Genomic DNA, 115343 nt, shown 5'->3' on the forward strand with positions numbered 1-115343 from the left:
GGTGGTTGCGCTTGCCGGCGCCGACTTCTATCAACGGGTTAGGTCCGCGCACGCGATCGTCGCGACAAGCGAGCCGCGGCTCTACGCCAACATCATCATCCGCAAGGGTGTAATCTATCCGCCGGAGACCAGGAAACCATGATCCTCTGTTGCGGCGAAGCCCTGATCGACATGCTGCCACGCACCACGACGGAGGGCGAGCCGGCCTTTGCCCCCTATGTCGGCGGCGCGGTGTTCAATACCGCTATTGCGCTCGGCCGGCTGGGAGCACCCGCCGGTTTCTTTTCCGGCCTGTCGTCGGATCTGTTCGGCGGCCAGTTCAGGGACGCGCTCGGGGCAAGCAAGGTCAGTTCCACCTATGCGCACACATCGCCCCGGCCGACCACGCTTGCTTTCGTGCGGCTGGACAACGGCCAGGCGACCTACACGTTCTACGATGAAAACACAGCCGGACGCATGCTGACCATCGACGATCTGCCGAAACTCGGCAGCGAGATCGAAGCCATGCTGTTCGGCGCCATCAGCCTGATCTCGGAGCCGGCCGGATCAGCCTACGAGGAATTCATGCGGCGCGAGCACAGCCACCGCGCCATGATGCTCGACCCCAACATTCGGCCGAATTTCATACCGGACAAGGCCAAGCATCTCAGGCGCATCCGCTCGATGATGGCGATGGCCGACATCGTGAAGCTGTCGGACGAGGACCTCAACTGGTTCGGCGAAGCCGGCTCGCACGAGGACGTCGTCCGCAACTGGCTGGATCGCGGCCCGACGCTGATTGTCGTAACCCATGGCAGCGAAGGCGCCGTCGGCTACACCAGGGATCGCAAGGTCACGGTCGTGCCTGACAAGGTCGAGGTGGTCGATACTGTCGGCGCCGGCGACACGTTCAACGCCGGCATCCTGGCCTCGCTGCACGAGCAAGGCCTGCTGTCGAAGGAGGCGATCGCCAATCTGGCGGAAGACGCCATCCACAAGGCGCTGGCGCTTGGCGCCAAGGCTGCGGCGGTAACCGTGTCGCGGGCCGGTGCCAATCCGCCCTGGCGGTATGAAATCGCCTGACCGGATCAGATCCTTCGGAAGGTATTGCGCCGATCGATCACTTTATGTTTCGCCTCACCGGATAGGATGCGATGCAAAGGGTTGGACCTGCCCGACGAAGCCCGGATTTCCGGCGTCTTACAAAGACACACCGGCAATCGCGGGTAACAGGCTGCGACTCTTGAGCAATTCGCGGTTTTGCCCAAGCGGCTTTCTCGGCCGCGCCAAGTCTGATACCAGCGGCCCGTTATCTGGCTAGTACCGTTTGAGGCCGACATGCAGTTCATCGATCTAGGCGCGCAGCGCGAACGAATCCGCGACAGGCTGAAAGTAGCGATCGACCGCGTCGTCGACGAGGGGCGCTATATTCTCGGCCCCCAAGTCACCGAATTCGAAAACAAGCTTGGCGCCTATATCGGCACCAAGCATGTGGTGGCCTGCGCCAACGGCACTGACGCACTGCTGCTGCCGCTGTTTGCGGCCGGCATCGGCCCAGGTGACGCGGTGTTCGTGCCGAGCTTCACCTTCGCCGCCACGGCGGAAGTGGTGGCGCTGGCCAAGGCTGTGCCGGTTTTCGTCGATGTCGATCCCCAGACCTACAACATCGACATCGCCAGTCTCGAGGCGGCCATCGCCATGATCAAGGCGGAAGGCCGGCTGAAGCCAAGGGCGATCATTCCCGTCGACCTGTTCGGGCTCGCTGCTGACTACGAGGCGATCATGGCGATCGCCAACCGCGAAGGGCTGATGGTGATCGAAGATGCCGCGCAGGCGATCGGCGGCTCGATCGACGGCAAAATGTGCGGTTCGTTCGGCGCGGTCGGCTCGACCAGCTTCTACCCGGCAAAACCGCTCGGCTGCTATGGCGACGGCGGCGCGATGTTCACCAATGACGATGCGCTGGCGGAGCAACTTCGCTCGTTCGCCTTCCACGGCAAGGGCGAAACCCAATATGACAATGTCCGCGTCGGAATCAATTCGCGGCTCGATACGCTGCAGGCGGCGATCCTGATCGAGAAGCTGGCCATTCTCGAAGACGAGATGGTTGCCAGGCAAGCGGTCGCCAATCGGTATGCCAAAGGCCTCGGCGACATCGTCAAGACGGCGCGCAACCTGGAAGGTGGCCGTTCGGCCTGGGCGCAATATGCCATTGAGACGCCGAAGCGCGACGAGCTGAAGGCGCATCTCGGGGACAAGGGCATCCCGTCGGTCATCTATTACGTGAAGCCCTTGCACACCCAGATCGCCTATCGCGACTATCCGCGCACGCCGACGGGTCTAACCGTTTCGGAGGAGCTGCCGAGACGCATCCTCTGCCTGCCCATGCACCCCTATCTGGGCGAGGCCGACCAGGACCGGATCATCGAGACGATCCGCAACTATATCGGCTCGAATTCGGCGCAAATCGCGGCCGCGTAGACGGTCGTTAGACGGGTCTGGGCTCCGCAGGCTTGCCGCTGGCGATGAAATGCGGATTGGCGAAGTCCTCGTCATCGCTCTGGTTGCGCTTGCCGTAGGCCAGCGGCTGACCATCGAGTGTGCGCGTTATACCGCCTGCCGCGCGCAGCACCGCATCGCCGGCCGCGGTGTCCCATTCCATGGTGCGGCCGAAGCGCGGATAGACGTCGGCCTCGGCACCGGCCACAAGACAGAATTTCAGCGACGAGCCGACCGACACGATCTCGGCAGCACCCACGGTGCGAATATAGGCTTCGGTCTCCGGCGTATTGTGGGACCGGCTGGCGACGACGGTCAGTGGCGCCACACCCGTTCTGGCCGAAATCGGCCGACGGCCGATGATCTGGTAGTCGCCATTGACTTCGATTGCTTCCGCCCTGCCCGGCCGGCCGGAAAAGAAGCGTCCCGTGCATGGCGCAAAGACCACACCGATATCCGGCACGCCGTGGCGAACGAGCGCGATGTTGACGGTGAAGTCGGTCCTGCGGTTGACGAATTCCTTGGTGCCGTCGAGCGGATCCACCAGAAAGAAGGCGTCGTCGAGGTCGGGCGGCACGATGCCGGTCGATGCCTCTTCCTCAGCCACACAAGGGATATCGGGGAAAGCCGCGCGCAGCCCAGCGAGAATGATCTTTTCGCTCTCACGATCGGCCTCGGTCACCGGCGAGCTGTCTGATTTCTGGTCGACCGCGCAGCCGGCATCGAAGACGCGCATCACCTCTCGCCCCGCCGCCAAGGCGATGCGCTCGAAAACGCCGAGCATCGCTTCGTCGTCAGATGCCGCCGCCGCTATCATATTGGTTTTCGGCAATGTCACGCTCGTTCAGCCAGAGTTCCAGGGCCTCTACCATCTCCTCGGCAGACTTGCCGAGTGTCTTGAGATGGATTTCGGGGTTTTCCGGGGCTTCATACGGTGAATCGACGCCGGTGAAATTCTTGATTTCGCCATTCAGCGCCCGCGCATAGAGGCCCTTCGGATCGCGTCTGGCGCATTCCTCAAAGGGTGTGTCGACAAACACCTCGACGAACTCACCGTTGGCCATCAATTCCCTGGCCATGCGCCGCTCGGCGCTGAATGGCGAAATGAAGGAAACAATGACGATCAGCCCGGCATCGGCCATCAGACGCGCCACTTCCGCAACGCGGCGAATGTTTTCGACGCGGTCGGCGTCGGTAAAGCCAAGATCGCGATTGAGGCCGTGGCGGACATTATCGCCATCCAGGATGTAGGTATGGCGGCCGGTGGCGAACAGCTTCTTCTCGAAAAGATTGGCGATGGTCGACTTGCCCGAGCCCGAGAGCCCGGTGAACCAGAACACGGCGGGCCGCTGGTTCTTCAGATCGGCACGGCCGTGCTTGCCGACATCGAGCGATTGCCAGTGGATGTTTTCGGCCCGGCGCAGCGAATGCAGGATCATGCCGGCCCCGACCGTGGCGTTGGTGATGCGGTCGATCAGGATAAAGGCGCCGGTCGTGCGGTTCTCGGCGAAAGTATCGAAGGCGATCGGCGCCCGCGTCGAGATGTTGCAAATTCCGACTTCGTTCATTTCGAGCGACTTGGCCGCCTCATGGGCAAAGTCGTTGACGTTGACGCGGTACTTCAGGTCGGTGAGGGTGGCACTGGTCTGATCGGTCTCGGTCCGCAGGATGTAGGAGCGGCCCGGCAGCAGCGCATGCTCATCGAACCAGACGATGTTGGCGGCGAACTGGTCGGCGACCTGCGGTCGCGCCGCCGGCGACACCAGCATATTGCCGCGCGAGACCTCGACCTCGTCGTCGAGAACAAGAGTGATAGCCTGGCCGGCGACCGCTTGGCTCAGGTCGCCGCCATGCGAGACGATGCGCCTTACATGAGCGGACTTGCCGGATTTGGCGACAACGACCTCGTCGCCTGTTGAGACGGAACCGGACGCAATCGTGCCGGCAAAACCGCGAAAATCGAGATTGGGGCGGTTCACATACTGCACTGGAAAACGGAACGGCAGTTCGACAACGGCTTTATCGACCGACACGGTTTCCAGATGTTCGATCAGCGTCGGGCCGGAATACCATTCTGTCTTGTCCGAGCGGCTGGAGACGTTGTCGCCATAACGGGCAGACATCGGGATGGGCACGATCGTCTCGAAGCCGAGCTGATGCGAAAATTGCCGGTAGTCTTCGATGATGCGTTCGAACACGGCCTTGTCGAACCCGACGAGATCGATCTTGTTGACGGCGAGCACGATGTGCCGGATGCCGAGCAGCGAAGCGATGATCGAGTGGCGCCTTGTCTGACGCAGCACACCCTGGCGAGCGTCGATCAGCACGATGGCCAGATCAGCGGTCGACGCGCCCGTTGCCATGTTGCGCGTGTATTGTTCGTGGCCGGGCGTGTCGGCAACGATGAATTTGCGTTTTGGCGTGGCGAAAAAGCGATAGGCGACATCGATGGTGATGCCCTGCTCGCGTTCGGCCTCGAGGCCATCTACCAGCAGCGCGAAATCGACGTCGTCGCCCGTCGTCCCGTGCTTGCGCGAATCACGCTCAAGCGCGGCAAGCTGGTCCTCGAAAATCTGCTTGGTGTCCGAAAGCAGGCGCCCGATCAGCGTCGACTTGCCGTCGTCCACCGAACCGCAGGTCAGGAAGCGCAGCAGCGACTTTCGTTCCTGCACCGCAAGATAGTCACGAATGCCGTCGGTGGAGGCGAGACTCTTGGCCATGATGTGGCGCATGCTCAGAAGTACCCCTCGCGCTTCTTCTTTTCCATCGAACCGGCTTCATCACGGTCGATCAGGCGGCCCTGTCGTTCGGAGGTGCGCGCCGTCAGCATTTCGCCGACAATGGCTTCCAGCGTATCGGCGTCGGATTCGATCGCGCCGGTCAGCGGATAGCAGCCGAGCGTGCGGAACCGCACCAGCCGGTTCTCAACCGTCTCGCCGGGACGCAGTTCCATACGGTCGTCATCCCTCAGAATGAGCATGCCGTCGCGTTCGACGACCGGCCGCTCCTTGGCGAAATATAGCGGCACGATCGGGATGTCTTCCTGGAGAATATACTGCCAGATATCGAGTTCGGTCCAGTTCGACAACGGAAACACCCGGATCGATTCACCGGTCGCGATGCGGGTGTTGAATATCTTCCACATCTCCGGCCGCTGGTTCTTTGGGTCCCAGACGTGCTGGGCGTTGCGGAAGGAGAAAATCCGCTCCTTGGCGCGCGATTTCTCCTCGTCGCGACGCGCCCCGCCGAAGGCTGCATCGAAGCCGTATTTGTCGAGCGCCTGCCGCAGCGCCACGGTCTTCATCACATGGGTGTGCGTATTCGAGCCATGGTCGAAGGGATTGATGTTGTCGCGCACACCATCCTCGTTAACGTGGACAAGGAGATCGAAACCGAGCTTTTGCGCCATCTGATCGCGAAAGGCGATCATCTCGCGGAATTTCCAGGTCGTGTCGACGTGGAGAAAGGGAAAGGGCGGCTTGGCCGGATAAAACGCCTTCATCGCAAGATGCATCAGCACCGAGGAATCCTTGCCGACGGAATAGAGCATGACCGGCTTGGCGAAGGCCGCCGCTACCTCACGAAAGATATGGATGGATTCAGCCTCGAGCCGCTGAAGGTGCGTAAGCGCGATATTCATGGACTGTAAGCGTTCTCTCGTGCCAATCCAGACCTTGCATCGATGCATCAGGCGCAATTTTCAGCGGCCCGGTTCAAGCTTCACTTCTGGACGATCTCATTCTCGTGCAGGCGTTCTAGCAGATCGCCATGGTTTATAACAATGCGGGACAGGCTTGCCCTGGAGTGGTTCGGGAATGAATTTTCCACGCTGGGGCGAGAACCCGGAAATTCCTGCTCAACGGGCTGATGGGCTTGGTGGCCCAAGAAAAATATTCCAGAGGGACCGAGATCAGCCTGTGCGGCGCTGGGACAATCGCAATCCTCTTCTGGACGCAGTCCTGATGATCTTCCTGGTTTCCGAGACATATGGTGGGTCAGGACGCTACCCTGATGGAAAGAGCAGAGCCGTCGCCAAGAGGCGCTACGCCGAAGTTCCGATGGGAACAAACAACTTGTCACCGTTATGGTCGATCTCGATCAATTCGTTCTTCTGGGCCAAACGGTCCGCAAATCCTTTGTGGAAGATAATAGCGTTCATATAGGCAAACGTCATTGCAAGCGCTTCGGTCCGCAATGGATAATCGACGAGTGAATGGATGAGAAGAAACGACACGGAGAGAAACGCCGCCTTTTGAAGGGGATCGCGGCGAACTTTAGTAAGCGCCCCAAAAAGTAATATTAAGTAAAAGACCATCAGTAGAATTGCAGTAAGCCCTCCCTCGAAGGCTATTTCAAGGTATTCGTTGTGGGCGTGGTTTACATACTTGCTATAAATCATTCCTTCCTTTTCGTATATCTGATAGGCCTTCTGAAAATTCCCAAACCCAACACCTGTTGCCCAATTCTCTTTGATCCCCTCAATAGTGGTGCGAGCAAACTCTCCTCGCCCGAAAGCCGGATCAATCGCGTCGGCCTCGATCTTAGTCCATGCGCCTATCGTATACGCCGAAAGTCCTATGAAAACGGCAAGGATGCTGAGCCGACTCACCCTGGAACGCGCTGAAAGAAAGACTATGGATAGTACGGTGATCGCTAATCCGATCAGGACGCCGGCCCGCGAACCGGCGGCCAAAAGGAGCAGCAAAAGTATGGCCAGCCCGAGCGATCCGGACAAAAGATGTCCTCGGAACAGACCATAATAAGCGACAAAGGGGATAGAAACAAAAAGTAATGCCGCAAAATGATTCTCGTTGGCAAAAAGCCCGGCATTGATCGTGAAAGGCAACAATCCCTCTACGGCGATGTCGTCAGAGAGCGAATATTGAATCGCTCCCGCTAACCCATTGCAGATAACGCCCATAAAAAAGAAAGGCAGAAGCCCTTGAACCTGCTCGGTGCGCAAGCGCAATACGCTCAAGAAAAACGCGGCTGACGCCACCAGATATAACAGACATTCGATCGTCCGTCCGACTCCGACGCTGACGAAGCGAAATCCGCTCTGTCCCGCCAGCCATGAATCTCCGAGCAACGGCTCCGGCCGCAACCCGTTGAGTATGGCCGCAGGCAGCGGAACGATTTGCAAAATCACCAGCGCCACAGCGAAGATAAGCAGCCACAGAATTGTATACGGGATTCTTTGGCCAGAGGTCTGTGAAAAGACCGCCGCCGCCGAGATGATTGCCGCGACCTCAATCAGCGTGTCCGTGTAAAGGCCGCTTGCAGTGCCACCGCCGATCAGCAGCGATATAAACAGAACCGATCCAAGGAGATATTTATCCCATTCCGATGGCCGGTCGCTCAAGATGAAAGTCTCTCGATGCTCAATTTGTGCATTACCAACGTACCGACGTAGCGAAATCGCCAGCTCTCAGCAATGGCGGCTGTCTCCAGCCGTAACAATTGCATGGGGCACCCAGCCGGTCCAACCGAAAAATCCTGACTCAGTGCCTGACGATTGTATGTACCCTCGGGAATATTGAACCGCGCTATTTCGCTGGCTGCCCCCACACACCTGATCGACCAGAACAACTCCTTAGGAAGCTTCAGGTTTCTTGCGGACGCAGCCAGAGAAATCTTGTAGGAGCCTGGAGGCAGTTGAATATACTGCTGAAGAGAAGCGTTCTTGACGGGCGTGTTCAGGAAGCGAATCGTCGCACCACCCTCACCTGCGACCGCATCCTGAGATGTTACAAAGGTAACTTCCAAACCTGACTGCTCGCCGACCTGCCAATCAAAAGGTTTGCCGCTGGACACAGGTTCAAATGTGCTGTTGAAAATATATCCGCCCAACTTCCGTTCCTGATCAGACAGGCTGAAAAGAAACAATCGATACGCTTGTTCGTATTCTTTCTGACGAATATAGCCGTGGATCACATAGGACAATTCGCTCGAGTTTGGTGGCGCACTTGACCCAGTCAAATCGAGCAGCAGCCGATTTGCGAAATCGAGCCCGTCGGGGGTTTTGCCCAGCGCGACGAACAGACTTGCTCTCCAAGGTGCCTCCGCCTTGATGGCTGCCAGAACGGCCTGGTAACCGTCGGGGCTTGACAGGATTGTCGGCAGGCCCTCGGCGATAGCCGGAAATCGATCTGGCCATCGCCGCAGCAATATATCGATCTCGCCGACAGCCTTCGACAGATCGCCGGTCTCGATCGAGTGGCCAATGGACCTCTGGAGCGCGTGGATTTCGGTCTTGGATAACTTTCGAGCTTGATCGAAGAAGTCATAGGCTTCTTCTTTTTTGCCCTGTCGGTATTTGATCTCGCCAATAAGGCTGTAGAGACGCGCATCTGCCACGTCAAAGCGAAGCGCGCCTTCGGCCTTGGCGAGCAATGCATCGAAATCGGGAGTCTTGCTTGTATCGTTCAGGTCGCCGGTTATTCCGCCTATCAAGGCATTGACGTTCAACGGATCCAGCGCGAGGGAAACGGCCGGGGTTTCAGTTTCAAGAAACCGACTTAGCCCGATCGACGAAGCCGCCAACACTAGAGCGGATGCGACGAACCAAACGCCTGAACGCCGGAGATTTCGCGAAAGCGGGCTGGTCTGCTCCATCATCGACTTTGCCCTCAAGTTTCGGGGTACTCGTGCCGTAATCGTAATACTGGTAATTCATATACTTATAGGCGTAATTGTAATCGAACTTGTTCACCGCAAACTTCGACATCGCGGCTCCCACCACGTTCGCGCCGGCAGCTCGCAGACGCTTCAACGCCGTCTTCGCCGACTTGCGTGTGACCTGATTGGTTGAAATGACCATCAATGTGCCCTCCGCAAGCCGGCTGAGGATGGGTGCATCTGAAAGGCCGACGACCGGCGGGGCATCGATGATGACAAGATCAAAGCGCTTGCCGAGATTGGTAACGATTAGTGCCATCTTCGGCGAAGAGAGCAGGTCAGCAGGGTTGGGCGGGATCGTTCCGGAGGTCAGGACGGTCACGTTAGGATATTTCGTCGCCCTGAAAATGCTCGCCAGATCCTCCTTGCGGACGGTGTTCGTCAGGAGATTGCTAAGTCCGATCGTGTTGTCGAGACCAAACAGCCGGTGAAGATTTGGCTTTCGCAGATCGCCGTCGACAATCAGAACCCTTGCACCGAGCGCTGCAAAGTCCTGCCCGAGCTTGAACGAGGTGGTCGACTTGCCTTCCGACGGCTCCGAACTCGTGACCAGCAGCGATCGCGGCGCACCTTCGGCGCCGGAGAACTGCAACGAGGTTCGAAGCGAACGGTAGGCTTCCGACAATCCTGATTTCTGGTCGGTAATACTGGCTATGAGTTCCCGATCATCGACTAGCGGCAAGATGCCGAGCATCGCCAATCCCAACTCCTTCTCGATCTGCTCAGGGTTGGTGAAGGTGTTGTTCAACAGCTCGATCACGTAAATAATTGACGCGCTCAGAGCCATGAAGAGGCCAAGCGCCATCGCAAGATTGATGCTCAGGCGCGGAGAATAAGGGCTACCAGGCTGCGTCGCGAAATCAACGATTGCGGCGTTTTGAGACTTGAGCTCGGAGCTGACGCCAACTTCGTTCAGCTTGGCGATAAGATTATCATACTGCGATCTATTCGAATCAACCTCGCGCTTCAGGATCGTGTATTTGATGTTTTTATCGTTGAAGATAACTTGTTGCTTTTCCATCTCGGCGAGTTTGGACCTAAGGTCGGCCTCCTTGTTCTGAGCCTCCTGGTATTTCTGCCGCAACGAATCGGTTATAGTCAAAACGCCATTGTTATAAAGCCGTTGCAGCTCCTTGATCTGCGCCTGAAGCTGCTGCATCTCTGGGAAGCCAGGCTTCAATATGCCTAATTTCTGCTGGTACTGGCTGGTCAAATCCGCCAGTTTATCGGTGATCTTCTGCAGGCCTTCGCTTTCCAGGACGGGACCAAGGCTCGCCCCGCGACCTTTGTCTATCTGGTCCACCATTCGTCCGGCATCGAGACGTTCCTGGATTGCTGTCGCGAGCGCCGTGTTCAAGGCCTCGATGTTGGACCCAATCAGCGACTTGTCGTCGCCGGTTATCGTGATGCCCGCATCCTTAGCATAAGCGACGAGTTCCTCTTCGGATTTCTGAAGCTTTTGCTTTACCTGCAAAACCTGTTCCTGGATGAATTGCCGCGCCAGGTCCGAGGTTTCGCTGGTCTGATCGAGGCGTTGATCGATAAAACTTTGCGCGACCTGGTTGGCTATATCACTTGCATACTTCGGTTTCTGGTCGGCAAATGTGATCGACAAGAGGCTCGTGTTGGTGACCAAACTTACAGTGAGGTCATTTAGAACGCGACTGATCGCAATCTTCTCACGCTCCTCCGGGGTTTTCTCTTCAATGGAGGGCGATTTGGAAATTCCGAATGCACGATAGAAGATGTTGCTAGGCGAAAAGCTCGGCGTCGGAAACAGGAAATCCGGCTTTTCACTGAGACCCAGTTGGAAAACCACGCGCTGGGCCAATGCGCGGCTTCTCAGCTTTTCCCGGGCCGTTTGAAAGGCCCGTAGGTCGCTGTTTTCAGAAACCACTTCGATGTCCTGGAAGACCTTGGCCGAAGGAACCAGCACTTCCAATTGCGCTGTAGCCCGATATTTTGGCGTCTGCATCATGGTAACGATGACGCCGGCGACAAGCCCGGCAGCCGCCATCATGACGATCAGCCACCGATACTGGACAACGTAAAAAAACAGCTTGAGGGGATTGAAGCCCTCGTCGTGCTCCGCGTAATCGCGGCCGTACGGGCTATAGTTTTGCGCACCGTCATAATACAGGTCGGGAGACAAGGCCTGGCCATGCCCTGGGCCTGCAATTTGATGCTGTCTGTTGCGATCGAGCATGGTGCGAAGTAATCCTAGCTTGCCTGTATCCTGAATTCTGACCGGTGATGGTTAAATTCCCGGGATCACCGCAATTCGGGCTGCACTCGAGGCGACGCCGAGGGCGTCCTTGAGATTGTTCAGCGCAATTTTCGATTTCGAGGCGAAGACGACAATCTTGTCGCCACCATAGATGCGTGGATTGCGGCTCTTGCCGGCGCGAATCTGCTCCACATTGTAATTTGCGACCAAAGTGTTTTGGCCGACATTGCGATAGACAAAGACTTTTTTCGCATCGCCAACGGCATTGAACCCGCCAGCAAGGGCGATCGCATCGATGAGAGAAGAATTGCTCGACACCGGAAAGATACCGGCCTTGGTGACTTCGCCGTCGACGGTAACGCGCTGTCCGATAGATTCCTTGACGTAGACCGATACATCGGGCGACTGCAGATAGTTGGCGCCGTAGGCCGTTTCGATTTCCTGCTCCAGCTGGCGGACGGTCTTCCCTGCCGCGGTGACGGTCCCGATAAGTGGAAGCGAAATCTGCCCGCCGGCATCGACTTGAACGATTCTGTTCAGATTGTCGACCTGGAACACATTCACCTCGAGCACATCGTTCGGCGACAAAGGCTGCTCATTGCCGTTCTGGGTGTTCTGCGGCGCAGGCAGTTCCTTTACGACCTGCAGGGCACCGCCGCCCGAGAGCGGCGCCGACGATGATGCCAGTTGCAGCGCATCGACCGAAGTCGGCGAAGACGATGTCGTCGACGAGGTGCTGGTGCAGGCAGAGATCGAGAGCGAAGCAAGCAAGACACATATCGTGCCCGTATAGCTTTTTGCGAAATGAAAAACGCCCATCACGCTGTCCCACCCTTCAACAAGCGACCCAATCCCGCAAAGCGACCGACGTTGCCGGAGCCTGGCTTCTTCGAGCGTGCCTTCCCGACCGGCTCGAGAGGCCGGTTCGCCAATATTTCGCCTGGGCGTTTCAACACCATATTGCGGGCCTCATCTTCCCCACATCGCTTCGCGGCCGCGGCGACTGCCTGCGAAAGCCCAGGCGGCCGACGGGTGGCGCCATGGGTGTCCGATGCGATAATATCTACCCTGCCCTCGTCAATCAGCTTTTCCGAATAGTAAAGTGCCGTGCGGCCAAAAGCACCAACAATCGAGTCTGCGGTAAGCTGAACAAGGCAGCCGATTGCATTCAACCTCTCGACAACGTCGTAATTTGCCTTGATCCAGGTCAGCCGCTCAGGATGGGTAAGAATCGGAATGAACCCGGCGTTTATGAGGCGCAGAGCAAGCTCCTCCAGTCTTGGGGGTAAAACGTGATGCGGCGGTTCGAAGAGAAAATAACGAGATCTGTTCAAGGTCGGCACGCTACCTAGCGCCAATTGCTCCGGAAGATCCGGCGCTATATGCACGTCGGCCCCAACGTAAAGAGCAAGCGGGATTGCCGCGCGGCGTAGCGCCTGCTCCAACCCTTGAACTGCTCGGGCAATATTTGCCGATCCGTTTTCGTACATGCCCGGCACGATATGCGGCGTACACGCCATATGCGTCGTTCCATCTGCCACCGCCAGCCGCGCCATTTCCAGCGATTCAGCAAGACTGGGCGAGCCGTCATCAAGACCGGGCAAGATGTGGGAATGCAGGTCGATCATTGGCGTTTGTGGCCGCACTGAAGCAACGTGACGACTTCTCCCCGATAATAGGCAAATGCGCCATCCGCACGATAGCGAATGACGCATCTATCAAGCTCATGCAATGCGGTAGATGCCAGATCCAAGCTATTCGCCGACAGCGCTGTCGTCATTCTGCAAGCTGATAACCAGCACTGCCGCGCCACCTGTCACAGCACCACCCAGCGGCGCGAGACGAACTCGCCCAGCACGAAGCGCATTCAGCTTCAACTCAAGCAATAGAGCGGTATGGTTGACGAATTCCGTCAATATCCCGACTCCAACCGACGCGCCAAGGCTACGGCACAGAGGCGCCGGCAATACAAAATAGCAGAGCAGTCACCCGCCTCTGCTATGTATCTACTGAGCCTAAGGGCTAACGCCGCCGTTGCCGTCGCCATCATCCTGCGTTGCGGCAAGAATACCGGCCGCACCAGCCATGCCCCCAAAAATATAGAGCGGGGTGTTGGACCGGTTGGACTGGTTGCCACCCGGGGGAATCTGACCCGTATGCTCGGAGCTAACGGCGGCAGCCGTCTGTTCGGAGCCGACAACTTTCAGGCAGATATTGTTCTCGATACGGGAAATGTCGAGGCTTGAGTTCGCAGGCACATCCAGGTTGCAGCCACCGACATTGACGGAAGCCGACCCCCTGGCACCGACCACTACGCGGCTGCCGAAATCCAGAGCATTTCCCGCCTTGGCCGGGCCATAGCCGGCGGCTTGCGAAACCATTACGTCGCCATTGGCGTGCCCGATGGAACCAATCGAATTCGCCGCTGCCTGATAGGGTGTCGTACAGGTGCATGGCGTGTCCTGAGCGAAAGACGAAACCGGGCCGAAGCCGATCGAGGCGACAAATCCGGCCAACGCAATTTTTACAGTAAGGTTCATTCGTTTCGATCCTTTTTTCCCGCCGTACCTCGGCCCCGCCCAAGCACTAAGGTATTGAGTAAGCGCGTAACAGCTTTCTGCTTTGATTCCAACCTGTTTCGCATTTGCGAAATGACTTTTTGGTTTCCGCTGTGTTTCATTGGACACACTCACCTGGCAGATTTGAATCTTCCATTTTCGCGCCGCCCCCGCTGGAAATTGTAGGAAAGACAAGTTTAGCGGCATTTGATGGCCGCCATCGCGCCGATGCTTGGTACAGGGATTGTGGCCAACTCTGTTTAACGTGGGGCGTTATCGCACATTCTGTGTTTCGTTTTATGACAGGCAGTTGGCGAGCCGTGAGCTACGAACCTGATAGGCAAGATTTGTAGGTCGAACCGGCCTGCGCGGGCTGTCCGCACAAGATGCCATTCTCGGCAAGTTTCGCCGCTAAATCCATGCCATCGGACGTGAGGCACTGCACAACGATGGCATCACCAAACTTTGAGGCGACATTGCCGTCGCAAGGTGTTCCCGTGCCGACCGGCTTGCAGGTCAGAGCGAGCCCTTGGTAATCCCGGCGCGCTGCCTCCGTTACCATGGCACGCATGGATCCTGGCTTGGTAAACGCCACGCCGCACAACACAATCTTGCGGCCGGCGACGCGAAGATCATCGACTGCCTGGACGGAAAGCTTGCCCTCAAACGGCTCAAGTGCCGCTTGTCGCTTTGGGGGTTGCGGACGAACAGGCGTCCCTTTTTCCACGATAATGACAAAGAAGCCAACCGCAAACGCCAAGGCAACAAATGCAAGCAAGCCTATTTTCTCGAGCGACAATATCCTACTCCGCCATGGCCAAGTACGCATCTCTATCGCCAACGGAAACGCCCGCGCAACCACACCGTTTGTTTGGTCGCATCGATAGCGGCTGATGGGCCCGATGTTTGGCTCGAAAAACAACAGACCGGTTTCAATCGTAAAGACTTTTTATTACAGCCAACCGCTCTATCGAGATTTGCCGATGGTGCCGTCGAGATACTGGGTCAGCGCACAGACCAGATGGTAAAAGATACTTGCCGGCACATCGGTCGCCAGCGAGCGGCCACGTTCGTCGATCCGGTCTATCCACAGGCCAAGCGGTGCCGGGTCGATGTGCCAACGGAACAGGCGACCGACACGCGCTTCGATCTCGGGCTTGAGGTCAGGTCCGCCTGAACCGTCCAGCGCAATCGCCGCCTTGATCGCCTCCGCCTGTGGCCAACTGCGTGAGACACGGTCGAGCGGCAGACCTTGCCGCGAGACGGCACCATAGGCAAGGCCAGTGGCGCGATTGAGGCCGTTGGCGATGGCTGAGGCATAGAGCTTTCTGGCAAAGCCGGTCAGTTCACTCTGGCCGCTGCGCCCGGCAAAGTCGACCAGCAGCGAGGCCCATTCGAAATGGTGGCCGGGTTCCGTCCATGTACCCTTCTCGCCCTCCGCCGGTCTCCACTCGGCGTCGAAATATTCGCCCAGCGTCCAGCTTTCCGGATCGAAGAAATGGCTGCGAAACAGATCGACGATGCGTGCGGCGCGGCGAAGATAGGCGAGCTCGCCGGTCGCTTGATGCCAGGCCAGAAAAGCCTCGAGCAGATGCATATGCGGGTTGGAACGCCGGTCGCCCGCGCCGCTCGACGTTTCGAGAAAGCCGGTCATGCGGTGATCCTCGAGATGCGCGTCGAGAAACGAGAACGTTTCTTCGGCAAGCCGTAACGCATCAGGATTGCCGACCATATGAGCATGCGCCAGCGCCAGGAGCACGCAGGAATGATCATAGGCATCCTCGACGGCGTCGGCGACCGTGCCGTTGACATTGAGCGTGCGCACCCAGCCGCCATTGTCGGTGCGGCCGTTTCTGGCCATGAATTCGAGGCCGTGGCTGATCAACCGGTCGGCAGGCCCGTCCCAGCCGCGGGCCTTGGCGACAGCGAAGGCGTAGACTTGCCTGGCCATGGTGCGCATGCGCTTGGGCTTCATCAGCGGTGTGGCGTCAAAGCCGAGCGCCTCGTGGAAACCGCCATGGCGCTCATCGACCCCGACCGTGGACCACAGCGGCACCGTCTCTTCAAACAGCCAGTGCTGCACACGGCGCCGCCAGGCGCCGCTTTCGATCACGCGGTCGGCGGCGGGCGTGAACCTGGTTTCCAGCCGACCGCTCTTTTCGAGCTGCTCGACGATCTTCTTGACGTTCTGGCTGCGGCTGACCGGGGCGACGAAGGTGGCATCGGCGGTCGAGACGACGGCAACGTCCTTCAAGCCGATGGCCGAGAGCAAGCGACTGTCGCTGCGGATGTAGGAGTTCTCGCAGTCGATGGCGACGACGTCGCCGACGATGACATTGCCGTCATTGTCGGACGGGCCGACATCGAGCAACGACTGCCAGGAACCGAGATCGTTCCAGCGGAAGCCGGCCGGCACCATGGCGATGTGGCTGGCGCGCTCCATGATCGCATAGTCGATCGACGTCGAGGGAATGGCGGCGTAGAGCTCCAGAGGCATATACAGACCGGAAAGATCTGATGTCGCGGCCTGGTAGGCAATTTCGGTTGCCTGCCATATCTCCGGCTCGAAAGCCGTGAAGGCGTCGCGCATGGCGCTGGCGCGAAACAGGAAGATGCCGGTGTTCCAGTAGAAATTACCTGCAGCCAGGTAATTCTGCGCGGTCGCGAGGTCCGGTTTCTCGACAAAACGCGAGACATCGCAGATGCCATCCCTCTCGCCGGCGATCTCGATATAGCCGTAACCGGTCTCGGGGTGGCCAGGCTTGATGCCGAATACCACCAGCCGGCCCGCACGCGCCGCGCCGGTGCCGTTTTCCACGCTCTGCCAGAATTGCCGTGCAGTCGTGATCTCATGATCGGACGGCACCACCAGCACCAGGCTGTCGCCATATTCGGACAAGGTGCGCAGGGTCGCCAAGGCAACGGCGGCGGCAGTGTTGCGGCCGGTCGGCTCGAACAAGGGGCCACCACCGGAAAGGTCGAGGCCAGCGAGGTCGGCGTGGACGCGGTCGGCGTGCCGCTCCGAGGCAATCAGGAAGACCGGCGTTTCGCCCTTCGGCCGCGCCGTTAGCCGGCGCAACGTCTTGGCCAGCATCGAGCCATCACCCGAAAAATCGTGGAACTGCTTGGGATTGTCCTCGCGCGATAGCGGCCACAGTCGTGAGCCGATGCCACCACTCATGACAAAACTGACGATCCGTTCGGTCATTTGGGTGACACCTTTAACTTTTTGACATTTTCATAACTACGCAAGGAGTGCCGCCACATATCGGCGATGCATCTGTTGCCGCCCCTGCGGCGGGACTGTCCAGATGCTTGGGAAAGCTATACTCGGACCAATGTCAAGGAGTTACTCCACGGATTGAGGAGTTCTTTGGCTACCGCGCCAGAGCTATCGGGGTTTCTGTTTGGGAAAGTTCGAATAGGGATTCAGGATGGTCACCGGTTTGAAGCCCCGAGCATAGGCGTTCTCCGCCGTTTCGCCGTTCGAGCCGTCGATCACGTTCCACTACGCCTTGAGACCACCCGCCATCAAGAATGAAGGAATGTTACCCCAGCCAAAATCCTGCGGCGCACACGAGCCTATCGCGACCGAGCGCTGAAGCACTAGTCACGGAACCGGAGCGGGTAGCACGCTGGAGCTTTCTGGGACTTTGAGGCGTGGCCATGGGATTCGTAAGGTCAGGCTTCGAGGTTGTTTTAAAACTCACTCCACTCGCCCTCAAGCGTCATCCACCCGTCTCCAGTGCCCCCGGTCCGTGCGGCCATTAGCTGGCTGCCTACAACGCTAAAACTTACAAAGTCCTCGAAGCCGGATGAAGGGAGGACCGGTCCAACCCATCCCCAGTGAATATTATCACCGGCACGATCCAGCGCAACTATGTACATTCCCACAGTGACTGTGTCGGCCGAGCGCTTTGTTGCAGTGACTCTGACCCACCCATTGCTGTTCGCAGAAATGCCCGTAGCAGTCATTGTAGTTCCGAGCGCAAGCCGCCCCGTCTTCTTAATGCCTGGCTCGTCGCGGCGCACCGCCATTGCCGCGGTGTTAATTGTTCCGGCAAAGCAATTCAGCAGCGCAATGGAGCAGCCGTTTGATTGGCCGTTCCCATCGATCGAGTTGCTCCGCGATGGATTTCCACCGCGAATAATAATATTGCAGTTTGGCGCCATCAATCGCGCAAAAACACCATCTACCTGCCCCAAGCCATCGGTCGATTTACTAATCTTGTCGATATCGAGCTCAGTAAATATACCGCTAGAACTGTCAACAAGGATATCTATTGGCAACCCGTACTCAGCGACGACCGCCGAGCCGCCGCCTTGTGTGCTTGATTCTGCAAGCTGCGTACCGCGGGCGATGGAATAGGAGTTAGCGTTGATCCTCCTGATAGTGGACTTGCCATTCGCCGCTATATCGCCAACGAGGGCAGCTCCTTTTATATTAATCTCGTCACCGGTTGAGAGACCGTGACCTTTATGCACCACGATGATGGTCGCCGATCCTTTGAGAGTAGTGAAGGGATCGATTCCAAGCGAAACAGGAGCCACTGCTGGTTTGATGCGCCCGTTTCTTTCGAAATGATTCGCCCCTAACATCTTAACCCGCATCTTGTTAACATACAGCCCGGCCCCATCATTTCCTTCAATCGTTGCGGATTCTATGGTTAGCTCGGACAGACTAGTTCCAATATTCTCAAGATGGATGGCTGTAATCGCAGTTCCTGAGACACGGATGTTGCTGATTGTAGAGCCATTCATTCCGGCGTTTGCGCGCCAATAAATTCCGCGCCTTCCTCCCTGCAGAATCACGGATTGCAACACGCCAGCATACATAGGCATCGTCGAGTTGATGCTTGCTATTACCGGATTAAGACCTCGGATGTTCCGGAAATAGCTGCCTTGCGTAATGACCGCCGATCCGCCACCGGCATCAAATAACACTCCGTTATCGGCAGTGCCACTACCGTCAATTTGAAAATCTTCCCACTGAACTACTATATTTGTCGACGTGCTGGCATGAAAAACTGCGTCAATCTTTCCAATGGCCTTAAACGTCGAAGCATACATGCCGGCACCGCGGATAAACGTATCTCCGACGATAAACGCCTTAACTGATGTCTTGTAAGTTCCCTTCCTTGCGATGAGACGAAACCCATTCGATTGACAGTAAGCGTTGGCGTCCGGCCAACGAGATCCATTGTCGGTCGAATTATCTCCCACCAAACCTAGCGCTTCGCAAGTAATCTCACCGCGCGGCACTATGAGTTCGCCCCATCTTCCCGCACCAAGGGCAATCTTTCCGAAGTGTGCAGGTTCCGAACTTCTAACTGCATAAAGCCAGCCGCCACCATCATCAACAGCGTTGTAGCCCCGCGTTTCGAAAGCAGCCAGCCCAGTCGGGAGATTGATTGCAGCCATGCCAACCGCTGTATCATAGACAGGGACATTGCCCTGGCTGACGGCATCTGATGCATCCCCGGCGGCTTCATCGCGAGCCGCTACGGCTCGCTGAGCCACACCAGAGAATACGGCCGCAGGCGGCACGGCCATTAAAAACGAACGGCGGGTGGTAGTTGGCGGTTTCACTGCTGCTTTTGTCGCTCAGGTGCTAATTGGTAGCGGATGGAAAACCCGCGTGCGAGTCAAATGCCTATGAGCCGGACCACGAACTCTCTGCCCTGAAACTAGGGCCCTATCGGACCAAGACGACCGCATTCGGTATTCCCAATACAGCACCTATCAAAGTACACGAATCGCAACCGCAATAGGATGGCAACAAAAGAGGCAGAAACCGGGGCGTGAACTTAACAGGTTTGCTTAGATTGTTTGATGTTTGTGTGCTGATGACGCGATCGGCAGGCCGTCTTGACCGACGACACATTAACTTTGGTGCTCAGCCCGCCATGAGAACGGCCGATGGCGCTTTCGGCCCCCTTTCAGCCAGTTGCACGCCACTCTCGGACATTCATTTCGGGTAGAAAAATAGATTTGCGCCATGTCCCTGCCGTGAAGGGCGCTGCACATAGTCATACTGCTCCATCAGTTCAAACGTCTTCCTCCGATCTGAGGTCACCTCACAATACAACTTAGGTCGGATCGTGGAGAGTATCTTCCTCATTCCGCTTAATACCAAGTTTTCCGCGCCTTCAACATCTATCTTCACGACCGCCGGAGGCACGCAATATTCAAGAAGATAATCCAACTCGAACGTTGGAACAAGAACGGTCGATCTGGCTCCACCGGATTGAGTACTTCCAGTCACTTCCCCGAGGTGATTTGACGCTCGGCCGCGAGCGGCGATTAAGAATTTCTGAATACTTAATCTGTTAGATGCTGCTATGGGAACCACCTCGATCCCGTATCTGCGATTCTCGTCTAATTCAAATGTCTTTCGCAACATATTTACTAACCAAAGGTCGGCTTCTACCGCCACTACCTTCCCAGTCCCAGACCGAAACGCGGAAGCCAGGCTGAACACTCCCATATTCGCTCCAATATCCCAGACAGTGTCTCCAGCCTCTACAAGTTCATCGACGGCGTGCAACAGTTGAGGGTCAAAGGCGGCACGACCCGGCTTAAGTACCTTCAATTGCGCATCAGGGCTGACATAGATGGGCAGCGAGCCATACTGCTTAGGCAGACGCCTTTTAAAGATCCGATTTCTGGTCAACAACTCAACTATATGCCGCACGGTACCTCCGCCTTATCGCCCAAAGAAACATCAACGACGGGCATCACCCATTACGAACTCAACGGGTCTCTACAATCGCGTGAAATATTCAATGGTCTTCTTGAGACCTTCGCGCAGCTGAACACTTGGTCGCCAACCAAGCATCTCACGCGCCTTCGCCAGGTCTGGGCGTCGTTGACGTGGGTCGTCTGCCGGCAATTCTTCACTCACTATTACCGATTTCGAACCCGTCAGTTCTATAATTGCCTCGGCGATACCCCTTATCGAGATTTCGCTATCGTTACCTAGATTTAACGGCCCCGGATACTTGACATCGTCATCCATAAAATCGATGAAACCCTTGATCAAATCGTCAACATAGCAAAACGACCTAGTCTGCTCACCGTCCCCGTATATCGTGATCGGCATCTGGTTCAGCGCTTGAACTATGAAGTTCGAAATAACACGCCCGTCGGCCGGATGCATTCGCGGCCCGTATGTATTGAAAATTCGCGCCACTCTAATATCAAGTCCCACTTGTCTGTGGTAGTCAAAAAATAGAGTCTCTGCACAACGCTTGCCCTCGTCATAACAGGATCTTGGGCCTATAGGATTTACATTCCCCCAATATTCTTCCACCTGCGGATGCACAACCGGGTCGCCATAAACTTCGCTGGTGGACGCCTGAAAGATTCTGCAATTAAGCCTCTTTGCAAGTCCAAGCATATTAATCGCGCCATGGACAGATGTCTTCGTAGTTTGAACTGGGTCGTGCTGATAGTGAATAGGAGACGCCGGACAAGCAAGATTGTAAATCTCATCAACTTCAACATAAAGCGGAAACGTGATGTCATGGCGGATGAATTCAAACTTTGGATGAGACGCGAGGTGTTCGATATTTTTCTTGGCTCCCGTAAAGAGATTGTCAACGCATAAGACTTCGTTGCCCATCCCTATGAGCTTGTCGATCAGGTGAGAGCCAAGGAAACCGGCCCCCCCAGTTACAAGAACCCTCTTTGCACTTTGATAAAGTCGTGTCACTACTACTCTCCAAATTAAGACTGGGTGGACAGACGATTATTTCTAATGTCAACGTTTTCTATTTTTTCCTCGTACTCAAGGATTAGATTCCTTATAGTATGAAAATACCACGTTTTATAAAACGCGTATGAGAAGCCTGGCCACCCGTCCAATACGCCCCCTTTTAAAACGTAGCTATAAAAAAAGTAAGCAAACGCATACCAACGAGACGATAAGTATTTGTATTTCACACTTTGTCTCTTTGTTAAAATATTCTGCGTCACCCGTGACCGAAGTAGCATATATCGGTTCGCCTCCCACTTGGCATATGCTTGGTGACGGCCTATGAACCTGTCTATGCCCCGGAAGTCGCGGTGATCGATTAACGTCTCAATCGATCCGACCCGGCCCGTGAGTATTGGATGCTCATGGACTTCCATGTCCAAGCTACTCCATTGATCTTCCTCAATACGCTCATACAAGCCCGCGTCCACTCGAAATAACGCCAACTTCTTTTGTGCTACACCGAATTTAAGCTCCCTCCCCATAAAGTAATTCCTGTATTTTAACCAGAAGCCGACATATTCGTCTGACGCCGTTCTAGCCTTCACCTCATCGCAGAATACATCATCAATCACCTCATCCGCATCCAGAAAAAACACCCAGGGAGTCGCGATTGCATGATTAATAAGCACCCAATTCCGTTTCTTTGGGTAAAAGCCGTCCCACCGAAAGTTAACTATCTCGGCTCCGTTCTTTTCGGCTATCGCAGCCGTATTGTCCTCGCTTCCGGAATCCACAACAATGACACGCTCAAACCTGCCAAGCCTTTCCAAACACCTTGGCAAGTTGTCTTCCTCGTTCTTCACTGGAATAATGACGGTAATGGGAATCTTCTGCACAGGATTGCCCTTAATCAACTCTTGTTTCGTGTTGTTAGGATCTTCAAAGCCAAGTCCAATTGCGTTTCTAAGAGCCGCTAGACACTTGGCCCGTTAAATTCATCTTTCGGCGTCCCACACTGCGCGCAGGGTTGCCAACTACAATGTCATACGAAGGAACACATCGCATGACCACGGCTCTCGCACCTATTATAGCCATAGATCCAATTTCCACCTTTGGGCCCACAAACGCTTCTGCGCAAATCCATACGCCGTTCGACACACGAATAGTCGCCTTGACGAGTGGCATTGACGGGTCACGATAGTCGTGAGTCCCCGCGCAAAGATGCGCTCCTTGGGAAATGGTCGCTTCTGCCCCAATGCTAATTGGCCCAAGCGCATACAATGTGACCCTGGATCCTATGGCAGCGTTATCTCCAATCGAGATATTCCATGGCATCGATATACGCACATCGGGATAAATATGCACATTCCTTCCGACCTTAGCTCCAAACGATCGCAGTAAGAGTACTCTCCATTTCCAAAGTGGTCGCGGGCTTAAGATGAATAGAGGACCCACCAAGCCCCACAGCACGCGTCCGAGTTGCTCGGCCCTGCTCCACTTCCGTGCTCTCCGGTTCTCATTTACGTCGAGCATTCCAGCCATAACTTCGATTTCAACGCAGTTTGAACCGCCGCGTTCACAAGTTTTTATTATTGTCGGCTCAATCCTAAGCCTTGACCAGATTCCTGCACACGATATTCCTACGAGCAAAACAATTCCTCGTATCCACTATCAATTTTGCGTGTTCAGCTAACAGTCTGTAGTCGATTTGGTCGTGATCTGTCGCTATAAGAACCGCGTCATAATTCGAAAGCGTATCTGTCGTTAGTTCAACGGACTTCCGCCCAGACAAATCGGGGTGCTCTCGAGTCTTTGGAATCTCCTGAACGTGAGGATCGTAGTAGTCTACAGATGCGCCTCGCTTCACCAACGCCTCAAGCATTACAAGCGTCGGACTTTCTCTAATGTCGGATACGTTTGGTTTGTAAGCCAGTCCGACAATTAAGATCGAGGCACTGCTAAGAGAAATCTTCTGCCGTGTGTCAAGAGACTGCTCCAGCCTAGCTATTACATACCGCGGCATTGCGACGTTTATTTCACCAGAAAGTTCGATGAAACGAGTCGAGAGACCGTATTCTCTCGCCTTCCACGTCAGATAGAAGGGATCAACAGGGATGCAATGCCCTCCGAGTCCAGGTCCAGGGTAGAACGGCATATACCCGAAGGGTTTTGTGGAGGCGGCGTCAATCACTTCCCAGATGTCAATTCCCATCGCATCGTAGATTACTTTTAGTTCATTTACGAGAGCTATGTTTACCGCCCTAAAGATATTTTCAGTAATTTTAACGGCTTCGGCGACTGATGGATTCGACACTACAACTACTTTTTCAACTACATTACCGTAAAAAGCCTCCATAAGCTCGGATGCCTCCCCGCCGTCGCCGCCTAGTATTTTCGGGATATTGACAGTTGAATATTTCTTGCTGCCGGGGTCCTCACGCTCCGGCGAGAACCCGATCCAAAAATCTATTCCCGCCCTCAGACCGCTTCGTTCCAATATCGGCTTTACAATACCCAATGTTGTATCTGGATAAGTTGTGGATTCGAGGACAACTAACTGGCCAATATGCAAATAACGTGAAATGTTTTCAGCTGTGTCTTTGACATAGCTCAGGTCGGGCTCGCGCTGCTTCGAAAGGGGTGTAGGGACACAAATGATAACTACATCGCATTCGGCTAAGTGTATAAAATCTCCCTCAGCTCGAAATTTCTTTTCTTCCACCCTGGACTTCAGGTCGCATGACTTAACAGCGTCTATGTAGGATTTTCCAGAGTTCAGCATTTCTATTTTTCTAAAGTCTGTATCAAGTCCAATAACATTAAAACCCGCTCGAGCCGCGGCGATCGCTAGCGGAAGTCCAACGTATCCAAGCCCAATAACACCTACGACGGCTTCATGAGAGTTTATTTTCCGAAGCAACTCAGCCCCCTGCCCCTGTTTCATCGCCAAATTCGTAACCACTTCCCTGCCTTCAGTTTGGATTCAAATGCTGGTTGGTGAGACACTGCGGGCGTCTCTGCGGCGCAATAGTTCAAACTAGTCGCTTGCAGAGGCTAAAGAATGACCGTAGGCGGTGGCGAGCCTTGACCTCGTAACCAACTATAGGCTTCAATCATCCGCTCTGCTATTCCCGACCATGCGAAATCGCGGATCATCCAATTTTGGCCGCGGGTACCCATTTGGTGAAGCTCGATCATCCCTGATGTGAGGGCGGCGTGAAGCGCATGCCTCAGTGGCTCCACTCCCAGATCGACCCACCATCCACATCCATACGTCTCAAGTCCACGCCACGGGGTCGCTTTCGTGGTAATTACGGGGGTTGCGCATGCTAGGCTCTCCGCAACAGTCATTGCGAAATTTTCTGATGCGGACGGCAACACAGATACCGCCGCTCTTCTATAGAGTTCGTACTTTTTTTCGCCATAGACCGGATCACCAAAAATGCATCGCTGTAGCCCGTGCTCTACGGCCTCTTGCTTCAACTTCTTGACATAATTTGGCTCACCTGGGCCCCGAATCTCGAGTGTCCAATTAGGAAAGACGTCCTCTAGTTGAGCCCATGCCTTTAGGAGAGTCTCAATACGCTTGATCGGATGTAAGCGGCCGAGATACAGAACAACAGCCGAACGCTCACCGTCGCAACATGGCAATTCGGAGGGCTGCGGATGGGAGACCCCAACCCCGTTGGGTAAAATTACAACCGGTTGCCTTAGACCAAAAGCACGGATGTCCTCATATTCTTGCTCGCTTGTAGCGTGAATAAGATTTGCTGCCTTGAGTGCTGATCGCTGCGCGATGATCCAAAAGACAGACTTTACCGCTCTTGAATATTCTAGAGCAGCTGGACTGAGCATGCCTCGAGGCGATACGACAAATGGAACTTTAAACGCATTGGAGACCCGAGCTGGATAAACATTTGGCATCATCCACAGTCCGTGCGTGTGAAGTACCTCGGCCCCAGCTGCGACCTCGACCAACCCCTTCCTCATCTTGGAAGATAGGCCTAGTTTTTTAAGGTGCCCGAACCTTTCATAATCACGATTAAATTTCCTATTTCTAAATTTTCCGTCCGAGGTATCGATTGGGGCCCCTAATGAAAAAAGCTCCACTTCCCTTCCAATTTTCTCCATTGCCCTAGCAAGCTGTAAAACAGAGTACGAGGGACCAGAGGCCTCCGCTTCGATTGACGCAACGATTTGTACTATTTTCATCCGCTTCTCAAAACAGTACACATTGCAATTAAAATCTCGTCATGTCCGTGAGCTGCCTGACACTGTCAAGAGCGAAACACAATATTACCGGATAAGCCATCAAGCTTTTCCTGATCGAATGTCACGGCACGATAACCAAAGGTCGCCATAAATGACACGAGGTCCGCGGATGTGTACCCGAATGCCTTCTGATTAATCTCACTGGTTTCTAGAACGATTACTCTTGGCTTGAGTTCAGGGTTACAAAGAACGGTTTGGGCGCCTCGCATTACAGCGAATTCCGCTCCCTCGACATCAATCTTGATCAGGTCTGCTCTCCGCCCTGCAGCCAAAAGAAAGTCGTCCAACCGCCTCTGCGGGACCGTGATCATTGATCTTACTGCGCGCCGCTTTGTATCACGAAGTCCGGAATAGCCAGAGTCACCGGAGCGAAAAAACTGGGCATCTCCGTCGGTGTCTGATAGCGCTACCTTAGCGACTTTGCTGCCGTCGTATCCATTTAATTCAATGTTGAATTCTGCCAGACTGGCGATCAATGGATCCGGTTCGAAAGACAATACTTCCCCTCCCTTACCAACTAATTTCCAAAGGTAGCAGGAAATATAGCCAAGGTTGGCTCCAACATCGACGCAAAAACTGCCTTCAGACAGTTCTTTATCGAAGTAATCGAGAAGTTCGTTCTCATAGGCTCTATCCCAGTACAATCTCCAACCGACTGTCTCATGAAGCGGCACTACGATCGCAAGCCCGCGTAACCTTACGGTTGCAAACGTTGGCTCTATTGGCTTTTTGAAGCTTCCGATTCGGGAACGAACATTTGTAAATATTGACACGCATTTTCCCTATCTATAATTCTTGTCCAGCTGCTTTCAACAACTCAAAACGCCCGATCCGCATCCCAGCAGTATTTCTTGGCATTGCTCCGACCTTCAGATGCTCGGTCGGAGAGTTCGACGTTCCTCGCAAAATGCAATCGCTGCCTCGAACCCCTGCACCATGTTTTCGATATCCAGCTTCTCTATATAATACTTGCGGGCATTTCTCGCCATCTCTTCTCGTAGATCACTATTAAGCAAGCGCTCCATCACCCGTGCCAACTCATTGGCGCCACCGCGATAAAACAAGGAATTCTCGTTTTCCACACAATATTCGAACTCAGGCGCGTGCCGATTGCCAGGGCGAGTTACCACTGGAACGCCGGCCCAAAACGATTGAACGACAGAGAGACCGACGTGCCACGGCGACACAGTTGCGATCGCTCGATCAAGGAATTTTTTTAGTCCCTCGGGTGTATTCGTCCTAGGATGAAATTCAATGCGGTCAGAAAAGCCACCCCTATTTGCCCTTGTTTTCATGGACGCCTCTGTCGACCCACTTCCGACCAATACGAGGCGCACGCTAGGGTGCTCTGCCGCTACGACAGCAAAAGCGTCCAGAAGCTCCATCAACCCCTTTTCATCGCGGTAGTCACCGAAGTAAAGATAGCTGTCACGGCACACCGTCGGATCCGCTTCAAAGCACGCAAGCGCGATCGTATTTCTCGCTACAAAGAGTTTGTCATTTGCAAGCCAGCGCGCAAATTGGTCTCTGCCGGACTCTGTGTAGAAGATAGAAGCCGTTACCCGGGCAGCCGCGATTAGCCGCAAGGGTCGTATAAAAAAACTTCCCCATCTTCTTCCGAAGCCATGACTCCAGATTACCACCTGACCACGGGAGCTGAAGATTATCGAAAGAAGCGATGGATTACGAAGATCAAGGCCGGTAATCAGTATATCATTCTCTACATCAAATGGAATGTTCCACGCATGCTGTCCAAATTTCTTTTTGTCGAACTGTAAATGCATCCATTTGAAATCAGTCGGGCTTTTTGGTGGCTCCTGAGAACAAACGATCAAGTCCCTTCGCCGACGCGCAATTGCGTTAAATACCCCTATTCGATATTCGGCGATCCGCCTCTGTATTATATATATAGTCATATCACTCGGTCACTACAGCGTACATCTATATTTGTCGCGCAAAAATCACGTCAACCTGATAGACGCGACCGGATTCCTGATCAGCGAAACCGGGCTCGATCGACCAGATATTAAACCCGTGATCAGAAAACCATCTCAGGGCTTCCGAAAACTCCCAGTAAGACTCGTACAATGGAACCAGAGATAGCTCCAATTCGACCACCTCCGCACGTACCATAGTCTCCATTGCGCCCTGAATAACCAGAAACTCTGCTCCTTGAACATCGCACTTTAGATACACCTTCTCGACGCCAGGCAAATTCTCCTTGCAATAGCTATCGATTGAACGCATCGGGACTGATATCCTGCTTTCCTCTCTCGCATTTGCTGCTCTCTCCGCTAGGGCTGTCATTGCAAATAGCGAACTCGAAGTGGTTCGCGAAGAGACGGAGAATTCTGCCGTAGCATCACGGTCGCCGATCGCAACCGGCACAACCGACCATCGATTTTGGCGGGACGCGCGACGGCGTAGCGCATCGAGGGCCTGAGGCAGAGGTTCAAAAGAGATCAGAGCCCCATCAAAGCCTGCCCTGTAAAGTGCATTTCCAAAGCCACCATAGTGTGCGCCCACATCGAGAACACAACCGACCTTTCGCTGCCGCAGCAACTCAATTCTTCGCGACCACGGGTCAGTATTCGGGCCAATTCGGGTTACGTTAAATCCGGCCTTTCGAAACACTTCCTTCAGTCTACTCATTTGACGAGCCCTTTATGTTAAACAAGGCGTGGGAACGCCAATGAATTTGGCAATTTTTCTGGCGCTACTCTGGACAGAGTATTCTTCGATTGCAAATTTTCTGACTTGTGTAGCCGCGGCAATCCACTGCGACTCTGGCTGGCGTAGAACCCCATCAAGCCTGTCAGCAAAACGATCCGGGCTTGCGACACCACTACAACCTAGAACGGAAACGAGGTCACGCGGCATGCCTGCCGTATCCGTCGATAAAATAGGGCGAGAATAAGACATATATTTCAATAGTTTTGAGGGAAAATTTGTGTCGGACGCTGAGAAGCTTGGGTCGCGAGGATTCAAAAACGCATACGCGTCAGAGCACAAGGCGTCTAGCTCGGCTGCATTCAAAAACCCTGTGACTTGAGCGCCCATTTCTTTTAATGCAATCGCTGACTGCACGTCGCTAACCCGACCCGCAACAACAACGTCGATGTCTGACAGGTCGATTCGCTTAAGTGCTCGAACCAGGAAATCAGATCCACTTACCTTGTCGACTCCGCCGACGAATACGAGCTTCTTCCTTGTTCCGACTTTTGGAGCTGAGACTTCCGCGACGTGGGGAATCGTCCCATGAAACGCCATACAGCGCCGCCCCTCCAGCAGAGATCCTATGCTTGCGGGCAAATAGAGTAATCCACCTGTCGCAACTTTTGCGACTTCCTTGACTAAGTCTAACCCAGCTGAATTAGATGGCGCGTCGGGAACGATAACGACCACGCGCTGGACCAAGTTGCCGATGCGTTTAACTGCAGCCGCGGAAAGCGTTCCCTGCCCATAGACAAAAACGAAAGCCTCACGACTTACTTCGGCACAAACGGCTCTCTCCAGCGCACGGCTAATGGACCTGCGCTTGATAGCCGGAAGGTTGAGGAATCTCACCAGCTTCATCCCAGTCGAGGACGATTTGATCTCCATTCCAGGCTGCAGAAAAGGTCCACGTGGCCACGACGATTCGTTTGAAAACCAAAAACTTCTGTCCACACGACCAAACGTCTCCAACGCGTCAACCAAGCCTCGTATCCAAGCGGACGCCGCTGGTGAAACAAAAGGAAAACGGAGAACCTGCTCATCCGAGAACGTCGGCGCTATTAGAACAACTGGATACATGCCATCCATCCTCTCCAGTACCTTCACCTCCGTCTCTCTCGTCCATAGCGATCTGCGCCTGCCCGGGTGGTACGCCAATTACCAGCACTCGCGATTTCGGAAGTTCCTACGGCCACCAGCCCGGGCAATGACCAGTAGCACAGCGATCCAATTAATCCAGGAAATAGTACCGAATTCTCCTTGAAGAAGAACAGCACAAACAAAACAAAATGCAATGCCACCAGCGGTCCACACCAATACTGACCCGATTTTTTGATTCTCCTTATCATCTCGATTTGCAAAATGATAAATATCGCCGTGAACAATATGAGTCCCAGAACTCCATTCTCCGCCACAATCATCGCAGCGCCTACTTCCGCAGCCATACTAAGGTCACGCACCTCGAACGCCTTCCCAGCTCCAGAAGCATAACCGGTGAAATTTCCAAAAGGCGCCAAATTTACCCATTCGACAACAAACTTCAAGAAGATCGCATTTATTCTTTCGCCTATGTCTAACTGACCTTCACTTAGTAACACCATTCTTTCGCCAAAGATCACGCTGTTAACACGGTCCCAAAAGAGCGCTAGAGAAAAAACCGCTACGGGACTCGCCGCGAAAAGCGCGAAAATCAGACGGCCGCGATGAACCCGAATTTCGATTGCCAGTAGAATGAAAGCGATAAAAATGGCACTAAATAAAGCACCTCTACGGGCGGTCATCCATATTACAGCGAGTATCATCAGAGCGATAGCCAACTGAACTAGCCGCTCTTTTGAACTCCTTGACCTCAACACAAGCGCCGAAGCAAAACCAAATGCACACAGCGATGCAATTGAGTTAACGGGCGCAGTAGTAAAATAGCCAGCAAGTGTTGCTTGTCCGATACGAAACTCCTTCCCTGCTAGAAGCTCGATAGCGTTTGCCCTAAAAACGCTCGGCAGCGCGTCGTTGCCAAAAACAAGCATTACAATGCCTAGAGGGAACTGAAGCGCTATAACCGAAACGAAAACCTTTGCCGCTCTAACAAACTTCATTGAATCGCCTGGCCGGCCGTACGTCAGGAATGCCAATCCAAGCATTGGAGTCCCGGCGCCCAACAAAAGAGCTTGAATTCCGAGCATAGTGTCGATTGCAAACGCAGGAACAGCGTAAATCGCTACGAGCGCGATCCAACTGACGATCCATCCATAGGCCACTGAGGCCTGATTTTTGTTGACTTTGACAAGCCCGAAGAAAACAAGCGCAAGAAATATTGAGACTGGCAGTGCCTCAATTTGCACTGGCTGCGTCGGAGTCAATTTCCTCAAAACGCCAGCAACCGCAGGTCCAACTAGCGCGACCAGCATCAACCTGTCCACGCTCAGGCTGCTGTTCTTGCCGACCCGACCGCTAGGGCGCGGCCCAGCCGCCAGTGCTTGATTTCGGTGAGCCTCGGACTGAAGTTTCATGTCCTCGTGCTCTCCCGCTTTCGCCAAAATATGAACGGGACGGTATAGAACATTCGTCCCAGCGCGACGCCGGCTGCTCCCAGCAGCGATCCCAACGCCACAGCAGCCACCAGGTTAGCAACCGCCCCGCCAATGGTTAGCATATTTGCGAATCGCAACTCCCCTCGACCTATAAGCGAGAAGTAAGGAACGATTATCATTGCAATTGCCACATATGACAAAGTATATGAGCAATAAATAACCATAAGCTCTTGGTAAATAAATCTTGATTGACTTAGCAGAATCACCAAAGGCGGCCCAAATGCAATTGACGCCAGCGAGAGCATTATTATTATACGCTTTATATTTGCAGAGCTTCTCAGCAAGATATTCTGAAAGCCGACCTTGTCATTTGCACGATCTAGCTTGATAAGCTCTGGCAGTATAGGCGAAAAGTATGCTCTAGGCAGTGACTGTATTTGCTGGTTCATCTCACCGCAGAGGCTCGCGACGGCAACTATTTCGGCGGACACAAAATATCCAAGCACGATACGATCTGCTGACGAGTACAAGAGAGAAGATACGTTATTTACCCATTGCAGAACGGAATAATGGACGGCCAGCGAAAGCAATCCGAGCACCTCGTGGAGGCTAAATTTTTCAATTCCCCTTGTTGCCACAAATGCTTTCACACCTCCGCGCAAGATAATACACAGGAGGTTTATAACTAAAAGCTGAGTCAATGGAAAACTTAGCATCCCGGCCGTGGCTACACTTCCAATGCTAAATAACCGCGTAGACACCTCACATAGCGCATTCTCTTTAAAACGACTTTGCGCTCTCAGTGTCGCAGCGCATATCATATCCCACTGTAATGCAATCGCAGTGAGTACAGCAAGCAAGACAAATCTTACAATATCTATATGATTTTCGGTCCAGATCAGTGGCGGGTAACTGCGAAGGGCAACACTAGACAGCGCGAACGCAATGCCACCTGAAAGAACTGAAACCGCTAAGCCGCCGAACACAATCAAGCTAATTGCCGCGGACCGCTTCGTGCGATCGACCTCGGCCGATATCAACTGAGTAGCAGCCATACCGACGCCGGGTGTTGCTGCACCAAGTACGCCCGCAAGCGATAAGTTGAAGGTCCACAGGCCATAGCCACTCAAGCCAACAGAGTAGATCAGCGGCGCAGTTAACAGCAATTGCAAAGTAGGCATACTAATTTGCTCAACCAACGCCCAAAGTCCGGGCTTTGATATACCGGATAGGCGCCCCAGAAGCGCTCCTTTTCGGCTCCTTGCTGTCAAACTTTTCTATTCTCTAGTTCGGAAGTGGGTACTGGCTTCTTCCAGGTAAATTGCATGCTATGAATGCTAGCGTCAGCCAGCCTGCGCTCATATTTTGCCAATTAGAGTTCGGTATTCGGGCGATTTGCGCACTTTGTCCTGTGACCATTCGAGGTTTTTGACAAATATCGCGTTGCCATCCCCATCAAGCGTATCCCGCACAATTTCCCGTGTTCGAGGTTCGTACCTTATCCTGGTAAAGCCGCTCGCCGCGAGTGCGCCTCGGACAGAATCCGCAGCGAAGCCATATCTCTTTTCTTGCCCATTGACCTCCACAATCACTGCTTGCAAGCTCTCCAGCTCAAGCGTTCTACTCGCCCCAGCAAGAACGGCAGGCTCAAATCCCTCAACGTCAATCTTCATCAAAACCGGCATTCTTCCTTCCAGGAGGTCATCGACTCTTTTGACCTCGACCGGGATGAATGCCTCTCCATCAATTGCTACTCGATTTCTCGTATCAGCATTGTTGATGAACCCAATTGATCCATCTTCTGAACCTGCGCCAACATTATGGAGCTCTACACGGCTGTCGAGGAAATTAATGGCAATGTTTCGGCGCAGATGAACAAACGTGGATTCGATCGGTTCTATGCAGACACAAGGGGACCCCACTGCTCCCGCCGCCATCACGGAATAGGCGCCCACGTTCGCTCCAACGTCGACGAAGAGCTCTTCGGGACGCAAAAAATGAAGGACAAAGCCCATTTCCTCCCATTCAAGAAGGCCATTGTAAATGTTTCCGGTGGCACCGGTCATCCCGTTTGCAACTAACAAAATTGTGTCGTTCACGAATGGAACGGCAATCGAACCCAATGCCAGTCGCGAAGCGATTTGCCAACGGATAAATCGAGCCAACGCTGCGACTTTGCCATACCGATTACCAGGATGCTCAAGGATGAGCCTCATTGTCCGAATTATGTTCATGCCATGGGTCCTAGCTTACCCCTTGGAAGGAGCAATGATATGTTCTCGAATTCATCTAACCGTCTGAAGATTTTAAATTTCCTGGCAATCGGTAAATAACGTCGCCTCGGATTCACACGCTGTTTCAACCTGACCTTGCGGCCCCGCTTTCCGGCGGTCGCGGACTATTTGCTCGCTTGATGACGCAAAGACGCCTGCTCGAGCTTCGTACCTTCGAATTGTTGCGCTATCTTGGAAAAAGTTGTCCTAGTTTTCGGACAGGCTTTGCAACGAGGGCATAGTCTATGATGCCGGATCCAAGCCAACGGCGTCGAGACCGAAGAGCCTCTATATTGTGCTCTATATACGAGCGCAGATCCCGCGTACTGGCCCCTCCAACCATCATATCCACAAGCGTATTGTTAGTAGTCGCACAGTTGAATTGGTGGAGGTCTACCGCCCTCAGCATCCAATCGTAATCTGATGCCACTTTGAGACTGAGGTCAAATATGCCGACCGCTTCCGCTACCTTGCGCCTGACGTAGAACGTGGGATGAGCGGGCATCCAACCGGTCCGAAAACCCTTGGCGGGCCTGGGGGCGGCACGCCAACGCCGGATGACCCGCTTCTTGAAATGATCTTCAACAAAATCCAGATTGCCATGCACGATATCGGCCTGTTCAAGTTCTGCCGAAATTCGCGTCAGCACAGTATGGTCATGGAAACAATCGTCGGAATTCAGCACGCCTACTGCGTCTCCAGTATAGAGGCGCAGCCCCTTATTGAGTGCATCATACATTCCACGATCGGGCTCGCTGACCAACTGAATCCGGTCCTGCGGATAGGACCGGACGATTGTCAGCGTTTCGTCCGATGACCCGCCATCGACCACCACCAACTCTTTGTCCTGATGATCCTGGGCAAAGAAGCTATCGACCGTATGCCTGATTGTTGCGGCCGAGTTCCAGCAGACCGTCAAAACCGAGATTCTCATGTCAACTCGGTCCAACGTTCCTTACTGTGCCGCAACCCGAATGCGATCCTCGTCCAAGCGCCGGTGCTCGGATTCCCGTCTTACCGTTTCGAGATCGGACTGGACCATTTCCTGGACCATTGTGGCTAGGGAGGTTGTTGCCTTCCATCCGAGAACGCGCTCCGCTTTCGAGGGGTCGCCGATCAGAAGCTCCACTTCGGTCGGCCTGAAGTACCGCGGATCCACCTCGACCAGAACAGCGCCGGATCTTGCATCGATGCCTTTTTCGTCGATGCCGGAACCGACCCATTGAATCTCGGTCCCAACTTCGCTGAATGCAAGCTCGACGAAACGGCGGACCGAGTTCTTTACTCCGGTTGCTAGGACATAATCGTCGGGCACGTCCTGCTGAAGGATCCTCCACATGCCCTCGACATAGTCGCGGGCATGACCCCAATCTCGCTCGGCAGACAGATTGCCGAGGTAGAGTTTGTCCTGAAGGCCCAGGCTGATCGCGGCAGCTGCGCGCGTGATCTTACGCGTCACAAATGTCTCGCCGCGCATCGGACTCTCGTGATTGAACAGGATGCCGTTGGAAGCGTGAATGCCATAGGCTTCGCGGTAATTTACCGCAATCCAGTAGGCATAGATCTTTGCTGCCGCATAAGGCGATCGCGGATAGAAGGGCGTCGTTTCCTTTTGCGGAATCTCCTGCACCTTCCCGTAGAGTTCGGATGTCGATGCCTGATAGAAACGCGTCTTTTTTGTCAGGCCGAGCAGCCGGATGGCCTCGAGAAGGCGTAGCGTGCCTATCGCGTCTGCATTCGCCGTATATTCGGCGGTCTCGAAGCTCACCTGAACATGCGATTGTGCTGCGAGATTGTAGATCTCGTCTGGCTGCACTTCCTGGACGATGCGGATGAGGTTCGTGGCATCAGTCATGTCGCCATAATGCAGCGACAGCCTTACGTCCTTCTCATGCGGATCCTGGTAGAGATTATCGATGCGACCGGTGTTGAATGACGACGAACGCCGCTTGATGCCGTGGACGTGATAGCCCTTTGCCAGCAGAAGTTCCGCCAGATAGGCGCCATCCTGGCCAGTGATACCGGTTATGAGTGCGATCTTCCTGGTCATGGTGCTTCTCCGGCGATTTCTGGAACGCGATTGTGAGTGTCTGCCAAGCGAATAATATGATCCTCCCGCAATCAGTAAGCCTCTTCGGCTCTACCGAGCACCAAATCCGGTCAGCATGGTTCGGATCGTACGAAACACAATCAGCACGTCGAGCCAAGGCGAAAAATTCTTGATGTAGTAGAAGTCGTAGTGAAGTTTTTCCAGAACGTCGTCCACCGCCGCAACATGGCCCTGATTGACTTGCGCCCATCCGGTAATGCCAGGCCGGACGATGTGCCGATATCGGTAGAATGGCAGCTCAGCCTCATACCATTTCGACAGCACGAGTGCCTCCGGCCGCGGTCCGATCCAGCTCATTTCGCCGCGCAAGATGTTGAGGGCTTGCGGCAACTCATCAATCCTGGATTTTCTCAAGAACTGCCCAAGACGTGTAATGCGCTCATCGCCAGTCTTTGTGATGGCCTCTTCCTTTTCATCACCAACAGCGGCGCTGAGTTTCATCGTCCGAAATTTGTAAACCTCGTAAATATTTCCTCTGTACCCCATCCTTTTTTGTCTAAACAATGCCGGTCCGGCCGAGTCGAGTCTTATCGCCATCGCCACGAATAAAAACAATGGCGAGAAAACGATAAGGATAAACAGCGCTGAACCCCAATCAATAGCCTGCTTCATCTTTAAATAGGCATGATTTGGATTCAGTGACCCTAGCGTATTTTCTGAAAGATGCTCGATCTCTACCCTACCGGTGAGCGACTCGGTGATTTGCTTGACGTGATAGACCGGCGTTCCCGAGAGGGCGCGATCGGCGATATACCGCTCCCATTCCTCTGAAAGATCGGCTCGCAGATCCGCCACCACACCGCTAGCGTCCTCAACTACCGTCTCAGGCGAATCGACCCGATGCCAGTGCACGCCCGGTATGCTCTCTAGCCTGTCGACATCTCCGCCAGGAATTACCGCGAGTCGATATGAATCGAGCCGTCGCGTGGCAAGGCTCAAGCCAAAATACCACAGTGTCGATTGGATGAAGCTGGCGGCGGCCTGGAACCGACTATAGTCGAATCTGAAGAAGAAGATGGTGACGAACACAAGCCCATAGGTCAGGGCGAAGGTGGGCAGGATGTAGCCAGCCGCCGCGACCCCCGGAAAGTTGCCAATGCGCTTATAGAAAAAGTAACCAGACGTGTGGGCGATAAATGCAGCGAGAATAGTAACCTGCATATTTGTGGATAGGAGAGCTCCTGGACCAAATGCCATACGAATCAAAGCTGGCACGACGATAGCAGCAGTAAGGCCACCTAGTAATTGAAAGCGCATCCGGAACAGAAGATGCCTTCGGTTGGATGGATTGCGCGTGGAGGTGCTCAAGTTTGTCAGATCGGTCTCTAATGAGGTTAAACGTCAGAACTGTGAGGGTTCGTATTCATTTCGAACAGGAGGTAAAGTCTCGATCGTACCTATGCTGTCCCTATGCGCCCACGCGGTTGCACGGCGCAGCAGCGGAAGCCCTCGCTCGACGCAACTTTATGTCATCAATGGCTACCGCACTCCCGGGTGAAACCCGAGAGCCGACTCTGCAGCACTTGCACCGCATGACCCAGCGTCAATTGCGGTTATGCGATCGCGACGAGTTCCCTTGAATCTAGGTCAACAGGGATCTCGCCATTCATGATGGCAACCAGAACCCGGGCCCTTCCGGCCGGATCGAGCCGGTCAAGACGACCGATCATCTCCGCGAAAGGACCTGAAAGAATCCGAACCGAGGCGCCCGCGGTAAGGCCTCCGCTGAAATCAAGCAAGCCGTCCTTGCCGGTCAGGCCAATGAACCGCTCCACCAGCCCCGAGGGGACCGGCAAGGGCCGCTCGCCCTGCATGATGAGGGAGCGCACGCCGAACGTTCCATTGACCGAGCGCCACCGCTGCAGCGCGACATCGAGGGCGATGAACATGTAACCTGGAAAATAGGCCGCCGGCCGCGTCTCGATGCGCCGGGCATGACGTGTGGTCTTCTCGCAGCGAGGTACAAACGAGTGGAATCCTTGCATCCGGAGATGCCGTTCGGCGACGTCTTCTTTTCCCGGAAACACGCTGGCGGCATACCAGCGTGCTGCGGTGCCGGTTGCGGGCCACTGCGGCGATGCAGTCGCCTTAACAGTTGTTTTTTCCGGGGTGATCACAAGTATCCTTCTCGGCGGTCTTTGGCACGGTCGGGGCAAGCGTTACGACAGCGCGAAGATACCAGCAAGCAACCATGTCGTGAGAATCGATGCGGTTGATCGAATCCTGCTAATTGTCCACTACTTTAGCTGCGCCTAAAAGTCATCGCGCCGCTTTCTTTTTTAGCTATCCAGCAGCGGTATCGAGCAATTGCTCCGATATGTAGCTGCTTTGTTACGCTGGCTCGCGACGAGTCGCTGGCTGTTCTGGTGCTTAATCGGTCGATTTGACCATTGTGTGACGGTATCGTTAGCAAAGTGTTGCGAAGCAGATGCCGACCAATTTGGCGTTTCTGTCCAGCCGTTCATTGATCGTCGTCGTCACGCCGGCGTGCATTGACGAAAGTCCGACAGGCCGTCGCTGAAACAGGACCACGCAATCACAGGCCTGTGGTTGCGTGGACTCAATCAGTGCCGTGCACAATCAGGAGCGTTTGAGCAGCGACCAGACGGCAGGCACAAGGCTCGCCGCGAGGCCGACCTTGATCAGGTCGCCGACGATGAACGGCACGACGCCGAACTGCCATGACTTTTCCGGGCCAATGAGCAGTGCCAACCAAGCAAAGCCCATCGCCATCATTATGATTTCGGCAACCAGAATTGCGTTGAAGAGCTTGATCGGATGGCGATCCCATCCGCGATCGCCAGCCCAACCGACGATCGCCGCCATGACCACGAAGCCAGCAAGGTAGCCGCCGGTCGAGCCGAGCATGTAAGCGACGCCGATGCCCTTTTCCGGCGTGCCCTGGAAGACAGGGAGGCCCATGGCGCCCTCCGCCATGTAGAGAAGCAGCGTGGCGACGCCGAGGCGCATGCCGAATGCTGCGGCGATCAGAAAAACGGCTAAGGTCTGCATCGAGATGTCGACCGGCCCGAGCAAAACTCTGGTTTTGGCCGACAAGGTCAGCACCAGCGTTCCGACGATCGCCAGCAAAAGCTGGGTCGCCAGGCGGGCCGCGCCCTTTTCAGGCAAAGCGAGAGAAACAAGCGGACGCATTGTCGTTGCAATTGCCATGGTCTTCCTCATATCGGACTGCCGCAGATCGCGGCCTTGCGTTTTCCTATATTGGCTTCCGTGTTATGCGGCAATCGGTTTTGCCGTCTCTAGAACAGAGCTGAACGACATTCGCCATGGTGCTGAAATTCGACACAGACTTCGACCCGTCCTACGGCCAGGGCGTGACCGTTGCGCCCGACGTGCTTCGGATTACCGCGAAAAATCCCAGCCCGTTCACCTTTCACGGCACCAACAGCTACATCGTCGGGCGCAAGACGCTGGCGGTGATCGATCCGGGGCCAGATGACGATGCGCATCTCAAGACACTGCTCGAGGTGATCGGAGACAGGCCGGTCAGCCACATATTCGTCAGCCACACGCATCGCGACCATTCTCCGCTGGCAGCGCGGCTGAAGCAGCACACCGGGGCAATTGTCCTGGCCGAAGGCCCACATCGGCCGGCCAGGCGGCTGCGCATAGGCGAGGTTAATCCGCTCGACGCCAGCGCCGACACCGCCTTTTATCCGGATATCGCGCTTCCCGACGATACGATGGTCAAGGGCGACGGTTGGGCGATCAGGACGGTACTGACGCCGGGTCACGCTGCCAATCACGCGGCTTTTGCGCTGGAAGGAACCGGTGTCCTGTTCTCGGCCGATCACGTCATGGGTTGGGCGACCTCCATTGTTGCGCCGCCGGACGGCGCCATGGCCGACTATATGGCCTCGCTGGATCGGCTGATCGAGCGCGACGACCGCCTGCTGCTGCCCGGCCATGGCGGGCCGGTGACCGCGCCGCGCAGTTTCATGCGCGAGTTGAAGACGCATCGCAGGATGCGCGAACAAGCGATTCTCGAACGGATCAGAAGCGGCGACTGGACGATCAAGGACATGGTCCGGGCGATCTATCGCGATACCGATCCGCGCCTCCATGGCGCTGCCGGACTGTCCGTGCTTGCCCATCTGGAGGATCTGGTGGCGCGCGGTCTGGTGCGCACCGACGGCGACCCGGCGATCGACGGCATTTTCACTCCTATCATGTAAGCACTATTCGGCCGGGGCCGTGCCGACCTGGCCGGCGACTTCCTGATCCAGTTCGGCAAGGAAATCCACGATGCGGGCCGCATTGTCGCCAAGGTCGTAGCGGCCATAACGGGAGGCCGAACGCATGTCGACAATGACCGCATTGCCATCGTCGGTCACACGGATGGCGACATCGGCGGGAAGGCTGAGGACGAAGCTCTTGGCCAGGGCGTTGATCGTCATCTCGCTTTGCCCGATCGCACGGGGAACCGGCGCCGTAAGCTGCCAATCCCGACGATCGAGCACGGTTTCGACTGCTTCCAGGACCCGATCGAAAGGCAGATTGTAGCTGCGTCCGGTGACTAGCGGATAGGTCTCGGTCTGCAGACGCTGCTCGCCCGGGGTCGGTGGCGAAAGCGCGTTCATTTCCCCGGTCCGGGTGCTGGTGTCGAGTACCGGCGGATCGTCGAAATCCGTCGAGATGTCCCTTAGCGGCGGAGAAGTCGCTGCCCAGTAGGCGACAATGCAAAAAGGAGCAAGCACCAGCAGTGCCAGCACCGTGCCGACGGTGAGATCGCGGCCGCCACGGTCGCCGAAATTCCACAGTCTCGAAAAGGCAAATCCGGCGAACAACAGCGCAAAGGCGGCAAGTAGCGCGACAATACCGAGCACCCAAAGGAAGGCCGGCGTTTCAACAAGCTCATATCGGTGGCCGACGAGGACGGTCAGGAGCAGGACCGCCGAAAAAGCGCCTGTCCGCCGCGACCAGCCGGCCGCCTTCGACGTCTGTCGCTCGGGAATTTCCATTGTTTTCTGCACTGCTCCACGCGAACGAGCGTTTAGCGCCGTTTAGCGGCGGCTTGGAAGAGAAAGACATCATCTCAGTTAATCCGTCGGCAGACGATAGTCCCTGAATTGCCGGCGCAAGGTGATCTTCTGGATCTTGCCGGTAGCGGTGTGGGGAATTTCGCCTACGAAGGCGACGTCATCCGGCATCCACCACTTCGCCACCTTGCCATCCATGAAAGCGAGGATATCCATCTTGGTCGGCTCCCGGCCCGGCTTGCGGACGACGACAAGCAACGGCCGTTCGCCCCATTTCGAATGCTGGATGCCGATGGCAGCCGCCTCCGCCACATCCGGATGACCGACTGCGAGATTCTCGAGCTCGATGGTCGAGATCCATTCGCCGCCCGACTTGATGACGTCCTTGGCGCGATCGGTGATCTGCATATAGCCGCTCGGGTCGATATGGGCGACATCGCCGGTATCGAACCAGCCTTCTTCATCGAACTGTTCGGATCCGATGCCGCCATAGTAGGCGCGCGCGACAGCCGGACCGCGGACCTTCAAGCGTCCGAATGTCTTGCCGTCCCATGGCAGCGCGTTGTTGTCGTCGTCGGTCACCTTCATTTCGACGCCGAAGGGCGGATAGCCCTGCTTGCTCTGGACGTCGAGCCGGGCTTCGCCCTCAAGCCCGGCATAGTCCGGCTTCATGGTACACAGCGTGCCGAGCGGAGACATTTCGGTCATGCCCCATGCATGGATGACCTCAACATCGTAATTGTCCTGGAACTTCGTTGTGATCGCACGCGGGCAGGACGAGCCGCCGATGACGACCTTCTTCAGATAGGGAAGTTCCTTGCCGGTCTCCTCCAGATGCTGGAGCAGCATCAGCCACACTGTCGGCACGGCGGCGCTGAACGTCACCTTTTCGGTGTCGAGCAACTCGTAGATCGAGGCGCCGTCCATCTTGCAGCCAGGCATGACCAGCTTGGCGCCGATCATCGGCGCGCTCTGGCCAAGGCCCCAGGCGTTGGCGTGGAACATTGGCACGACCGGCAGTATTGTGTCGCGCGAAGAGAGCCCCATCGCGTCGGGCATCGCGGCGATCATTGCGTGCAGCACGTTCGAGCGATGGCTGTAGAGGACGCCTTTCGGATCGCCTGTCGTGCCCGAGGTGTAGCACATGCCGGCCGCGGTGTTTTCATCGAACGTCTTCCAGGTGAAGGCGCCGTCGGCTTCGCCAAGCCATTCCTCATAGGCAACGACGTTCGGCAGCACCGTTTGCGGTATGTGCGCCTTGTCGGTCAGCACGATCACCTGCTTCAGCGATTTGACCGCGCCGGCGATCTTTTCAAGCAGCGGCATGAATGTCAGATCGACGAAGATCGCCTTATCTTCGGCATTGTTCATGATCCAGACGATCTGCTCGGGAAACAGGCGCGGATTGAGCGTGTGATAGATCGCGCCGACACCCATGATGCCGTACCAGGCTTCGATGTGGCGCGCCGTATTCCAGGCCAAAGTGGCGATGCGGTCGCCAAGTCCAAAGCCATCACGCTCGAGCCGCTCAGCGACCCGCAGGGCGCGGCGATGAATTTCGGCGTAAGTGGTCCGGACGATAGGGCCCTCGATCGAGCGCGACACGATCTTGCGTTCGCCGTGCTGCCTGGCTGCGTTGTCGATGAGCTTGTGGCAAAGCAGCGGCCATTCCTGCATCAGTCCGAGCATTCTTTCCTCCCATTGGTTTTTCGTTCCATTGTGGGACGAACAAGCATATTGTCCAGCCATGACCGGGCAGAAGCAGCGCATTGGTCGAAAAGACAGGGAAAACCGCCACAATCCGGCCATCGTCGTTAACTTTGATTAATTGGGCAGGGGTGCGATTGGCGAATGAAAGAGGTTCGCATGGACGCGCAGCTCGACGACAAAACTCTCGAAGATACGCTCGCCGAAAGCCTGGCCGATCTGGTGCCGGACGCCAAAACCGTTTCCGAAGACGAATTCGTCGAAGTTGTCGGCGGCGCACTTGAGGCGGTCGGCGGCACGCTGCTGTTCAAGATGTGCGTTCAGAACGAAGGCGAAGGCCAGCACGTCGCCGCGGCTTGCGTCGGCGATGGCGGCAACCGCCAGTTCCTGCTTCTTACCTTGCCGACCGGCGGTGGTTCACTCAAGGTCGAAACCGCGTCGAGAAGCACCAATCCGGTTGCCGGTATCGCCGCCGCCTATGCCGGGCTGTTGGATGCGTTTCAGGCTGCCGCCTGATCGGTCAACGGCAAGGCCGTTTGACGAGAGATCTGCCAGCGCCGAGGGCGATGGTTTTTGAGTCCCGTATTCGACGTCGGCCTTGCGCGGCGCGCACGCCCGACACACCTTAAAGTGCGTCGCGTCAAAGGACTTCACGCGACGCGCTTTAAGTCCTTATTTCTATGCATGTCGTTATCCCAAAACCGCTGCGCACTTTTGAGCGACATGCATTAGGTCGTGCAAGGAGAACCCGTCATGGACCAGATCGCCAATCCGTCACCCGGCTTTCAACGCAACCCGGGTAAAGTGATCACTGTCGAGCCCTACATCGGAACTGTGACCGTACGCGCCGGCGACGCGGTCATCGCCTCGTCTAAGAGGGCCAAGGTGTTGACCGAATCCCCCTACCCCCGGGTCCTCTACATTCCATTCGAAGACATCGATTTCGACCAGCTTCGCAAGACGGAATTGTCGACGCATTGCCCATACAAGGGCGATGCGAGCTATTGGAACGTGCTGCCTGCCGCGGAAGCCGGCAAGGATGCGATGTGGGCCTATGAGCAGCCTTTCGACGAGATGATCGAAATCCGCGATCACGGCGCGTTCTATCCCAACAAGGTGACGATCGAAGCCACGCCGGATTGAGCAGGGCGGCTCGAGACTTATTTGCGGTCAGTCGGTGGTACCCTCTAAGCGCCAGACACAGCAAGCCTCGCCCGGATTCGGCCGCGATCCAGCCGCAATAACGGCAGGGTCTTTCCATTCCGGGGTCCCGCTGGCACGTAATCTGCGCCGTTACAACGTTCAGGCCTGCGACTGGATTCACCCTGCCTTGGCCCATTCCATCCTCACCGCGGCCACTCTATCAGACGTGATCTCGTAGCACTTGCCGTCGGGATGGGGATGGCGGTGCAGGGCACGCGGCCTTGCCATGACGGTAGGGAATGGAAAGACGGAACATCTTCGTGCTTGCCGACGCGCCCGAGGTCAATAGCGGCGCACGCGCAACGAGGTCACGAAAGTCGGGGATACTAGATGATCGGGAGACGAGGGCAACGCTGAAGACGGAGGGACGACCTAAGATCGCTGGATCACAGCATGAGGGAGCGTTCGCACCAAACGGCAGTCAGCACGGCCTGCAAGGAATTGATCGGTCGCCGACCGGCATCCGCCGTAGTCGTTGTAGTCGTCAAGGATCATGAGTCCACCTGGGCTCAACACCTCCACGGTCCGTTCAAGACAGAGCTTGACTGGATCGTACCAATCGCAATCGAGATGGGCCAACGCTATTCTGCTTTTCGGATGAAAGTGCACCGTGTCTTCGAACAGGCCCTTGTGAAAGACAATGCGTGCGCCATCGACCGGGACCCCGAAGTCCATGAAGCTGGTGCTCACCTTGTCGAACAGATCGCCTTGATACCCGTAGTAGGTGTCACCGCCAATACCCTTGGATCGTCCCGATCGGATGGTGTCGTAACGGGCCTTGGATTTTTCGTCGTCCTCTTCGGTCGGGCTCGGAATCATGCCAAACACGTCGTAGCCGTGGAAATGACGGTCATCGTCGAGTTCGGACGCGATGTAGATTGCCGAGCCACCGAGTGCGATACCGTATTCGATGAAGTCGCCGGGGACCTTTTCACGCCTCACTTGCCTGATCGCATCGCGGAGGCTGATAAACTTCTCGTCCGAAAGGTACGTCAGCCGAGCGCGCTGCACCGAACTGGCGATGGCCGGCACTCTAAGCCTGTTCGCATTCTTCAGCAGGCGTCGGGTCAATCTTGTCTACATCGTGCGATGCTAGCCAGCAGCCTGGAGATTTGCAAGCGAGCGAACACGGCCTTGACGCGGAATAATCTGCAACGTCCGTTGCTGGCCCGGGTGGGTGCGAAGGCCGACGGCAGGGCAGAAACGATGTCGAGATTGGAGCTGTCACGCACGCGCTCGCGTGAACTTGTTTACAAAATCGTAATCTCGGATCGGGACGGCCAGGACCAATCGACATCGTCGATTGGTCCGAGAACCGTTAGCCGCGGTTGACCTTTGCAGCCCGTACCGCCGCCTGCGCGGCAGCCAGCCTGGCGATCGGCACGCGGTAGGGCGAGCATGACACGTAGTCGAGGCCAACCTCCTCACAGAAATGGATCGATGCCGGGTCACCGCCATGTTCGCCGCAAATGCCGAGCTTGATCTCCGGCCGCGTCGCCCTGCCCTTTTCGGCCGCCATCCGCACCAGTTCGCCGACGCCCTCAATGTCGAGCGACACGAACGGATCCTGCTCGAGGATGCCCTTCTGACGATAAGTCTCCAGGAACGAGGCCGCGTCGTCGCGTGAGATGCCGAAGGTGGTCTGGGTCAGATCGTTAGTGCCGAAAGAGAAGAATTCGGCCGCCTCGGCAATGACATGGGCGCGGAGCGCGGCGCGCGGCAGTTCGATCATCGTGCCGGTAAGATAGGTGATCTTGACGCCGGTCTCTTCCATCACGCTCTTGGCGACGGCGTCGATCCGCGCCTTGACGTAGTCGAGCTCCTTCACCAGACCGACCAGCGGCACCATGATTTCCGGAACCACCAGCGCGCCGGCCTTCCTGCCGGCCTCGACGGCGGCCTCGAAAATGGCGCGCGCCTGCATCTCTGCGATTTCGGGATAGGAAACCGCAAGCCGGCAGCCGCGATGGCCAAGCATTGGATTGAATTCGTGCAGGGCCTCGGTGCGCTGCCTGAGCTTGTCGGGCGACACGTTCATGGCGGCAGCGACTTCGGCCACCTCTTCCTCGGTCTTGGGCAGGAATTCGTGCAGCGGCGGATCAAGCAAGCGGATCGTCACCGGCAGGCCGGCCATGATCTCGAACAATTCGAGGAAATCCGAGCGCTGCATGGGCAAGAGTTTTGCGAGCGCCGTTCGCCGGCCCTTTTCCGTGTCGGCCAGGATCATCTCGCGCATGGCGACGATACGGTCGCCCTCGAAGAACATGTGCTCGGTGCGACAAAGTCCGATGCCTTCGGCGCCGAAGGAACGCGCCATGCGCGCGTCGAGCGGCGTCTCGGCGTTGGTGCGGACCTTCATGCGACGCACGGCATCGGCCCATTCCATGATGGCGGCGAAATCGCCCGAGAGTTCCGGCTGCAGCATCGGGACGGCGCCCTTCAGCACCTGGCCGTTACCGCCATCGATGGTAATGATGTCGCCCTTGTGGAACGTCGACCCCATCGCCATCAGCGTGCCGGCTCTGTAGTCGACGCGCAGCGAGCCCGCGCCCGACACACAAGGCTTGCCCATGCCGCGCGCCACCACAGCGGCGTGGCTGGTCATGCCGCCACGCGTGGTCAGGATGCCTTCCGCCGCATGCATACCGTGGATGTCCTCGGGACTGGTCTCGATGCGCACGAGGATCGCCTTGCGGCCTTGCGTCTTAAGCTCCTCGGCGTCGTTGGAGGAAAAGACGATCTCGCCGGTGGCTGCACCCGGAGATGCGGGCAGACCGATGCCGATCACATCGCGCGCCGCCTTCGGATCGATGGTCGGATGCAGCAACTGGTCGAGCGAGGCCGGATCGATGCGGACGACGGCCTCCTCCTTTGAGATGAGCTTGTCGCGCGCCATGTCGACGGCGATTTTGAGCGCCGCCTTGGCGGTACGCTTGCCGGACCTCGTCTGAAGCATCCACAATTTGCCGCGCTCAATGGTGAACTCGAGATCCTGCATATCGCGGTAGTGCTTTTCCAGACGGTCGGAGATGGTGACGAAAGACTGGAAGGCTTCCGGCATCAGCTTCTGCAGCGACGGCTTGTCCGAGCCGGCGGCAATGCGCGCCGCCTCGGTGATGTTTTGCGGCGTGCGGATGCCAGCGACGACATCTTCGCCCTGCGCATTCACCAGGAACTCGCCATAGAGCATCTTTTCGCCGGTGGACGGATTGCGGGTGAAGGCGACGCCGGTGGCCGAGGTCTCGCCCATATTGCCGAAGACCATGGCCTGGACGTTGACCGCAGTGCCCCAGCTTTCGGGAATGTCGTGCAGGCGCCGATAGGTTATGGCGCGGTTGTTCATCCAGCTCGAAAACACGGCGCCGATCGCCCCCCAGAGCTGCTCGTGCGGATCTTGCGGAAACGGCTTGCCGAGTTCCTCCTCGACCTTGGCCTTGTAGAGTGCGATCACGCCCTGCCATTCGATGGCCGTCAGTTCGGTATCGAGTTCGTGGCCGAGCCCGCCCTTCTGGTCTTCGAGGATCTCTTCGAACACCTCATGGTCGAGGCCCATGACGACATCGGAATACATCTGAATGAAACGCCGGTAGCTGTCATAGGCAAAGCGCGCATCGCCTGAATCGGCGGCCAGCGCCTCGACCGTCTCGTCGTTCAGACCGAGATTGAGCACGGTGTCCATCATGCCGGGCATCGAAGCGCGGCCACCGGAACGCACCGACACCAAAAGCAGTTTCGAGGGATCGCCGAAACGGCGCCCGGTCAGCCGGCCGATGTGGTCAAGCGAAACCGCGACGTCCGCCTCCAGCGAGGCCGGGTACGTGCGGCCGTTGGCGTAGTAGGCGTTGCAGACCTCGGTGGTGATGGTGAACCCCGGCGGCACGGGCAGGCCCAGGCTGCACATTTCGGCCAGATTGGCGCCCTTGCCGCCCAGAAGGTTCCTGTCGCCGGCACGGCCTTCCGCAGCGCCGTCGCCAAAGGTGTAGACCCATTTGGTCATGCTTGCTCTCCGGTTGCAGGAGATTGAAAAGATTGGCGAAGCCGAAGTTTCGCCGTGTCCCATCCGAGCGATATGATGCTGCAGTGCGAAAGGCAAGCGTCGGCAAAGCCCGCCGGCTCCTACAATCGATTAAGAAAAAGCGATGGCAAAAAGACTTGCCGCTCGGCGCCCACTTGAGTAGAACATAACAGGAACCAGGGGGTAACACCGTGAAACTGACCGGAAACTCGATTTTCTGGAAATGCCGGCAATTGGTGGAACGCTGGATAGGCTCAAGGCTTTCTACAGCGCCGCCTTTTCCTGGTCGTTAACCGACTACGGGCCGACCTACTCGGCCTTTTCGGAAGGCCTTGATGGAGGCTTCCAGGCTGATGCCGGCGAGGCGCCCGCCAAGCCGCTTCCAGTGCTTTATTCCGAGGACCTGGAAGAAACCCTGGGCGCCGTCGAGAATTCCGGCGGCACGAACGTCAAGCCGATCTTCTCATTCCCCGGCGGCAGGCGGTTCCATTTCGTCGATCCGGCCGGCAATGAGATGGCCGTCTGGAGTGAATAGACGCCATCGCCCGACAGCTGACGATGACATGCGAACGCCAATCTGCGGGAACCGGTGGATCAGTCCCGCGCACTTGCTATTCTCGGCATTGAGCTTTCCGTCGGCTCGTCCTATAAGGCCGCGCGCACAGCGGGCATGTTCCCGCTGTTGGGGCGTAGCCAAGTGGTAAGGCATCGGTTTTTGGTACCGACAATCCCAGGTTCGAATCCTGGCGCCCCAGCCAGTCGTCTGATAATGAAACCAACAGCTTAGTTCACCTTTAAGACGCCAGTTGTCTAGATAAACAATAGTCCCGTTATTTCGACAGCGTCTGTAGCTGCCAAAAATAAAATCTCATTGCGCCGTTCCCTGCGATGCTTCCAGCGCTCTCTCCGCCAGCGCATCCGCAACGGCCATTCAACTCAGGTCGACTATTTTAAATGCTTGGATCGTCACAACTGACTTGGTGCCACTGATCCATCCGCCGCTCGCGGCTGTTTACCTGGGCCGAGTTCGGGGCATCCTCAGCCAGGAGCGTGGTCGGCCACGGTCCAACTGGTGCATGACCGGGGGTCACCATGACGCCATGCATAATAATTGAACTTAAAACGGCGAAGCAGACGGTTACCCACAGAATTGTCGCACCCTCGAATTCAGCCTGCCCAAGTGCAAATGCGAGGTAGTAGAACAATCCGAGGCCGCGTATTCCAAAAAAAGCAATCACGGCCTTTTCGCGTGATAACGTCTGCAATCCGATCTGTCCGCGCCCTAAGGGCAGATCACTGTCAGCGGCGACCCGGCGGCCTACATGCGGAGGCGCTATCGCGGCTTATCCTTCTCGAAATCGGTAGCTAAAGCTCGAGCAGGATTGATCCGTCCGCCGCATATCAGTTCATTGGCCATACGATCATTAGCATCGGCACAGCAACAATGATGACGAGGAACGATAGCGGCAGTCCCAGGCGTGGATAATCGCTGAAACGGTAGCCCCCAGGCCCCATGACGAGTGTGTTGCACTGGTGGCCTATCGGGGTGAGAAAATCGCAACCGGCGCCAATGGCGACTGCCATCAGAAATGCTTCCGGTCTGTAGCCGAGATCGCCAGCAAATTCGGCGGCGATGGGCGCCATGACCAGAACGGTGGCGGCATTGTTGAGGAATGGTGTAACGGCCATGGCAGCGACAAGGATGAGCATCAATGCGCCGGGCGCCGGAAGAACGGTGCCCAGTCTGGCAAGCTCGCCGGCTATTACTCCTGTGGCCCCTGTACTGCGTAGCGAATCGCTCACTGGAATGAGAAGGGCGAGCATGATGAGGATTGGACCATCCAGCGATTGGTAGACGTCCCGGACCGGAATGACCCTGAAAAGCACCATTCCGACCGCGGCCGCAAAGAAAGCGACGGAGACCGGGAGCAGCCCGAACGCAGTCGCCACCATCGCGAGAGCAAGGATCGATACCGGCACGACACCCTTACGCACGCTACCAAGCAGGATAGCCCTTTCCGCCAGCGGCAGGCAGCCGAGTTCACGCAGTATCTCGGGTATCGTGGCTGCATTGCCCTGCAACACGATGACGTCGCCGAGCCTTAGCTGGATTTCGGCCAGCCTGCGGTCGAGGCGCTCGCCGTGACGGCTGACAGCCAGGAGGTTGACATTGAAGCGGTGGTAGAGGGCAAGGCGCTGGGCTGTCCAGCCGATTAAAGGGGAGCTTTCACCGATGACAGCTTCGATAGCGACCAACTCGCTGGTCGTGTTGTCCCCACTGGCCCTGTTGCCCGTGACGCTGAGCTTGCCCTGCGAGACAAGGCGATCCAGCGCCTCTGGGTCGCCCTCGAGCAGCAGGATGTCGTTCGCTTTGAGGACAACATCGGGCAGTGGTGTCATCCGCATAGTCCGGTTGCGCAGGATCGACGTCACGATAGCATCGCCGCCGGACAGCTTAATGAGGTCTGCGACGGTTTTCCCAAGCACCGTGGAATCGCTGACAATTCGAGCCTCTGTCAGGTAATTCTTGATGGCGATGGCTTCATTCAGCGAACCGCCGAGCTTTTCGCGCACCGGTAACAGCCAATAGAAAAGCAGCAGGAAGATCGTTCCGGCGGCGGCTAGGGCGGCTCCAACAGGTGTAAAGTCGAACATTGTGAAGGCGGTGCCGGTCAGCTCCTCCCGCACACGGGACACAACGATATTGGGAGATGTTCCCACCTGCGTCATGAGCCCGCCGAGCAGTGATCCGAACGCCATAGGCATCAGGAATATCGAGGGTGAAACGCTCGACCGGCGCGCGAACTGGAAGGCGATCGGAATCATGATAGCGAGCGCACCGATATTCTTTACAAAGGCAGACAGGATCGTGACCACGATCACCAGCAGCGCCAATTGCGACCGAACGCCCGATAGGTTGGGAACAAAGCGCTTGATGGCGATTTCCATGATGCCCGAGCGGGCTATGCCTGCGCTCACCAGCAGGGCACTGCCGACAATGACCACGATATCGTCGCTGAACCCGCTGAAGGCCTCGTCAAAAGGCACGATGCCAACCGCGAGTCCAAGCAACAGTGCCGCGGCTGCGACCAGATCATATCGATACCGACCCCAAACGAGCGCCGCCATCATCACGAAGATGACGGCGAACGACAGAATTTGCGGCGTAGTCATGTCTTCGGATGCTCCGCCGCTAATGCGGCTGATCAGAACGGCCGAACCGCCCTTTTGTTGCTTTCGCTGGTCACGGTTTTGCTGACACGGTTCTAAATGCTGAGCTTCCATGCTTGCGAACAAGCCCGTGTCGGCGATGGTCCTGCCTCTTGGGAGCCATCCTAGTAGCGTTGCATCAAGGTGCGCGATCGGTCAGTGCGCTTGCACCTTCCTCCGCGGCGCAATGTGCGCAGCAGTAGATAATGTCACCTTGTTCGACGCCATGTCCGATGATCCGGCAGCCGCAATGCGGGCAGAGCGGCGCAAGTTTGTGGATCGCGCATTCGAAGCTGTCAAACGTATAGGTTTCCTCAGCTAGCTTCACTTCGAAAGCCTTGTCGTAGTCATTCCCGCATTGATCGCATCTGGCCATAGTTCTTTCCTTCTTCTTCATTGGCTCAAGCTCGACCAACCCGCCGCATGGCGACAGGTTCCCGTCAGGATCGTAGAGTCATTAAGCAGGAGACGAGCGCGAGCCGGCGTCACGCGCGCCGATCGATCAAGCGGATCACCTCCTCGATGCCCCGCGGCTCGATGTCGAGTTCCTTCAGGCCAGGCGCGCCGATTGCTGCCACATTGTCGTGCCGCATAAGATCGACCTGGTTGCGCGTTATGGGCGCGGCCGGAAGGAGTTCCGCGACGCCGGCCAAGGCGCCCCACGCCGCAAACGGCACCGGCATCAGCCTGATGTGGGTACCGAGCTGTCGGGCGATCTCCCGCAGCAGTTCCTTATAGGTGTAGATGCGCGGGCCACCGAATTCGAGTGTAAATGAGCCCTTGTGGTTTCGCCCGTCGATAAGCCGGCCCACTGCTTCTGCGACGTCTGCCACATAGACCGGCTGAAGCCGTGTGCCACCATCGCCGAACAGCGGATAGACCGGCAGGAGACGTATCAGCCTCACAATCGTCGTGAGGAAAACGTCGTCAGGTCCTGTCATGACCGCGGGACGAACAATGAAGGCGCCGGGAAATGCGCTCGCCACCGCCTCTTCTCCGCGACCACGTGCCCCAATATATTTCGAATCCGATTGAGAATGGGAGCCGATCCCCGAAATCTGGACGAACCGGTCTACCCCGCCATCGCGCGACGCAGCGGCGAGATCAGCGGCAGCTTTCACATGCACGCGTTCAAACGTCTGCGCACCCTGCTCGACATAAAGACTGACAGCATTCACGATCGCCTGTGATCCGGCAATGGCCGAGCCGATCGAGGACGCATCCAATATATCCGCCTCGACGGCTTCAGGCATCCTTGCAGTCGAAGAAAAGACCGGGCCCACACGAGCCGGGTGGCGGGATGCGGCGCGGACCGTGAAGCCTCTTTCAAGGAGCCGCTTCACGATCCTGCGCCCGAGAAAGCCTGTTCCGCCGAACACAGTGGCGATCCGTTCCGTGTTGAGATCGTCAGGATCCATCGCCATCCCTTCTTCGCGTGCCGGCCAGGCGCCTGCCGCGAGGATTGCCCCTGGCCGGCGTATGAACCAGCCGTCGAACATCAGGACGGTTGGAGAACAACGCAGGAACGCTTTTTGTTCCAGTCAGCGCTGGGTTGATCGGGGAACGGCCGATGTCGCCATAGAAGGCGAGTGTTTGACGCTGAGTTGCTTTATCCGTGCTATCAAGACTGGTCGAGGCACTGCAGCGTCGAAATTGACAAATCATCGCTTGCAAATCGGTCGCCGCTGTCTTTTGCTCGCGCGACAGTTGTCCCATGACTGTTGAATGGTTGGCGAACGGATGAACAAAATCGATCGGCGACGGCCAGAGTCTGAAGCGGACGCCAGCGTAAATGCCGCGCGACTTGGAACGCGGTTGCGCCTCGCCCGGCAGACACGGGGCATGACGCTGAAGACGCTGGCGACAGCTGCGAACTGCTCTGAAAGCCTTTTGTCCAAGATCGAGAACGGCAAGGCTTCGCCATCCCTACCCATGCTTCACCGCGTGGTCGAAGTTCTAGGGACCAATATCGGCTGGATGTTCGAACAGGTCGACGACGACGAGGCGATCGTGTTCCGCGCAGGCGCGCGGCCATTGATCTCGCTCGACGCGCTGAGGCGCGGCGAGGGCATTTCGCTTGAGCGCATCATTCCGTATTCGCCCGGTCACCTGCTGCAGTGCAATATCCATCATATCGAGGCGGACGGCGAGAGCGAAGGTCCCATCCAGCATGTCGGCGAGGAAGTCGGCTATGTGCTCGCTGGCCGGATCAAGCTGATCGTCGATGGCAAGAGCCATGATCTCGCCACTGGCGATGCGTTCGTGTTCAGGTCGGAGCTGCCGCACCATTACCGCAACATCGGCAAGGAGAGAGCCAGCATTTTCTGGGTCAACACGCCGGCGACGTTCTGACGGCGCTCAGAGATCAAATTCGTTGACAAGTATTCAAGTCTCTTGAATGTTGCCTCGTGCCTGTAGCACCAATGGGACCAGCCTAACAGGTTTGGCCCGCAAGCAAGGGGAACCGTAAATGCGTCCGTTCAAACTTCTCTTCCGTTGCGCCGCCGTCATCGCCATTTGCTCGACCGCGATGGGATCGGCGTTCGCCGATACGTTCGCTCTCGTCAACATCAACCAGCAGGCCCTGTTCTTCAACCAGATCAATGAGGGCGCGCAGAAGGCCGCCGACGCCGCGGGCGCCAAGCTGGTCATCTTCAATGCCAACAACGTGCCGAGCGCGCAAAATGACGCGATCGAGAACTACATCACACAGAAAGTCGACGGCATCATTTTAGTCGCCATCGACGTGAACGGCGTCAAGCCTGCAATCACCGCCGCGAAGGCGGCCGGCATCCCCGTAATCGCCATCGACGCCCAGATTCCCGACGGCGACAACGTTGCGTTCATCGGTGTCGACAACGCCAAGGCCGGCGAGGATATCGGCAAATTCTACGCGGACTATGTCAAGTCGGAGATGGGCGGCACTGCCAAGATCGGCATTGTCGGCGCGCTTAATTCGTTCATCCAGAACCAGCGGCTCGACGGTTTCAAGAAGGCGGTCACCGACAGCGGCCTGGCGATCACCTTCCTCGACACGGTCGACGGCCAGAATGTTCAGGAGACCGCAATGAGCGCTTCGGAGAATTTGATGACCGCCAATCCGGACATGACGACGCTATATGCGACCGGCGAGCCGGCGTTGCTCGGCGCTGTTTCCGCCGTAACCAGCCAAGGCCGCACCGGCGACGTCAAGGTGTTCGGCTGGGACCTGACCAAGCAGGTCATTCAGGGCATTGACGATGGTTGGGTGGTGGCCGTCGTCCAGCAGGACCCTGCCGGCGAAGGCAAGGCCGCTGTCGAAGCATTGACCAAGCTCAAGAAGGGCGAAACGGTCGAGCCGATCATCAATATTCCGGTGACGATCGTGACCAAGGAGAATGTCGAGCAATACCGCGCGATGTTCCAGTAAGCTGCGTCGATGACCGGTCCGCGGCGCCGCTTGAGGCTACGCCGCGGACGCTTTGCAAATCCCGTGGGATCCAAGATGAGCAGTAGCGAGACCTATCGGGTGCGGATGAGCGGCATCTCAAAGCGCTACAACGCCATCCAGACGCTCGATGATGTGTCGCTGGTGCTGAAGCCGGGCGAGGTCCTGGGACTGGTCGGCGACAATGGCGCGGGAAAGTCGACATTGAGCAAGGTGCTGTCGGGGGCGGTGGTTCCCGATGCCGGCACGATCGAGATCGATGGCATGCCGGTGACCTTCAACTCGCCGGCGGATTCGCGTGCAGCGCGCGTCGAGATGGTCTATCAGGATCTGTCGCTCTGCGACACGGTCGATGTCGCCGGCAATCTCTTTCTCGGCCGCGAGCCGCGCCGCCGCATCGCCGGCATTTCCTTTCTCGACAAGAAGCGCATGCACGAACAGACGCGCCAGATGCTCGATCGACTCGGCATCGTTATCGCCGACACGCGGCTCAAGGTCGAGAACCTGTCCGGCGGACAGCGACAGTCGATCGCGATCGGCCGCGCCGCCTCGTTCGAGCCGTCCGTGCTGATTATGGATGAGCCGACGGCAGCGCTTGCCGTCGCCGAGGTCGAGGCTGTGCTCGACCTGATCCGCGCCGTGAGCGCCCGCGGCGTCAGCGTTATTCTGATCACCCACCGCCTTCAGGATCTGTTCCTCGTATGCGACCGCATTCAGGTCATGTACGAAGGACGCAACGTCGCCGAGCGGCTGATCGGCGAAACCAATATCGAAGATGTCGTCAACCTGATCGTGGGCCGCAAATTCAGCGCTCGCTCGGCCACCGGCGCCTATCGCGATGGAGCGCCAGTATGAGCGACGTGAGTTCGACCCACTCCGCGCAGTCTCGAAGGGTTCGCGAAGGCACATGGCGAGATGCGGTGCTCGCCAATGGCAGTGTCGTGTCGATCGCGTTGTTCTTTCTTGTGGTTTGCGTCATCTTCTCGGTGACGACGGACGCCTTTCTGACGTCGCCCAATCTGCTGAACATCCTGCGGCAGTCGGCCCCGCTGCTGATCGTCGCCGCAGCGATGACCTTCGTCATCACCACGGGCGGCATCGACCTTTCTGTCGGCTCCGTGCTGGCGCTGGTGGCAACGTTGTCGGCGACACTGCTGCAGCTGGGCCTGCCATGGCCGGCGGTCATCCTGGCCATGCTTGCGCTGGGTGCCTTGCTTGGCGCGGTGCAAGGCTATTTCGTTGCTTATGAGGGCATCCCGGCCTTCATCGTCACGCTTGCCGGGCTTTCGGTGATCCGTGGCGTGGCGCTGCTGATCACCGGCGGCTACTCGATCCCCATCGAGCCGGGAAGCCCTTTCACGGTGCTGGGCCGCGCCTGGTTTCTTGGCGTGCCGGCGCCTGCGCTGATCGCGCTGGCGATCCTTGCGATCGCCTATATCGCCTTCAACGAGACGCCGTTCGGCCGCTACGTGACCGGCATCGGAGCCAACGCCGAAGCGGTCAGGCGCGCCGGCGTCAACACGCGGTTGACGACGCTTTTCGTTTACGTGATTTCCGCCGCCGCGGCAGCACTTGCGGGGATCATCATTGCGGCCCGGCTCGGATCCGGATCGTCGAACGCCGGGCAAGGCTTTGAGCTCGAAGTGATCGCTGCGGTCGTGCTTGGCGGCACCAGCCTGTTCGGCGGCCGCGGAACGATTATCGGCACGGTGCTCGGCGCGCTTACCGTGGCCGTCATCGGCAACGGCCTGATCCTGGCGCATCTGTCGCCCTTCCTGACGCCGATCGTGACCGGAACGATCATCCTGGTCGCCATCTGGCTGAACTTCCGCCTGTTCCGCGGCGCCGTACGGAGCCGTTGAGCCTATGAGTGATCTCTTCGATGACGCAGCTCCCAGGCAGCGGCTGGCGATCGGGGTCGAATCCGGCCAGGTGATGACCGTGCTCGGCCCCGTTCCGGTCGAAGAAATGGGCGTAACGCTGATGCACGAGCACATCCTGCTCGACGGCGCGCGCACCTGGAAATGCCCCTGTCATCCCGACGACATGGCGCTCGCCGAGCAGCCCGTGAACATCGAGATCATCGGCGAACTGCGCATGAACCCTTACGTCAACCGCGACAATGTTTCGCTCGACGACAGCGACCTGGCGCTGTCTGAGCTGCAACGCTATCGCGCGCTCGGCGGCCACACCGTCGTCGACGCGACCAATATCGGCATCGGCCGTGAAGCGGAAAAGCTCGCCCGCATCAGCCGCATGTCCGGCCTGAAGATCGTCATGGGCACCGGCTTCTATCTGGAGCACACCCATCCCGAATGGCTGAAGACCATGGATGTCGACGCGGTGACCGAATTCATCGTCAACGATGTCGGCGGCGGCGAGATGCAGCCGACGATCCTGGCCGGTCTGATCGGCGAGGTCGGCGTCAGCAAGGACTTCACCTCCGAGGAACGAAAGTCACTGCGAGCTTCGGCGCGGGCCTCGCGCATCACGGGCGTGCCGCTGTCGATCCATTTGCCCGGCTGGGAGCGGCTGGCGCACGAGGTGCTCGATGTCGTCGAGGCAGAGGGCGCCGATCTTCGCCACACCGTGCTCTGCCATATGAACCCCAGCCACAACGATCTCGACTATCAGACAAGCCTCGCCCGGCGCGGCGCTTTCCTGGAATACGACATGATCGGCATGGACTATTATTATGCCGATCAGGACGCGCAATCGCCCTCCGATGAGGAGAATGCACGGGCAATTGCGGCACTTATCGACGCCGGCTTCGGCGACCGCCTGCTGCTGTCGCAGGATGTGTTCCTCAAGATCATGCTGACCCGCTTCGGCGGTTTCGGCTACGGCTATATCCTCAAGCATTTCGTACCGCGCCTGAAACGGCATGGCGTCGAGCAACCGGCCATCGACCGCATGCTGGTCGCCAATCCGAGGGCTGTGTTCTCGCGGCGGAACTGACTTACGACGGAGTTCAAATGTCCAAGAAAAAGATTCTGCTAGCCGGTGAATCCTGGGTGTCGACCGCGACCCATATCAAAGGCTTCGATCAGTTTCCGACGGTCACCTACCACACCGGCGCCGACGAATTGCTGACGGCGCTGAAGGCGACCGACTTCGATGTGACCTTCATGCCGGCGCATGAGGCGCAGCGCAGCTTTCCGCAAACAATGGAGGCGCTTTCGGCCTATGATGCGGTGGTGCTCTCCGACATCGGCGCCAACACGCTGCTTCTGCATCCCGACACTTGGGTTCACTCGAAGCCGACGCCGAACCGTTTGCGCCTGCTGCGCGATTATGTGCGCGACGGCGGCGGGCTTTTGATGTTTGGCGGCTATTATAGCTTCCAGGGCATTAATGGCGGCGCGCGCTATCGCAAGACGCCGGTCGAGGAGGTGCTGCCGGTGAACTGCCTCGCCTTCGACGACCGCGTCGAGGTGCCGGAAGGGTTTTCGCCTGTTCTGAAAGGCTCCTCGGACCACCCGATCTTGAAGGGTCTCGGTTCGGCTTGGCCAATCCTGCTCGGCTTCAACGAGGTGACGCTGAAGGACGGGGCGGAAGTTCTGGCAACCGTGTCATCGGATTACGGATCGCTGCCGCTGCTCGTCGCCGGCCACTATGGCAAGGGCCGCACTGTGGCCTGGACATCCGATGTCGGGCCGCATTGGCTGCCACCGGAGTTCATCGCCTGGAAAGGCTACAAAACCCTGTTCGAACAGATGCTGAACTGGGCGACCGGTGAGAGCTGAGCGATGCATGTCCATGTCGTGGGCAATGCCTGCGTAGACACGATGTTTCGCGTCGGCCGCTTCCCCGCCGCCGGCGAGACTTTGAACGCCAGCAGCTACGCCGACGGCCTCGGCGGCAAAGGCGCAAACCAGGCCGTTGCGGCCGCGCGCACGGGTGCTGCGGTGACGTTTTGGACGGCGCTCGGCAAGGACCGCGCAGGCGCATGGATCCGAGCCTCTCTCGACAGGGAGTTGTCCGACCTCGAGGTGAGCGAATTCGACCTGCCGAGCGACCGCTCGACCATCGTCATTGAGGTCGGCGGCGAGAACTTCATCGTCAGCGGTGTCGCCTGCAGCGAAGCGTTCGATCCGATCGCGCAAACGGCACTTGCGCGACGGATCGCGTTCGGCGACATCGTCGTCTGTCAGGGAAACCTGCGAGGCGCCGCGATAAATGCCTGCCTGCGGGCAGCACAGGAAAATGGCGCGCGCACCGTCCTGAATGCCAGTCCTATCAATGCGGCGGCTTTGCCTGACTTGGGTCTGGCGCAGCTGTTGGTCGTGAACCAATCCGAGGCGAAAGCACTGACCGGCGAGGGTGATATGGCAGCTGCGGCCGACGCGCTCGCGGCCAAAGGCGCCGGAACAGTCGTGATCACACTTGGCGCGGAAGGTTGTCTCGTGCTTGGCCCGGACCAGGAAGCACCGCTTCGTTTGCCGGCGCCCGGCGTCGAAGCGCTCGACACCAGCGGCGCCGGCGATGTGTTTTGCGGCTGTCTGGCCGGCGGGCTTTCCAAAGGAATGTCGGTTACCTCAGCGCTGAAGTTCGCGCTCGCGGCCGCGGCAATTGCGGTGACTCGCCCGGGCACATTGATATCCTGTCCTTCCGCGCCTGAAATGGCGGCGCTCATCGATGAAACGGAGCTCCCATGACCCAACTCGGCCAATCGGGCGCCGACGCGCTCGTAGAACTTTTCGGCCGCACCAAGGTGGTGATCGGTGTCGTTCATCTTGCGCCGCTTCCTGGCTCGCCGCGCTTTGACGGCGAGGCGGTCGAGGCGATCTATCAGCGGGGTCTCGATGATGCGAGGTCCTATCTCGACGCCGGATGTGACGGCGTGATCGTCGAGAATCATGGCGACATCCCCTTTGCAAAACCTGACGATATCGGACCGGAGACAGCGGCCTATATGGCGGTCGTTTCCGACCGTATCCGCCGCGAACTCGGCAAGCCGGTCGGCATCAATGTGCTCGCTAACGCCGCGATCCCTGCCCTTGCGATCGCCAGTGCCGCCGGCGCGGGTTTCATCCGCGTCAATCAATGGGCGAATGCCTATGTCGCCAACGAGGGTTTTGTCGAGGGCGAGTCAGGTCGCGCGGCGCGCTACCGCGCCAAGCTTCGCGCCAACGGCATCCGCGTTTTCGCCGATGCTCATGTCAAGCATGGCGCACACGCCATCGTTGCCGACCGGCCAGTGGAGGAACTGGTCAAGGATCTGGTCTTCTTCGACGCCGACGCCATCATTGCGACCGGTCAGCGCACCGGGCACGCTGCGGATCTGAGCTACATCCGCATGATCAAGGAGGCCGCCGGCCTACCGACGCTGGTCGGCAGCGGCGTGACGCCCAACAATGCTAACGATATCCTTGGCATCGTCGATGGCGTCATCATCGCCAGCGCACTGAAGCATGACGGCGTCTGGTGGAACCAGGTCGACCCTGCCAGAGTAAAGACCTTCATGGCCGGGCTGAGGCGATGATCGAGCGGCAATGATGCCATTCTGTTTGTGGCCGGAGCGAAGTCGCGGGGCCGCAAACGCGGATGCCAACAGGCAACGACGACACTCAGGCCGCAGTCACCTTGTCGTTGATCCTGCAACCCATTCGGACCGGTACCAGTCGACGAATTTCTTCAGACCATCTTCGATCGAAACGCTCGGCTTGAAGCCGAAATCGCCCTCCAGTGCCGTCATGTCGGCATAGGTCCGCTCGACGTCGCTGCTCTGCATCGGCTCGCTGTGGCGGATCGCCTTTACACCGAGCAGTCTTTCCAGAGTGTCGATGAAATCGCCCAGCCGCACCGGCCGGTTGTTGCCGACATTGTAAATCCTGCTGGGTGGGGCATCGGCCATGGGCGGCTTGTCGAGCACGGCAACGACCGCCCGCACCACATCGTCGACATACGTGAAATCCCGCCACATCTCGCCATTGTTGAATACCCGGATCGGCTTTCCCTCGAGGATCGCCTTGGTGAATATCCAATAGGCCATGTCGGGCCGGCCCCAAGGGCCGTAGACGGTGAAAAACCGCAAGCCGGTTTGCGGCACCCCGAAGAGATGGGCATAGGTGTGGCTCATCAATTCATCTGACTTCTTGGTAGCAGCGTAGAGCGAGACGGGCCTGTCGACCTGATCGGTCTCGCTGAACGGCACCTTGCGGTTGCCGCCATAGACCGAACTCGACGAGGCATAGACCAGATGCTCGAATGCTGGCTGCGCGCGACAGAATTCGAGCACTTCGAGATGGCCGACGACATTGGAACGGACATAGAGCCTCGGATTGTCGAGTGAATGGCGCACACCCGCCTGAGCGGCGAGATGGACAATCCTGGTTATGCCTTGCCCGGCCAAAGCGGCGGCGAGCGCGCCCTGTTCGGCGATCTCGATCTCATGAAATGAAAAATTCTTGTGGGGCTGAAGGCGGGCGAGCCGCCCCTCTTTGAGCGCCAGGTCGTAATAGTCGTTCATATTGTCGACGCCGACGACTGCTTCCCCCCTGCGCAAGAGGTGGTGGCAAACGTAGCTGCCAATGAATCCCGCGGCTCCAGTGACAAGTATAGGCAACAAGATTCTCCATGCACATGATCGCGAAATCGAGATCGATTTCCGAAACGACCATGTGCAACATCAAAATGCTACATCCGAATGAAGGACCGTCTCAGCTCGTGCTATAGCCGATAGGCGCTACCGACAAGCTGTGCTGTCGACGCGTCAGCTCGCCTCGCGCAGAGCCTCGGCCGCCTGCAGATCGACCGACACGAGCTGGCTAACGCCCTGCTCAGCCATGGTCACCCCGAACAGCCGGTTCATGCGGGCCATGGTGATCGGGTTGTGCGTGATGATGACGAAGCGCGTCTCGGTGGTGGCGGCCATTTCGTCCATCAGATTGCAGAACCGCTCGACATTGTGATCGTCGAGCGGTGCGTCGACTTCGTCGAGCACGCAGATCGGCGCGGGATTGGTCAGGAACACGGCGAAGATCAGAGACATCGCCGTCAACGCCTGTTCGCCGCCGGAAAGCAGCGTCATCGTCTGCGGCTTCTTGCCGGGCGGCCGCGCAAGGATTTCGAGACCGGCCTCGAGCGGATCGTCGGACTCGATCAGTTGCAGTTCCGCCGTCCCGCCGCCGAACAGATGCGAAAACAGCCGCTGGAAATGACCGTTGACCACGTCGAAGGCAGCCAGCAGCCGTTCGCGGCCTTCGCGGTTCAGGCTCTGGATCGCCTGCCGCAGCTTGCGGATGGCCTCGATGATGTCCTCGCGTTCGGAAACGATGGTCTCGAGCCGATCGGATAGTTCCTTCTGCTCTTCCTCGGCGCGCAGATTGACGGCGCCCAGGCGCTCGCGCTCGATCTTCAGCCGGTCGAGCTGACGCTCGATCTCAGTCATCTCCGGCATCGGGCTGTCGGCCTCCAGGCCGGTGTGGCGGATGACCAGATGCGGCGGCGTGTTGAGCGTTTCCTGAATGCGCGCCTCGACCTCCAGCCGTCTTTCGTCGGCAGCGGTCAGCCGCTCTTCGGCGCGGACGCGCGTTTCGCGCGCCTCGGCCAACGACTGGATTGCTGATGTCGCGGCCTTGTCCAGTTCGGACTGCTTGTTCTCCGCCTCCTGCAACCGGTCGCCGGCTGCCTGGCGCAGGCTTTCGGCTTCGGCAAGCTGCGACAGCAAGGCGCGCCGCTTGGCGTCGATCTCGTCGGGTGCGTCGGCCAGTCTTTCGCGCTCGGCCTCGGCCTCGGCCTTGCGTTCGCCGAGTGCCGCGATCTGCGTCGAGGCGTTTTCGGCGCGCTCCAGCCAGTTGCGGCGTTCCTGGCCGATGGCGTCGAGGCGGCGCGTTCGCGCTTCGGCTTCCCGCCTCAAGCCTTCATGGACGGCGCGGGCATCGGCAAGGGTGGCGCGGTCGCCAGCGACGTTGGCGGCCGACTGTTCGAGCTGCAACTGCAGATCACCGAGGTCGGGAGCGCTTTGCAGCAGCATCTCCGCCTCGACGAATGCCGCCGCCGTCTCTTCATGGCTGTCGACGATACGCGCGCGGGCCTCGTCAAGTGCGGCGCGTCGGCTCGACAGCTCGCCGCCGGCCTTCTCGGCCTCGGCCAGCGCGTTGCGGGCGGCGTCCAGCCCATGCTGGGCATCACGCCCGGCTTGACGGGCGTAGCGCTCGGCCTCGCTCGCCCGGGCAAGCGCCTGCTCGGCATGGGCAAGAGCCTCTTCGGCCTGACGCAGGATGCGGGTCGCGTGGACCGCCTCGGCCTCGAGCTCGGCCAGCCGGTTTTTCTGCGCCAGCCGCTGCGCGGCCGCGGTCGGCGCGTCGGCGCTGGCGGTGAACCCATCCCAACGCCAAAGCGCCCCTTCGCGGCTGACCAGCCGTTGCCCGGGAGCAAGCAGCGCCTGCAGCCGCTTTCCGTCGCCGGCCTCGACGATGCCGATCTGCGCCAATCGGCGGGCCAGTTGGGCCGGCGCTCGGACCACGCTGGCAAGGCTCTTGATGCCTTCGGGTAGAGCGGCGTCGCCGGGCTGGATCTCGCTTTGCCCCCAATGCACCGGCGCGCTGCGGTCGAGCGGCACATCGAGATCCTCGCCAAGGGCGGCGCCCAGCGCCGTCTCGTAGCCGCGTTCGACGCTGATCTGCTCCAGGACAGAGGGGAAGAGGTCGCCGCTCGCGGCATTCAGGATCTTGGCCAGTGTACGGGCCTCAGTTTCAATCCGCGCCAGCTCGGCCTTTGCATCCTGAACCGACGGGCGGGCAGCGCTTTCCGCCGCGCGCGCATCGACGACGGCCTGTTCGGCGGCAATCGCTGCGGCTTCGGTCTCCTCCAGCAGCGCCAGCGCCTGTTCGACCAGCAGCCGCTTCTCGGCGGGATCGGGCAGGCCGGCGACCCTCGAAGCGATGTCGGACAATTCCCGGTCGACATCGGCGAACTGGCGGGCGAAACGGTCGCGGCGCTCGGCGGTATCGCGCAGCGTTCGTTCGATCTGGTTGCGGGAGGCGGCGGCCTCCGCCCGTTCGGCCGTGAGGCCAGCGAGTTTGGCTTCACTCGCGGCAAGCGTCGACGCCGCCCGTTCGAACGCCGCCCGGGTGCTGGCCTCGCGCTCGGCGGCGCCGGCGTTCTCAGTGTTGAGCACGGCTTCTTCGGCGGCGAGGCGCTCAAGAATATCCGCATTGTCTCGGACCATCCGCTCCTCGCGGACGATGTCGCCGTCGAGCTGCTGGAGCCGGCGGTCGAGTTCTGCTTGGCGGGCGCGGATGCGGCCCGCTTCCTCTTCGATCTGCGTCTTGGCGATCGACAGGCGCTGGAAGGCGGCAGCGGCGGCGGCTTCCGCATCGCGCAGTTCAGGCAACCGATGCGCGCTGATCCCTTGCTCCCTGGCGGCAGCCATCTGGGCGGCGGCGCGGTCGCCGACCAGTGCCGTGGCAATCGCCAGCGCCGAGCGCGCCTCGCCTTCTTGTGTTTTGGCCAACGTCCAGCGCAGATGCAGCAGCGTCGCCTCGGCCTTGCGGATGTCGGCCGACAGGTTCTTGAAGCGCGAGGCCTGGCGGGCCTGGCGCTTAAGGCTTTCGATCTGGCTTTCCAGCTCGCCGACGACGTCGTCCAGCCGTTCCAGATTCTGTTCGGCCGCTTTCAGACGCAGTTCCGCCTCGTGGCGGCGTGTGTGCAGACCCGAAATTCCGGCCGCCTCTTCCAGCAGCGCGCGGCGCGCCTGCGGCTTTGCCTGGATCAGCTCGCCGATGCGGCCTTGCCCGACCATCGAGGGCGAGCGCGCGCCGGTCGACTGGTCGGCGAAAAGCAGCTGCACGTCCTTGGCGCGGGCTTCCTTCCCATTGATGCGGTAAAGCGAACCCGCCTCGCGCTCGATGCGGCGTGAAACCTGCAGTTCGTCTGCGTCGTTGAAGGCGGAGGGCGCGCTACGGTCGCTGTTGTCGAGGAAAAGCGTGACTTCGGCGGTGTTGCGGGCAGGACGCGTTCCCGAACCGGAAAAGATGACGTCGTCCATGCCGGACGCGCGCATGTTCTTGTACGAGCTTTCGCCCATCACCCAGCGCAGCGCCTCGACAAGGTTCGACTTGCCGCAGCCGTTCGGCCCGACGATGCCGGTCAGGCCACGTTCGATAACGAACTCGCCGGGTTCGACGAAGGACTTGAAACCGAGCAGGCGAAGGCGCGAGAACTTCATTCGCGCCGCCCAATAAGCGGGTTCCGCAAAACTGTTCGGCGGTTTTGCGATAGGGCGCCAGGCGCGCGGCACGACAAAAAGCCACGCACGCCTAAGCGCAGCCGCTTCGGCGCCGCCGAAATGTCAGAGCAAAGGGTCGATAATGGCCGAGATTTCCTCAATCGACAGCGCCCCCTTGTAGGTCTTCCCGTTGATAAAGAAGGTCGGCGTCGAGTCGACCTTGAATTCATCGGCGCCACGCTTTTGGACCGATCTCACATCGTCCAGAAGTTTCTGGTCCGTCAAGCAGGCCTCGAACGACTCCTGTGTAAAACCGGCCATCTTGGAGATTTGCAGCAGGGCGTCCTTGGTATTGGCAACACCTGCCCAGTTCGCCTGCTGCCTGAACAGAACGTCCACCATCGGGAAATAATTGTCCTTGGAGCAGCGTGCCAGCATGAAACCGGCCTCGGCGCTGGGGTCGAACGGAAATTCGCGCAGGATAAGGCGGGCCTTGCCGGTGTCGATATATTTCGTCTTCAGCTCAGGCAGGGTGGTTTCGTGGAAATGCGCGCAGTGCGGGCAGGTCATCGAGGCATATTCGACAATGGTGACCTTCGCGTCGTCCTTGCCCAGTTGCTCGTCGGGCAGTGCGCCGGGTTTCAGCAGAGCCGCCATGTCCACCGTGCCCTGGGCCTCAGGCGCCTTGGCCGGGGCAGGAGTGGCCGGCTTCATCGCATCGGCGGGAGCCGCAGGCTTTGCATCCTGCGCCACGGCTTTCTCGCCCGAGTCGCTGCATGCGGCGAGCAGAGCCACGGCCGGAATGGCGGCCAGCGACGACAAGAGGTTTCTGCGGGACAAAAGACGGGCCATACGAATCACCTGACAATGGTTGGATTTTGCAATGCAAAGGCTAGAAAAGGCGAGAGTTGGCGCGAATTAAGGCATCGCCGTCCCCATTCCAATCGCCAAACCTTGTGTACGCGATCACGAAAGCGCGAGATCAATGCTTGTCGCCCAAAAGTGCGCAGCGGTTTTGGGCGGACGACATGCATAAAATTCAAGTCTTCTTTTGACCGAGAATGGTGGCGCCGAGCCGCTCCAGCGAAGCGCGCAGTCCGTCATCCTCGATCATTCCGACAGTGCCTGACAACTTTACCTTCTCGGCCGCGGTCAGCGGCCGAAAGCTTGGTTTAGGCCGCCCTTTGTCCGCCGTCACCGGCCTTTGTACGATTCTGATCCGGCCGATAGCGTTGAAGCCGAGGAAGGCGTTGACCCTGTTAATGATCTCGCCGGTCTCGTGCTGCAAATGGAGCGCGGCCATGCCTTCGCAGGCGATGACCAGAACCGCCGGCTCGAACGGATCATCTTCATGCATGCGGCGCGGCCACTGGATCTTTTCAGGGCGCGAACGGCTGGCGAGCCGCGGCCCGGCAATCTCCTCCCAGGACTGGACGAGCCCGATCGACATGCCGGCCCGCTTCCGCAACACCGGATCGAGAATCTGGGTTGCGAGATCACTCACCGGAACGGGATTGCCGAAGGGCCTTTTCCCTGCCATGTGCGTTCTCCAGTCACGACCTTCACCACGCATCGGTTAGGCCAGTCCTCGATCAATGGCACTGCACGACCAGACCCGCAAGACCGCATCCGGAGACAGCGGCAGAGCCGCGTCTGGAGAAAGCGGCGAGATCGCGTCCCGCCTGCTCGCCTGGTACGACGCGCATCACCGCGACTTGCCGTGGCGCGTTGCGCCGCGCGAACTGGCAAGCGGCACACGGCCCGATCCATACCGCGTCTGGCTTTCCGAAGTCATGCTGCAGCAGACCACGGTCGAAGCGGTAAAATCCTATTTCCGGGCCTTTGTCCAGAAATGGCCTGATGTTCAGGCGTTGGCTGCGGCACAGGCCGAAGATGTCATGAAAGCCTGGGCCGGGCTCGGCTATTATTCCCGCGCGCGCAATCTCAAGGCCTGCGCCGATCTCGTTGCACGGCAAGGCGGCAGGTTTCCGGACACGCAGACTGCCTTGAGAGAGCTGCCCGGCATCGGCGCCTACACGGCGGCGGCGATCGCGGCGATCGCCTTCGACCAGCCGGCCGCGGTCGTCGACGGCAATGTCGAGCGGGTCGTTTCCCGGCTGTTCTCGATTGCCACGCCGCTGAGCGAAGCCAAGGGAGACATACGCGCCTATGTCGAGCGCATGGTTCCAGCGACCAGACCGGGCGATTTCGCCCAGGCGATGATGGATTTGGGCGCGACGATCTGCACGCCGAGCCGGCCGCGTTGCATGCTGTGCCCGTTGCGAGAGGATTGCAGCGCCACTGTTTCAAGCGATCCCGAGCGCTTTCCTGTCCGCCTGCCGAAGGGCGAGAAACCGTTGCGGCGCGGGGCTGCCTTCGTTGCCGTACGTGACGATGGCGCCATTCTTTTGCGCAAACGTGCGGATAAAGGCCTGCTCGGCGGCATGACCGAAGTACCGACGACCGGCTGGACCGCGCGGATCGACGGCGCCACCACGGACGCGGCAGCGCCCTTCCCCGGCAACTGGCGGCCAGCCGGGCGGATTGGCCATGTCTTCACCCATTTTGCGCTCGAACTCGACGTCTTCAAAGCGATGACCGATGGCGCCGCCCCGGCGGGTCATTTCTGGTCGCTGGCCCACGAAATTTCCGGCGAAGCGCTGCCCACCGTCATGAAAAAGGTAATCGAAGCGGCGATACCGGGCGCGACGAAGAAGCAGCGCGCACATTGAATCGCCTACATCACCCCACATGAATTGCATTGAACGAGGACTAGAATGACCGAAATCCGCCACATCGTTTTCGATATCGGCAAAGTGCTGATCCACTACGATCCGAACTTGCCCTTCAGCCGATTGATCCCCGACGCCGACGAGCGGAAATGGTTCTTCGACAATGTCTGCACGCATGACTGGAACATCGAGCAGGACCGCGGCCGGACCTGGGAAGAGGCCGAGGCGCTGCTGATCGCCGAACACCCGGACCACGCCGAAAACATCCGTAACTTCCGCCGCCTCTGGCACGAGATGGTGCCGCACGCTTATGACGACAGCGTCCAGATCATGGAGAAGCTGATCGAGAGCGGCCACGACGTCACCATGCTGACCAATTTCGCCGCCGACACGCTGGCTGAAGCCCGGCAGCGTTTCGACTTTCTCAACCGTCCGCGCGGTGTGACCATTTCGGGCGAGATCGGCATGATCAAGCCGGATCGCGGCATTTACGACCATCATGTGACCGCGTTCGGCCTCGAGCCCGCGGCCACGCTGTTCATCGACGACAGCCCTAAAAATGTCGACGGTGCCAAGGCGGCCGGCTGGCAGTCGGTGCTGTTCACTGACGCAAAGACGCTCGAGGCGGACCTCAGAGGGCTGGGGGTCAGAGTGTGATTTGAATCACTTCGACAGGCCGATTGATAATCCGCTTTTACATGGCAGACACATACGATCCGTTCGTCAGGCCCCTGCCCGCTCCATGCCGAGGCGGGCGATACGGCGAAGCTCGTCGATCGGGGTCAGGCCGCCGCTGCGCTCATAATGCCAGAAGGTCCAGCCGTTGCAGGCATCCAGCCCCTGAACTTCCGCGCCGATCTTGTGGATCGATCCGGCGCTGTCGCCGACCGCCACCGTGCCGTCGGCGCGCACCCTGGCCGCCCAGCGCTTCTTAGCGTCATAGAGTGTGGCACCCGGCAGCATCAGCCCGGTGTCGATGAGGCTGACGAAAGCAACGCGCGGCTCGGCGCGCTTGCCGGTGAGCACGGTGAGATCAGCGCGATCCAGCGGCCGGACTGCATCGATGCGCTCGTTGGCGGCGTCGATATAGGCCTGCTCACGCTCGATGCCGACGAAATGGCGGCCGAGGCGCTTGGCCACGGCGCCGGTGGTGCCGGAGCCGAAGAAAGGATCGAGCACGATATCGCCAGGCTGCGTCGAAGCCATCATGATGCGGGCGAGCAGCGCCTCGGGCTTCTGCGTCGGATGCAGCTTGTCGCCATTTTCATTCTTCAGGCGCTCGCCGCCGGTGCAGATCGGAAACAGCCAGTCGGAGCGCATCTGGATGTCGTCATTCGACGCCTTCAGCGCTTCGTAGTTGAAGGTGTAGCCCTTGCCCTTCTGGTCACGCGAGGCCCAGATCATCGTCTCATGCGCGTTCTGAAAGCGGCGGCCACGGAAATTCGGCATCGGATTGGTCTTACGCCACACGACATCGTTGAGGATCCAGTACCCCAGATCCTGCATCTTGGCGCCGACCCTGAAAATGTTGTGGTAGGAGCCGATGACCCAGATGGTGCCGTTGGGTTTCAGCACGCGGCGCGCCGCCAGCAGCCAGGCGCGAGTGAAGGCGTCGTAGACCTCAAAACTCGCGAACTGGTCCCAGTCGTCGTCGACGGCATCGACCCTGGACTGGTCGGGACGATGCAGATCGCCGTCGAGCTGCAGATTGTAGGGCGGATCGGCAAAGATCACGTCGATGGATTTTTCGGGCAGCCGGTCGAGCGCGGCGACGCAATCGCCCTTCAGGATCGTATCCAGCCATTCGGATTGCTGCGGAGCATGGGAAAGCTCGTCGAGAAGACGCACGGCAGACATTGTGACACCCAAAGCACGCGTTACTGTTTACTCCCTGTTATGGTTACCGATCAGCGTAAATATTCGATGAAGGCCGAGGGTCCGGAGCCCAGGTAATTTGCGAAGACCGGTCTGTTGGTGTATGCCGCGCCGCCTGAACCTTCTCAGCCCCTCCCTCCCGCTTTCCGGATCGCTATGCCTCAGCCAGACCTTGTCATCTTCGATTGCGACGGAGTGCTCGTCGATTCCGAAATCATTGCCGCGCGCATCGAAGCCGAGCTTTTGACGTCGGCCGGTTACGAGATATCGGCCGAGGAGCTTTCTGAAACCTATGCCGGGCTGACCTTCAAAGACATCATGATGCGTGTCGAAGAGAAGTCTCGCATCCCGTTCCAGGCCTCGCTGATCGATCGTGCCGAAGAGCTGGTCGACCGCCGGCTGCGCGCCGACGTGCGCGCCGTCGACGGGGTGCACGAGGCAGTCGTCGCGGTGACAGCACCGCGCTGCATCTGCTCGAATTCGCGCACCGAGCGGATCGAATTCATGTTGGAGAAGGTGCGTCTGCTGCCGTTTTTCACTGGGCACATTTTTTCCTCGCTGGAAACGCCGAGCGGAAAATCCAAGCCGGCGCCCGACGTGTTTCTCTTTGCCGCGGAAAAACTCAAGGCCGACCCGGCGAACACCTTCGTCATCGAGGATTCCGTGCACGGTGTGACCGGCGCCAGGACAGCCGGCATGCGTGTGATCGGCTTCACCGGAGCGGCGCACAGCTATCCCGGACATGCCGACGCGCTGACCGAGGCCGGCGCCGAAACGGTCATCCGCCGCTGGGCGGAGCTGAAAAGCGTGATCGCCGCCCTGTCGGAATGGTCGGCGGATGCGTGAAGCAGGCGTCCAAATGGACGCGAAGTTCCAAAGCCGCGGCTATTCGGCCGCGGCAATCTTCTTGTCGGTCTTCTTCGGCGGGCCTTCGTCATAGCCGGCGAACGCCTGATAATCCTTCGCGGTCGGCTCGGGAACGACAACGTTCGAATCGGTGAAGACGAACTGGGTGGCACTCGAGGGATTGGTAACCTGGACCTGATGTTGGTGAAGCTGCGAGTAAAGGACCTCGGTGCCGTGCATCACAGCGATACGGATCGGCATGGTGATGGTGCCCGGGCTGAACATCGGTCCCGGAACGACCTTGCCGGCGACGGCGATCTTCATCGTCAGCGAGCCGTTGGCACGGTTGCAGTCGCGGGTCACATCGGTGATCGAAGCCTGATAGATGATCTTCGCGGAATCGTCCTGCTGGTCGCTGCTCACTTCAAGCGCAGCAGCTTCTGCATCCTCGGCGGCGGCTTGTTTCTTGGGCTTTTGACCGCCCTTGGCATAGGTGTTGAAGAAGGCGGTGCCGTCGCGCAGCGTCACTTTCGGACAATAGGCCAGCAATTGGCTGGCGAGAACCTTGGGGTCCGGCGGCGGTGGCGGCGTCGTGTCCTTCTTTCCGAAGCCCAGCATGCTACTGCCGCCTGATTGGCAGCCGGCGGCGGTAAGCATAAAGCCGGTGAGCGCTAGACCCGCGACAAAACGACCGTTAAATGTATGAAACGCCATGAACTGCACTTCCCTCTCGCAAAGCGGGTGACGTATATCAACCGCGCGGCAAAAATGCGACTGAGCAAGTACGGAAATTAACCACTTTGCCGCGGGCGGACCGCTCGGCAGCGATGGAACATGACGATGCAATATGTGAGTACCCGCGGGGAAGCGCCCGTGCTTGGATTTTCCGACGCGGTGCTGGCGGGCTTGGCGCGCGATGGCGGTCTTTATGTGCCTGATATCTGGCCGCAGTTTTCGGCGGCAGAGATCCGCGCCATGCGCGGCCTTGCCTATCCCGACCTCGCCATCCGCGTGCTGTCGCCGTTTGTCGGCGGCGAGATCGCGATGCAGGTGTTCGAACGCCTGGTGCGCGAAGCTTATGCGACGTTCCGTCACGAGGCGGTCTGCCCGCTGGTGCAGACCGGCTCGAACATGTTCGTTCTGGAACTCTTCCATGGCCCGACGCTTGCCTTCAAGGACGTAGCCATGCAGCTTCTCGCCCGGCTGATGGACCATGTTCTTGCCGAACGGGGCCAGCGCGCCACCATTGTCGGCGCCACGTCCGGCGATACCGGCGGGGCCGCCATCGATGCCTTCGCCGGGCGCAATCGCACCGACATCTTCGTCCTTTTCCCGCACGGCCGGGTCTCGCCGGTGCAGCAGCGGCAAATGACGACGTCCATCGCCGCAAATGTCCATGCACTGGCGGTCGAAGGCAATTTCGACGAATGCCAGGGGCTGGTGAAGGATATGTTCAACGATCACGGTTTTCGCGACCGGGTGTCGCTGTCCGGGGTCAATTCGATCAACTGGGCCCGCATCATGGTCCAGATCGTCTACTACTTCTCATCAGCGCTGTCGCTCGGCGCGCCCGACCGGCCGGTTTCGTTCACGGTGCCGACCGGCAATTTCGGCGATATCTTCGCCGGCTACGCCGCCAAGAAGATGGGGCTGCCGATCGAGCGGCTGATCATCGCAACCAACGACAACGACATTCTGGCGCGCACGCTGTCGAGCGGCGAATATCGCACGAAAGGCGTCTTTTCGACCACGTCGCCGTCTATGGACATCCAGGTTTCTTCGAATTTCGAGCGCTTGCTGTTCGAGGCGGCCGGCCGCGACGCCTCGACCGTGCGGCGCTACATGAGCGGCCTCAAGCAGTCCGGCGCCTTCACCATCGAAGCGGGCGAGATCGCCAGGATTCGCTCCGAATTCGACGCCGGCCGCTCGACCATGGACGAAGTTGCCGCCGCGATCCGCTCGACGCTCGCAGCCAGCAACTATCTGCTCGACCCGCACACGGCAGCGGCCATGCACGTTGCGGTTGCAAAGGCCACCAATGCCGTGCCGATGGTGGTGCTGGGCACCGCCCATCCGGCAAAGTTCCCGGCCGCCGTCGAAGCCGCCAGCGGCATGTCGCCTGCCCTGCCCGCATGGCTAGGCGGGTTGATGACATCAGCGGAAAAATACACGGTACTTCCATCCGACCTGAAAATGGTGGAAGATTATGTTAGCCGCCACACGCGGGCGGCAAGTTAGGGAGTATCAGCTATATGGGTGTTGAGGTAAGCCGTCTGTCGAACGGCCTGACAGTCGCCACCGAAACCCTTCCAAGCCTCGAATCCGTCGCTCTTGGTGCCTGGCTCAAATCAGGCGCCCGCAACGAGCGTAGCGAAGAGCACGGAATGGCCCACTTGCTTGAACATATGGCGTTCAAGGGAACCAGAAGGCGAAGCGCCTTCGAGATCGCCTCGGAAATCGAGGATGTCGGCGGCGAGATCAATGCCGCTACCAGTGTCGAGACCACCTCCTATTATGCCAGGGTGCTGAGCGACGACGTGCCCCTGGCCGTCGATATCCTCTCCGACATCTTGCAGGAATCCGAGTTCGACCCGCAGGAGCTGGAGCGCGAACAGCATGTGATCCTGCAGGAGATCGGCGCCGCTCACGATACGCCCGACGACATCGTCTTCGACCGCTTCACCGAGACGGCTTTCCGCCACCAGACGATCGGCCGCTCAATCCTCGGCACGCCGGAAACCGTCAAATCCTTCACCTCGAAGCAATTGCACAAATTCATCGAACGGCAATATGGCGCCGAGCGCATGGTGGTCGTCGCCGCCGGCGACATCAAGCACGACAATTTCGTGCGCGAGGTCGAGAAGCACCTTGGCGGTTTCCGCAGCAAGTCCGACAACACGATGCCGCAATTTGCGCAATATGTCGGCGGCGATTTCCGCGAGGACCGCGACCTGATGGACGCGCAGATCGTGCTGGGGTTCGAGGGCCGCGCCTATCATGTACGCGACTTCTACGCCTCGCAGGTCCTGTCGATGATCCTTGGCGGCGGCATGTCGTCGCGTCTTTTCCAGGAGGTCCGCGAAAAGCGCGGGCTGTGCTATTCGGTCTATGCCTTCCACTGGGGTTTTTCCGATACCGGCATATTCGGCGTCCATGCCGCGACCGGGCAGAGCGACATCGCCGAGCTGGTGCCGGTGGTCATCGACGAGTTGCAGAAGGTCGGCGAGAACATCCTGCAGGAGGAACTCGACCGGGCACGTGCCCAATACCGTGCAGGCCTGATCATGTCCGCCGAAAGCCCGGCCAGCCGCGCCTCGCAGATCGCCCGGCAAATGCTGCTGTTCGGCCGGCCGATCGCCAAGGAAGAGCTGATGGAACGGCTGTCGGCGCTGACGGTCGAGCGCCTGACGGACCTGTCGTCACGGCTGTTTTCGACCAAGCCGACGCTGACTGCCGTCGGACCGGTGGGTACGCTCGCTCCCTATGAGGCGGTCCTCGAATCGCTTTCGGGCACGCAGACCACGGCCCGAAAGCTCGCCGGCTAAAGTCCATCAAAGCGTCATGTTCGCGCTCCCTTTCTTTCGCCGTGACCTGCCGGCACTGAAGGGTGACCGGGTCACGCTGCGCGTGCCGCTGACCAACGACTACCGCGAATGGTCGGTGCTGCGCGGGGAAAGCCGCGCCTTCCTGGAGCCGTGGGAGCCGCGGTGGAACCCCGACGAGCTCGACCGCACGGCCTGGCGGCATCGCCTCAGCCGCTATCGCGAAGACTATGCGCAGGGAACGGCCATAGCCTTCTTCATCTTCGAGAAAGGCAGCGGCAAGCTTGTCGGAGGAATCACCCTCGGCAACATCCGCCACGGCGTCGCGCAAAGCGGCCATATCGGCTACTGGATCGGCGAACGCTACAGCGGCCGTGGTCTGATGACCGACGCGGTCAAGGTCGTGACGCGCTTCGCCTTCGATGCGCTGAGGTTGCACCGGATCGAAGCTGCCTGTATTCCCGACAATGCCCGGTCGATCCGCGTGCTTGAAAAAGCCGGATTCCGGCGTGAAGGACTTCTGCGATCCTATCTCAGGATCAATGGCATCTGGCAGGACCACTACCTCTACGCCCGGATCGAAGACGATCCGCCGGGCGCGGGAACGAAGGACTGATTTTGACGAATTTCCTGCGAATCGGGTCGTTGTTCGCCTTTGTGCTGACGGCAATCGTCGTGCTCTGCACGGCGTCCTCGGCCTTCGCCGTCGAGCCGATCAAGATCGCCCGCGACGACGTGGCGCTCGACCTTTCGGGCGCCGTCGAAATCTACCGCAACCAAGGCGAGAACTTTCAGGTGTCGACCGCTCCAGGCCCGGACGGCATCGTGCGGCGCATCGAGGTCGAGGCCAATGATGCGCGCTCGACCGGCGACTGGGCGGTGTTCGCGCTTGCCAACACCACCGATCAGCAGCTCGACAGGCTGATTGTCGCACCGCATTTCCGGCTGGTGAATTCCGGCATCTTCTGGCCGGATCTCGGCTCGACCCGCATTGCCGCGATCACGCCCAGCGAGGGCTTCGCGCTTGACCGCCAGAGCAGCCCCGACGCCGATGTGTTCCGGGTGACGCTGAACCCCGGAACGGTGATCACCTTTATTGCCGAACTTGCCTCGCCCAAACTGCCGCAGGTATATCTATGGGATCCGGAATCCTACAAGGACTCGGTCAATTCCTACACGCTGTTTCGCGGCATCGTCATCGGCATCGCCGGCCTTCTGGCGCTGTTCCTGACCATCCTTTTCGTGGTCAAGGGGACCTCGATGTTCCCGGCAACCGCAGCACTCGCCTGGGCGGTGCTCGCCTATATCTGCATCGATTTCGGCTTTCTCAACAAGGTCCTGGAAATATCGCCCGGCAACGAGCAGATGTGGCGAGCCGGAACGGAGGTGGCGCTTGCGGCGACCTTCGTGGTGTTCCTGTTCGCCTATCTCAACCTCAACCGATGGCACGGCCATTTCAGTTACGGCGCGCTGGTCTGGATTCTGGGGCTGCTGCTGATCGCTGGCGTTGCGATCGTCGATCCGGCGGTCGCCGCCGGCATCGCCAGGCTGTCCTTCGCCGCCACCGCGCTGACCGGCCTCAGCCTGATCATCTTCCTCGGCATACGCGGCTACGACCGTGCCATCATGCTGGTGCCCAGTTGGGTCATGGTCCTGTTGTGGCTATGCGGGTCGTGGATGGCGATCACCGGCATGCTCGACAACGACATCGCCCAGCCGGCACTGGGCGGCGGGCTGATCCTCATCATCCTGCTGATCGGCTTCACCGTCATGCAGCACGCCTTTGCCGGCGGCGCACTGCATCAGGGCCTGTTCTCCGATCTCGAACGGCAGGCGCTGGCCGTCGCCGGATCGGGCGACACGGTGTGGGACTGGGACGTGATGCGCGACCGCGTCGTCACCAGGCCGGATGTCAGCATCCAGCTTGGACTTGCGCCCGACAGCCTGGGCGGAGCTGCTCGCAACTGGCTGCCGGTACTTCATGCCGACGACCGCGACACGTTCCGTACCACGCTCGACGTGGTGCTCGAACACCGGCGCGGCCGGGTGTCGCAGAATTTCCGCCTGCGCGGCGCCGACGGGCACTATCACTGGTTTTCGCTGCGCGCACGGCCGGTGATCGGATCGGACGGCGAGGTCATCCGCTGCGTCGGCACCATGGTCGACGTGACGGAGCAGAAAAAGTCCGAGGAGAGGCTGCTGCACGATGCCGTGCATGACAATCTGACTGGCCTGCCGAACCGGGAATTGCTGATGAATCGGCTGGAGGCGATCATTTCGATCGCGCGCACGGAAGAGAAAGTGCGTCCGACCGTCTTCGTGATCGACATCGACCGGTTCAAGCAGGTCAATGACGGGCTCGGCATCTCGGCCGGCGATACCATCCTGCTGACCGTTGCGCGCCGGCTGCACCGGTTGCTCAAGCCGAAGGATTCGCTGTCGCGTTTTGCCGGCGACCAGTTCGCGCTGATGCTGCTTTCCGAACAGGACCCGGCCCGCATCGCAGCCGTTGCCGACGCCATCAAGCATGCGATCAACAATCCGATCACTTTTGCCAAGCGTGAGATCGTGCTGACCGCCTCGATCGGGCTGGTCACCTGGACCTCGGCGCAGAGTTCGGCCGAGGACATGGTCAAGGACGCCGAGCTTGCCATGCACCAAGCCAAACGTTTTGGCGGCGACAGGATCGAGCCGTTCCGCCCCGCCTTCCGGACCGTCGGCACCGACCGACTGCAGTTCGAGTCCGACCTGCGCCGCGCCATTGAACGGCGCGAATTCACACTCGCCTACCAGCCCATCGTGCGGCTGGAAGATGGCAGTGTTGCCGGTTTCGAGGCGCTTTTGCGCTGGGACCATCCGCGCCGCGGCATGATCCCGCCGGGCGATTTCATCCCGGTCGCCGAGAGCTGCGGCCTGATCGTGCAGCTTGGCCTGTTCGCTATGCAACAGGCCGCCGAAGATCTGGCGGGATGGCAAAAGCAGATCGGCGACGCGCCGCTGTCGGTTTCGGTCAATCTGTCCAGCCGTCAGCTCATCCGCCGCGATCTGGTCAGCGACGTCCGCTCGGTGATCGCGCGGGCCAACCTGAAGCCGCGCTGCTTCCGACTCGAACTCACCGAATCGCTGGTGATGGACAATCCCGAGCAGACAGCCCATGTGCTGAACAAGCTGAAGAAGCTTGGCATCGGCCTGTCGCTGGACGATTTCGGCACCGGCTATTCCTCGCTGGCCTATCTGACGCGCTTTCCCTTCGACACGATCAAAATCGACAAGAGCTTTGTCGACGACGCGACACCGAAGCGCGCGGTGCTGCTCAAATCCATGGTCAACATGGCGCATGAACTCGGCCTTTCGGTCGTGGCCGAGGGCATTTCGGATGAAAGCGATGCGCTCGAACTGCGCCAGATGGGCTGCGAATATGTGCAGAGCTTCATGTTCGGCGCGCCGATGCCCGGCGATCAGGTGCTGAAGACGCTGAAGGAACAGTATCCGCTGGCTCAGGCTTGATTTTGTGCATGTCGGTTGTCCCAAGACCGCTGCGCACCTTTGGGCGACGTGCCGGGGGGTCCGCTTCCCGGCGCTCGGAGGTCGCAAGTAACCGTCCTGGTCACTCAGTATTGAAAATTTTAGTCTCCTACCCGTGGCGCGGCCCCACCAATGTTGGCAAGCCTGAATCAACGGCGGCGATAGAGATAGCTCTCGGAAAGGCCGAGGCGACGGCACGATTGAACGGCCGGGGATGAAGGAAGCACGATGCTCTCGCAGATTGCCGCCGTAGTCTTCACAAAAGCACGCTCCCACGGCGTCAGGGTCCAGCGGTCGCCTAGTGCCAAGCGCTTGCGCACCCAGCGCGGTAGGATCTCGACGGCCGCCTTCAGAAATGGCCGCTGAAGCGGTTGAGCCACTCCCGGCAAGGCGGGAACGTCTTCCATGATCTCCAGGAATTCCAAGACGATCGGCGACGCGACGAGTCTTTGCCTCATCGCGTCGAACAGCGCGTAAAGCTCGGCCTGTGACGTGGGCGAGCCGGCCGCACCATAGAGAAGTGCGACGGGGCGAGCCTCAGCAAACATCGCGTCCCGTTCGAAAAAATGCAGACGATGCACATAGACGTGATACGCCTCCATGAAACCAAACCCGGCCGTAGCTTGCACCCAGTCCAGCAACTCCGGGTCGGTGGCGTGGTATGGCTCACCTTCGCTGGTTCGACCTGAAACGCGCCCATGCATCCTGACCACACCTTCAATCATGGCCTTGGCCTTGGTTCGAGGGCCGTAGACCGTAACCAAGGCAGCGAGGCCCGTACGCTGTAATCGTCGGAGCGCGTGCGAGCGGAATGTGCTGTGCTGCCAAATGGCGTCGCGAACCCGCGGCTCCGCCAATTCGAGCAGCACCGCAGTAACCCCGCCGATGAAGAGCGCAACAGGGTTCTTGAAAATACGCCAGGACATCGAGGTGGGCGGTAACAGGGCCGGCTCGCCTTCCGGGGTCGAGAAGTCCATCTGAGATCCGAGCCGCTGGCGCATGAACGACTGCGCAAGAGTATCCACACGACGCTCAAGTGGGTGAGGCAGAGGGATGATGCCCGAATTGCCAAACATGGTACGCCTCCGACTCCTGGGAACAACAAGTGTCGAACCAGTGGCTAGCGGATGCAGTATGCACGAACGTCTTGGTCTTTCCGTCGTTCCAAACGATCAGCCTGGCGCGCTGCGCATGATCCGCAAGAACACCGGGCCCGGATGGTCATCACGAGCCCGGTCGTGCTGGCCTTATGGCGTAAGATCGAGCGCCGGCACGATTCTGTGGTAGGGCAGGCCTGCATCGTCGTTTAGACGCTTCACGTCGGCATCGGAGACAGCATCAAACAGGCACATGCAGCGCCCGTCCTCCGGTGCGAAGGTCGAGCGCAGATAGCTGATGTCGGTGCCCTTGGACGTCATCTCGGCGGCCTGGCTGATCGCCGCCTTCTGCGCATCTCCCAGAGCTTCCATGCTGATGCCCTTGAGGTCGCGTTCCACCATGTAGACAGTCATTCCAAATCTCCTCCTGCGAACTGTGACCACAGGAGTTGAATGCAGCGGCGGGCGAAAGAGAACGACATTTTTTCTATCGATCGATAGCCGACAGTTATCGATGAAAGGGCTACAATGTCGTTTCGTGGAACCGCCTCGGGAGGGCTCGCCATGGAGATGTTTCAGGTCCGCTACGTGCTTGCTGCCGCGAAGATGCTGAATTTCACCAAGGCAGCCACCGATTGCAATGTGTCTCAGCCGGCGCTCACCAAAGCGGTCAAGACGCTCGAGGATGAGCTTGGCGCGCCCTTGTTCCACCGCGAGGGAAAGCGCGTCCTCCTGAGTGAGTTCGGGCGCTCCATTCTGCCGCATCTTCAGCAGATCATGCAGGAGGCCCACGCAACCAGGACGCTTGCCGACAATTTCAGGCTGCTCAACCAGGTGCCGATCCGCCTTGGCGTCATGTCGACCATCGGCCATGTGAAGCTCGCCCGGTTCCTGGCAAAGTTCCAGCGCGACTATCATGGCGTCGAGCTTGAAGTCAGCGAGGCGAGCGTTCAGGAACTGAAAAACAGGCTTGAGCAAGGCGATCTCGATCTGGCCGTCCTCAATCCGCTGGAGGGGCTGGGAGCGGCTTTCCGCGTCCATGATCTCTACAGTGAGCGCTACGTCGTCGTATTCGCGCCGGATCACCGGCTTGCGGGCCTCAATGCAATCAAGTTGGTCGATCTCTCTCAAGAACCCTATGTCGACCGTCTGTCCTGCGAAATGCGGGACCTGGTGATGGGTGTGTGCCGGGAAAGAAACGTCAGCCTTTATGCCCGCTTTCGTTCCGAGCGCGAGGATTGGATCCAATCAATGGTGCTGGCGCGGATCGGCTTCGCCTTCATGCCTGAATATTCGGTGACATCGCCTGAACTTCTGCAGCGTCCGCTGATCGAACCCGCGGTGGCACGCACCGTGTCCCTGGCTAGCGTTCCGGGCCGGCCCTATAGCCCGGCGACGGCGGCAATGGTCCGAGCTGCCCAGAGCTTCGATTGGCCAGGCTAGGCGTTTGTTGCTGAAGCTGATTTTAGATGCGTTCTGCCGCCCTGGTGGTCCTCGGACCGGTACCGCAAAGTCGGTGAGATGGACATGGCTATGCTCACGGTGGAAGAGATGCCCTCCAAGCTCGGCCTCGAGCTTCTGTATAGCGCGGGTCAGCGCCGGCTGGGTCACGCAGCAGCGACGCTGCCCGGAAGTAGCGGATTTCGTGTATCCCCATGGATCGCCCTTTCCCGATGACAGCCTTGCATCGGCGCGATGAAATATTGGCATTCTTTTTCTCCGAAACGACTGCAACTTTCTTGCTTCGTTGGAATTGCGCTCGCCGAAGGAGCGGGAGAAGGCTCACAATGGCCGGATGGAAATTTGAGGGAGGACAATCATGACCTTGCCCAGTTACGCAATGAACCAGGCAAGTTTCCCGCAGATGTACGAGCGGTGGCTGGTCGGCCCTCTCTTCCGTCCATGGGCCGAGATGGCTCTTGACGAGCTGGAATTGTCTTCGGGCGATCGCCTACTCGATATCGCCTGTGGAACAGGAATAGTGGCGCGCGTTGCAAGAGAGCGGCTCGGTGAAGCCGGATATATCGTCGGCGTCGACATCAGCCCGGACATGCTTGCCGTGGCGCGGGCTGTAGAATCAGCCATTGACTGGCGCCAGGGCAATGCCGGCGAGCTACCTCTGCGTAACGGTGAGACGTTCGACGTGGTCGTCTGCCAGCAAGGGCTGCAGTTCTTTCCTGACAGACCCGCGGCGGTGGCGCAGATGCGTCGCGCGCTGGCGAAGGGTGGCAGGCTGGCGATCGCCATGTGGCGCCCGGACGACGAAATCCCGTTCTTTCGCGAACTGCGCCGCGTCGCGGAGCGCCATCTGGGCGCCATCGCCGATCAACGGTACAGCTTCGGGGAAGCGGCTCCACTTGAGGCGCTGCTGCGAGACGCCGGCTTCCACGAGGTCCGATCGAAGATTATTTCGCGCACCATCCACTTCGGGGAAGGCGCACCTTTCCTGCATTTGAATACGATGGCACTGGTCGGAATGAGCTCTTTAGCCAAGGAAATGGGCGATCAGGAACGCAAGCGCGTCGTGGAGGAGATCGTGATCGAGAGTGCGCCCGTGCTGCAACCGTATGGCAATGGATCGGGATTAGCCTTCGAGCTCAGCGCCAATCTGGCGACGGCCAAAGGCAAAAAAGATCTCCCTTCACAAGCAACGCATCGCCTACGCAACGCTCGATAAAATCATCTTATTGTACATTACGAACTGTCCTCGCCGCATTGCGGCCATTGTACCGCCACGATCCATGACTAGCTAGAGCAAGCACTGACCGTTCTTCTTGTCTTTTTCGACGTTGACGGCTCAACGTTGGAAATAGATCTGCCCCAAAGTATCTGGGCGGCTAGACAAGGAACGGAGGGGGACCTGGCGTCACTCCAAAGAACACGTGAATTCTTTGCTTGCGCAGACGTCATCCTTTCGGGCGGACGGCCTTTGTCGAAAAGGATCGGCGGGCTTGGCTTGGCGGCGACAGTGGCGGCCATGCCATGGCCGGTCTATTCGGGAGTCTTGGTCAACGGAGTGACCGAAGCCGCGGTTGCCACTGCTGTTCCGTCCTCCGCTCTGAGTTTCCCCTCGGCCGCGCCCGAGTTCGACATGATCGATCCGGGCACAACGTTGACCTCCCGACGCAAGGGAGAAGGCATACTGGCCGACGCATTGAAGGGTACCGTGGCCATCCTTTCCGAAGGCGCGGAACAGATCGTCATCGGCATGTCGGTGCACGAGTTCGGCGAATACAAGGTGTCGCAGTACATTGCCAGCGAGATTCTGCGTGCCGCCAAGGACACCCAATTTCCTGCCGATACCCTTTTCGCGATCGCCGAGAAGGAGTCCTCCTTCGACCTCAACAATCGCCCGCCTAAAGGGTCGGCACTTGGTCTTATGCAGTTCCTCGACCAGACATGGCTCGAGGCGGTGAAGAAGTACGGTGCAGAGTTCGGTCTGGGCGACGAAGCGGAACTGATCCGGATCCGCTTAGAGGGCAAGCGCGAACACCATTTCGTCGACGACAAGGCCGATGAACAGCGCATTCTTGAATTCAGGCGCGATCCCTATCTGTCGGCAGCACTTGCGGCCAAGAACCTTCTCGCGGCCAAGGAACGCATCGAAGCCCGTCTCGAGAAGGCCATGGACGAAAGGGATCTTTACCTCCCCCATTTCCTTGGCACCAACGGCGCAGCACAGCTCCTGTCGAACGCCGACGAGACGCCCAATGCCACGGCCAGCAAAATTTTCCCCAAGGCGGCGCGCTTCAATACCGCGATGTTCAGGGCCGAGGGAAAACAGCTCACCGTCGGCCAGTTCCACCAGCGCCTGCGCTCCTTCTTAGAAGCCCGCATCGGCAAATACAGCGATGTCGAAAGCCGCGTGAAAGAGGCTGACCTGTCCTGGACAGCCGGTATCGAGAATCTCGTCTACGATTTGGGCAAACGGCTGGCGTCGGCAATGCAGCGATAGCCAGCCAGGTATCGGGTTTTCACCACTAGGCGTGACCGGCCGCCAGGCTGAGATGCGCGAGGTCGATACCGATCGAGGCGAGAATCCGGTCGTATTTGCGCTCGATGTCGGTATCGAACAGAAGCTCCGCATTTGCCGGGCAGGTCAACCAACCGTTCTCGGCGATTTCGCTTTCCAGCTGACCGGCGCCCCAGCCCGAATAGCCGAGCGCCATCAGCGCGTGTCGGGGCCCGCGGCCCGACGAAATGGCGCGCAATATGTCGACGGTCGCGGTCAGGCAAATGTCGTCGGAGACGGCGAGCGACGATTCCACGCGGTAGTCGCCCGAATGCAGGACGAAGCCGCGGCTGCGGTCCACCGGTCCGCCGTTGCGCACGACGAAGTCGCGGGCCTGCGCGGGCAAGCGGATCGCCTCCTGTTCGTTCATGATGCCGAGCTGCACGAGCAGATCCGGAAACAGCATCTGCTGCGTCTGGTTGATGACCAGGCCCATCGCGCCCTCGTCGCTGTGCGCGCAAATGTAGATGACGGAGCGCGTAAAGCGGTCGTCCTTCATGCCGGGCATGGCAATCAGGAACTGGTCGTCGAGAAAGCCGCGTCCCGCAGCCATCTTCTTGTGGCGCAACAAGTCCATGAGAGGAGCGTAACGCGTTTCTGAAGCGCCGAAAAGATGCGCCGCGCGCGATTTGGTCGCGGATGTGCAGCTAAGGTCAGGCAAAGCTGTGCCCGAGGTCACGCAAGAGCTGTGCCCGAGGTCACGCAAAGGCTGTGCCCAAGGTCACGCAAATATGATTACAGCGACGCCATGAAGTCATTGCGCAGCCATGAACGGACGCTCAAATCAGCGCCATGCAAAGTTTGAAAGTCCTGCTGCTCAGCGCCGCTGTTGGATGTGGAACCGGCCTCCCTGCCGCAGCCTCCTCGTCGACCTGGTACAATAGCGAAGGCGGCAGAGTGCGGCTTGTGACCAGCGGCAAGCCCGACGAAGCCGGGCGCATCCATGGCGTCCTCGATATTGCGCTCAAGCCTGGCTGGAAAACCTACTGGCGCGATCCGGGCGACGCGGGCGTGCCGCCGCAAATCGATATCTCGGCCAGCACCAACATTGCCAACGCGACGTTTTCGTTTCCGCCGCCCCAGCGCCACGACGACGGCTACGGCAAATGGGCCGGCTACGACCATCCGGTTTCGCTGCCGGTGACATTCACGCTGTCGGCGCCGAACGAGCCGGCCGTCATCGATGCCGATATCTTTCTCGGCATTTGCGAGACGATCTGCATCCCGCTGCAGACGAAGCTGACCATCGATCCGGGCTCCGATCCGGACAATGCCGAAGACGCCGCTTTGGTGAAGGCGGCCCTTGCAACGCTGCCTGTGCCCGCAAGACCCGATTTCGGCGTCAATATCCTGCCGGGCGACCGCGAGACACTGATTGTCGAGGCGAGCTTTCCGGGCAGTCCCGAAGCGGCGGATTTCTTCGTCGCCGGCGAGCGGGATTACATGTTCGGCGTGCCGGCCCGCAGCGAAAAGGATGGCAAGCTGGTGTTTGCCGTGCCGATCCTCAACAGGCCGACGACGACACCGACGGATGGCGGACTTTACTACACGCTGACAACCGCGGCCGGCGCCGTCGAAGGCCTGCTGCCGTTTCCTTGATCCCGAGCAAAGGATGCTCAGGGCGAACATCCTTTCCCCAGCCTCTCCGACGGTTGCGGGGAACCGCTGAATTCGCTATCGCAAGGACACTTCCCTTCCATCTCTCAAGTGAGGACCTCGATGATGATTGCCGTTGGCGACAAGCTGCCCCAAGCGACCTTCAAGACGATGACTGCCGACGGCGCAAAAGCGATCACGACGGCCGAGATCTTCTCGGGAAAGAAGGTGGTGCTGTTCGCCGTTCCCGGCGCTTTCACGCCGACCTGCTCCAACAATCATCTGCCCGGCTATCTGGACAATTACGACGCCATCCTGGCGCGCGGCGTCGACACCATCGCCGTCGTCGCGGTCAACGATGTTCACGTGATGGGCGCCTGGGCCCGCTTCAGCGGCGGTGAAGGCAAGATCCTCTATCTTGCCGATGGCAACGGCGATTTCGTCAGGTCGATCGGCCTTGACGCCGATCTTTCCGGCGGCGGCATGGGGCTGCGCTCGAAGCGGTTTTCGATGATCGTCGACGACGGCAAGGTCACCGCGCTCAATGTCGAGACAAAGCCTGGCGTCGATGAATCCGGTGCGGCTCACATTCTCGGACAGCTTTCCGTTTTGGCGACAACATAGGCCAAGGTTTGCCACGGTCCTTTTGGCCTGACGATCACGCTTAGTCGAGCGCCGAGTGTCCAACCGGGCGTGCAAAGGACGCTCCAAGACTTCTGAGCCGCATGATCCCCAACAAAAACGGGTACCGGTTTTCGGGCTCGTGCGCTAGCTCTTCGGAGTTGCTTGCTTTCGGGGGACCTCAATGATGTTTGACCACTTCTGGCGCGCTGTGGCGATCGGCATCGGCGCCACGGCGCTCATGGACCTCTGGGCGATTTTCCTGAACATGGTATTTGCTCAGCCGCGGCCGAACTGGGGACTGGTTGGGCGCTGGGTCTGGCATCTCAGAGACGGCAAGGTATTCCACGACGATATCGGCGAGGCAGCACCCTACGCGCATGAATCGGCGCTGGGCTGGGCATTCCACTACTTTGTCGGCATCGTCTACGGCATCATTCTGGCCGTTTGGGCGGGAGCGGCGTGGCTGGCCGCGCCGACCTTCCTGCCGGCCTTCATTCTCGGCATCGTCACCGTGGGCGCCGGCTGGTTCCTGCTGGCGCCCGGCATGGGCGCCGGCTGGGCCGCATCAAAGCGCGCCAACCCGATGCAGATCCGCGCCCTCAACCTCGTGTCGCATACTGTGTTCGCGCTCGGACTTTTCGGCACGGCGCTGCTGATCCGTTAGCAAATTAATCGTCGCGGTGTTGCGCCAGCCTGTCGATCGGCCGCCATCCGTGGACAACGCGACGCGCGCGGATATCGTACGCGAAATAGTTCCCGCCGCCCGCTGGCTGATCCGCCTCGCGGCTGATCTCCCGCCCGCCGAGAGAAAGCAGCAGAAGCGTTCCGACACCTCCGTGGCCCACGAAAGCAACGTCGGCGGCGTCATCGGTGCCGAGCACAGTGTCTACCTCGCTCAGAATACGATGCTGAGCATCGATAGCCCGCTCCCATCCGCGAATGCTGCTGTATGGATTGGCGAAGAATTGGTCCGCGACCGCTTCGAACTCCGCAGGCGGTAGGAAACCGGTTGCCGATCGGTCATTCTCATGCATCCGTTCCCTCACCTCGACCTCAAGGCGGATATGCCTTCCGAGTATCTCGGCGGTTTCTACCGCCTTGCGTTCACCCGATGACACGATACGCCGGATCGACCGAACCCACGGCTGATCGAGCATTGCAGACGTTCTCGCTCGCCCGATGTCGGATAGCCCCCACTCTGGCACTGGAACGTTGGCATCGATCCGAACCTGGGGATGCGTGATGTAGTATGCGATCGGCATGATAGACTTCTTCCAGCCAGAGAGCGGACCCGCAGCCGGAATTCAATAACTCTGGGTCGAGCGCCGTGGCTTTGCGACCGCCGGCTGCTTCGACTGCGGGTCTGGCTTCGGCGTCGCGGTCTTGACGGGGCTTTTCTTGAACGGCGCCATGCCGAGCCGCGCCAGCTCGTCGGCACGTTCGTTCTCCGGATGGCCGGCGTGGCCCTTGATCCAGTGCCAGACGACCTGATGGCGGTTGCGCGCCTCGTCGAGTGCCTGCCACAGCTCGGCATTCTTCACCGGTTGCCTGGCAGCGGTCTTCCAGCCGTTGCGCTTCCAGCCGTCGATCCAGCTGAAAATGCCGTCCTTGACATAGTTGCTGTCGGTATAAAGATCGACGGCACAGGGTTCTTTCAGCGCATTGAGCGCCGAGATGGCGGCCAAAAGTTCCATGCGGTTGTTGGTGGTAGCAGCCTCGCCGCCCGACAGTTCTTTCGTGACGCCGTTGAAGCGCAGGACCGCCCCCCAGCCGCCAGGCCCCGGATTGCCCGAACAGGCACCATCGGTGAAGATTTCAACGCGCTTGGTCATGTCAGTCCATATTCGGAAGGAGATTTGATCGCCCGGTGAAAACGCATCCGCCTGATATATTCGGTCGGATCGCGTTTCACGACCAGCCCGCCATTGGCAACGGTCAGCCAGTCGTAAAGCCGGGTCAGCATGAAACGCAGCGCCGAGCCGCGTGCCAGGATAGGCAGCGCAGCTCTCTCCTCGCCGCTCAAGGGCCGCACGCTTTGGTAGCCGGCAAGTAGCGCCGTGCCCTTGGTCAGGTTGAAGGAAAAATCCTTCTCGAAGCACCAGGCATTGAGGCAGGTAGCGACATCGTAGGCGTAGAGATCGTTGCAGGCGAAATAGAAGTCGATCAGCCCGGACAGTTTTTCGCCGAGGAAGAAGACATTGTCCGGGAAAAGATCGGCATGGATGATGCCCTCCGGCAGGTCTTTGGGCCAGTTCCGCTCGAAATCGGCGAAGTCGGCATCGACCTCGGCCGCCAGTCCCGGCTCGACCTCGTCGGCGCGAAGGCGAGCGGCGCTCCACAGCTTGCGCCAGCCATCGATTGCAAGGGCATTCGGACGGGTCATCGGAAAGTCGGCGCCGGCAAGATGCAGTGCCGCCAGCGCCTTGCCGACCTCGCCGCAATGCGCTGATGTCGGCCGCCGCAGCGAAAGGCCTTCGAGAAAGGTGATGATGACGGCCGGCCGGCCGGCAAGCGTTCCGATGACGTCGCCATTATGCGCGGTCACCGGAAGCGGGCACGAAATGCCCTTTCTGGCGAGATGGCCCATGAGCCCCAGGAAGAACGGCAGGTCGGCCTTTTCGACGCGCTTTTCGTAGAGCGTCAGGATGTAGGAGCCGCTGGTTGTATGCAGCAGGAAATTCGAGTTCTCGGTGCCTTCGGCGATGCCCTTGTAGGACAGGAGATCGCCGACCGGATAGGCCTCCAGGAACGCGCCGAGCTCGCCTTCGTTGACGTCGGTGTAGACCGCCATGGGCTCTTCACGCGGCTCCGTTCACGAAGGCCATGTCGGCCGCCGTCAGTTCGACATCACGCAGGACCCGCATCACCGGAAAATCCTCGGTCTCTGTCGCCGTCACCGCCAGCTCGATCGTCACGTTGAAGCGCTGCCGGAATGCATCGATGATCTCGTCGACGATGATTTCCGGCGCGGACGCGCCTGCCGACAGACCGAGCGTCGAGATGCCGGCAATGTCAGTCCACGGGATTTCGGAGGCGCGCTGCACGAGAAGCGACATCGAGGCGCCGGCGCGCTCGGCCACTTCGACGAGACGCCGCGAATTGGAGGAGTTGGGGGCGCCAACGATCAGGAAGAGATCGGAGCCCGCGGCGGTCTCCTTGACCGCTTCCTGGCGATTGGTGGTGGCGTAGCAGATCGATTCCGCTGCCGCCGCATGCAAATCGGGAAAACGATCTTTAAGCACCCGAATGATGCCGGCGGTGTCCTCGACCGACAGCGTCGTCTGGGTGACGAAACCGAGCGCCTGCGCGTCTGCGGGCACCAAATTCGCCGCGTCGGCTTCGGTCTCGATCAAGGTGACGGCGCCGTCCGGCAATTGTCCCATCGTGCCGATCACTTCCGGGTGGCCGGCATGGCCGATCAGAAGCACATGGCGGCCGAGTCGCTGGTGGCGCATCGCCTGCTTGTGGACCTTCGACACCAACGGGCAGGTGGCGTCGAGATAGAAGAGGTTGCGCGCCTGGGCGTCCGCCGGTACCGACTTCGGCACGCCATGCGCCGAAAAGACGACCGGGCTCTGGCGATGCTCCGCCGGTATCTCGGAGAGCTCCTCGATGAACACCGCACCGAGGCTTTGCAGCCCCTCGACGACGTAGCGATTGTGTACGATCTCGTGGCGGACATAGACCGGCGCGCCGTATTTCTTCAGCGCCAGCACGACAATCTGAATGGCGCGGTCGACGCCGGCGCAGAAGCCCCGCGGCTGGCAGAGCCTTATCGTCAGCGGTGGCTTTGTGGTCGTGTGAAGCATGATTACCGGCCGGTTGGTCGTAGCATGAACTCAAGTCTTGAACTCAAGGCGCGAAATGAGGTGCGCACCCCTGCCCTGTCAAGGGCGCCGGTGCCGATCATTAGAGCGACGTGCGTCCATTTGGACGCACAAAGTACGCTCTAACACTTTTTATCTACGCATCGTGCTTTTCGAAAATCGATTCCGATTTTCGGGCCGATGCGTCTTTCGCCGGGCGGCGAAGCATGAAGATGAGGACGCCGGCAAGGGCAGCGGCAAGGCCGTACCAGGTTACGGCATATTGCAAATGGCTGTTCGGCAGGTCGATGATGGTAACGCCGCCGACCGGCAGCCCACCCGGGTTCGGGGTGGCGTCCGCGTCGATGAAGAACGGCACCAGCCCCGCGCCGGCCGGCAGACCGGCGCTGGCCGCCATGGCGTCGCGATCCTTCCAGTAGAAGATGTTCTTCTGCGGATCATTGTCGGGAAGCATCATCGAGGGCTTTGCCGGCAGCGGATTGCGGGCGAGCCCCGTCACCGTCACCTGGCCCGCACCCTGGCTTTGCGGGCGCTTGGCCGCGTCCTTGAGATCGTACGGTACGAAGCCGCGATTGATCAGAAGAACGCGGCCGTCCTCCAGTTGCAAGGGCGTGAAGACATCGAAACCCGACTGGCCTTCCCAGGTCGCGAAGAAATGTCGCTCGCCTTGATGCAGGAAAGTGCCTGATACCGTCACCGGCGTGTAGTCGACGTCGCCGGTGGAGGTGAACCGCTTTTCAACCTCGGCCAAAGGCACAGGCGCAAAGTGCGTGCGCTGGTCGATAGTCTGAATAAGACCCTCTTTCCAGTAGAGGCGCTGCACCTGCCAGGTGCCTAGCCCAAGCAAAATGAAGAACAGCACGAGGCCTAGGCCAAGCAGCAATGCCGTCTTTGGTCGCGAAAGGCCTGCCACTGAACCGGATGTCGTGCTCATTCGCCGAGGTCCAGCCTGCCCTCCGCCGCCTTGTTGCGGTATTGCAGCGTCAAGAGCACACCCTTGATCAGCCTGAGCGCGCCCAGGCAAAGCACCAGCGTTAGCGGTATCCACAACACGAGATGCAGCCAGAGCGGCGGGTTCAGCGTCACCTCCATCCACAGCGCCAGCCCGACGACGATGAAGCCGATGATCAGGATGACGAACACCGCCGGCCCGTCGCCGGCATCGGCGTAGGAATAGTCGAGGCCGCAATTGGCGCAGCGTTTGCCGACCGTGAGGAAGCCGGAAAACAGCGGTCCCTCGCCACAGCGCGGGCAGCGGCCGTGCAGGCCAGCCGAAATCGGATCGATTGGTGGCCAGATCGCCTTGTCGTTGCTCATTGCGATACCTTAGTGCCCTTCGCCCCAAAAGATAAGGCGGCCACGTCGCCGCAGCCGCCTCGTCGATTTCCTCAAGAAGATGTCAGTGGCCTTCAATGACCGCGCCGCTCGAGGCCCAGACATAGATCGACGCGAACAGGAACAACCAGACCACGTCGACGAAGTGCCAGTACCAGGCGGCCGCCTCGAAGCCGAAATGCTGCTTGGGCGTGAAATCGCCCTTGATCGCACGGACCAGGCAGACCAGCAGGAAGATCGTGCCGATGATGACATGGAAGCCGTGGAAGCCGGTCGCCATGAAGAAAGTGGCGCCGTAGATCGAATCCCTGAAGCCGAACGGGGCGTGAATGTACTCGTAAGCCTGCACCATGGTGAACAGCATGCCGAGACCGACGGTCAGCACCAGGCCGTTGATCAGCCCCTTGCGGTCGCCATGAATGAGCGCGTGGTGCGCCCAGGTCACCGTAGTGCCCGATAAAAGCAGGATGACGGTGTTGTAGAGCGGCAGGTGGAAGGGGTCGAGAACCTCGAGGCCCTTCGGCGGCCATACACCGCCGGTGAAGGCGGCGCGGGCGTATTGCTGTGCCTCGCCGGGAAACAGGCTGGCGTCGAAGAAAGCCCAGAACCAGGCGACGAAGAACATCACCTCGGAAGCGATGAACATGATCATGCCGTAGCGTAGATGCAGCGACACGACACGCGTGTGGTGGCCTTCATGCGCTTCCTTGATGGTATCCGACCACCAGGCGTACATCGTGTAGATAACGATCAAAAGGCCGATGAAGAACAGCCACGGATTGGCGATGTTGAAGCCGAAGATCGGGAAATCGCCGCCCTTGAGATACTGCATGTAACAGACGCCGCCGATCGCGGTGACCAGCGCGCCGACCGAGCCAAGGAACGGCCACGGGCTCGGGTCGACGAGATGGTAGTCATGTTGTGGTTTTGCGTGCGCGTCTGCCATATCAACCCCCGAGGCTTCGTTCGGTATGTGAAACTTTGTTGCTTGTGCCTTCGGCCGGCGCCGACGACGCGACCGGTTTGTTCTTCTCGTTCTTCTCGACCGGGAACATCGTGTAGGACAGGGTAATCGTCTTCAGGTCCTTCAGTTCCGGCGCATTGACGATGTCGGGATCTACATAGAACACGACCGGCATGTCCAGGGTCTCGCCAGGCTTCAACGTCGTGTCGGTAAAGCAGAAACACTCGACCTTGTTGAAGTAAGATCCCGCCAGTTCCGGCTGCACGTTGAAGGTCGCGCGGCCGGTAGTCGCCCGGACGAACTTGTTGGTCGCGCTATAATGCGCCTGCGCCGTCTCGCCTATCTTTATGGTGATCGAGCGGTCGACTGGCTCAAACTGCCATGGCACGCCGACTGTGTTGGCGTCGAAGCGGATGGTGATATCGCGATCGAGCACGCGGTCGGCATATTGCTGCGTTGCGCGTTTCACGGTGCCGCCGTAACCGGTCGCCTGGCAGAACATCGCGTAGAGCGGCACCGCAGCATAGGCCATGCCGATCATGCCGCCGAAAAAGGCGATGCAGACGCCGGCGACGATGCGGTTGGTGTTCCTCTTTTGAGGATGGGTCACTGTTTTGCGGTTCATCTTGAGCCTCACATCGTTCCGGTGAGGTTGTGACCGAACTTCACGACGGTCGCGATATAGAAGATGACGACAAGCACCGCCAGCGCCAGGCCGATGGCTACCGAACGGTTGCGCCGGGCCTTCTGCTGGCGCTCGGTCAGCGTGACGAGTTCAAGTTTCTTATCGGCCATGGTCATGCTCCGCCCATAGCCAGCACGCGCCCGACAACGCAGTCGGCAAGGTAGATGGCGAAGATGGCGAAGAGGTAGAGCAGTGAGTAGCCGAACAATGCCTTGGCCGGCTTCATCGCATGGTCGTCGTCCGCCATCTGCAGCACCTTCCACGCATACCAGACAAAGCCGGCACCGAGCAGCACCGCAAAGACCCCATAGGCGGGCGTGGTGAAACCGAGCGCCCATGGCAGCACGCCAACCGGCGCGAGGATCAGCGCGTAGACAAAGATCTGGCGTCGGGTCGAAGCCTGGCCGGCGACATTCGGCATCATCGGGATGCCGGCCCTGGCATAGTCCTCGGACTTGAAGAGAGCGAGCGCCCAGAAATGCGGCGGCGTCCACAGGAAAATGATCAGGAACAGGACGGCGCTTTCCAGGCTGACCGTTCCGGTCACCGCGGCCCAGCCGATCACCGGCGGAATGGCGCCGGCAGCACCGCCGATGACAATGTTCTGCGGCGTCCAGCGCTTCAGCCACATCGTGTAGACGACCGCATAGAAGAAGATGGTGAAGGCCAGCAGCGTCGCCGACAGCCAGTTGACAAGCACGCCGAGCGTCATCACCGACAGCACCGACAGCACCAGGCCGAAACTCAACGCCTCGCCCGGCCGGATGCGGCCGGCCGGCACAGGACGGCCGGCGGTCCTGGTCATCACCGCATCGATATCGGCGTCATACCACATGTTGAGCGCGCCGGACGCGCCAGCACCAATGGCAATAGCCAGGATGGCGATCACCGCCAGAAGCGGGTTGATGGTCACGGGGGCCGCGACCAAACCGACAAAGGCGGTGAACACCACCAGCGACATGACACGCGGCTTCAACAGGGCGAAGAAATCGCCCGCCGTTGCTTCCGACATGCGAAAGCCCGGTTCGTCAGTCAATGTGTCGTCGACAAGGGCCATGCGTACTTAGTCCATCATTCCGTTGGCCAAAACCGCCGGGCGGACCGGCGGTTCCGTATTCGCCCAGGCAGCCGCCTATTTGATCTTCGGCAGTTGTTCCCACTGGTGGAAGGGCGGCGGCGAAGGCAGCTGCCATTCGAGCGTCGTTGCACCCTCGCCCCATGGATTGGCGCCAGCTACCCGCTTCTTCTGGAACGCCTCGAACACGCCGTAGAGGAAGATGACCACGCCGACGGCGGAAATATACGAGCCGTAGGACGACACCATGTTCCAGCCGGCAAACGCATCCGGATAGTCGATATAGCGGCGCGGCATGCCGGACAAGCCGAGGAAATGCTGCGGGAAGAAGACGAGGTTGACGCCGACGAAGGTGATCCAGAAATGGGTGTTGGCGATGACAGGCGAATACATGTAGCCGGTCATCTTCGGGAACCAGTAGTACCAGCCGGCGAAGATGGCAAAGACCGCGCCCAGCGACAGCACATAATGGAAATGCGCGACCACGTAGTAGGTGTCATGCAGCGGGCGGTCGAGACCGGCATTGGCAAGCTGGACGCCGGTAACGCCGCCGACAGTGAACAGGAAGATGAAGCCAATCGCCCATAGCATCGGGGTTTTGAGCGAAATCGACCCGCCCCACATGGTGGCGATCCACGAGAATATCTTCACCCCCGTCGGCACCGCGATAACCATGGTGGCGAAGACGAAATAGCGCTGCGTGTCGAGCGACAGGCCGGTCGTGTACATGTGATGCGCCCAGACGATGAAGCCGACCGCACCGATCGCGACCATGGCATAGGCCATGCCGAGATAGCCGAAGATGGGCTTCTTCGAGAAAGTCGAGACGATGTGGCTGACGATGCCGAAGCCCGGCAGGATCAGGATGTAGACTTCCGGATGCCCGAAGAACCAGAACAGGTGCTGGAACAGGATCGGGTCGCCGCCGCCATCCGGCGCGAAGAAGGTGGTGCCGAAGTTGCGATCGGTCAAAAGCATGGTGATGCCGCCGGCCAGAACAGGAAGCGACAACAGCAGCAGGAAAGCGGTGATCAGCACCGACCAGGCGAACAGCGGCATCTTGTGCAGCGTCATGCCAGGCGCGCGCATGTTGAAAATGGTGGTGATGAAATTGATGGCGCCGAGGATCGACGACGCGCCGGCGATGTGCAGCGACAGGATCGCAAGGTCCATCGCCGGTCCCGGCTGGCCCGACGTCGATAGCGGCGGATAGATCGTCCAGCCGCCGCCGACGCCGTAGGCGCCAGGCGCACTCGGCACGAAGGCCGAGATAATCAGCAGGATGAAAGCCGGTGGCAGCAGCCAGAACGAGACGTTGTTCATGCGCGGGAAAGCCATGTCGGGCGCACCGATCATGATCGGCACCATCCAGTTGGCGAAACCGCCGATCAGCGCCGGCATGACCATGAAGAAGATCATGATCAGCGCATGCGCAGTGGTGAAGGCATTGTACATGCTCTTGCCGCCATCGAGCGCGGCGTCGGCATTCAAGCCGTAGACCATCTGCGCCAGGCCGGTGAAAATCTGGATTCCCGGCTCCTGCAGTTCCATGCGCATGACGACCGAAAGGGCACCGCCAACGCAGCCCGCCATGATCGCGAAGATCAGATAGAGCGTACCGATATCCTTGTGGTTGGTCGAATTCACCCACCGGACCCAGCCATGATACGGCTTATGGTCGTGATCGTCGTGAGCTGCAGCGTCTGCCATGTTCGGCTCCGTTCCCTGATCTTTTCTGGTCGCGGCATCAGTTGCCGGCGGCCGCTACCTTGTCTTTGCTGTCGACCTCGGCCATCAGCGCCTTGTTGGCGCCGGGAAGGTCGGTGCCGGCTGCCGCCAGCCAGGTCTTGTACTGGGCGTCGGAGACGACGCGGATCGCGATCGGCATGAAGGCATGGTCCTTGCCGCAGAGCTCCGAACACTGGCCGTAATAGAGGCCTTCCTTTTCCGCCTTGAACCAGACCTCGTTGATGCGGCCCGGAACCGCGTCGGTCTTGATTCCGAAGGATGGCATGGCAAAGGCATGGATCACGTCCGCCGCCGTCACCAGCACCCGGGTCATGGTGTTGACTGGCACCACCATCTCGTTGTCGACGGCGAGCAGGCGCGGATAAACGCCGCGATCCTCCTTGCCAGCCGCCGCGCGGTCAGAATCCGCCAGGATCGCGGAATTGAAGGAAAGCGTGTTTTCGGTCTGGTATTCGTAGTCCCAGTTCCACTGGTTGCCGGTCGCTTTAATGGTCAGCTTGGCTTCTTCCGGCGGTGTGTATTGCGCGGTCAGGAGCTGAAACGAAGGGATGGCGAGACAGAGCAGCACGACGACCGGCCCAACCGTCCAGATCACCTCGATCAGCGTGTTATGGCTGGTGCGCGACGGGATCGAGTTGACGCTGGCACGGAATTTCAAGATGCAGTAGGCGATAAGCGCGAGCACGAAGAGGGTGATCGGCACGATGAACCATAGCGTGTAGTGCTCGAACCAGGCGATCTGCCGCATCATGTCGGTGGCGGCGGGCTGGAAGGTCATTTCCCACGGCGCAGGCTGGGCCGCATGGGCGGATGCGCCGGTGAACAATGTGGCGGCAGCCCAAGCGCTCGCTAGGAGTTTGGCGCCTGCTAGGAATTTTCTCATTGCCGTCATTATCTCCCAGTTCCTCGCGATCGGGACCGCAAGAATATCGAACAACGCCGGGACGGGAATCCCGGACAGTCCCGAGGCTGGTTCAAACCATACTCTATTTGCCTCCGCAAGAAAGGAGCGGAGGAAACCGTGCGGCATTTTTGCGCGCAAGCGCGGCTGCGCATTTTGGCGGCGGCCGCGGCGGTGGCGGATCGCGGAAGCCCGAGCGGCGGACTGTCCTGGCAAAATGCGCCGGGCTGTCGCAATTCGGGCGAATTTGGCACGGAAAAGCGCACAATTGCCTTGGTCGAGGCAGGCCGGAAGTGGTCTCATCCTTTACTTGCCCTTGGCGCGGCTTAAAGTGCCGTGATTCGCATTGGAGCCGTCATGAACTCTTGGCTGTGGGAACTTGGGCTTTCGAGACTTGGGCTTTCGAGAACCTTGGCGAACGTCATCTTTCTCGCCGCGGTGTCTAGCGTTGGCCTGTCTGGCGTCGGCCTGTCCAGCCAAGCCAAGGCTGCACAGCCAAGCGGCAAGGTGCGGTCGACGCATGGCGCGTGGTCGATCATCTGCGACACGCCGGCCGGCGCCACATCGGAACAATGCGTGATGATGCAGAACGTCGTCGCCGAGGACCGTCCAGAGATGGGGCTTTCCGTCGTCGTGCTGCGCACCGCCGACAACAAGGCTGAAATCCTGCGCGTGCTGGCGCCGCTCGGCGTGCTGCTGCCCAACGGGCTCGGCCTCAATGTCGATGGCAAGGACATCGGCCGGGCCTATTTCGTGCGCTGCTTCCAGGACGGCTGCTACGCCGAGGTCATTCTCGAAAAGCCGCTGCTCGACACGCTGAAGACCGGAACGTCAGCCACTTTCATTGTCTTCCAGACGCCGGAGGAAGGCATCGGCATCCCGGTCGAGCTCAAGGGTTTCGCCGACGGGTTCGCCGCCCTGCCTTGAGAACCGGTCAGAACCAAGATCCGAGAAAGCGATTGTGACTGGCCTTTGGCGATGACAATGGTCATCGTCGATTGTCTGGGCGCACGTTCGCGCCTACATCGTGAGGACAACCTCTTTCCACGGACGGACCTGCCATGAACAGCCTGATCGGCCAATTCGACATTTCCCACGATCGCATCAAACAGATCGTCGCCGAGACCATCAACGGCGCCGACGACGGCGAGCTATTCCTCGAATACAGCGAAAGCGAAGCGCTGATGTTCGACAATGGACGGCTGAAGACCGCCAATTTCAATACCGACCAGGGTTTTGGGTTGCGTGCTGTCGCCGGGGAAGCGAGCGGCTACGCACATTCCAGCGATCTTTCCGAAGCATCGCTGCTGCGCGCGGCCGACGCCGTCTCGACGGTGAAGGGCGGTTATTCCGGCACGCTTGCCGCGGCACCCGCCCGCACCAACCGCCATCTCTATGGCGACGAGAACCCGATCCCCTCGCCCTCCTTCGAGGCCAAGGCCAAGCTGCTTCAGGAAATCGATGCGTGGCTGCGAGCCGAGGATCCGCGCGTGCGACAGGTGACGGCTTCGCTCGCCGCCTCCTGGCAGCATGTCGAGATCGTGCGTGCCGACGGCCAGATGGTGCGCGACATCCGCCCGCTGGTCAGGATCAACGTGTCGGTGGTGGTGGGCAACGGCGACCGCCAGGAGAGCGGCTCCTACGGCATGGGCGGACGCAAGGCGTTTGGCGAATTCCTGGTCGAGGAGAGCTGGAAGCACGCGGCCAAGGAGGCGCTGCGGCAGGCGCTGGTCAACCTCGAAGCGGTCCCGGCGCCCGCCGGCACCTTCGACATCGTGCTGTCGAGCGGCTGGCCGGGCGTCATGCTGCACGAAGCCGTCGGCCACGGGCTGGAAGGCGACTTCAACCGCAAGAAGACATCGGCCTTCGCCGGACTGATGGGCCAGCAGGTGGCCGCGAAGGGTGTCACCGTCGTCGACGACGGCACCATGGCCGAACGGCGTGGGTCGCTGACCGTCGATGACGAAGGCACGCCGTCGGCCCGCAACGTGCTGATCGACGACGGCAAGCTTGTCGGCTATATGCAGGACCGCCAGAACGCCCGGCTGATGGGCATGGAGGCCACCGGCAACGGACGGCGCGAAGGCTATGCGCACCAGCCGATGCCTCGCATGACCAACACCTACATGACCTCAGGCGATATGCAGCCGGACGAAATCATCGCGTCGGTCAAGAACGGCATCTATGCCGTCTCCTTCGGCGGCGGCCAGGTCGACATCACCTCGGGCAAGTTCGTGTTCGGCTGCACCGAGGCCTACATGATCGAGAATGGTAAGGTAACGCAGCCGATCAAGGGCGCCATGCTGATCGGCAACGGGCCGGATGCCATGCATCGGGTTTCGATGATCGGCAACGACATGAAGCTCGACACCGGCATCGGCATGTGCGGCAAGGCCGGCCAGGGCGTGCCGGTCGGCGTCGGCCAGCCGCATCTCAGGATGAACCAGATGACGGTCGGCGGCACACGGGTTTGATAGACCGGCCGCGCCAGCTATTGTGGTCGCGAAAACCGGTCCCTCTCGGCCGCTGCCGCCCGCGATCCTTGGCAAGTGACTGTAAGGGTGGCGGGAACCGCCAGAGCGGCGTGCAAGAAGCATAGCCGCCTGCCGGCCAGTTTCGAACTGCCCTACAGCCACGAAGCCGGGGTTTTCGGCAAACGATGGTCGGGATCGATGACCTTCAGACGCGGTGCGTTGTTCTCGTTCCATCGCCAGAGGGCGACGCATGTGCCCCCCGGCGACATGAAGGACGGGTAGATCACGCCGTGCTGCCCATCGGCAATCAGGCGATCTCTCAGCGTGTGCGTCTCAGGCACCAGGCCTTGATCCATGATGTCGCGCCATTCGCATCGGTGAATGTCTGCCGTCACGCCGAGCTTGGTCAGCACATCAGCGTCCGTCAGGTCGGCCAGCCGCGCGCCTGAAAGTTCGAGCTGCGCAATCAGCGCCGGATGCTGGACAAAGCCCTGGTTGTACTCCGCCCAAGCGGTGGATAATTCCCGCGCAGCATAGATGGTCGGGGTGCCCACCGGATTCCAGCGCCCGCCAAAGCGGGCCGCTCCTTCGCCGGAAAGCGGGAGATGCGCCCAACGCGGCACGAAGGCACGCCATAGGCTCAGCCTGCTGTCAGGCATAGATGCCGGAGCGGACTGCCTCCAGATAGGCAAGCACCTTGTCCGTCTTGCCCTCTCGAACGAGATCGTAGGCGGTCTTTCCCGCCCAGCCGGGGATCGGCTGATGCTTGAACCAGATCGCCGCACGCTGTTCATCGCCGGCCATCTCGCCTGCCATCGCCAGGATACGGACAATCGGACTCAATGCAGCATCGACCTTGCGCGCGCCGGTCTTGGCGGCAAGCGTGTTGCGCGCGACGCCGATCAGGCCCGCCAGTTCGGTCAGATTGACGCCCAGCAATTCAGCCACCCGTCTTGCCGAAAGAAATGGCGTCCGTTCCTCGCCAAAGCGCGAGGCTCGAATTTCGAGAGCTGCGGCATTCATGGTATCACCCTAGCACGTTTTGAACAGCATGTGATAAAAATATGCTCATTTTGCGCGCAATTCAAGTTCAAAAAAAGCAAACCTGTTACCGCCGTCGTTTCGGCTTCTCCAAAAGCGCAACGGCTTCGACATGCGGCGACCACAGGAACTGATCGATCGGCGTCACGCTTTTCAGGGCGTAGCCGCTATCGATGAGGATGCGCAGGTCGCGTGCCAACGTCACCGGATTGCAGGAAACCGCGGCGACAAGCGGCACGTCGGAACGGGCAATCTGCTTCGACTGGTCTTCGGCGCCGGCGCGAGGCGGATCGAACACAACGCCGTCGAACGTATTCAGCTCCTTGAATGTAAGCGGCCGCCGGAACAGATCGCGGCGTTCGCTGGTCACCCGCTTCAGACCGCTGGCGAAACGGAACGCCCGGTCGAGCGCCGAAAGCGCTGCCGCGTCACCCTCCACCGCATGGACTTCCGACTTGGCGGCGAGACGTAGCGCGAAGCTGCCGCAGCCGGCGAAGAGATCGGCGACCTTTTTGGCGCGCACCAAATGCCGGCCGACGATGTCCGCCATCGCCTGCTCGGCCGCGTCGGTGGCCTGCAGGAAAGCACCCGGCGGCACCGCGACAGCCACGCCACCAAACATGACGACAGGCTTTTTGGGCTCGATGATGACCTCGCCGTCGATCGAAAGCCTGGCCATTCCCTGAGCGATGACGAAGTTGGAGGCGACGCGGCGCTGGTTCTCGCCGAGCTTGCCGGATTCGTGAACCGCGACATCGAGGCCGGAACCGGTCACCGTGACCGTCATGCGAAACGATTTCGTCGTTGCGCAAACCAATTCGGCGAGTGCTTTCAGACGATCGAGCTTTGCGACGATCTCCGGTAGCGAGATCGGGCATTCCTCGATGGAAATGATTTCGGACGACAGCGCGCGAACAAAGCCGAGCCGCATGCCGGCCTCGCTCCGTCGGGCGGTGAACACGACGCGCCGACGCGTCTGCGGTGCGCACGGGACCAGCGCGTCAATGTTGCAGGTGATGCCCTTGCTGTTCAGCGCATGCGCAACCTTGTCGCGCTTCCACCGATGATAAGCTTCGGCCTCAAGATGCTGGATGGCGCAGCCGCCGCATTCGGTGAAATGCCGGCAGGCGGGATCAATGCGAAGCGGCGATGCGTCCAGCACAGACATAAGCGTGGCGCGATCCTTTTCGCGCGCGGCGGTGACGGTTTCACCGGGCAACGTGAACGGAATGAAAAGCTCGCCGGTTTCCGTCCCGGCGACGCCGTCGCCCTGGGATCCCAGTCGTGTGATCGTGAAGCGCGCGTTCATCGGCCGCCGATCCCGCTGTTCTTCACTCCGGCATCCTTGATCCCGGCGAGCAGGAACTCGCGGCTGCCGTCGCCGCCTTCGATCGGCGACAGATGCAATCCCAGCGAGCGCCAACCGGCGACGCCGTCGAGCCAGTCCTGCAGCAGGCCGGCAACCCGCGCCGCATCGTATGGGTCCTTCAGCAAGCCGCCCTTGCCGATCGCCTCGCGGCCCGCCTCGAATTGCGGCTTGACCAGAAATATTGCTCTGGCGCCGCTGCTGACAATGGCGAGCGCCGGCGGCAGTGCCAGTTTCAACGAGATGAAGCTGACATCGGAGACGATAAAATCCGGAATGCGATCGGCAAGATCGGCGGCGGAAAGATCACGGGCGTTCAATCCCTCGATCACCGTCACACGCGGATCGCCAGCGATATCCGGATGTATCTGGCCATGCCCGACATCGATAGCCGTGACATGTGCCGCGCCGCGTTCAAGCAAGACCTGAGTGAAGCCTCCGGTCGAGGCGCCGACGTCCAGCGCTTCGCTGCCGGCGGGATCGAGACCGAAATGATCGAGCCCGGCGATCAACTTCAGCGCAGCACGCGACACGTAACCCAGCGCCGGATCATCGACGGCTATGAGGCAATCAGCCAGGACGGTCTGGCCGGGCTTGCGGGCGATGACGCCATCGGCCGTCACCGTACCGCGCTCGATCGCGTCGCGGGCGCGAGAGCGGCTGGGAAACAGGCCGCGCGCGACGAGAAGTTCGTCGAGCCGCTGGCGTCGGCTGGCTGGCAAAGGGGAGTTCATCGGCCTTCATGGCGAAAGCCCGTCACGAAGGCAAGGATATTAGGAAGAACAACGAACATCTTGGGGGAAAGCAGGCCGCGCCACAACTTGTTGAATATCGCACCAGGTCCGGCACAATGTTGGGAACGATATGCCGTTTTGCTGCCAGAACGTGAAGGAGGATGGATGCTGACCGGAACCTGCCATTGTGGCGCGGCCCACTGGACGTTGGAGGGCGATCCCGGCTCGATCACAGCCTGCAATTGCACGCTGTGCCGCCGCTATGGCGCACTGTGGGCTTACGATTATGTGGACAAACGCATTCGCGTTGCGGGATCGACAAGGTCTTATACGCGCGCCGGAAAAGATGCCCCCTCGCTCGAGATTCTGTTCTGTCCGAGATGCGCCTGCGTTCTGGCCTGGCGTGGTTTGCGCTCCAGTGCCGCCGGTCGCACTCGAATTGCCGTCAATGTGAGGCTTGCGCCGCCTGACGCCATCGCCCACCTCCCAATCGACCATTTCGATGGTCTCCACAAGTTCGAGGACCTGCCGCGCGATGGTCGCTGCGTGCGCGATATGTGGTTCTAGTGGAAAAATCTGACACTCAGTACCGGTGCGGAAGGCAGAAGATGACCCCTTGGCGGTGGTTCGTTCGCGACCGGCCGAATTCACGCCCATGACCCTGAGCTGACCTTCATCAGCCCATTTCGCTGCCCCATGGCCGACGCTCACCCCAACCAGCGTTCCCTGACCCAAAGCCGACCAGAGCAGGTCTAGGCTCCGAAGCGATACTCTATTATCATGGAAACAGTTGCCCAGCGCCGGAAACCTCCATGGAGCGCAGGCTTGCGGCGATACTTGCCGCCGACATCGTTGGCTACAGCCGCCTTATGGAAGCCGATGAGGCGGATACCCTCGCGCGCCTGAAGAGTACCCGCGAGAACCTGATCGATCCGAAGATCGCCGCTCATAAGGGGCGCATCGTGAAGCTCATGGGCGACGGCGCGCTGATAGAATTCTCCAGCGTGGTCGACGCGGTCGGTTGCGCCGTCGAAATCCAGCGGACGATGGCGGAGTGCAACGCCGAACTGCCGAAGGAAAAACAACTCGAATTCCGCATTGGCGTAAACCTTGGCGATGTGATTGTCGAAGGGCAGGACATCTATGGCGACGGCGTGAATGTCGCGGCGAGACTGGAAGGATTGGCCGAACCCGGGGGCGTCCTAATTTCAGGAACGGCATTCGATCAGGTCGAGAGAAAGCTGAATTTCGAGTTCGAGTTTTTGGGTGAACAAAAGCTCAAGAACATCGAAAAACCTGTTCGCCTGTATCGGGTGAGCCCGCGGACACGCCCCGCGTCCGGAGCAGTTCCAGCAAAACGCAAACGTCATATCGAATGGCGCCTGCTGACAGTCGCGGCGACGGCGCTGATCCTGATCGCCGGAGGTGTAGCACTTTGGAAGGTCGTCGGGGGCGGTTCAGGACCGCCGGTCGAGGTGGCCTCGAAGGCACGAATGGTGCTCCCGCTGCCTGACAAGCCATCGATTGCGGTGCTGCCATTCGCCAACATGTCGAGCGAAGCGGGCCAGGAGCATTTTACCGACGGCATGACGGATGACTTGATTACTGATCTCTCCAAGGTAGCCGGACTCTTTGTCATCTCGCGGAACTCGACCTTCGTCTACAAAGGCAAAGCCGTGAAGATCAGCCAGGTCGCCGAAGATCTTGGCGTGCGCTACGTGCTTGAGGGTAGTGTCCGGCGTGCTGGCGACCGCCTGCGGGTCAATGCCCAGCTCATCGATGCCCTCACCGGCGGGCATGTTTGGGCCGACCGATTCGATGGAAATGTTGCCGATGTCTTTGGGGTCCAGGATACGTTTGTAGGTAAGATCGTCGATGCTTTGGAAGTCAGGCTGACGACGACCGAGAAGCAAGAGATCGAGGGCGGCAAGACAGACAGCATCAGCGCCAAGGAAGCATTCGACGAGGGATGGAGCCTTTATCTCCGCTACAATGCAAAGGACACAGCTGCCGCCATCGCTTCCTTGAAAAAAGCAACCGAGCTCGATCCTGAATATGGGCGCGCCTATGCCGCCCTGGCGCTGGCCTACTTCCGCGTCGTTGACTCGCTCTGGGGTAAAGAACTCGGTAGGGACGAAACATATTTCTGGTTTGGAGCTCACGATTACGTCGAGCTGGCCAAGAAATACCCAACGTCACTGTCTTACACGGTCCAGGCATTGCGCGACGCTTATCAAGGCCTGGCCGAAGATGCACGCAGGAATGCCGGTCGAGCGATTGCCTTGGATCCCAACGACCCTGAGGCACACATCGCGACCGCTTGGGCGCTGACGATCTCAGGCGAACCCGCCGAGGCGCTGAATTTCATTGCGACCGCCATGCGGCTCAACCCGAACTATCCAAGCCACTACGTTCCCGCGCGTGGAATGGCGCTTTTTGCAATGGGCGATCTGAAACAGGCGGCTGACGTGTTCGAAGAAGGCGTCAGGCGAAACCCAGACGCAACTGCGCTCTTTCTACCTCTCAGTTCCGTGCTGGCGCAGCTCGGTCGCCGGGAAGAAGCGAGACAAATGCTACTGAAGTTCCGACCGGGTGTAAGCCAGAAAGGGCTCGAAAACCTTGCCGACTCCATACACCAATCGTTCAAATGGGATTATGAACACGCAAGCGTCCGGGAGCGCCTGAATGATGGTGTCCGTATCGCTGCGCTGCCGCTGGACGTCACCGTGACGAACCTGGAAGCAGCGCTTAAGTCCGGCGATCCCTTTTCCCAGCAATATGCAGCAAGGCGACTGGGCTGGTTTGGACCAGCGGCATTACAAGCCGTTCCGGCTTTGGTTGAAGCGCTCAAGGTTGAGTATCTCCGCCGGGAGGCCATCGAGGCGCTGGGCAAGATCGGGCCTCCGGCACAAGCTGCGATACCTGCGCTCGTGGCACTCCAGAATGAAGCTCTGGTTGGCATTTACGCAAAGGACGCGTTGTCCAAGATCAGAGGCAATTGATGGACACTGGACCACTGGACGCGCGCCACCGATTTCCGCTTGTGGCCCAACTCGGACCTGCTGCGATGTCCGCTCCGGAGCCGCTGTTGGGGGACAAGGGGACATCAAACGCGTCCAGTCCGCCATCCCAATTTATGAGTACACGGGCTAGTCTTAGTCTAGGCGAACCACCAGCGTTCGGCGATCTTGAGTCCGTCCATCGGAAAGTTCGATGCCACCTCGCCATGGGCGAGAGCCTTGGTGTGGGCATCGACATAGGAGTTGAAGACGACATTAATGAGCCCGCCGTCGTCATGCAGCAATTGCTGCATTTCGGCGTACATGCCGGCACGCTTGGTATCGTCGGTCTCCGAACGGGCGGCGACGAGCAGCTCATTGAAGCGCGGATTTTTCCAGGATGTTTCGTTCCACACCGCTTCCGCCGCATAGGCGAGGCTGAACATCCAGTCGCAGGTCGGCCGGCCGGCCCAGAAAGAGGCGAAGAACGGCTTCTTGAGCCAGATATTGTCCCAATAGCCGTCATTGGGCTCCCTGATCACATTCAGATTGAGCCCAGCCGCTCGGGCATGCTCCTGCCAGAGGAGAGCCGCGTCTGTCGCACCCATGAAGCCGGCATCCGCAACCGACAGGTCGAACCGGGTGTTCTCGGCCCCCGCCTTCTTGAGGAGGCTCTTGACCATGTCGGGGTCGTAGATGTGCTTCGGATGCGGATCGATCGCGAACTTGACGGCCGGCGCGATCGGATTGTCGTTGCCGATGGCGCCGTGGCCGAGAAACACCTTCTGCACGATCTCGTCGCGATCGAGCGAGTACTTCAACGCATTGCGCACATCGGGATTGTCGAAGGGCGCCTTCTGGACGTTCATGGTATAGACGTAGTGGCCGTAGCCCGTCGTCTCCGAGATTACGAGATCGGGATTCTGCTTCAGAATATCGAGCGTCTTCAGGTCGCAGCGATCCATGTAGTGGATTTCACCCGTGTTGAGCGCGTTGGTGCGCGCCGTTACATCGTAGATCGCCAGGCATTCGACACGGTCGAACCAACCCCTGTCGGATTTGAAGTAGTTCGGGTTCCTGTTGAAGGTGGCGGTGACGCCGGGCTCGAATTTCTCGAGCATATAGGGGCCGGTGCGGATGCCCGACTCCCAGTCGGCGCCGCCCTCTTTCGCTGGCATGACCGGGAGGTCCGACACGATGTAGGGGAAGTCGGCATAGCCGCCGTCGAGCTCGAACACCACCGTCTCGGCGCCGTCGGCGACGATATTCTTGGCCGACTCCAAAAGCGATTTCGCATTCGATTTCGTGCCCTGGATGGTGTGATGCCTGATGGAGGCCAAGACATCGTCGGCGGTGACCGTCTTGCCATTGTGAAACGTGGCGCCTTTCCTCAGTTTGAACACCCACTTCCTGGCGCCGTCCGACGGCTCAAAGCTCTCGGCGAAGTCGGGGACCACGTTGCCCTTGGAATCGATCTCGGTCAGGCTGTTCGACAAGGCTCCCACTAGCGCGGTGCCGACGAACGGGTTGAAGTAGGTACTGGCCGGGTCCAGTGAATCGGTGGTGGCGGCATCGGCGATGCCGATCTTCAAGGTGCCGCCCTTCTTGGGCTCGGCGCGCACCGCTTGCACGAACATCGCATTGGCGGCCGTGGCGGTAAGGCCGGCGGCGAGCGCCAGCTGAACAAAGTCGCGACGCGAAACCCTGCCTTTCGCGGCAAGCTTGGCGGCCAACTTCAGTTTCGTTTCAAATTCCGTCACAGATGCTCTCTCCCTCGAACGGAAGATCATGCGAGACCCTCGGCGGCCCGAGAGACTTTAGGACGATAGCACAACAGGCATTCCCGAGCTAACGAGGAACCTCCTGCAGCGCACGGTCGGACTCGTGTCCTCTCGCTTGCTCCCGCGCGGACTTGGGCCTCGCCCGGGGCGGATGGATCGGTCGATATCCAGTTCGTTGGCTGCGACGGAAAGATTGCCAACCTGTATTTCGATTACACCTGGCTGGAGTTGCTGGGTCCGCCTCTATCACCCGCGCAGGCAAATTTTAGATCGCACATGGTATTCTCGGAGCCGAAGCTGATGAATTGATATGAGGATGTCGAATGTCCGCTCTTCCAAAGCTGCCCTGGAATCGCTTTCGCTAATGTCCGTTTCTGGCGCTGGTCGCTCATTTCCAGTCGACAATCGAACGGCACGAAACCACCCAGTTCTGCCCTTCACACACATGATAGCAAGCGTCAGGATTTCACTCTGCTTCTGAGAAGATTGGCCGCGAGACCAGAGACACCGTAGGCGAATGCCAAATAACAACACAAATAGTCAGTTACGACCGCGCGTCGGGAAGCTGATTCAAGCCGTTGAGACGTTGATTCAGGCGCTTTGCGCGCTGGCGGTGTGTCCTAGCGCCACGAAGACGGTGCGCACGATGCCTGCGGCGTCCAGCCCGGCGTCGGCGTACATCTTTTCGGGCTTGGCGTGATCTGTGAATGCGTCCGGCAACACAAGGGGGCGTACCTTCAAGCCGTTTTCCAGCAGCCCTTCATGGGCCAGGAATTGCAGCACATGGCTGGCGAAGCCGCCGACCGCGCCTTCTTCCACTGTCACCAGCACCTCGTGCGAGCGCGCCAGCCTTCTGATCAGGTCCTCGTCGAGCGGCTTGGCGAAACGAGCATCGGCAACCGTGGTGGAAAGCCCTGCCGCGCCGAGCTCCTCGGCCGCAGCCAGGCAATCCTGCAACCGCGTGCCGAAGGAAAGCAGCGCAACCTTGGTGCCCTCCCTGACGATACGGCCCTTGCCGATTTCGAGAACCGAGCCACGCTCCGGCAGGTCGACGCCGACACCGTTGCCGCGCGGGTAGCGGAAGGCAATGGGGCCTTCATCATAGCTTGCCGCCGTGCGCACCATGTGGCGCAGTTCCGCCTCGTCCGCCGCGGCCATGACGACGAAACCGGGCAGTGTCGCCAAAAAAGTCGTATCGAAGGCGCCGCAATGGGTCGCCCCATCGGCACCGACGAAGCCGGCGCGATCAATCGGAAAGCGCACCGGCAGTTTTTGGATCGCGACGTCATGAACGACCTGGTCGTAGGCGCGCTGCAGGAAGGTCGAATAGATCGCCGCGAAAGGTTTGAAGCCTTCCGTGGCAAGGCCGGCGGCAAAAGTCACCGCATGTTGCTCGGCGATACCCACATCGAAGGTCCTCGACGGGAACGCCTCGCCGAAGAGGTCGAGGCCGGTGCCGTTCGGCATGGCGGCGGTGATGGCGACGATGCGATCATCTTCGCGGCCTTCCTGGATCAGGCTTTCGGCAAAGACCTTCGTGTAGCTCGGCGCGTTGGCCGGCGCCTTGGCCTGCGCGCCGGTGATGACGTCAAATTTGTTGACGCCGTGATATTTGTCGGCGGCCGCCTCGGCCGGTCCATAGCCCTTGCCCTTCTGGGTTACGACATGGATCAGCACCGGGCCGTCGGCATTGTCGCGGACGTTCTTCAGCACCGGGATCAGGTGCTCGAGATTATGACCGTCGATCGGGCCGATGTGATAGAAACCCATTTCCTCGAACAGCGTGCCGCCGGTGACGTAGCCGCGCGCATGCTCGACCGCCCGCTTGATGGCGCGATCTGCGCGTTCGCCGAGATAGGACGTCAGCTTCTTGCCGAAATCGCGCAAGCCCAGATAGGCCTTGCCCGACGCAAGGCGGGCCAGATAGGCGCTCATTGCGCCGGTGGGCGGAGCGATCGACATGTCGTTGTCGTTGAGGATGACGATCAGACGGGCATCGAGCGCGCCAGCATTGTTCATCGCCTCATAGGCCATGCCGGCCGACATGGCGCCGTCGCCGATAACGGCAATGACATTGTTGCGGCCACCGGAGAGATCGCGTGCCATTGCCATGCCGAGGCCGGCGGAAATGGAGGTCGAGGAGTGGGCGGCGCCGAACGGATCGTATTCGCTCTCGGCGCGCTGGGTGAAACCGGACAGGCCGCCCTCTTGCCGCAGCGTGCGGATGCGGTCGCGGCGGCCGGTCAGGATCTTGTGCGGATAGGCCTGGTGGCCGACGTCCCAGATCAGCCGGTCGTCTGGCGTGTTGAAGACATAGTGCAATGCCACCGTCAGTTCGACCACGCCAAGGCCAGCACCGAGATGTCCGCCGGTGTGGGACACGGCGTCGATCAACTCGGTGCGAAGCTCCGACGCCAACTGCGGCAGATCACCTGCGTCAAGCGTCCTGAGGTCGGCCGGGATGCGGACCTTGTCGAGAAGTGGCGTGTGGAGCTTTGCGTTCACTGGTGCTAGGGCCTGCTTTTATCCACGTGCGAAATAGGCCGCTGGCCGGCGAATGTAAATGCGTGCGAGTGACGCGGCGTAGATTCAAAGTGTTAGGGTTTCCTTTACGCGTCCAAAAGGACGCGCGGCGCTCTAATTGTCCGGCAGCGGAATGAACTCTTCTTCATCTCCAGGAACGATATCGAAGCGGCCTGTCTTCCACTCTTCTTTCGCCTGTTCGATGCGTTCCTTCGACGATGACACGAAATTCCACCAGATGTAGCGCTTGGAGCCGAGCGAGGCGCCGCCGAACAGCATGAAATGCGCTCCACCTTCCGAGGACACGACGATCTCGTCGCCGGGCCGGAACACCAGCAGCCGCTCGGCCGGAAAGCGGTCGCCGGAGATCGAAACCTCGCCTTCCAACGTATAGATGGCGCGCTCCTCGGCATCGGCAGGGATTTTCACGCTGGCCCCGGGCGCCAGGCTGAGGTCAGCATAGAGCGTGTCCGAAGCGGTCACGACCGGAGACCGCAGCCCGGAAAAGGCGCCGATGACGATGCGCCCGCTGACGCCTTCGGCGTCTATCTTGGGCAGACGCATGGCCGCCGTATTCTCGAAGATCGGATCGACCTCTTCCTTGTCGTCGGGCAGCGCCAGCCATGTCTGCAGGCCGGACACCGACATCGGTGCGCCGCGCAGCTCCTGTGGCGTACGCTCGGAATGGACGATACCGCGGCCGGCGGTCATCAAATTCACGTCACCGGGCTGGATTACCATTTCGGTGCCGAGCGAATCGCGATGCCTGATCTTGCCGTCGAACAGGTAAGTGACCGTCGACAGGCCGATATGCGGATGCGGACGGACATCGAGCGCCTGGCCGGCCCGCAAAATCGCCGGGCCCATGCGATCGAAGAAGATGAAGGGACCTACCAGCCGGCGCCTGGCGGTTGGCAAGGCACGGTGAACCTGAAAGCCGCCAATATCCTTGGCGTTCGGAATGACCATCAGTTCGATCTGGTCGCTGGCGACGGCGTCACCGGGCAGAGGGTCGTTTCCGGGGAAGAAGCTCATGCGGTCTTCCTCAGGCGAAGCGGAGTGCAGACTTGGCTTTCGCCTTGGCCGCCACCTCTTCGCGATTGCGCGGATGCTGTGTCGTCTCGAGGCTGTCTAGCAATTCGCGCGCCGACGCGGCTATGGCCTCGACGGCGTGGTCGAACGCATGCTGGTTCTGTTTCGACGGCCGCGTCGTTCCGCTCAGCTTGCGGACAAACTGGAGTGCGGCATCGCGGACCTCGTCATTGGTTGCCGGCGGATCGAAATTGAACAGGGTCTTGATGTTTCTGCACATCGTTCGCGATCTCCTCTCGTCCTGGAGCCGTTTTCAAACGGGATGAATTTTATCCTCAATCATGATCATATCCAAAAGCCGCGAGGCGAAGTTGTCGTTCGAGACCGCGCTTTACTCCGCGTCCAGCGGCTCTGTCCCCACCGGCTTACCGTCGCGCGAAAGCCTGATCTTTTCGACCTTGTCCTCGGCCGCCTTGAGCAGCCGATCGCAATGGATCTTCAGTGCCTCGCCGCGCTCATAGATGCGGATTGACTGGTCGAGCGGCACGTCACCGCGCTCCAGATCATCGACGATTTTCTCCAGCGCGTCGAGCGCCTGCTCGAAGCTCATTGCCTTAACGTCTTCGTTGGTCTCACCAGCCATCGTCTATCCTTTCATCAGTCGTCCGACATGGGCGGCGACCGAAAATGCCAATCCCTGCAGATCGTAGCCGCCCTCGAGCAGGCTGACGAGCCGGTTGTCGCTGTGGCGACCGGCGCGCTGCATCAACTGGCCGGTTGCCCAGTCGAAATCGCCCTCGGTCAGGTTGATCTCGGCCAGCGGATCGCGGTGGTGCGCATCGAAACCGGCGGAAATTATGATGAGGTCGGGCGCGAAGCTGTCGAGCGCCGGCAAGATGCGCGACAGGAAAGCGTCGCGGAAAACCTCGCTGCCGGTTTGCGGCGCCAGCGGCGCGTTGACGATGTTGCCGGCGCCGGTTTCGCTCACGGCCCCGGTCCCTGGGTAAAGCGGCATCTGGTGCGTCGAGCAATAGAGCACCGACGGATCGTCCCAGAAAATATCCTGTGTGCCATTGCCGTGGTGGACGTCCCAGTCGACGATCGCGACGCGCTCGGCCTGGTGCTGCCTTTGCGCGTGGCGCGCCGCGATCGCCGCGGTGTTGAACAGGCAGAAGCCCATGGACGTCGTCTTTTCGGCATGGTGGCCGGGCGGCCGGGCGGCGACGAAGACATTGGTGGCGTTGCCCCGAAAAACATCGTCGACGGCCGCGTTGGCGGCACCGATCGCCGTCACAGCCGCCTGCCAGCTTTTCGGGCTGGCGGTGGTGTCGGCGTCGACGCGAGCGATACCGGTGTCCGGTATCGTAGCGCGGACCCGCTCGACGAATTCCTGCGGATGTGCGTAGAGGATGGTGGCCTCGTCGCCTTCCGGTGCCTCGGCACGATCAAGGGCCGCAAAGGCCTCGTCGTCGAGCGCGCGTTCGATGGCGCGCAGGCGGTCCGGCCGCTCCGGATGACCGGGCGGCGTTATGTGTTCGAGAAAGACCGGGTGGGTATAAAGCCTTGTGACCATGCCCCCGATATAGGCGCGCCCGGCGGCTTTGACCATGTTTTGGAACCGCCAAAGGCAGACGTTCAACAGGGTTTAGATGTTGGGGTGCTGGTTGGGTCCAGCGCGAGCCATTGCCGCGCCTTGGCTTCGAAGGTCTTGAAACAGACTCAGGCCAGCGATTTGTCAACCTCAGCCGGTGCTTGCGGACGGCCAATCCTGCGGCCTTGCTTGAGCAGCCCCTCCAAAAGCTCGTTGAATGCCTGCACCGCCTTTTTCGACGTCGCTTCGGGATCCTCCGAATTTGCGATCCACTGCGCGGCATGTAGCGAGGCGCCGCTGATCAACCTTGCTGCGGCTTCGGGATCAACAGCAACGATGGTTCCCTCGTCCCTCAGCTTTTGAAGGTTCTCGCTCATCGAGCGGATGCACTCATTCTGGCTCGGCCATTGCGAAGGATCGCCGAGCACCGCCGGTCCATCGCGAAGGACAATACGCTGGATCTCCGGCTCCAGCGCCATCTCGATATACGCGGTGCATTCGTCGACAAAGCCCTGCCAGAGAGTGTCCGCCCTGGCCGAAACGATCTTCAGCCGGGCCAACATTTCCGCGTCGATCTCGGCGATGACCGCTTGGAGAAGGCCCCTCTTGTCGCCGAAGTGATGATAAAGCGCGCCACGCGTCAGCCCGGCCGATGCGGTGAAGTCGTCCATCGACGCTTCGGCATAGCCGACAGTGCCAAAGGCATGGCGCGCCGCCGCGACCAGTTTGGCGCGGGTCTCGGCGATCATCTCCTTGCGTGGTTTGTGCCCCATTCGCTCATTCCTTCACATACGTCTCGTATATTATTTGACATACGCGTCGTATGTCATTATCTGATTTGCATACGCCACGTATATAAGTGGCTCGACCTCAAGAATCCAGGAGTGTTCTCATGCCCAATCCCTATCGCGAAATCTTCAAGGCAAGGGGAGCCAAGGGCTTCGCCGCAGCCGGCTTCGTTGCCCGGATGCCGATGGCCATGGCTCCTATCGGGATCGTCGCGATGCTGTCGCAGACGCACGGTGAGTACTGGCTGGCCGGCGCCGTCTCAGCGACATATGCGCTGGCCAATGCTTTCGTCGCGCCGCAGATATCGCGGCTGGTGGACCGCCTCGGCCAGGCGCGGATTGTGGTGCCCACCACTGTGATTTCCGTGCTCGCTTTCGTGGTTCTGGTTGCGGCGGCCAATCAGGACTGGCCGATATGGACACTGTTCGTGTCAGCGCTGCTGGCCGCCGCAATGCCCAGCATCCCCGCAATGGTGCGCGCGCGCTGGACAGAGCTCTTCCGGGATCGCCCCGAGATGAACACCGCGTTCGCCTTCGAGTCGGCGGCCGACGAGCTGGTCTACATCGCCGGGGCATCGCTATCGGTGGGCCTGAGCGTGGCCCTTTTCCCGGAAGCGGGAATGTTGGCGAGCACGTTGTTCCTCGCCTTCGGCTCGACAGCATTCATCCTGCAGCGCTCGACCGAGCCGCGAGTGCGACCGGTCGACCAGGGCTCGCGCGGCTCGGCAATCCGCCTGCGGCCGGTCCAAATCATCACCTTGGCCCTGATCTTCATTGGCGCGACCTTCGCAACCACGGAGGTGAGCACCGTGGCAATCACCAAAGCGCTCGGCCAGCCGGGCGCCGCCAGCCTCGTCATCGGCGTCTACGCTCTCGGATCGTTCGTCGTCGGCATCATCATCGGCGCCCTGAACCTGAAAACACCGCTGCAAATTCAGCTTGCCATCGCGATCGCCATCATCGCGCTCACCACGCTGCCGCTGCTCGTCGCCGACACGGTGCCTCTTCTGGCGCTGGCCGTCTTCGTTAGCGGTGTGGCGATCTCGCCGACCTTCATCACGGCATTCGGCCTGATCGAGCGGCGCGTGCCGGAGGCGATGCTGACCGAGGGCGTCACCTGGGTCATGACCGGCATAGGCATCGGCATGGCGCTCGGCTCCTTCGCCGCCGGATGGGTGGTGGACGCCCTCGGCGCACAGAGCGGGTTCCTGGTGTCGGTGGCGGCGGGCGCAATCGCACTGGTCATCGTATTGCTCGGCATGCGCAGCCTTGCCACGGCGGATTGCGACACCTCCGCATGCGACGCAGCCGCGGTTCCTGCCGAATAGGCTCCTATGCGTCCGGTCCTGAGGGGCCGGACGCATGCGAGCGCCGCTAGGCCAGGCTAAAGAATCTCGGTGTTGGCGATGTGGATGCCAAAACCTTCGAGGCCGACATAGTGGCGTTCGCGCGAGGCGATCAGGTTGATCGACGAAATGCCTAGGTCTTTGAGGATTTGCGCGCCAAGACCGATCTCGCGCCATTCGCTTTCGCGCCGGCGCGCCTCTTCATGGTCCTCGCGGTCGCCGGCAGCTGGCCGGTTGCGCTCCTGATGGGCGACGCCGACGGAGCCTTCGCGCAGATAGACAATGACGCCGCGCCGGCGCTCGCCCATCGATTTCATGATGCCGTCCAGCCTGTGGCTGGTACCGAAGACGTCCGTCACAACGTCCTCGGAATGCAGCCGCACCGGCACTTCCTCGCCGTCGCGGATGTCGCCGAAGACGATCGCCACATGGTGCATAGAATCCCACGGCAGCGTGTAGGTAAAGACCTGCGCCTTGCCGCCAGGCGTGTCGATGGCAGAACAGGCAACACGCTCGACCAGCGTTTCCTTGCGCTGGCGGTAGGCAATGAGGTCGGCGACCGAAATCTGCTTCAAACCGTTCTTTTCGGCGAAGGCCTGCACCTGGGGGCCACGCATCACGGTGCCGTCATCATTGACCAGCTCGGAAATCACGCCGACCGGCGGCAGGCCGGCAAGCTTGCACAAATCGACCGCGGCTTCGGTATGGCCCGAACGCATCAGCACGCCGCCTTCGCGCGCAATCAGCGGAAAGATGTGGCCGGGGCGGACGAAATCAGACGCGCCGACATTGCCATTGGCAAGATTGCGCACGGTCAATGTGCGGTCGTCGGCCGAAATGCCCGTCGTCGTGCCGTGCTTGAAATCGACGCTGACGGTGAAGGCGGTGGTGTGGGCCGAGTCATTGTCGGCGACCATCGGCGAAAGATTCAGGCGCTTGGCTTCCTCGCGCGGCATCGGCGTGCAGACGATGCCGGAGGTGTTGCGGACGATGAACGCCATCTTCTCCGGCGTGCAATGGACGGCGGCGATGATCAGGTCACCCTCGTTCTCGCGCCCGTCATCGTCCATGACAACGACGATTTCGCCGCGTTCGAACGCACGCAGGGCTTCTACGATCTTCTTCTGGTCGTAAGGCATAAGTGCTCGTTTCACTCGCAGGGGAGTAGGGGAATAGGGCAGTAAGGGAGTAGGGAAAAGGAAAATTTCTGTCGCGGGAGCTTCATAACATACTCCCCTACTGCCTTACTCCCCTACTGCCTTCCCGTTTGTCCTCGATGACGCAGATAGTGATCGGCAATCGCGCAGGCAACCATCGCCTCGCCGATCGGTACCGCGCGGATACCGACACACGGATCGTGCCGGCCCTTGGTCATGATCTCGACGTCGTTGCCGTCCTTGTCGATTGACTTTCGCGGGGTCAGGATCGACGAGGTCGGCTTGACGGCAAAGCGCGCGACGATCGCCTGGCCGGTCGAGATGCCGCCGAGGATGCCGCCCGCATTATTGGAGAGGAAGACCGGCTTGCCGTCATTGCCCACGCGAATCTCGTCGGCATTCTCTTCGCCGGTAATGCGGGCGGCCTCGAAGCCGTTGCCGATCTCGACACCCTTGACGGCGTTGATCGACATCAGGCCCGAGGCAATGTCCTGGTCGAGCTTGGCGTAGATCGGCGCGCCGAGGCCTGCCGGAACGCCATCGGCGACGATCTCGATCACCGCGCCGACCGAGGAACCCGCCTTGCGGATGCCGTCAAGATACGCGGTGAAGGTGGCGACCGATGCCGGGTCGGGCGTGAAGAACGGATTTTCGGCGTCGCCAACGAAATTCCAGTTCCAGTTGGCGCGGTCGATCGATTTCTCTCCCATCGAGACCAGCGCACCGCGCACGACCATACCGGGCACGACCCTGCGGGCCAAGGCTCCGGCCGCCACTCGCGCCGCCGTCTCACGGGCCGAAGACCGGCCGCCACCGCGATGATCTCGCAGGCCGTATTTGGCATCGTAGGTGTAATCGGCATGACCAGGCCGGTACTGGCGGGCGATCTCGCCATAGTCCTTGGAGCGCTGGTCGACATTCTCGATCAGCATCGATACCGGCGTGCCGGTGGTGATCATGGTCTCACCGTCCTCATCCAGGATGAAGCCGGACAGGATCTTGACCTCGTCGGGTTCGCGACGCTGCGTCACAAAACGCGATTGACCCGGACGGCGCTTGTCGAGGTCGGCCTGGACCTCCGCGCGCGTGAAGCGGATGCCGGGCGGACAGCCGTCGACCACGCAGCCGAGCGCTTCGCCATGGCTTTCGCCCCAGGTGGTGACGCGGAAAAGATGGCCAAACGTATTGTGAGACATGAGAACCAGCCCTGCCGGCATCGGAGCCGGCTTAGCGCATGACCCCGAAAATCGGAGCGATTTCGGGGTCATGCGCAAAATCAAAGTGCTACAGCGTCCTGCGCGTCCAACGGGACGCGCGACGCTGTAGCCTGCGTTCTATTGGCGTTTTCGACAGTGGTCAAACTGTGATCTGGCGGATTTAGTTTTGACACATTCGGTTGGTTTCTGCTTCCTTCGATCCGTCTGTTGAACACCCGCCGCCACCGTGCCGGCGCAATGATAAGAGGACGATGATGCGTATCCTACTCGGCGCCGTTGCCGCCATGTTGCTGATTTCCACCGCCGCCTTCGCCGGCCAAACCGAAGGTCTGATCAAAGAGATCGATAAGGACACGTTGACGCTGACACTCGACGACGGCAAATCCTACAAGCTGAACGCCGAAACCGATCTCGAAGCGCTGAAACCCGGCATGGATATCGTGATCGCCTACGACGAGACAAACGGCGAGAACGTCATCACCGACATGCAATTGCCGGATTCAACCGAATAGCGTCTTTCCGGCTGACCCATCCGAAAGCCCGGGATGAATGTCGTGTGACCTACCATCTTGTCCGAACCCCCGGTTCGGGATCATGGTCTTGGTCAAACTCATTCAGCCGACTTCAGGCCT

106 protein-coding genes, 1 tRNA gene and 1 pseudogene (1 of these 108 only partly in view) are annotated in these 115343 nt (G+C 59.4%); 35 read left to right on the forward strand and 73 right to left on the reverse strand.

Annotation, left to right across the window (positions count from 1 at the left end):
- The 3 genes from A9K68_RS25075 to A9K68_RS25085 all read left to right on the forward strand — a co-directional run.
- On the forward strand, positions 1-142 hold the 3' end of the coding sequence (locus tag A9K68_RS25075) for an RbsD/FucU domain-containing protein (RefSeq protein ID WP_029355783.1). 305 nt of this gene lie to the left of the window's left edge; only the last 142 of its 447 coding nucleotides appear in the window; the start codon falls outside the window, past its left edge; the stop codon is at positions 140-142.
- The gene (locus A9K68_RS25080; protein WP_065006282.1) at positions 139-1062 is read left to right on the forward strand and encodes a carbohydrate kinase; all 924 of its coding nucleotides are present in this window, start codon (positions 139-141) and stop codon (positions 1060-1062) included. The genes A9K68_RS25075 and A9K68_RS25080 overlap by 4 nt, the downstream gene beginning before the upstream one ends.
- Positions 1063-1317: 255 nt before the next feature.
- The gene (locus A9K68_RS25085) at positions 1318-2460 is read left to right on the forward strand and encodes a DegT/DnrJ/EryC1/StrS aminotransferase family protein (RefSeq protein ID WP_065006281.1); all 1143 of its coding nucleotides are present in this window, start codon (positions 1318-1320) and stop codon (positions 2458-2460) included.
- Positions 2461-2467: 7 nt separating this feature from the next.
- Here A9K68_RS25085 and cysQ read toward each other — a convergent pair whose 3' ends face one another.
- The 30 genes from cysQ to A9K68_RS25235 form a co-directional block, all read right to left on the reverse strand.
- Positions 2468-3262, reverse strand: coding sequence for a 3'(2'),5'-bisphosphate nucleotidase CysQ (gene cysQ, locus A9K68_RS25090; RefSeq protein ID WP_065006319.1), 795 nt, complete (start codon positions 3260-3262; stop codon positions 2468-2470).
- 10 nt (positions 3263-3272) lie between these two features.
- A complete protein-coding gene (gene cysN, locus A9K68_RS25095) occupies positions 3273-5210 on the reverse strand; it encodes a sulfate adenylyltransferase subunit CysN (protein ID WP_065006280.1) in 1938 nt (645 codons plus the stop codon).
- Between the two features lie 2 nt (positions 5211-5212).
- Complete coding sequence (cysD, locus tag A9K68_RS25100; RefSeq protein ID WP_065006279.1) at positions 5213-6118, reverse strand: sulfate adenylyltransferase subunit CysD; 906 nt, start codon at positions 6116-6118, stop codon at positions 5213-5215.
- A 402-nt stretch (positions 6119-6520) separates the two neighbouring features.
- Entirely contained in the window at positions 6521-7840 is a 1320-nt protein-coding gene (locus A9K68_RS25105; protein WP_065006278.1) for an O-antigen ligase family protein, read from the reverse strand.
- Positions 7837-9096: a hypothetical protein gene (locus A9K68_RS25110; RefSeq protein ID WP_065006277.1), complete on the reverse strand. Its 1260-nt coding sequence runs from the start codon at positions 9094-9096 to the stop codon at positions 7837-7839. Before A9K68_RS25110 ends, A9K68_RS25105 begins: the two co-directional genes overlap by 4 nt.
- Positions 8984-11362, reverse strand: a complete 2379-nt coding sequence (locus tag A9K68_RS25115; protein WP_065006276.1) for a polysaccharide biosynthesis tyrosine autokinase — start codon at positions 11360-11362, stop codon at positions 8984-8986. Before A9K68_RS25115 ends, A9K68_RS25110 begins: the two co-directional genes overlap by 113 nt.
- 51 nt (positions 11363-11413) lie before the next feature.
- Positions 11414-12154: a polysaccharide biosynthesis/export family protein gene (locus tag A9K68_RS25120; protein WP_246811230.1), complete on the reverse strand. Its 741-nt coding sequence runs from the start codon at positions 12152-12154 to the stop codon at positions 11414-11416.
- A 47-nt stretch (positions 12155-12201) separates the two neighbouring features.
- On the reverse strand, positions 12202-13011 hold the full coding sequence (locus A9K68_RS25125) for a CpsB/CapC family capsule biosynthesis tyrosine phosphatase (protein WP_065006275.1): 810 nt from the start codon (positions 13009-13011) through the stop codon (positions 12202-12204).
- A 126-nt stretch (positions 13012-13137) separates the two neighbouring features.
- Positions 13138-13299 (reverse strand): hypothetical protein, encoded by a 162-nt coding sequence (locus A9K68_RS25130; protein ID WP_156768181.1) that lies wholly within the window; start codon positions 13297-13299, stop codon positions 13138-13140.
- 99 nt (positions 13300-13398) lie between these two features.
- Positions 13399-14148 carry a hypothetical protein gene (locus tag A9K68_RS25135; RefSeq protein WP_246811231.1) on the reverse strand — a complete coding sequence of 250 codons (750 nt, stop codon included), beginning with the start codon at positions 14146-14148 and terminating at the stop codon, positions 13399-13401.
- 118 nt (positions 14149-14266) lie between these two features.
- Positions 14267-14740, reverse strand: coding sequence for a hypothetical protein (locus A9K68_RS25140; RefSeq protein ID WP_065006273.1), 474 nt, complete (start codon positions 14738-14740; stop codon positions 14267-14269).
- A 168-nt stretch (positions 14741-14908) separates the two neighbouring features.
- Positions 14909-17149 carry an AGE family epimerase/isomerase gene (locus A9K68_RS25145; RefSeq protein WP_065006272.1) on the reverse strand — a complete coding sequence of 747 codons (2241 nt, stop codon included), beginning with the start codon at positions 17147-17149 and terminating at the stop codon, positions 14909-14911.
- Between the two features lie 491 nt (positions 17150-17640).
- Positions 17641-19362 carry a hypothetical protein gene (locus A9K68_RS25150; RefSeq protein ID WP_128341227.1) on the reverse strand — a complete coding sequence of 574 codons (1722 nt, stop codon included), beginning with the start codon at positions 19360-19362 and terminating at the stop codon, positions 17641-17643.
- Positions 19363-19909: 547 nt separating this feature from the next.
- Positions 19910-20635 carry an FkbM family methyltransferase gene (locus A9K68_RS25155; RefSeq protein WP_065006269.1) on the reverse strand — a complete coding sequence of 242 codons (726 nt, stop codon included), beginning with the start codon at positions 20633-20635 and terminating at the stop codon, positions 19910-19912.
- Positions 20636-20704: 69 nt separating this feature from the next.
- A complete protein-coding gene (locus A9K68_RS25160) occupies positions 20705-21655 on the reverse strand; it encodes a UDP-glucuronic acid decarboxylase family protein (protein WP_065006268.1) in 951 nt (316 codons plus the stop codon).
- A 14-nt stretch (positions 21656-21669) separates the two neighbouring features.
- Complete coding sequence (locus A9K68_RS25165) at positions 21670-22554, reverse strand: glycosyltransferase family 2 protein (protein WP_163603070.1); 885 nt, start codon at positions 22552-22554, stop codon at positions 21670-21672.
- 692 nt (positions 22555-23246) lie between these two features.
- A complete protein-coding gene (locus A9K68_RS25170; protein ID WP_065006267.1) occupies positions 23247-24584 on the reverse strand; it encodes a nucleotide sugar dehydrogenase in 1338 nt (445 codons plus the stop codon).
- Between the two features lie 110 nt (positions 24585-24694).
- Positions 24695-25852, reverse strand: a complete 1158-nt coding sequence (locus A9K68_RS25175; RefSeq protein ID WP_082982131.1) for a glycosyltransferase — start codon at positions 25850-25852, stop codon at positions 24695-24697.
- Positions 25853-25917: 65 nt separating this feature from the next.
- Positions 25918-26685 (reverse strand): FkbM family methyltransferase, encoded by a 768-nt coding sequence (locus A9K68_RS25180; RefSeq protein ID WP_082982130.1) that lies wholly within the window; start codon positions 26683-26685, stop codon positions 25918-25920.
- Between the two features lie 96 nt (positions 26686-26781).
- Positions 26782-27747 (reverse strand): glycosyltransferase family 4 protein, encoded by a 966-nt coding sequence (locus tag A9K68_RS25185; RefSeq protein ID WP_163603071.1) that lies wholly within the window; start codon positions 27745-27747, stop codon positions 26782-26784.
- Positions 27748-27853: 106 nt separating this feature from the next.
- Positions 27854-28564, reverse strand: coding sequence for an FkbM family methyltransferase (locus A9K68_RS25190; RefSeq protein WP_082982128.1), 711 nt, complete (start codon positions 28562-28564; stop codon positions 27854-27856).
- 12 nt (positions 28565-28576) lie between these two features.
- On the reverse strand, positions 28577-29734 hold the full coding sequence (locus tag A9K68_RS25195; RefSeq protein WP_082982127.1) for a glycosyltransferase: 1158 nt from the start codon (positions 29732-29734) through the stop codon (positions 28577-28579).
- Positions 29731-31137, reverse strand: a complete 1407-nt coding sequence (locus A9K68_RS25200) for a hypothetical protein (RefSeq protein ID WP_065006262.1) — start codon at positions 31135-31137, stop codon at positions 29731-29733. The genes A9K68_RS25195 and A9K68_RS25200 overlap by 4 nt, the downstream gene beginning before the upstream one ends.
- Positions 31134-32357 (reverse strand): hypothetical protein, encoded by a 1224-nt coding sequence (locus tag A9K68_RS25205; protein WP_156768180.1) that lies wholly within the window; start codon positions 32355-32357, stop codon positions 31134-31136. The genes A9K68_RS25200 and A9K68_RS25205 overlap by 4 nt, the downstream gene beginning before the upstream one ends.
- Before the next feature lie 159 nt (positions 32358-32516).
- Positions 32517-33392 carry an FkbM family methyltransferase gene (locus tag A9K68_RS25210; RefSeq protein ID WP_065006260.1) on the reverse strand — a complete coding sequence of 292 codons (876 nt, stop codon included), beginning with the start codon at positions 33390-33392 and terminating at the stop codon, positions 32517-32519.
- 226 nt (positions 33393-33618) lie between these two features.
- Positions 33619-34365, reverse strand: coding sequence for a glycosyltransferase family 2 protein (locus A9K68_RS25215; RefSeq protein WP_065006259.1), 747 nt, complete (start codon positions 34363-34365; stop codon positions 33619-33621).
- Positions 34366-34386: 21 nt separating this feature from the next.
- A complete protein-coding gene (gene gmd / locus A9K68_RS25220; protein ID WP_029355725.1) occupies positions 34387-35481 on the reverse strand; it encodes a GDP-mannose 4,6-dehydratase in 1095 nt (364 codons plus the stop codon).
- A gap of 90 nt (positions 35482-35571) precedes the next feature.
- Positions 35572-36849, reverse strand: coding sequence for a sugar transferase (locus A9K68_RS25225; protein ID WP_246811232.1), 1278 nt, complete (start codon positions 36847-36849; stop codon positions 35572-35574).
- Between the two features lie 245 nt (positions 36850-37094).
- Positions 37095-37658, reverse strand: coding sequence for a transcription termination/antitermination NusG family protein (locus A9K68_RS25230; protein WP_065006257.1), 564 nt, complete (start codon positions 37656-37658; stop codon positions 37095-37097).
- A 463-nt stretch (positions 37659-38121) separates the two neighbouring features.
- Positions 38122-38712: a biotin transporter BioY gene (locus tag A9K68_RS25235; RefSeq protein WP_065006316.1), complete on the reverse strand. Its 591-nt coding sequence runs from the start codon at positions 38710-38712 to the stop codon at positions 38122-38124.
- Positions 38713-38828: 116 nt separating this feature from the next.
- On the opposite strand from A9K68_RS25235, the gene A9K68_RS25240 reads away from it, so the two are divergent.
- Positions 38829-39737: an MBL fold metallo-hydrolase gene (locus tag A9K68_RS25240; protein WP_065006256.1), complete on the forward strand. Its 909-nt coding sequence runs from the start codon at positions 38829-38831 to the stop codon at positions 39735-39737.
- Between the two features lie 3 nt (positions 39738-39740).
- Here A9K68_RS25240 and A9K68_RS25245 read toward each other — a convergent pair whose 3' ends face one another.
- Both A9K68_RS25245 and A9K68_RS25250 read right to left on the reverse strand, forming a co-directional pair.
- The gene (locus A9K68_RS25245) at positions 39741-40523 is read right to left on the reverse strand and encodes a DUF1499 domain-containing protein (RefSeq protein WP_065006255.1); all 783 of its coding nucleotides are present in this window, start codon (positions 40521-40523) and stop codon (positions 39741-39743) included.
- 78 nt (positions 40524-40601) lie between these two features.
- Positions 40602-42230, reverse strand: coding sequence for a fatty-acid--CoA ligase (locus A9K68_RS25250; protein WP_065006254.1), 1629 nt, complete (start codon positions 42228-42230; stop codon positions 40602-40604).
- Positions 42231-42407: 177 nt separating this feature from the next.
- On the opposite strand from A9K68_RS25250, the gene A9K68_RS25255 reads away from it, so the two are divergent.
- Both A9K68_RS25255 and A9K68_RS25260 read left to right on the forward strand, forming a co-directional pair.
- Entirely contained in the window at positions 42408-42764 is a 357-nt protein-coding gene (locus tag A9K68_RS25255; RefSeq protein WP_065006315.1) for a hypothetical protein, read from the forward strand.
- Positions 42765-43001: 237 nt separating this feature from the next.
- Positions 43002-43391, forward strand: coding sequence for a DUF427 domain-containing protein (locus A9K68_RS25260; RefSeq protein WP_065006253.1), 390 nt, complete (start codon positions 43002-43004; stop codon positions 43389-43391).
- 432 nt (positions 43392-43823) lie between these two features.
- Here A9K68_RS25260 and A9K68_RS25265 read toward each other — a convergent pair whose 3' ends face one another.
- Complete coding sequence (locus A9K68_RS25265; protein WP_203546864.1) at positions 43824-44522, reverse strand: TylF/MycF/NovP-related O-methyltransferase; 699 nt, start codon at positions 44520-44522, stop codon at positions 43824-43826.
- A gap of 247 nt (positions 44523-44769) precedes the next feature.
- Entirely contained in the window at positions 44770-47448 is a 2679-nt protein-coding gene (gene ppdK, locus A9K68_RS25270) for a pyruvate, phosphate dikinase (protein WP_065006252.1), read from the reverse strand.
- Between the two features lie 241 nt (positions 47449-47689).
- On the opposite strand from ppdK, the gene A9K68_RS25275 reads away from it, so the two are divergent.
- Both A9K68_RS25275 and A9K68_RS25280 read left to right on the forward strand, forming a co-directional pair.
- On the forward strand, positions 47690-48001 hold the full coding sequence (locus A9K68_RS25275) for a glyoxalase (RefSeq protein WP_065006251.1): 312 nt from the start codon (positions 47690-47692) through the stop codon (positions 47999-48001).
- Between the two features lie 148 nt (positions 48002-48149).
- Positions 48150-48224, forward strand: a tRNA-Gln gene (locus tag A9K68_RS25280).
- 192 nt (positions 48225-48416) lie between these two features.
- Here the strand turns inward: A9K68_RS25280 and A9K68_RS25285 are convergent.
- The 4 genes from A9K68_RS25285 to A9K68_RS25300 form a co-directional block, all read right to left on the reverse strand.
- A complete protein-coding gene (locus A9K68_RS25285; protein WP_065006250.1) occupies positions 48417-48731 on the reverse strand; it encodes a hypothetical protein in 315 nt (104 codons plus the stop codon).
- A gap of 136 nt (positions 48732-48867) precedes the next feature.
- Positions 48868-50640, reverse strand: coding sequence for an SLC13 family permease (locus tag A9K68_RS25290; protein ID WP_065006313.1), 1773 nt, complete (start codon positions 50638-50640; stop codon positions 48868-48870).
- A gap of 175 nt (positions 50641-50815) precedes the next feature.
- A complete protein-coding gene (locus tag A9K68_RS25295; RefSeq protein WP_240992546.1) occupies positions 50816-51073 on the reverse strand; it encodes a hypothetical protein in 258 nt (85 codons plus the stop codon).
- 88 nt (positions 51074-51161) lie between these two features.
- On the reverse strand, positions 51162-52094 hold the full coding sequence (locus A9K68_RS25300) for a complex I NDUFA9 subunit family protein (protein ID WP_065006312.1): 933 nt from the start codon (positions 52092-52094) through the stop codon (positions 51162-51164).
- Between the two features lie 322 nt (positions 52095-52416).
- Here A9K68_RS25300 and A9K68_RS25305 point away from each other — a divergent pair, with 322 nt between their 5' ends.
- From A9K68_RS25305 to A9K68_RS25340, 8 genes are all read left to right on the forward strand, one after another.
- Positions 52417-53028: a cupin domain-containing protein gene (locus A9K68_RS25305; protein ID WP_065006311.1), complete on the forward strand. Its 612-nt coding sequence runs from the start codon at positions 52417-52419 to the stop codon at positions 53026-53028.
- 118 nt (positions 53029-53146) lie between these two features.
- Entirely contained in the window at positions 53147-54085 is a 939-nt protein-coding gene (locus A9K68_RS25310; protein WP_029355684.1) for a substrate-binding domain-containing protein, read from the forward strand.
- 75 nt (positions 54086-54160) lie between these two features.
- On the forward strand, positions 54161-54958 hold the full coding sequence (locus tag A9K68_RS25315) for an ATP-binding cassette domain-containing protein (protein WP_065006249.1): 798 nt from the start codon (positions 54161-54163) through the stop codon (positions 54956-54958).
- On the forward strand, positions 54955-55965 hold the full coding sequence (locus A9K68_RS25320; RefSeq protein WP_029355682.1) for an ABC transporter permease: 1011 nt from the start codon (positions 54955-54957) through the stop codon (positions 55963-55965). Before A9K68_RS25315 ends, A9K68_RS25320 begins: the two co-directional genes overlap by 4 nt.
- A gap of 4 nt (positions 55966-55969) precedes the next feature.
- Complete coding sequence (locus A9K68_RS25325; RefSeq protein ID WP_065006248.1) at positions 55970-57061, forward strand: phosphotriesterase; 1092 nt, start codon at positions 55970-55972, stop codon at positions 57059-57061.
- Between the two features lie 17 nt (positions 57062-57078).
- Positions 57079-57849 (forward strand): glutamine amidotransferase, encoded by a 771-nt coding sequence (locus tag A9K68_RS25330; RefSeq protein ID WP_065006247.1) that lies wholly within the window; start codon positions 57079-57081, stop codon positions 57847-57849.
- A gap of 3 nt (positions 57850-57852) precedes the next feature.
- Entirely contained in the window at positions 57853-58761 is a 909-nt protein-coding gene (locus A9K68_RS25335) for a PfkB family carbohydrate kinase (protein WP_065006246.1), read from the forward strand.
- Complete coding sequence (locus A9K68_RS25340) at positions 58758-59588, forward strand: BtpA/SgcQ family protein (protein WP_065006245.1); 831 nt, start codon at positions 58758-58760, stop codon at positions 59586-59588. Before A9K68_RS25335 ends, A9K68_RS25340 begins: the two co-directional genes overlap by 4 nt.
- A gap of 96 nt (positions 59589-59684) precedes the next feature.
- Here A9K68_RS25340 and A9K68_RS25345 read toward each other — a convergent pair whose 3' ends face one another.
- The 4 genes from A9K68_RS25345 to A9K68_RS25360 all read right to left on the reverse strand — a co-directional run bounded on the left by A9K68_RS25345 (position 59685) and on the right by A9K68_RS25360 (position 65817).
- Positions 59685-60671, reverse strand: a complete 987-nt coding sequence (locus A9K68_RS25345; RefSeq protein ID WP_156768179.1) for an NAD-dependent epimerase/dehydratase family protein — start codon at positions 60669-60671, stop codon at positions 59685-59687.
- Between the two features lie 147 nt (positions 60672-60818).
- On the reverse strand, positions 60819-64277 hold the full coding sequence (gene smc / locus A9K68_RS25350) for a chromosome segregation protein SMC (protein WP_065006243.1): 3459 nt from the start codon (positions 64275-64277) through the stop codon (positions 60819-60821).
- Positions 64278-64400: 123 nt separating this feature from the next.
- Entirely contained in the window at positions 64401-65129 is a 729-nt protein-coding gene (locus A9K68_RS25355) for a DsbA family protein (RefSeq protein WP_065006242.1), read from the reverse strand.
- A gap of 187 nt (positions 65130-65316) precedes the next feature.
- Positions 65317-65817: a DUF721 domain-containing protein gene (locus A9K68_RS25360; protein WP_065006241.1), complete on the reverse strand. Its 501-nt coding sequence runs from the start codon at positions 65815-65817 to the stop codon at positions 65317-65319.
- A gap of 55 nt (positions 65818-65872) precedes the next feature.
- On the opposite strand from A9K68_RS25360, the gene mutY reads away from it, so the two are divergent.
- The gene (mutY, locus tag A9K68_RS25365) at positions 65873-67009 is read left to right on the forward strand and encodes an A/G-specific adenine glycosylase (RefSeq protein ID WP_065006240.1); all 1137 of its coding nucleotides are present in this window, start codon (positions 65873-65875) and stop codon (positions 67007-67009) included.
- 45 nt (positions 67010-67054) lie between these two features.
- A complete protein-coding gene (locus A9K68_RS25370) occupies positions 67055-67666 on the forward strand; it encodes an HAD family phosphatase (RefSeq protein WP_029355668.1) in 612 nt (203 codons plus the stop codon).
- A 66-nt stretch (positions 67667-67732) separates the two neighbouring features.
- On the opposite strand, the gene A9K68_RS25375 is transcribed toward A9K68_RS25370, so the two are convergent.
- Positions 67733-68866: a site-specific DNA-methyltransferase gene (locus A9K68_RS25375; RefSeq protein ID WP_065006239.1), complete on the reverse strand. Its 1134-nt coding sequence runs from the start codon at positions 68864-68866 to the stop codon at positions 67733-67735.
- A gap of 174 nt (positions 68867-69040) precedes the next feature.
- Between A9K68_RS25375 and A9K68_RS25380 the strand changes: the two genes are divergently transcribed.
- Positions 69041-69730: an HAD family phosphatase gene (locus A9K68_RS25380; protein ID WP_065006238.1), complete on the forward strand. Its 690-nt coding sequence runs from the start codon at positions 69041-69043 to the stop codon at positions 69728-69730.
- Positions 69731-69769: 39 nt separating this feature from the next.
- On the opposite strand, the gene A9K68_RS25385 is transcribed toward A9K68_RS25380, so the two are convergent.
- Positions 69770-70444, reverse strand: coding sequence for a hypothetical protein (locus A9K68_RS25385; protein ID WP_065006237.1), 675 nt, complete (start codon positions 70442-70444; stop codon positions 69770-69772).
- 126 nt (positions 70445-70570) lie between these two features.
- Between A9K68_RS25385 and thrC the strand changes: the two genes are divergently transcribed.
- From thrC to A9K68_RS25405, 4 genes are read left to right on the forward strand one after another with little or no spacing between them, the layout of a single operon-like run.
- The gene (gene thrC, locus A9K68_RS25390; RefSeq protein WP_065006310.1) at positions 70571-71968 is read left to right on the forward strand and encodes a threonine synthase; all 1398 of its coding nucleotides are present in this window, start codon (positions 70571-70573) and stop codon (positions 71966-71968) included.
- Positions 71969-71982: 14 nt separating this feature from the next.
- Positions 71983-73275: a pitrilysin family protein gene (locus A9K68_RS25395; protein WP_029355661.1), complete on the forward strand. Its 1293-nt coding sequence runs from the start codon at positions 71983-71985 to the stop codon at positions 73273-73275.
- 16 nt (positions 73276-73291) lie between these two features.
- Complete coding sequence (locus A9K68_RS25400) at positions 73292-73888, forward strand: GNAT family protein (protein WP_065006236.1); 597 nt, start codon at positions 73292-73294, stop codon at positions 73886-73888.
- Between the two features lie 2 nt (positions 73889-73890).
- Positions 73891-76779 (forward strand): EAL domain-containing protein, encoded by a 2889-nt coding sequence (locus tag A9K68_RS25405; RefSeq protein ID WP_065006235.1) that lies wholly within the window; start codon positions 73891-73893, stop codon positions 76777-76779.
- A gap of 167 nt (positions 76780-76946) precedes the next feature.
- On the opposite strand, the gene A9K68_RS25410 is transcribed toward A9K68_RS25405, so the two are convergent.
- Positions 76947-77873 (reverse strand): oxygenase MpaB family protein, encoded by a 927-nt coding sequence (locus A9K68_RS25410; RefSeq protein ID WP_082982125.1) that lies wholly within the window; start codon positions 77871-77873, stop codon positions 76947-76949.
- Between the two features lie 171 nt (positions 77874-78044).
- A complete protein-coding gene (locus A9K68_RS25415) occupies positions 78045-78308 on the reverse strand; it encodes a DUF4242 domain-containing protein (RefSeq protein ID WP_029355654.1) in 264 nt (87 codons plus the stop codon).
- A 150-nt stretch (positions 78309-78458) separates the two neighbouring features.
- Between A9K68_RS25415 and A9K68_RS25420 the strand changes: the two genes are divergently transcribed.
- Positions 78459-79337, forward strand: a complete 879-nt coding sequence (locus A9K68_RS25420) for a LysR family transcriptional regulator (RefSeq protein WP_065006234.1) — start codon at positions 78459-78461, stop codon at positions 79335-79337.
- A gap of 69 nt (positions 79338-79406) precedes the next feature.
- On the opposite strand, the pseudogene A9K68_RS25425 reads toward A9K68_RS25420, so the two are convergent.
- Positions 79407-79551: pseudogene (locus A9K68_RS25425) on the reverse strand (LysR family transcriptional regulator); the annotation flags it as partial.
- 162 nt (positions 79552-79713) lie between these two features.
- Between A9K68_RS25425 and A9K68_RS25430 the strand changes: the two are divergent.
- The gene (locus A9K68_RS25430; protein WP_082982123.1) at positions 79714-80571 is read left to right on the forward strand and encodes a methyltransferase domain-containing protein; all 858 of its coding nucleotides are present in this window, start codon (positions 79714-79716) and stop codon (positions 80569-80571) included.
- A gap of 279 nt (positions 80572-80850) precedes the next feature.
- Positions 80851-81849, forward strand: coding sequence for a transglycosylase SLT domain-containing protein (locus A9K68_RS25435; RefSeq protein WP_163603072.1), 999 nt, complete (start codon positions 80851-80853; stop codon positions 81847-81849).
- Positions 81850-81874: 25 nt separating this feature from the next.
- Here the strand turns inward: A9K68_RS25435 and A9K68_RS25440 are convergent, their stop codons facing one another.
- Complete coding sequence (locus tag A9K68_RS25440; protein WP_023799312.1) at positions 81875-82483, reverse strand: YqgE/AlgH family protein; 609 nt, start codon at positions 82481-82483, stop codon at positions 81875-81877.
- A 215-nt stretch (positions 82484-82698) separates the two neighbouring features.
- Between A9K68_RS25440 and A9K68_RS25445 the strand changes: the two genes are divergently transcribed.
- The 3 genes from A9K68_RS25445 (at position 82699) to A9K68_RS25455 (ending at position 84790) form a co-directional block, all read left to right on the forward strand.
- Complete coding sequence (locus tag A9K68_RS25445; RefSeq protein ID WP_065006231.1) at positions 82699-83505, forward strand: protein-disulfide reductase DsbD domain-containing protein; 807 nt, start codon at positions 82699-82701, stop codon at positions 83503-83505.
- A 120-nt stretch (positions 83506-83625) separates the two neighbouring features.
- A complete protein-coding gene (locus tag A9K68_RS25450) occupies positions 83626-84126 on the forward strand; it encodes a peroxiredoxin (RefSeq protein WP_065006230.1) in 501 nt (166 codons plus the stop codon).
- 184 nt (positions 84127-84310) lie between these two features.
- Complete coding sequence (locus A9K68_RS25455) at positions 84311-84790, forward strand: DUF2938 domain-containing protein (protein ID WP_065006308.1); 480 nt, start codon at positions 84311-84313, stop codon at positions 84788-84790.
- 4 nt (positions 84791-84794) lie between these two features.
- On the opposite strand, the gene A9K68_RS25460 is transcribed toward A9K68_RS25455, so the two are convergent.
- The 12 genes from A9K68_RS25460 to coxB form a co-directional block, all read right to left on the reverse strand.
- Positions 84795-85388 (reverse strand): histidine phosphatase family protein, encoded by a 594-nt coding sequence (locus tag A9K68_RS25460; protein ID WP_065006229.1) that lies wholly within the window; start codon positions 85386-85388, stop codon positions 84795-84797.
- 42 nt (positions 85389-85430) lie between these two features.
- On the reverse strand, positions 85431-85958 hold the full coding sequence (gene rnhA, locus A9K68_RS25465) for a ribonuclease HI (RefSeq protein WP_065006228.1): 528 nt from the start codon (positions 85956-85958) through the stop codon (positions 85431-85433).
- Positions 85955-86917, reverse strand: coding sequence for a homoserine kinase (locus A9K68_RS25470; protein WP_065006227.1), 963 nt, complete (start codon positions 86915-86917; stop codon positions 85955-85957). The genes rnhA and A9K68_RS25470 overlap by 4 nt, the downstream gene beginning before the upstream one ends.
- 7 nt (positions 86918-86924) lie before the next feature.
- The gene (ispH, locus tag A9K68_RS25475; RefSeq protein ID WP_029355631.1) at positions 86925-87935 is read right to left on the reverse strand and encodes a 4-hydroxy-3-methylbut-2-enyl diphosphate reductase; all 1011 of its coding nucleotides are present in this window, start codon (positions 87933-87935) and stop codon (positions 86925-86927) included.
- A 154-nt stretch (positions 87936-88089) separates the two neighbouring features.
- Positions 88090-88887 carry an SURF1 family protein gene (locus A9K68_RS25480; RefSeq protein WP_065006226.1) on the reverse strand — a complete coding sequence of 266 codons (798 nt, stop codon included), beginning with the start codon at positions 88885-88887 and terminating at the stop codon, positions 88090-88092.
- A complete protein-coding gene (locus A9K68_RS25485) occupies positions 88884-89270 on the reverse strand; it encodes a DUF983 domain-containing protein (protein WP_065006225.1) in 387 nt (128 codons plus the stop codon). The genes A9K68_RS25480 and A9K68_RS25485 overlap by 4 nt, the downstream gene beginning before the upstream one ends.
- Before the next feature lie 82 nt (positions 89271-89352).
- The gene (locus A9K68_RS25490; protein ID WP_065006224.1) at positions 89353-90234 is read right to left on the reverse strand and encodes a cytochrome c oxidase subunit 3; all 882 of its coding nucleotides are present in this window, start codon (positions 90232-90234) and stop codon (positions 89353-89355) included.
- A 1-nt stretch (position 90235) separates the two neighbouring features.
- Complete coding sequence (locus A9K68_RS25495; protein WP_065006307.1) at positions 90236-90877, reverse strand: cytochrome c oxidase assembly protein; 642 nt, start codon at positions 90875-90877, stop codon at positions 90236-90238.
- Positions 90878-90885: 8 nt separating this feature from the next.
- Positions 90886-91047, reverse strand: a complete 162-nt coding sequence (locus A9K68_RS25500) for a hypothetical protein (RefSeq protein ID WP_077381685.1) — start codon at positions 91045-91047, stop codon at positions 90886-90888.
- Positions 91048-91049: 2 nt separating this feature from the next.
- Positions 91050-91994, reverse strand: a complete 945-nt coding sequence (locus A9K68_RS25505) for a heme o synthase (RefSeq protein ID WP_065006223.1) — start codon at positions 91992-91994, stop codon at positions 91050-91052.
- A 75-nt stretch (positions 91995-92069) separates the two neighbouring features.
- A complete protein-coding gene (gene ctaD, locus A9K68_RS25510; protein WP_029355618.1) occupies positions 92070-93722 on the reverse strand; it encodes a cytochrome c oxidase subunit I in 1653 nt (550 codons plus the stop codon).
- A 37-nt stretch (positions 93723-93759) separates the two neighbouring features.
- Positions 93760-94644 (reverse strand): cytochrome c oxidase subunit II, encoded by an 885-nt coding sequence (gene coxB, locus A9K68_RS25515; RefSeq protein WP_029355617.1) that lies wholly within the window; start codon positions 94642-94644, stop codon positions 93760-93762.
- Positions 94645-95019: 375 nt separating this feature from the next.
- Between coxB and A9K68_RS25520 the strand changes: the two genes are divergently transcribed.
- Both A9K68_RS25520 and tldD read left to right on the forward strand, forming a co-directional pair.
- Positions 95020-95589, forward strand: a complete 570-nt coding sequence (locus tag A9K68_RS25520) for an invasion associated locus B family protein (protein ID WP_065006221.1) — start codon at positions 95020-95022, stop codon at positions 95587-95589.
- A 134-nt stretch (positions 95590-95723) separates the two neighbouring features.
- A complete protein-coding gene (gene tldD, locus A9K68_RS25525; protein ID WP_065006220.1) occupies positions 95724-97136 on the forward strand; it encodes a metalloprotease TldD in 1413 nt (470 codons plus the stop codon).
- 152 nt (positions 97137-97288) lie between these two features.
- On the opposite strand, the gene A9K68_RS25530 is transcribed toward tldD, so the two are convergent.
- The 4 genes from A9K68_RS25530 to A9K68_RS25545 form a co-directional block, all read right to left on the reverse strand.
- Positions 97289-97795 carry an RES domain-containing protein gene (locus A9K68_RS25530; RefSeq protein ID WP_065006219.1) on the reverse strand — a complete coding sequence of 169 codons (507 nt, stop codon included), beginning with the start codon at positions 97793-97795 and terminating at the stop codon, positions 97289-97291.
- Positions 97788-98159, reverse strand: a complete 372-nt coding sequence (locus tag A9K68_RS25535) for an antitoxin Xre/MbcA/ParS toxin-binding domain-containing protein (protein WP_029355607.1) — start codon at positions 98157-98159, stop codon at positions 97788-97790. Before A9K68_RS25535 ends, A9K68_RS25530 begins: the two co-directional genes overlap by 8 nt.
- A gap of 85 nt (positions 98160-98244) precedes the next feature.
- Positions 98245-99486 (reverse strand): class I SAM-dependent RNA methyltransferase, encoded by a 1242-nt coding sequence (locus A9K68_RS25540; RefSeq protein ID WP_065006218.1) that lies wholly within the window; start codon positions 99484-99486, stop codon positions 98245-98247.
- Positions 99483-100277 carry a TlyA family RNA methyltransferase gene (locus A9K68_RS25545; RefSeq protein ID WP_065006217.1) on the reverse strand — a complete coding sequence of 265 codons (795 nt, stop codon included), beginning with the start codon at positions 100275-100277 and terminating at the stop codon, positions 99483-99485. Before A9K68_RS25545 ends, A9K68_RS25540 begins: the two co-directional genes overlap by 4 nt.
- A gap of 165 nt (positions 100278-100442) precedes the next feature.
- Between A9K68_RS25545 and A9K68_RS25550 the strand changes: the two genes are divergently transcribed.
- Both A9K68_RS25550 and A9K68_RS25555 read left to right on the forward strand, forming a co-directional pair.
- On the forward strand, positions 100443-100844 hold the full coding sequence (locus tag A9K68_RS25550) for a GFA family protein (RefSeq protein WP_065006216.1): 402 nt from the start codon (positions 100443-100445) through the stop codon (positions 100842-100844).
- A gap of 245 nt (positions 100845-101089) precedes the next feature.
- Positions 101090-103279, forward strand: coding sequence for an adenylate/guanylate cyclase domain-containing protein (locus tag A9K68_RS25555; RefSeq protein WP_065006215.1), 2190 nt, complete (start codon positions 101090-101092; stop codon positions 103277-103279).
- Positions 103280-103437: 158 nt separating this feature from the next.
- Here the strand turns inward: A9K68_RS25555 and A9K68_RS25560 are convergent, their stop codons facing one another.
- The 7 genes from A9K68_RS25560 to A9K68_RS25590 form a co-directional block, all read right to left on the reverse strand.
- On the reverse strand, positions 103438-105036 hold the full coding sequence (locus A9K68_RS25560) for an ABC transporter substrate-binding protein (protein ID WP_246811234.1): 1599 nt from the start codon (positions 105034-105036) through the stop codon (positions 103438-103440).
- A 612-nt stretch (positions 105037-105648) separates the two neighbouring features.
- Positions 105649-107562 (reverse strand): 1-deoxy-D-xylulose-5-phosphate synthase, encoded by a 1914-nt coding sequence (gene dxs / locus A9K68_RS25565; protein ID WP_065006214.1) that lies wholly within the window; start codon positions 107560-107562, stop codon positions 105649-105651.
- A 132-nt stretch (positions 107563-107694) separates the two neighbouring features.
- Positions 107695-108615 carry a pirin family protein gene (locus A9K68_RS25570; protein WP_065006213.1) on the reverse strand — a complete coding sequence of 307 codons (921 nt, stop codon included), beginning with the start codon at positions 108613-108615 and terminating at the stop codon, positions 107695-107697.
- 10 nt (positions 108616-108625) lie between these two features.
- The gene (locus A9K68_RS25575; RefSeq protein WP_023716908.1) at positions 108626-108892 is read right to left on the reverse strand and encodes a DUF2277 domain-containing protein; all 267 of its coding nucleotides are present in this window, start codon (positions 108890-108892) and stop codon (positions 108626-108628) included.
- Between the two features lie 111 nt (positions 108893-109003).
- Positions 109004-109255, reverse strand: coding sequence for an exodeoxyribonuclease VII small subunit (locus A9K68_RS25580; RefSeq protein ID WP_065006212.1), 252 nt, complete (start codon positions 109253-109255; stop codon positions 109004-109006).
- 3 nt (positions 109256-109258) lie between these two features.
- The gene (locus A9K68_RS25585; protein WP_029355589.1) at positions 109259-110185 is read right to left on the reverse strand and encodes a histone deacetylase family protein; all 927 of its coding nucleotides are present in this window, start codon (positions 110183-110185) and stop codon (positions 109259-109261) included.
- 146 nt (positions 110186-110331) lie between these two features.
- A complete protein-coding gene (locus A9K68_RS25590) occupies positions 110332-110976 on the reverse strand; it encodes a TetR/AcrR family transcriptional regulator (protein ID WP_065006211.1) in 645 nt (214 codons plus the stop codon).
- Positions 110977-111095: 119 nt separating this feature from the next.
- On the opposite strand from A9K68_RS25590, the gene A9K68_RS25595 reads away from it, so the two are divergent.
- Positions 111096-112319, forward strand: coding sequence for an MFS transporter (locus tag A9K68_RS25595; RefSeq protein WP_065006210.1), 1224 nt, complete (start codon positions 111096-111098; stop codon positions 112317-112319).
- A gap of 56 nt (positions 112320-112375) precedes the next feature.
- On the opposite strand, the gene ribB is transcribed toward A9K68_RS25595, so the two are convergent.
- Both ribB and aroC read right to left on the reverse strand, forming a co-directional pair.
- Complete coding sequence (gene ribB / locus A9K68_RS25600) at positions 112376-113476, reverse strand: 3,4-dihydroxy-2-butanone-4-phosphate synthase (RefSeq protein ID WP_065006209.1); 1101 nt, start codon at positions 113474-113476, stop codon at positions 112376-112378.
- Between the two features lie 113 nt (positions 113477-113589).
- Positions 113590-114690, reverse strand: coding sequence for a chorismate synthase (gene aroC / locus A9K68_RS25605; protein WP_065006305.1), 1101 nt, complete (start codon positions 114688-114690; stop codon positions 113590-113592).
- Between the two features lie 275 nt (positions 114691-114965).
- Between aroC and A9K68_RS25610 the strand changes: the two genes are divergently transcribed.
- On the forward strand, positions 114966-115223 hold the full coding sequence (locus tag A9K68_RS25610; RefSeq protein WP_029355578.1) for a DUF1344 domain-containing protein: 258 nt from the start codon (positions 114966-114968) through the stop codon (positions 115221-115223).
- Positions 115224-115343 lie beyond the last annotated feature (120 nt).

The organism is Mesorhizobium sp. AA22 (assembly GCF_001672375.2).
Taxonomy (GTDB): Bacteria; Pseudomonadota; Alphaproteobacteria; order Rhizobiales; family Rhizobiaceae; genus Mesorhizobium; species Mesorhizobium wenxiniae.

Bases quoted from the DNA above. Each gene is read 5' to 3' on its own strand.
- A9K68_RS25080 (WP_065006282.1), top strand. From the start codon at position 139: ATGATCCTCTGTTGCGGCGAAGCCCTGATCGACATGCTGCCACGCACC.
- A9K68_RS25085 (WP_065006281.1), top strand. From the start codon at position 1,318: ATGCAGTTCATCGATCTAGGCGCGCAGCGCGAACGAATCCGCGACAGG.
- cysQ (WP_065006319.1), bottom strand. From the start codon at position 3,262: ATGCTCGGCGTTTTCGAGCGCATCGCCTTGGCGGCGGGGCGAGAGGTG.
- cysN (WP_065006280.1), bottom strand. From the start codon at position 5,210: ATGCGCCACATCATGGCCAAGAGTCTCGCCTCCACCGACGGCATTCGT.
- cysD (WP_065006279.1), bottom strand. From the start codon at position 6,118: ATGAATATCGCGCTTACGCACCTTCAGCGGCTCGAGGCTGAATCCATC.
- A9K68_RS25110 (WP_065006277.1), bottom strand. From the start codon at position 9,096: ATGATGGAGCAGACCAGCCCGCTTTCGCGAAATCTCCGGCGTTCAGGC.
- A9K68_RS25115 (WP_065006276.1), bottom strand. From the start codon at position 11,362: ATGCTCGATCGCAACAGACAGCATCAAATTGCAGGCCCAGGGCATGGC.
- A9K68_RS25125 (WP_065006275.1), bottom strand. From the start codon at position 13,011: ATGATCGACCTGCATTCCCACATCTTGCCCGGTCTTGATGACGGCTCG.
- A9K68_RS25135 (WP_246811231.1), bottom strand. From the start codon at position 14,148: ATGCCGCTAAACTTGTCTTTCCTACAATTTCCAGCGGGGGCGGCGCGA.
- A9K68_RS25145 (WP_065006272.1), bottom strand. From the start codon at position 17,149: ATGACCGAACGGATCGTCAGTTTTGTCATGAGTGGTGGCATCGGCTCA.
- A9K68_RS25150 (WP_128341227.1), bottom strand. From the start codon at position 19,362: ATGGCTGCAATCAATCTCCCGACTGGGCTGGCTGCTTTCGAAACGCGG.
- A9K68_RS25170 (WP_065006267.1), bottom strand. From the start codon at position 24,584: ATGAAACAGGGGCAGGGGGCTGAGTTGCTTCGGAAAATAAACTCTCAT.
- A9K68_RS25175 (WP_082982131.1), bottom strand. From the start codon at position 25,852: ATGAAAATAGTACAAATCGTTGCGTCAATCGAAGCGGAGGCCTCTGGT.
- A9K68_RS25190 (WP_082982128.1), bottom strand. From the start codon at position 28,564: ATGAGTAGACTGAAGGAAGTGTTTCGAAAGGCCGGATTTAACGTAACC.
- A9K68_RS25200 (WP_065006262.1), bottom strand. From the start codon at position 31,137: ATGAAACTTCAGTCCGAGGCTCACCGAAATCAAGCACTGGCGGCTGGG.
- A9K68_RS25210 (WP_065006260.1), bottom strand. From the start codon at position 33,392: ATGAACATAATTCGGACAATGAGGCTCATCCTTGAGCATCCTGGTAAT.
- A9K68_RS25215 (WP_065006259.1), bottom strand. From the start codon at position 34,365: ATGAGAATCTCGGTTTTGACGGTCTGCTGGAACTCGGCCGCAACAATC.
- gmd (WP_029355725.1), bottom strand. From the start codon at position 35,481: ATGACCAGGAAGATCGCACTCATAACCGGTATCACTGGCCAGGATGGC.
- A9K68_RS25235 (WP_065006316.1), bottom strand. From the start codon at position 38,712: ATGGCAATTGCAACGACAATGCGTCCGCTTGTTTCTCTCGCTTTGCCT.
- A9K68_RS25240 (WP_065006256.1), top strand. From the start codon at position 38,829: ATGGTGCTGAAATTCGACACAGACTTCGACCCGTCCTACGGCCAGGGC.
- A9K68_RS25245 (WP_065006255.1), bottom strand. From the start codon at position 40,523: ATGGAAATTCCCGAGCGACAGACGTCGAAGGCGGCCGGCTGGTCGCGG.
- A9K68_RS25250 (WP_065006254.1), bottom strand. From the start codon at position 42,230: ATGCTCGGACTGATGCAGGAATGGCCGCTGCTTTGCCACAAGCTCATC.
- A9K68_RS25255 (WP_065006315.1), top strand. From the start codon at position 42,408: ATGGACGCGCAGCTCGACGACAAAACTCTCGAAGATACGCTCGCCGAA.
- A9K68_RS25260 (WP_065006253.1), top strand. From the start codon at position 43,002: ATGGACCAGATCGCCAATCCGTCACCCGGCTTTCAACGCAACCCGGGT.
- ppdK (WP_065006252.1), bottom strand. From the start codon at position 47,448: ATGACCAAATGGGTCTACACCTTTGGCGACGGCGCTGCGGAAGGCCGT.
- A9K68_RS25275 (WP_065006251.1), top strand. From the start codon at position 47,690: ATGCCGGCAATTGGTGGAACGCTGGATAGGCTCAAGGCTTTCTACAGC.
- A9K68_RS25290 (WP_065006313.1), bottom strand. From the start codon at position 50,640: ATGACTACGCCGCAAATTCTGTCGTTCGCCGTCATCTTCGTGATGATG.
- A9K68_RS25295 (WP_240992546.1), bottom strand. From the start codon at position 51,073: ATGAAGAAGAAGGAAAGAACTATGGCCAGATGCGATCAATGCGGGAAT.
- A9K68_RS25300 (WP_065006312.1), bottom strand. From the start codon at position 52,094: ATGGATCCTGACGATCTCAACACGGAACGGATCGCCACTGTGTTCGGC.
- A9K68_RS25305 (WP_065006311.1), top strand. From the start codon at position 52,417: ATGAACAAAATCGATCGGCGACGGCCAGAGTCTGAAGCGGACGCCAGC.
- A9K68_RS25310 (WP_029355684.1), top strand. From the start codon at position 53,147: ATGCGTCCGTTCAAACTTCTCTTCCGTTGCGCCGCCGTCATCGCCATT.
- A9K68_RS25315 (WP_065006249.1), top strand. From the start codon at position 54,161: ATGAGCAGTAGCGAGACCTATCGGGTGCGGATGAGCGGCATCTCAAAG.
- A9K68_RS25320 (WP_029355682.1), top strand. From the start codon at position 54,955: ATGAGCGACGTGAGTTCGACCCACTCCGCGCAGTCTCGAAGGGTTCGC.
- A9K68_RS25325 (WP_065006248.1), top strand. From the start codon at position 55,970: ATGAGTGATCTCTTCGATGACGCAGCTCCCAGGCAGCGGCTGGCGATC.
- A9K68_RS25330 (WP_065006247.1), top strand. From the start codon at position 57,079: ATGTCCAAGAAAAAGATTCTGCTAGCCGGTGAATCCTGGGTGTCGACC.
- A9K68_RS25335 (WP_065006246.1), top strand. From the start codon at position 57,853: ATGCATGTCCATGTCGTGGGCAATGCCTGCGTAGACACGATGTTTCGC.
- A9K68_RS25340 (WP_065006245.1), top strand. From the start codon at position 58,758: ATGACCCAACTCGGCCAATCGGGCGCCGACGCGCTCGTAGAACTTTTC.
- smc (WP_065006243.1), bottom strand. From the start codon at position 64,277: ATGAAGTTCTCGCGCCTTCGCCTGCTCGGTTTCAAGTCCTTCGTCGAA.
- A9K68_RS25355 (WP_065006242.1), bottom strand. From the start codon at position 65,129: ATGGCCCGTCTTTTGTCCCGCAGAAACCTCTTGTCGTCGCTGGCCGCC.
- A9K68_RS25360 (WP_065006241.1), bottom strand. From the start codon at position 65,817: ATGGCAGGGAAAAGGCCCTTCGGCAATCCCGTTCCGGTGAGTGATCTC.
- mutY (WP_065006240.1), top strand. From the start codon at position 65,873: ATGGCACTGCACGACCAGACCCGCAAGACCGCATCCGGAGACAGCGGC.
- A9K68_RS25370 (WP_029355668.1), top strand. From the start codon at position 67,055: ATGACCGAAATCCGCCACATCGTTTTCGATATCGGCAAAGTGCTGATC.
- A9K68_RS25375 (WP_065006239.1), bottom strand. From the start codon at position 68,866: ATGTCTGCCGTGCGTCTTCTCGACGAGCTTTCCCATGCTCCGCAGCAA.
- A9K68_RS25380 (WP_065006238.1), top strand. From the start codon at position 69,041: ATGCCTCAGCCAGACCTTGTCATCTTCGATTGCGACGGAGTGCTCGTC.
- A9K68_RS25385 (WP_065006237.1), bottom strand. From the start codon at position 70,444: ATGGCGTTTCATACATTTAACGGTCGTTTTGTCGCGGGTCTAGCGCTC.
- thrC (WP_065006310.1), top strand. From the start codon at position 70,571: ATGCAATATGTGAGTACCCGCGGGGAAGCGCCCGTGCTTGGATTTTCC.
- A9K68_RS25395 (WP_029355661.1), top strand. From the start codon at position 71,983: ATGGGTGTTGAGGTAAGCCGTCTGTCGAACGGCCTGACAGTCGCCACC.
- A9K68_RS25400 (WP_065006236.1), top strand. From the start codon at position 73,292: ATGTTCGCGCTCCCTTTCTTTCGCCGTGACCTGCCGGCACTGAAGGGT.
- A9K68_RS25410 (WP_082982125.1), bottom strand. From the start codon at position 77,873: ATGTTTGGCAATTCGGGCATCATCCCTCTGCCTCACCCACTTGAGCGT.
- A9K68_RS25415 (WP_029355654.1), bottom strand. From the start codon at position 78,308: ATGACTGTCTACATGGTGGAACGCGACCTCAAGGGCATCAGCATGGAA.
- A9K68_RS25420 (WP_065006234.1), top strand. From the start codon at position 78,459: ATGGAGATGTTTCAGGTCCGCTACGTGCTTGCTGCCGCGAAGATGCTG.
- A9K68_RS25430 (WP_082982123.1), top strand. From the start codon at position 79,714: ATGACCTTGCCCAGTTACGCAATGAACCAGGCAAGTTTCCCGCAGATG.
- A9K68_RS25440 (WP_023799312.1), bottom strand. From the start codon at position 82,483: ATGGACTTGTTGCGCCACAAGAAGATGGCTGCGGGACGCGGCTTTCTC.
- A9K68_RS25445 (WP_065006231.1), top strand. From the start codon at position 82,699: ATGCAAAGTTTGAAAGTCCTGCTGCTCAGCGCCGCTGTTGGATGTGGA.
- A9K68_RS25450 (WP_065006230.1), top strand. From the start codon at position 83,626: ATGATGATTGCCGTTGGCGACAAGCTGCCCCAAGCGACCTTCAAGACG.
- A9K68_RS25455 (WP_065006308.1), top strand. From the start codon at position 84,311: ATGTTTGACCACTTCTGGCGCGCTGTGGCGATCGGCATCGGCGCCACG.
- A9K68_RS25460 (WP_065006229.1), bottom strand. From the start codon at position 85,388: ATGCCGATCGCATACTACATCACGCATCCCCAGGTTCGGATCGATGCC.
- rnhA (WP_065006228.1), bottom strand. From the start codon at position 85,958: ATGACCAAGCGCGTTGAAATCTTCACCGATGGTGCCTGTTCGGGCAAT.
- A9K68_RS25470 (WP_065006227.1), bottom strand. From the start codon at position 86,917: ATGGCGGTCTACACCGACGTCAACGAAGGCGAGCTCGGCGCGTTCCTG.
- ispH (WP_029355631.1), bottom strand. From the start codon at position 87,935: ATGCTTCACACGACCACAAAGCCACCGCTGACGATAAGGCTCTGCCAG.
- A9K68_RS25480 (WP_065006226.1), bottom strand. From the start codon at position 88,887: ATGAGCACGACATCCGGTTCAGTGGCAGGCCTTTCGCGACCAAAGACG.
- A9K68_RS25485 (WP_065006225.1), bottom strand. From the start codon at position 89,270: ATGAGCAACGACAAGGCGATCTGGCCACCAATCGATCCGATTTCGGCT.
- A9K68_RS25490 (WP_065006224.1), bottom strand. From the start codon at position 90,234: ATGGCAGACGCGCACGCAAAACCACAACATGACTACCATCTCGTCGAC.
- A9K68_RS25495 (WP_065006307.1), bottom strand. From the start codon at position 90,877: ATGAACCGCAAAACAGTGACCCATCCTCAAAAGAGGAACACCAACCGC.
- A9K68_RS25500 (WP_077381685.1), bottom strand. From the start codon at position 91,047: ATGGCCGATAAGAAACTTGAACTCGTCACGCTGACCGAGCGCCAGCAG.
- A9K68_RS25505 (WP_065006223.1), bottom strand. From the start codon at position 91,994: ATGGCCCTTGTCGACGACACATTGACTGACGAACCGGGCTTTCGCATG.
- ctaD (WP_029355618.1), bottom strand. From the start codon at position 93,722: ATGGCAGACGCTGCAGCTCACGACGATCACGACCATAAGCCGTATCAT.
- coxB (WP_029355617.1), bottom strand. From the start codon at position 94,644: ATGAGAAAATTCCTAGCAGGCGCCAAACTCCTAGCGAGCGCTTGGGCT.
- A9K68_RS25520 (WP_065006221.1), top strand. From the start codon at position 95,020: ATGAACTCTTGGCTGTGGGAACTTGGGCTTTCGAGACTTGGGCTTTCG.
- tldD (WP_065006220.1), top strand. From the start codon at position 95,724: ATGAACAGCCTGATCGGCCAATTCGACATTTCCCACGATCGCATCAAA.
- A9K68_RS25530 (WP_065006219.1), bottom strand. From the start codon at position 97,795: ATGCCTGACAGCAGGCTGAGCCTATGGCGTGCCTTCGTGCCGCGTTGG.
- A9K68_RS25535 (WP_029355607.1), bottom strand. From the start codon at position 98,159: ATGAATGCCGCAGCTCTCGAAATTCGAGCCTCGCGCTTTGGCGAGGAA.
- A9K68_RS25540 (WP_065006218.1), bottom strand. From the start codon at position 99,486: ATGAACGCGCGCTTCACGATCACACGACTGGGATCCCAGGGCGACGGC.
- A9K68_RS25545 (WP_065006217.1), bottom strand. From the start codon at position 100,277: ATGAACTCCCCTTTGCCAGCCAGCCGACGCCAGCGGCTCGACGAACTT.
- A9K68_RS25550 (WP_065006216.1), top strand. From the start codon at position 100,443: ATGCTGACCGGAACCTGCCATTGTGGCGCGGCCCACTGGACGTTGGAG.
- A9K68_RS25555 (WP_065006215.1), top strand. From the start codon at position 101,090: ATGGAGCGCAGGCTTGCGGCGATACTTGCCGCCGACATCGTTGGCTAC.
- A9K68_RS25570 (WP_065006213.1), bottom strand. From the start codon at position 108,615: ATGAGCTTCTTCCCCGGAAACGACCCTCTGCCCGGTGACGCCGTCGCC.
- A9K68_RS25575 (WP_023716908.1), bottom strand. From the start codon at position 108,892: ATGTGCAGAAACATCAAGACCCTGTTCAATTTCGATCCGCCGGCAACC.
- A9K68_RS25580 (WP_065006212.1), bottom strand. From the start codon at position 109,255: ATGGCTGGTGAGACCAACGAAGACGTTAAGGCAATGAGCTTCGAGCAG.
- A9K68_RS25585 (WP_029355589.1), bottom strand. From the start codon at position 110,185: ATGGTCACAAGGCTTTATACCCACCCGGTCTTTCTCGAACACATAACG.
- A9K68_RS25590 (WP_065006211.1), bottom strand. From the start codon at position 110,976: ATGGGGCACAAACCACGCAAGGAGATGATCGCCGAGACCCGCGCCAAA.
- A9K68_RS25595 (WP_065006210.1), top strand. From the start codon at position 111,096: ATGCCCAATCCCTATCGCGAAATCTTCAAGGCAAGGGGAGCCAAGGGC.
- ribB (WP_065006209.1), bottom strand. From the start codon at position 113,476: ATGCCTTACGACCAGAAGAAGATCGTAGAAGCCCTGCGTGCGTTCGAA.
- aroC (WP_065006305.1), bottom strand. From the start codon at position 114,690: ATGTCTCACAATACGTTTGGCCATCTTTTCCGCGTCACCACCTGGGGC.
- A9K68_RS25610 (WP_029355578.1), top strand. From the start codon at position 114,966: ATGCGTATCCTACTCGGCGCCGTTGCCGCCATGTTGCTGATTTCCACC.